107 protein-coding genes and 1 pseudogene (2 of these 108 only partly in view) are annotated in these 114,634 nt (G+C 66.6%); 38 read left to right on the plus strand and 70 right to left on the minus strand.

What is annotated here, in order from left to right; translation table 11 throughout:
* The 4 genes from ACTXG5_RS22115 to ACTXG5_RS22130 form a co-directional block, all read left to right on the plus strand.
* Positions 1 to 628 carry the end of an MBL fold metallo-hydrolase gene (locus tag ACTXG5_RS22115; RefSeq protein ID WP_445160824.1) on the plus strand. It extends 674 nt beyond the left edge of the window, so only the last 628 of its 1,302 coding nucleotides appear in the window; its start codon lies beyond the left edge, outside the window; it ends in the stop codon at positions 626 to 628.
* Between the two features lie 40 nt (positions 629 to 668).
* Positions 669 to 1,871 (plus strand): FAD-dependent oxidoreductase, encoded by a 1,203-nt coding sequence (locus ACTXG5_RS22120; protein ID WP_445160825.1) that lies wholly within the window; start codon positions 669 to 671, stop codon positions 1,869 to 1,871.
* A 157-nt stretch (positions 1,872 to 2,028) separates the two neighbouring features.
* The gene (locus tag ACTXG5_RS22125) at positions 2,029 to 2,814 is read left to right on the plus strand and encodes a DUF6065 family protein (RefSeq protein WP_445164542.1); all 786 of its coding nucleotides are present in this window, start codon (positions 2,029 to 2,031) and stop codon (positions 2,812 to 2,814) included.
* Positions 2,815 to 2,837: 23 nt separating this feature from the next.
* Positions 2,838 to 3,263, plus strand: coding sequence for a DUF6065 family protein (locus ACTXG5_RS22130; protein WP_445160826.1), 426 nt, complete (start codon positions 2,838 to 2,840; stop codon positions 3,261 to 3,263).
* Here ACTXG5_RS22130 and ACTXG5_RS22135 read toward each other — a convergent pair.
* Positions 3,175 to 4,326, minus strand: coding sequence for a flavin-containing monooxygenase (locus tag ACTXG5_RS22135; protein WP_445160827.1), 1,152 nt, complete (start codon positions 4,324 to 4,326; stop codon positions 3,175 to 3,177). The genes ACTXG5_RS22130 and ACTXG5_RS22135 overlap by 89 nt on opposite strands.
* Before the next feature lie 196 nt (positions 4,327 to 4,522).
* On the opposite strand from ACTXG5_RS22135, the gene ACTXG5_RS22140 reads away from it, so the two are divergent.
* The 3 genes from ACTXG5_RS22140 to ACTXG5_RS22150 all read left to right on the plus strand — a co-directional run bounded on the left by ACTXG5_RS22140 (position 4,523) and on the right by ACTXG5_RS22150 (position 7,653).
* Complete coding sequence (locus ACTXG5_RS22140; RefSeq protein ID WP_445160828.1) at positions 4,523 to 5,728, plus strand: serine hydrolase domain-containing protein; 1,206 nt, start codon at positions 4,523 to 4,525, stop codon at positions 5,726 to 5,728.
* Between the two features lie 5 nt (positions 5,729 to 5,733).
* Positions 5,734 to 6,273 carry a GNAT family N-acetyltransferase gene (locus tag ACTXG5_RS22145; RefSeq protein ID WP_445160829.1) on the plus strand — a complete coding sequence of 180 codons (540 nt, stop codon included), beginning with the start codon at positions 5,734 to 5,736 and terminating at the stop codon, positions 6,271 to 6,273.
* A 141-nt stretch (positions 6,274 to 6,414) separates the two neighbouring features.
* On the plus strand, positions 6,415 to 7,653 hold the full coding sequence (locus ACTXG5_RS22150; protein WP_445160830.1) for an FAD-dependent monooxygenase: 1,239 nt from the start codon (positions 6,415 to 6,417) through the stop codon (positions 7,651 to 7,653).
* Here ACTXG5_RS22150 and ACTXG5_RS22155 read toward each other — a convergent pair.
* From ACTXG5_RS22155 to ACTXG5_RS22180, 6 genes are read right to left on the minus strand one after another with little or no spacing between them, the layout of a single operon-like run.
* Entirely contained in the window at positions 7,617 to 10,304 is a 2,688-nt protein-coding gene (locus ACTXG5_RS22155; protein ID WP_445160831.1) for a fumarate reductase/succinate dehydrogenase flavoprotein subunit, read from the minus strand. The two genes, ACTXG5_RS22150 and ACTXG5_RS22155, sit on opposite strands and share 37 nt — an antisense overlap.
* Entirely contained in the window at positions 10,301 to 11,053 is a 753-nt protein-coding gene (locus ACTXG5_RS22160; RefSeq protein ID WP_445160832.1) for an ABC transporter ATP-binding protein, read from the minus strand. The genes ACTXG5_RS22155 and ACTXG5_RS22160 overlap by 4 nt, the downstream gene beginning before the upstream one ends.
* Complete coding sequence (locus tag ACTXG5_RS22165) at positions 11,050 to 11,922, minus strand: ABC transporter permease (RefSeq protein ID WP_445160833.1); 873 nt, start codon at positions 11,920 to 11,922, stop codon at positions 11,050 to 11,052. The genes ACTXG5_RS22160 and ACTXG5_RS22165 overlap by 4 nt, the downstream gene beginning before the upstream one ends.
* Positions 11,919 to 13,307 (minus strand): ABC transporter substrate-binding protein, encoded by a 1,389-nt coding sequence (locus ACTXG5_RS22170; protein ID WP_445160834.1) that lies wholly within the window; start codon positions 13,305 to 13,307, stop codon positions 11,919 to 11,921. The genes ACTXG5_RS22165 and ACTXG5_RS22170 overlap by 4 nt, the downstream gene beginning before the upstream one ends.
* 25 nt (positions 13,308 to 13,332) lie before the next feature.
* Complete coding sequence (locus ACTXG5_RS22175; protein WP_313865989.1) at positions 13,333 to 13,563, minus strand: 4Fe-4S dicluster domain-containing protein; 231 nt, start codon at positions 13,561 to 13,563, stop codon at positions 13,333 to 13,335.
* A complete protein-coding gene (locus tag ACTXG5_RS22180) occupies positions 13,560 to 14,297 on the minus strand; it encodes a GntR family transcriptional regulator (RefSeq protein WP_445160835.1) in 738 nt (245 codons plus the stop codon). Before ACTXG5_RS22180 ends, ACTXG5_RS22175 begins: the two co-directional genes overlap by 4 nt.
* A gap of 259 nt (positions 14,298 to 14,556) precedes the next feature.
* Here ACTXG5_RS22180 and ACTXG5_RS22185 point away from each other — a divergent pair, with 259 nt between their 5' ends.
* Entirely contained in the window at positions 14,557 to 14,889 is a 333-nt protein-coding gene (locus ACTXG5_RS22185; protein ID WP_445160836.1) for a hypothetical protein, read from the plus strand.
* Positions 14,890 to 14,902: 13 nt separating this feature from the next.
* On the opposite strand, the gene ACTXG5_RS22190 is transcribed toward ACTXG5_RS22185, so the two are convergent.
* The 5 genes from ACTXG5_RS22190 to ACTXG5_RS22210 all read right to left on the minus strand — a co-directional run bounded on the left by ACTXG5_RS22190 (position 14,903) and on the right by ACTXG5_RS22210 (position 20,686).
* Positions 14,903 to 17,746 (minus strand): aminotransferase class I/II-fold pyridoxal phosphate-dependent enzyme, encoded by a 2,844-nt coding sequence (locus ACTXG5_RS22190; protein WP_445160837.1) that lies wholly within the window; start codon positions 17,744 to 17,746, stop codon positions 14,903 to 14,905.
* Between the two features lie 201 nt (positions 17,747 to 17,947).
* Positions 17,948 to 18,334, minus strand: a complete 387-nt coding sequence (locus ACTXG5_RS22195) for an antitermination protein NusB (RefSeq protein WP_445160838.1) — start codon at positions 18,332 to 18,334, stop codon at positions 17,948 to 17,950.
* A complete protein-coding gene (gene nusB, locus ACTXG5_RS22200) occupies positions 18,331 to 18,864 on the minus strand; it encodes a transcription antitermination factor NusB (RefSeq protein ID WP_445160839.1) in 534 nt (177 codons plus the stop codon). The genes ACTXG5_RS22195 and nusB overlap by 4 nt, the downstream gene beginning before the upstream one ends.
* A gap of 2 nt (positions 18,865 to 18,866) precedes the next feature.
* The gene (gene efp / locus ACTXG5_RS22205) at positions 18,867 to 19,430 is read right to left on the minus strand and encodes an elongation factor P (protein WP_445160840.1); all 564 of its coding nucleotides are present in this window, start codon (positions 19,428 to 19,430) and stop codon (positions 18,867 to 18,869) included.
* 137 nt (positions 19,431 to 19,567) lie between these two features.
* Positions 19,568 to 20,686 carry a M24 family metallopeptidase gene (locus ACTXG5_RS22210; protein ID WP_445160841.1) on the minus strand — a complete coding sequence of 373 codons (1,119 nt, stop codon included), beginning with the start codon at positions 20,684 to 20,686 and terminating at the stop codon, positions 19,568 to 19,570.
* Between the two features lie 33 nt (positions 20,687 to 20,719).
* On the opposite strand from ACTXG5_RS22210, the gene ACTXG5_RS22215 reads away from it, so the two are divergent.
* Entirely contained in the window at positions 20,720 to 21,460 is a 741-nt protein-coding gene (locus tag ACTXG5_RS22215) for a B-4DMT family transporter (RefSeq protein WP_445160842.1), read from the plus strand.
* Between the two features lie 10 nt (positions 21,461 to 21,470).
* Here the strand turns inward: ACTXG5_RS22215 and aroQ are convergent, their stop codons facing one another.
* The 11 genes from aroQ to ACTXG5_RS22270 form a co-directional block, all read right to left on the minus strand.
* Positions 21,471 to 21,911, minus strand: coding sequence for a type II 3-dehydroquinate dehydratase (gene aroQ / locus ACTXG5_RS22220; protein ID WP_445160843.1), 441 nt, complete (start codon positions 21,909 to 21,911; stop codon positions 21,471 to 21,473).
* Positions 21,908 to 22,996, minus strand: a complete 1,089-nt coding sequence (aroB, locus tag ACTXG5_RS22225; protein WP_445160844.1) for a 3-dehydroquinate synthase — start codon at positions 22,994 to 22,996, stop codon at positions 21,908 to 21,910. Before aroB ends, aroQ begins: the two co-directional genes overlap by 4 nt.
* Complete coding sequence (locus ACTXG5_RS22230) at positions 22,993 to 23,547, minus strand: shikimate kinase (RefSeq protein ID WP_445160845.1); 555 nt, start codon at positions 23,545 to 23,547, stop codon at positions 22,993 to 22,995. The genes aroB and ACTXG5_RS22230 overlap by 4 nt, the downstream gene beginning before the upstream one ends.
* Before the next feature lie 7 nt (positions 23,548 to 23,554).
* Positions 23,555 to 24,766, minus strand: coding sequence for a chorismate synthase (aroC, locus tag ACTXG5_RS22235; RefSeq protein WP_445164543.1), 1,212 nt, complete (start codon positions 24,764 to 24,766; stop codon positions 23,555 to 23,557).
* 51 nt (positions 24,767 to 24,817) lie between these two features.
* Positions 24,818 to 25,999, minus strand: a complete 1,182-nt coding sequence (locus ACTXG5_RS22240; protein WP_445160846.1) for an acyl-CoA dehydrogenase — start codon at positions 25,997 to 25,999, stop codon at positions 24,818 to 24,820.
* Between the two features lie 90 nt (positions 26,000 to 26,089).
* Positions 26,090 to 26,527 carry a prepilin peptidase gene (locus ACTXG5_RS22245; RefSeq protein ID WP_445160847.1) on the minus strand — a complete coding sequence of 146 codons (438 nt, stop codon included), beginning with the start codon at positions 26,525 to 26,527 and terminating at the stop codon, positions 26,090 to 26,092.
* Positions 26,528 to 26,537: 10 nt separating this feature from the next.
* Complete coding sequence (locus ACTXG5_RS22250; RefSeq protein ID WP_445160848.1) at positions 26,538 to 27,371, minus strand: shikimate dehydrogenase; 834 nt, start codon at positions 27,369 to 27,371, stop codon at positions 26,538 to 26,540.
* The gene (mltG, locus tag ACTXG5_RS22255; RefSeq protein ID WP_445160849.1) at positions 27,346 to 28,593 is read right to left on the minus strand and encodes an endolytic transglycosylase MltG; all 1,248 of its coding nucleotides are present in this window, start codon (positions 28,591 to 28,593) and stop codon (positions 27,346 to 27,348) included. The genes ACTXG5_RS22250 and mltG overlap by 26 nt, the downstream gene beginning before the upstream one ends.
* Positions 28,583 to 29,104, minus strand: coding sequence for a Holliday junction resolvase RuvX (gene ruvX, locus ACTXG5_RS22260; protein ID WP_445160850.1), 522 nt, complete (start codon positions 29,102 to 29,104; stop codon positions 28,583 to 28,585). The genes mltG and ruvX overlap by 11 nt, the downstream gene beginning before the upstream one ends.
* Positions 29,105 to 31,840 (minus strand): alanine--tRNA ligase, encoded by a 2,736-nt coding sequence (gene alaS, locus ACTXG5_RS22265; protein WP_445160851.1) that lies wholly within the window; start codon positions 31,838 to 31,840, stop codon positions 29,105 to 29,107.
* A 126-nt stretch (positions 31,841 to 31,966) separates the two neighbouring features.
* Entirely contained in the window at positions 31,967 to 32,356 is a 390-nt protein-coding gene (locus tag ACTXG5_RS22270; RefSeq protein WP_445164544.1) for a secondary thiamine-phosphate synthase enzyme YjbQ, read from the minus strand.
* 203 nt (positions 32,357 to 32,559) lie between these two features.
* Here ACTXG5_RS22270 and ACTXG5_RS22275 point away from each other — a divergent pair, with 203 nt between their 5' ends.
* Positions 32,560 to 33,183, plus strand: a complete 624-nt coding sequence (locus ACTXG5_RS22275) for a hypothetical protein (protein WP_445160852.1) — start codon at positions 32,560 to 32,562, stop codon at positions 33,181 to 33,183.
* A 3-nt stretch (positions 33,184 to 33,186) separates the two neighbouring features.
* Here the strand turns inward: ACTXG5_RS22275 and ACTXG5_RS22280 are convergent, their stop codons facing one another.
* Positions 33,187 to 34,539 carry a replication-associated recombination protein A gene (locus ACTXG5_RS22280; RefSeq protein ID WP_445160853.1) on the minus strand — a complete coding sequence of 451 codons (1,353 nt, stop codon included), beginning with the start codon at positions 34,537 to 34,539 and terminating at the stop codon, positions 33,187 to 33,189.
* 168 nt (positions 34,540 to 34,707) lie between these two features.
* Here ACTXG5_RS22280 and ACTXG5_RS22285 point away from each other — a divergent pair, with 168 nt between their 5' ends.
* From ACTXG5_RS22285 to ACTXG5_RS22300, 4 genes are all read left to right on the plus strand, one after another.
* Positions 34,708 to 35,766, plus strand: a complete 1,059-nt coding sequence (locus tag ACTXG5_RS22285) for a hypothetical protein (RefSeq protein ID WP_445160854.1) — start codon at positions 34,708 to 34,710, stop codon at positions 35,764 to 35,766.
* Positions 35,767 to 35,778: 12 nt separating this feature from the next.
* Positions 35,779 to 36,666, plus strand: coding sequence for a hypothetical protein (locus ACTXG5_RS22290; RefSeq protein WP_445160855.1), 888 nt, complete (start codon positions 35,779 to 35,781; stop codon positions 36,664 to 36,666).
* A gap of 67 nt (positions 36,667 to 36,733) precedes the next feature.
* Positions 36,734 to 40,063 carry a transglutaminase family protein gene (locus ACTXG5_RS22295; RefSeq protein ID WP_445160856.1) on the plus strand — a complete coding sequence of 1,110 codons (3,330 nt, stop codon included), beginning with the start codon at positions 36,734 to 36,736 and terminating at the stop codon, positions 40,061 to 40,063.
* Between the two features lie 26 nt (positions 40,064 to 40,089).
* Complete coding sequence (locus ACTXG5_RS22300; protein ID WP_445164545.1) at positions 40,090 to 42,735, plus strand: circularly permuted type 2 ATP-grasp protein; 2,646 nt, start codon at positions 40,090 to 40,092, stop codon at positions 42,733 to 42,735.
* On the opposite strand, the gene ACTXG5_RS22305 is transcribed toward ACTXG5_RS22300, so the two are convergent.
* Positions 42,732 to 43,787, minus strand: a complete 1,056-nt coding sequence (locus ACTXG5_RS22305) for a zinc-binding metallopeptidase family protein (protein WP_445160857.1) — start codon at positions 43,785 to 43,787, stop codon at positions 42,732 to 42,734. The genes ACTXG5_RS22300 and ACTXG5_RS22305 overlap by 4 nt on opposite strands.
* Entirely contained in the window at positions 43,780 to 44,730 is a 951-nt protein-coding gene (locus tag ACTXG5_RS22310) for a transglutaminase family protein (RefSeq protein ID WP_445164546.1), read from the minus strand. Before ACTXG5_RS22310 ends, ACTXG5_RS22305 begins: the two co-directional genes overlap by 8 nt.
* A 71-nt stretch (positions 44,731 to 44,801) precedes the next feature.
* On the opposite strand from ACTXG5_RS22310, the gene ACTXG5_RS22315 reads away from it, so the two are divergent.
* Positions 44,802 to 45,191 carry an MmcQ/YjbR family DNA-binding protein gene (locus tag ACTXG5_RS22315; protein WP_445160858.1) on the plus strand — a complete coding sequence of 130 codons (390 nt, stop codon included), beginning with the start codon at positions 44,802 to 44,804 and terminating at the stop codon, positions 45,189 to 45,191.
* A gap of 4 nt (positions 45,192 to 45,195) precedes the next feature.
* Here ACTXG5_RS22315 and ACTXG5_RS22320 read toward each other — a convergent pair whose 3' ends face one another.
* From ACTXG5_RS22320 to ACTXG5_RS22340, 5 genes are all read right to left on the minus strand, one after another.
* Entirely contained in the window at positions 45,196 to 46,275 is a 1,080-nt protein-coding gene (locus ACTXG5_RS22320; RefSeq protein ID WP_445160859.1) for an FUSC family protein, read from the minus strand.
* Positions 46,276 to 46,323: 48 nt separating this feature from the next.
* Positions 46,324 to 46,758 carry a nitroreductase family deazaflavin-dependent oxidoreductase gene (locus tag ACTXG5_RS22325; protein WP_445160860.1) on the minus strand — a complete coding sequence of 145 codons (435 nt, stop codon included), beginning with the start codon at positions 46,756 to 46,758 and terminating at the stop codon, positions 46,324 to 46,326.
* Positions 46,755 to 48,545, minus strand: coding sequence for an aspartate--tRNA ligase (aspS, locus tag ACTXG5_RS22330; protein ID WP_445160861.1), 1,791 nt, complete (start codon positions 48,543 to 48,545; stop codon positions 46,755 to 46,757). Before aspS ends, ACTXG5_RS22325 begins: the two co-directional genes overlap by 4 nt.
* A gap of 100 nt (positions 48,546 to 48,645) precedes the next feature.
* Complete coding sequence (locus ACTXG5_RS22335) at positions 48,646 to 51,423, minus strand: helix-turn-helix transcriptional regulator (RefSeq protein WP_445160862.1); 2,778 nt, start codon at positions 51,421 to 51,423, stop codon at positions 48,646 to 48,648.
* A 91-nt stretch (positions 51,424 to 51,514) separates the two neighbouring features.
* A complete protein-coding gene (locus ACTXG5_RS22340; RefSeq protein WP_445160863.1) occupies positions 51,515 to 52,081 on the minus strand; it encodes a sigma-70 family RNA polymerase sigma factor in 567 nt (188 codons plus the stop codon).
* A gap of 475 nt (positions 52,082 to 52,556) precedes the next feature.
* Here ACTXG5_RS22340 and ACTXG5_RS22345 point away from each other — a divergent pair, with 475 nt between their 5' ends.
* Positions 52,557 to 53,639 (plus strand): AraC-like ligand-binding domain-containing protein, encoded by a 1,083-nt coding sequence (locus ACTXG5_RS22345; RefSeq protein WP_445160864.1) that lies wholly within the window; start codon positions 52,557 to 52,559, stop codon positions 53,637 to 53,639.
* 302 nt (positions 53,640 to 53,941) lie between these two features.
* Here ACTXG5_RS22345 and ACTXG5_RS22350 read toward each other — a convergent pair whose 3' ends face one another.
* Positions 53,942 to 54,616: a hemerythrin domain-containing protein gene (locus ACTXG5_RS22350; protein WP_445160865.1), complete on the minus strand. Its 675-nt coding sequence runs from the start codon at positions 54,614 to 54,616 to the stop codon at positions 53,942 to 53,944.
* Between the two features lie 165 nt (positions 54,617 to 54,781).
* Between ACTXG5_RS22350 and ACTXG5_RS22355 the strand changes: the two genes are divergently transcribed.
* Positions 54,782 to 55,681, plus strand: coding sequence for an oxidoreductase (locus ACTXG5_RS22355; protein ID WP_445164547.1), 900 nt, complete (start codon positions 54,782 to 54,784; stop codon positions 55,679 to 55,681).
* Between the two features lie 22 nt (positions 55,682 to 55,703).
* A complete protein-coding gene (gene ypfJ / locus ACTXG5_RS22360) occupies positions 55,704 to 56,585 on the plus strand; it encodes a KPN_02809 family neutral zinc metallopeptidase (RefSeq protein WP_445160866.1) in 882 nt (293 codons plus the stop codon).
* Here the strand turns inward: ypfJ and ACTXG5_RS22365 are convergent.
* Both ACTXG5_RS22365 and ACTXG5_RS22370 read right to left on the minus strand, forming a co-directional pair.
* Positions 56,582 to 57,451, minus strand: coding sequence for a dihydrodipicolinate synthase family protein (locus ACTXG5_RS22365; RefSeq protein ID WP_445164548.1), 870 nt, complete (start codon positions 57,449 to 57,451; stop codon positions 56,582 to 56,584). The two genes, ypfJ and ACTXG5_RS22365, sit on opposite strands and share 4 nt — an antisense overlap.
* A gap of 45 nt (positions 57,452 to 57,496) precedes the next feature.
* The gene (locus tag ACTXG5_RS22370) at positions 57,497 to 58,282 is read right to left on the minus strand and encodes an aldolase (protein WP_445160867.1); all 786 of its coding nucleotides are present in this window, start codon (positions 58,280 to 58,282) and stop codon (positions 57,497 to 57,499) included.
* 90 nt (positions 58,283 to 58,372) lie between these two features.
* Here ACTXG5_RS22370 and ACTXG5_RS22375 point away from each other — a divergent pair, with 90 nt between their 5' ends.
* Both ACTXG5_RS22375 and ACTXG5_RS22380 read left to right on the plus strand, forming a co-directional pair.
* On the plus strand, positions 58,373 to 58,891 hold the full coding sequence (locus tag ACTXG5_RS22375; RefSeq protein WP_445160868.1) for a helix-turn-helix domain-containing protein: 519 nt from the start codon (positions 58,373 to 58,375) through the stop codon (positions 58,889 to 58,891).
* Positions 58,888 to 59,226: a gamma-glutamylcyclotransferase family protein gene (locus tag ACTXG5_RS22380; RefSeq protein WP_445160869.1), complete on the plus strand. Its 339-nt coding sequence runs from the start codon at positions 58,888 to 58,890 to the stop codon at positions 59,224 to 59,226. The genes ACTXG5_RS22375 and ACTXG5_RS22380 overlap by 4 nt, the downstream gene beginning before the upstream one ends.
* A 3-nt stretch (positions 59,227 to 59,229) precedes the next feature.
* Here the strand turns inward: ACTXG5_RS22380 and ACTXG5_RS22385 are convergent, their stop codons facing one another.
* Positions 59,230 to 59,679 carry a hypothetical protein gene (locus tag ACTXG5_RS22385; RefSeq protein WP_445164549.1) on the minus strand — a complete coding sequence of 150 codons (450 nt, stop codon included), beginning with the start codon at positions 59,677 to 59,679 and terminating at the stop codon, positions 59,230 to 59,232.
* Between the two features lie 101 nt (positions 59,680 to 59,780).
* Between ACTXG5_RS22385 and ACTXG5_RS22390 the strand changes: the two genes are divergently transcribed.
* On the plus strand, positions 59,781 to 61,349 hold the full coding sequence (locus ACTXG5_RS22390; RefSeq protein WP_445160870.1) for a purple acid phosphatase family protein: 1,569 nt from the start codon (positions 59,781 to 59,783) through the stop codon (positions 61,347 to 61,349).
* Between the two features lies 1 nt (position 61,350).
* On the opposite strand, the gene ACTXG5_RS22395 is transcribed toward ACTXG5_RS22390, so the two are convergent.
* A complete protein-coding gene (locus ACTXG5_RS22395) occupies positions 61,351 to 62,376 on the minus strand; it encodes an Rv2578c family radical SAM protein (RefSeq protein WP_445160871.1) in 1,026 nt (341 codons plus the stop codon).
* Between the two features lie 111 nt (positions 62,377 to 62,487).
* On the opposite strand from ACTXG5_RS22395, the gene helR reads away from it, so the two are divergent.
* Positions 62,488 to 64,671 (plus strand): RNA polymerase recycling motor ATPase HelR, encoded by a 2,184-nt coding sequence (helR, locus tag ACTXG5_RS22400; protein WP_445160872.1) that lies wholly within the window; start codon positions 62,488 to 62,490, stop codon positions 64,669 to 64,671.
* Here helR and ACTXG5_RS22405 read toward each other — a convergent pair.
* The 3 genes from ACTXG5_RS22405 to ACTXG5_RS22415 all read right to left on the minus strand — a co-directional run bounded on the left by ACTXG5_RS22405 (position 64,668) and on the right by ACTXG5_RS22415 (position 68,177).
* On the minus strand, positions 64,668 to 66,161 hold the full coding sequence (locus ACTXG5_RS22405; RefSeq protein ID WP_445160873.1) for an HNH endonuclease signature motif containing protein: 1,494 nt from the start codon (positions 66,159 to 66,161) through the stop codon (positions 64,668 to 64,670). The genes helR and ACTXG5_RS22405 overlap by 4 nt on opposite strands.
* Positions 66,162 to 66,231: 70 nt before the next feature.
* A complete protein-coding gene (gene hisS / locus ACTXG5_RS22410; RefSeq protein WP_445160874.1) occupies positions 66,232 to 67,506 on the minus strand; it encodes a histidine--tRNA ligase in 1,275 nt (424 codons plus the stop codon).
* Positions 67,503 to 68,177: an MBL fold metallo-hydrolase gene (locus ACTXG5_RS22415; RefSeq protein WP_445160875.1), complete on the minus strand. Its 675-nt coding sequence runs from the start codon at positions 68,175 to 68,177 to the stop codon at positions 67,503 to 67,505. Before ACTXG5_RS22415 ends, hisS begins: the two co-directional genes overlap by 4 nt.
* Before the next feature lie 112 nt (positions 68,178 to 68,289).
* Here ACTXG5_RS22415 and ACTXG5_RS22420 point away from each other — a divergent pair, with 112 nt between their 5' ends.
* Together ACTXG5_RS22420 and ACTXG5_RS22425 are read left to right on the plus strand one after the other, a co-directional pair.
* Positions 68,290 to 69,177 (plus strand): peptidylprolyl isomerase, encoded by an 888-nt coding sequence (locus ACTXG5_RS22420; protein ID WP_445160876.1) that lies wholly within the window; start codon positions 68,290 to 68,292, stop codon positions 69,175 to 69,177.
* Between the two features lie 39 nt (positions 69,178 to 69,216).
* Positions 69,217 to 70,962: a protein kinase domain-containing protein gene (locus ACTXG5_RS22425; protein ID WP_445160877.1), complete on the plus strand. Its 1,746-nt coding sequence runs from the start codon at positions 69,217 to 69,219 to the stop codon at positions 70,960 to 70,962.
* Between the two features lie 16 nt (positions 70,963 to 70,978).
* On the opposite strand, the gene ACTXG5_RS22430 is transcribed toward ACTXG5_RS22425, so the two are convergent.
* The 6 genes from ACTXG5_RS22430 to yajC all read right to left on the minus strand — a co-directional run bounded on the left by ACTXG5_RS22430 (position 70,979) and on the right by yajC (position 79,162).
* Positions 70,979 to 73,336 carry a RelA/SpoT family protein gene (locus tag ACTXG5_RS22430; RefSeq protein WP_445160878.1) on the minus strand — a complete coding sequence of 786 codons (2,358 nt, stop codon included), beginning with the start codon at positions 73,334 to 73,336 and terminating at the stop codon, positions 70,979 to 70,981.
* Between the two features lie 87 nt (positions 73,337 to 73,423).
* Positions 73,424 to 73,957 (minus strand): adenine phosphoribosyltransferase, encoded by a 534-nt coding sequence (locus tag ACTXG5_RS22435; protein ID WP_445164550.1) that lies wholly within the window; start codon positions 73,955 to 73,957, stop codon positions 73,424 to 73,426.
* A 5-nt stretch (positions 73,958 to 73,962) separates the two neighbouring features.
* Positions 73,963 to 75,615, minus strand: a complete 1,653-nt coding sequence (locus ACTXG5_RS22440; RefSeq protein WP_445160879.1) for an ABC transporter substrate-binding protein — start codon at positions 75,613 to 75,615, stop codon at positions 73,963 to 73,965.
* A gap of 5 nt (positions 75,616 to 75,620) precedes the next feature.
* Positions 75,621 to 76,898 (minus strand): protein translocase subunit SecF, encoded by a 1,278-nt coding sequence (secF, locus tag ACTXG5_RS22445; protein ID WP_445160880.1) that lies wholly within the window; start codon positions 76,896 to 76,898, stop codon positions 75,621 to 75,623.
* Positions 76,899 to 76,902: 4 nt separating this feature from the next.
* Positions 76,903 to 78,696 carry a protein translocase subunit SecD gene (secD, locus tag ACTXG5_RS22450; RefSeq protein ID WP_445160881.1) on the minus strand — a complete coding sequence of 598 codons (1,794 nt, stop codon included), beginning with the start codon at positions 78,694 to 78,696 and terminating at the stop codon, positions 76,903 to 76,905.
* Between the two features lie 88 nt (positions 78,697 to 78,784).
* Positions 78,785 to 79,162, minus strand: a complete 378-nt coding sequence (gene yajC / locus ACTXG5_RS22455; protein WP_445160882.1) for a preprotein translocase subunit YajC — start codon at positions 79,160 to 79,162, stop codon at positions 78,785 to 78,787.
* A gap of 254 nt (positions 79,163 to 79,416) precedes the next feature.
* Here yajC and gabT point away from each other — a divergent pair, with 254 nt between their 5' ends.
* Both gabT and car read left to right on the plus strand, forming a co-directional pair.
* On the plus strand, positions 79,417 to 80,757 hold the full coding sequence (gene gabT, locus ACTXG5_RS22460) for a 4-aminobutyrate--2-oxoglutarate transaminase (protein WP_445160883.1): 1,341 nt from the start codon (positions 79,417 to 79,419) through the stop codon (positions 80,755 to 80,757).
* Between the two features lie 155 nt (positions 80,758 to 80,912).
* Positions 80,913 to 84,425, plus strand: coding sequence for a carboxylic acid reductase (gene car / locus ACTXG5_RS22465; RefSeq protein WP_445160884.1), 3,513 nt, complete (start codon positions 80,913 to 80,915; stop codon positions 84,423 to 84,425).
* A 71-nt stretch (positions 84,426 to 84,496) separates the two neighbouring features.
* Here car and ACTXG5_RS22470 read toward each other — a convergent pair whose 3' ends face one another.
* The 5 genes from ACTXG5_RS22470 to ruvC form a co-directional block, all read right to left on the minus strand.
* On the minus strand, positions 84,497 to 85,195 hold the full coding sequence (locus ACTXG5_RS22470) for a hypothetical protein (RefSeq protein ID WP_445160885.1): 699 nt from the start codon (positions 85,193 to 85,195) through the stop codon (positions 84,497 to 84,499).
* 115 nt (positions 85,196 to 85,310) lie between these two features.
* Entirely contained in the window at positions 85,311 to 85,697 is a 387-nt protein-coding gene (locus tag ACTXG5_RS22475) for a DUF1304 domain-containing protein (protein WP_445160886.1), read from the minus strand.
* A gap of 61 nt (positions 85,698 to 85,758) precedes the next feature.
* The gene (gene ruvB / locus ACTXG5_RS22480; protein ID WP_445160887.1) at positions 85,759 to 86,820 is read right to left on the minus strand and encodes a Holliday junction branch migration DNA helicase RuvB; all 1,062 of its coding nucleotides are present in this window, start codon (positions 86,818 to 86,820) and stop codon (positions 85,759 to 85,761) included.
* Positions 86,817 to 87,431 carry a Holliday junction branch migration protein RuvA gene (ruvA, locus tag ACTXG5_RS22485; RefSeq protein WP_445160888.1) on the minus strand — a complete coding sequence of 205 codons (615 nt, stop codon included), beginning with the start codon at positions 87,429 to 87,431 and terminating at the stop codon, positions 86,817 to 86,819. Before ruvA ends, ruvB begins: the two co-directional genes overlap by 4 nt.
* Positions 87,428 to 88,009: a crossover junction endodeoxyribonuclease RuvC gene (ruvC, locus tag ACTXG5_RS22490; protein WP_445160889.1), complete on the minus strand. Its 582-nt coding sequence runs from the start codon at positions 88,007 to 88,009 to the stop codon at positions 87,428 to 87,430. The genes ruvA and ruvC overlap by 4 nt, the downstream gene beginning before the upstream one ends.
* Before the next feature lie 204 nt (positions 88,010 to 88,213).
* Between ruvC and ACTXG5_RS22495 the strand changes: the two genes are divergently transcribed.
* The 5 genes from ACTXG5_RS22495 to ACTXG5_RS22515 are packed head-to-tail and all read left to right on the plus strand — an operon-like array spanning position 88,214 to position 91,845.
* Positions 88,214 to 88,816 carry a DUF4178 domain-containing protein gene (locus tag ACTXG5_RS22495; protein ID WP_445160890.1) on the plus strand — a complete coding sequence of 201 codons (603 nt, stop codon included), beginning with the start codon at positions 88,214 to 88,216 and terminating at the stop codon, positions 88,814 to 88,816.
* Between the two features lie 9 nt (positions 88,817 to 88,825).
* Entirely contained in the window at positions 88,826 to 89,338 is a 513-nt protein-coding gene (locus ACTXG5_RS22500; protein WP_445160891.1) for a DUF2617 family protein, read from the plus strand.
* Positions 89,335 to 89,766 (plus strand): DUF4247 domain-containing protein, encoded by a 432-nt coding sequence (locus tag ACTXG5_RS22505; protein ID WP_445160892.1) that lies wholly within the window; start codon positions 89,335 to 89,337, stop codon positions 89,764 to 89,766. Before ACTXG5_RS22500 ends, ACTXG5_RS22505 begins: the two co-directional genes overlap by 4 nt.
* Before the next feature lie 34 nt (positions 89,767 to 89,800).
* Complete coding sequence (locus ACTXG5_RS22510) at positions 89,801 to 90,256, plus strand: DUF350 domain-containing protein (protein WP_445160893.1); 456 nt, start codon at positions 89,801 to 89,803, stop codon at positions 90,254 to 90,256.
* Positions 90,253 to 91,845 (plus strand): polyamine aminopropyltransferase, encoded by a 1,593-nt coding sequence (locus ACTXG5_RS22515; protein WP_445160894.1) that lies wholly within the window; start codon positions 90,253 to 90,255, stop codon positions 91,843 to 91,845. Before ACTXG5_RS22510 ends, ACTXG5_RS22515 begins: the two co-directional genes overlap by 4 nt.
* Here ACTXG5_RS22515 and ACTXG5_RS22520 read toward each other — a convergent pair.
* Positions 91,842 to 92,603, minus strand: a complete 762-nt coding sequence (locus ACTXG5_RS22520) for a YebC/PmpR family DNA-binding transcriptional regulator (protein ID WP_445160895.1) — start codon at positions 92,601 to 92,603, stop codon at positions 91,842 to 91,844. The two genes, ACTXG5_RS22515 and ACTXG5_RS22520, sit on opposite strands and share 4 nt — an antisense overlap.
* Before the next feature lie 236 nt (positions 92,604 to 92,839).
* On the opposite strand from ACTXG5_RS22520, the gene ACTXG5_RS22525 reads away from it, so the two are divergent.
* A complete protein-coding gene (locus tag ACTXG5_RS22525; RefSeq protein WP_445164628.1) occupies positions 92,840 to 92,989 on the plus strand; it encodes a hypothetical protein in 150 nt (49 codons plus the stop codon).
* On the opposite strand, the gene pdxT is transcribed toward ACTXG5_RS22525, so the two are convergent.
* From pdxT to pdxS, 3 genes are read right to left on the minus strand one after another with little or no spacing between them, the layout of a single operon-like run.
* Entirely contained in the window at positions 92,986 to 93,582 is a 597-nt protein-coding gene (gene pdxT, locus ACTXG5_RS22530; protein ID WP_445160896.1) for a pyridoxal 5'-phosphate synthase glutaminase subunit PdxT, read from the minus strand. The genes ACTXG5_RS22525 and pdxT overlap by 4 nt on opposite strands.
* Complete coding sequence (tesB, locus tag ACTXG5_RS22535; protein ID WP_445160897.1) at positions 93,579 to 94,415, minus strand: acyl-CoA thioesterase II; 837 nt, start codon at positions 94,413 to 94,415, stop codon at positions 93,579 to 93,581. The genes pdxT and tesB overlap by 4 nt, the downstream gene beginning before the upstream one ends.
* Before the next feature lie 9 nt (positions 94,416 to 94,424).
* Positions 94,425 to 95,357, minus strand: a complete 933-nt coding sequence (gene pdxS, locus ACTXG5_RS22540) for a pyridoxal 5'-phosphate synthase lyase subunit PdxS (RefSeq protein WP_445160898.1) — start codon at positions 95,355 to 95,357, stop codon at positions 94,425 to 94,427.
* 175 nt (positions 95,358 to 95,532) lie between these two features.
* Here pdxS and ACTXG5_RS22545 point away from each other — a divergent pair, with 175 nt between their 5' ends.
* Complete coding sequence (locus ACTXG5_RS22545; protein ID WP_445160899.1) at positions 95,533 to 96,606, plus strand: PPE family protein; 1,074 nt, start codon at positions 95,533 to 95,535, stop codon at positions 96,604 to 96,606.
* 16 nt (positions 96,607 to 96,622) lie between these two features.
* The gene (locus ACTXG5_RS22550) at positions 96,623 to 97,822 is read left to right on the plus strand and encodes a PE family protein (protein WP_445160900.1); all 1,200 of its coding nucleotides are present in this window, start codon (positions 96,623 to 96,625) and stop codon (positions 97,820 to 97,822) included.
* 1 nt (position 97,823) lies between these two features.
* Here ACTXG5_RS22550 and ACTXG5_RS22555 read toward each other — a convergent pair whose 3' ends face one another.
* The 8 genes from ACTXG5_RS22555 to ACTXG5_RS22590 form a co-directional block, all read right to left on the minus strand.
* Positions 97,824 to 98,849, minus strand: coding sequence for an NUDIX hydrolase (locus tag ACTXG5_RS22555; protein WP_445160901.1), 1,026 nt, complete (start codon positions 98,847 to 98,849; stop codon positions 97,824 to 97,826).
* Complete coding sequence (locus ACTXG5_RS22560; protein WP_445160902.1) at positions 98,849 to 99,973, minus strand: glycosyltransferase family 4 protein; 1,125 nt, start codon at positions 99,971 to 99,973, stop codon at positions 98,849 to 98,851. The genes ACTXG5_RS22555 and ACTXG5_RS22560 overlap by 1 nt, the downstream gene beginning before the upstream one ends.
* Entirely contained in the window at positions 99,974 to 100,924 is a 951-nt protein-coding gene (locus ACTXG5_RS22565; RefSeq protein WP_445160903.1) for a phosphatidylinositol mannoside acyltransferase, read from the minus strand.
* A complete protein-coding gene (pgsA, locus tag ACTXG5_RS22570) occupies positions 100,921 to 101,586 on the minus strand; it encodes a phosphatidylinositol phosphate synthase (protein WP_445160904.1) in 666 nt (221 codons plus the stop codon). The genes ACTXG5_RS22565 and pgsA overlap by 4 nt, the downstream gene beginning before the upstream one ends.
* 48 nt (positions 101,587 to 101,634) lie before the next feature.
* Positions 101,635 to 102,207 carry an HIT family protein gene (locus ACTXG5_RS22575; RefSeq protein WP_445160905.1) on the minus strand — a complete coding sequence of 191 codons (573 nt, stop codon included), beginning with the start codon at positions 102,205 to 102,207 and terminating at the stop codon, positions 101,635 to 101,637.
* Positions 102,200 to 104,254, minus strand: coding sequence for a threonine--tRNA ligase (gene thrS, locus ACTXG5_RS22580; RefSeq protein ID WP_445164551.1), 2,055 nt, complete (start codon positions 104,252 to 104,254; stop codon positions 102,200 to 102,202). Before thrS ends, ACTXG5_RS22575 begins: the two co-directional genes overlap by 8 nt.
* 98 nt (positions 104,255 to 104,352) lie before the next feature.
* Positions 104,353 to 104,976 carry a PaaI family thioesterase gene (locus ACTXG5_RS22585; protein WP_445160906.1) on the minus strand — a complete coding sequence of 208 codons (624 nt, stop codon included), beginning with the start codon at positions 104,974 to 104,976 and terminating at the stop codon, positions 104,353 to 104,355.
* 24 nt (positions 104,977 to 105,000) lie between these two features.
* Complete coding sequence (locus ACTXG5_RS22590) at positions 105,001 to 105,903, minus strand: aldo/keto reductase (protein ID WP_445160907.1); 903 nt, start codon at positions 105,901 to 105,903, stop codon at positions 105,001 to 105,003.
* 30 nt (positions 105,904 to 105,933) lie between these two features.
* Between ACTXG5_RS22590 and ACTXG5_RS22595 the strand changes: the two genes are divergently transcribed.
* Entirely contained in the window at positions 105,934 to 106,434 is a 501-nt protein-coding gene (locus tag ACTXG5_RS22595) for a DUF1990 family protein (RefSeq protein WP_445160908.1), read from the plus strand.
* A gap of 15 nt (positions 106,435 to 106,449) precedes the next feature.
* Here the strand turns inward: ACTXG5_RS22595 and ACTXG5_RS22600 are convergent, their stop codons facing one another.
* Genes ACTXG5_RS22600 through fdxA form a run of 5 tightly spaced genes read right to left on the minus strand, consistent with a single transcriptional unit; the run spans position 106,450 to position 109,250 of the window.
* A complete protein-coding gene (locus tag ACTXG5_RS22600) occupies positions 106,450 to 107,391 on the minus strand; it encodes an NAD(P)H-dependent flavin oxidoreductase (RefSeq protein ID WP_445160909.1) in 942 nt (313 codons plus the stop codon).
* A gap of 5 nt (positions 107,392 to 107,396) precedes the next feature.
* Positions 107,397 to 107,744, minus strand: a complete 348-nt coding sequence (locus tag ACTXG5_RS22605) for a cupin domain-containing protein (protein ID WP_445160910.1) — start codon at positions 107,742 to 107,744, stop codon at positions 107,397 to 107,399.
* A gap of 40 nt (positions 107,745 to 107,784) precedes the next feature.
* Positions 107,785 to 108,210, minus strand: coding sequence for a hypothetical protein (locus ACTXG5_RS22610; RefSeq protein ID WP_445160911.1), 426 nt, complete (start codon positions 108,208 to 108,210; stop codon positions 107,785 to 107,787).
* Between the two features lie 2 nt (positions 108,211 to 108,212).
* On the minus strand, positions 108,213 to 108,887 hold the full coding sequence (locus ACTXG5_RS22615) for a helix-turn-helix transcriptional regulator (protein ID WP_445160912.1): 675 nt from the start codon (positions 108,885 to 108,887) through the stop codon (positions 108,213 to 108,215).
* A gap of 6 nt (positions 108,888 to 108,893) precedes the next feature.
* A complete protein-coding gene (gene fdxA, locus ACTXG5_RS22620) occupies positions 108,894 to 109,250 on the minus strand; it encodes a ferredoxin (protein WP_445160913.1) in 357 nt (118 codons plus the stop codon).
* Between the two features lie 53 nt (positions 109,251 to 109,303).
* On the opposite strand from fdxA, the gene ACTXG5_RS22625 reads away from it, so the two are divergent.
* The gene (locus ACTXG5_RS22625) at positions 109,304 to 110,098 is read left to right on the plus strand and encodes a class I SAM-dependent methyltransferase (protein WP_445160914.1); all 795 of its coding nucleotides are present in this window, start codon (positions 109,304 to 109,306) and stop codon (positions 110,096 to 110,098) included.
* Positions 110,099 to 110,226: 128 nt separating this feature from the next.
* Positions 110,227 to 110,850, plus strand: a pseudogene (locus ACTXG5_RS22630) (TetR/AcrR family transcriptional regulator); the annotation flags it as partial.
* Positions 110,851 to 110,889: 39 nt separating this feature from the next.
* Here ACTXG5_RS22630 and ACTXG5_RS22635 read toward each other — a convergent pair.
* Genes ACTXG5_RS22635 through pcaH form a run of 3 tightly spaced genes read right to left on the minus strand, consistent with a single transcriptional unit; the run spans position 110,890 to position 113,463 of the window.
* A complete protein-coding gene (locus ACTXG5_RS22635; protein WP_445160915.1) occupies positions 110,890 to 112,131 on the minus strand; it encodes a lyase family protein in 1,242 nt (413 codons plus the stop codon).
* Entirely contained in the window at positions 112,128 to 112,691 is a 564-nt protein-coding gene (gene pcaG, locus ACTXG5_RS22640) for a protocatechuate 3,4-dioxygenase subunit alpha (RefSeq protein WP_445160916.1), read from the minus strand. The genes ACTXG5_RS22635 and pcaG overlap by 4 nt, the downstream gene beginning before the upstream one ends.
* Entirely contained in the window at positions 112,684 to 113,463 is a 780-nt protein-coding gene (gene pcaH, locus ACTXG5_RS22645) for a protocatechuate 3,4-dioxygenase subunit beta (protein ID WP_445160917.1), read from the minus strand. The genes pcaG and pcaH overlap by 8 nt, the downstream gene beginning before the upstream one ends.
* Before the next feature lie 274 nt (positions 113,464 to 113,737).
* Here pcaH and ACTXG5_RS22650 point away from each other — a divergent pair, with 274 nt between their 5' ends.
* Positions 113,738 to 114,634: the 5' portion of a Rieske 2Fe-2S domain-containing protein gene (locus tag ACTXG5_RS22650; RefSeq protein ID WP_445164552.1), read on the plus strand. It continues 435 nt past the right edge of the window; the window shows 897 of its 1,332 coding nt (coding positions 1-897); the start codon lies at positions 113,738 to 113,740; the stop codon falls past the right edge of the window.

The following is a 114,634-nucleotide window of genomic DNA, read 5'->3' on the forward strand; positions in this document are numbered from 1 at the left end:
GAAACGGCTGCAGGCCGAGCAACTCCGCCGTCGCATCGACGCTGGCGAGTGGATCGTTGACCTGCGCGACCGCACCGCCTACGCCTCCTCTCACGTCCACGGCAGCGTGGGAATTGCTCTCGGACAACAATTCTCGACCTACGTCGGGTGGCTGATGCCCTGGGGGACTCCACTGACGTTGATCGGCGAGTCCGACGAGCAGGTCGCCGACGCCCAACGGATGCTGATCCGGATCGGCGTCGACGAACTCCAGGGCAGCGCCACCGGATCCAGCCAGGAGCTGAGCGCAGGCGCACCCACGTCGTCCTACCCACGGCACAGTTTCGCCGAGCTACCGGACATCCTCGTGGCCGCCGACGCCGCCACCGACGACGATGCCGTGCTGCTCGACGTTCGCCGCGACGACGAGTACGCCGCAAACTTCATCCCCGGCGCAGCACACATTCCCATGCATCAGCTACTCAACAAGCTCGACACGCTGCCCCCCGGGCAGCTGTGGGTGCACTGCGCCAGCGGCTATCGCGCCTCGATCGCCGCCAGCCTGCTCGACCGCGCCGGACGTGACGTCGTGTTCATCGACGATTCCTTCGACAACGCTGTCAAGGCGGGCCTAACCAGTCAGTCGTAATCGTCCCCACAACAGTTTTCGGCCTGAGGAGGTCTGTTCAATGACCAATACCATCAGCCACCAGGTCGCCGTGATCGGCGGCGGCAACGGCGGCATCTCAGTGGCCGCGCGGCTGCGGCGGGCCGGCCTGACCGACGTCGCGATCATCGAGCCCAGCCAGACCCACTACTACCAACCTCTCTGGACACTCGTCGGCGGTGGATGCGCACCCGCCACGGAGAGCAAGCGGACCGAGGCATCGGTCATGCCGCAAGGAGTCGCCTGGATCAAGGACCGCGCCGAGCAGATCGACCCCGACGCCCAAACTGTCACGACCGAATCCGGCACCCATGTGCATTACGACCACTTGGTGGTTTGTCCCGGCATTCAACTCGACTGGTCGGCGATCCCCGGGATGGCCGAATCCCTTGACACACCTGCGGCGTCGAGTAATTACCGTTACGACCTCGCACCCAAGACGTGGGAACTGATCAAGAAGATGCGGTCGGGCACGGCGATCTTCACGATGCCCGCGGGCCCGATCAAGTGTGCCGGGGCACCGCAGAAAATCGCCTACCTGGCCGCCAACTACTGGCGCCAGCAAGGTGTCCTCGACGCCATCCGCGTCATCCTGGTCCTGCCCACTCCAGGAATGTTCGCAGTGAAGCCGTTCGCCGACGAACTCGAACGTGTCGTCGCCCACTACGGCATCGAGGTCCGCAAGAACAGCGAGGTCACCACTGTCAACCCCGACTCACGCACGGTGACCATCTCCGACAACTCCCCGAACACCACCCAGGAAGTCGGCTACGACCTGCTGCATGTGGTGCCGCGCCAGTCCGCACCGGACTGGATCAAGACCAGCCCGATCGCCGACCCCGACAGCCCCGGTGGCTACGTCCAGATCGACAAGAACACCATGCGCCACACTCGATTCGACAACATCTTCGCCATCGGCGACGCCGGCTCCTCCCCCAACTCCAAGACCGGCGCCGCCATCCGCAAGCAAGCCCCCGTGGTCGCAGCGAACCTGCAGGCCAGCCTCGCGGGAAAACCGCTACCGGCCAGCTACGGCGGCTACGCCTCCTGCCCACTGACCACAGCCCGCAATAAGGTGCTGCTCGCCGAATTCGACTACACCATGAAACCCGCGCCGTCGATACCGTTCATCGACACCACCCACGAACGACGCGACATGTGGTACCTCAAGCGTCACGGCCTACCCGCGATGTACTGGAACCTGATCCTCACCGGCCGGGCATAGGGGCAGTCGGGTAAACACCGCAGGCTTTGAACCCGAGGAGATGGACGCCGAAGGTGGCACCGGACTCATTCCGGGTTCTTGGCCCAACTCGCGCCGCGCAGTGCCGCTGACGGGCCAAAGTCTGTGTGCAAACGCTTTCCCGGCTAATCTGGCTCGCGTGAGTGACAACTCCGACGGGCCGGGCCGTCCGTTGATCGGATTCATCACCGGTGATAACGCGCCGCAGATTGCCCCGGCACCGATTGGCCGGGCGTGGATGTCGGCGCAGTCAGACGCGGGTAAAGGTTGGCCCAGTCGGTGTTTGCCGATGCTCGTCGCCAACCAAAGCGGCTGGGAATTGCGCAATCCGTCCGCGTTCACCGCCACGTGGTTCGGTCAAGAAGACGGCGTGGATGTGCTGATCGAATCCGATGAGTACGTGGCAAATCAGTTGCTGCCGGCCAGCCATTTCGGTAACGGCATCTTCACCTGGCGTCTGCCGATGCTGTTCCGCACTCCGCCGGGCTACAACCTGTTGGTCCGCGGACCGGCAAACTATCCCAAGGACGCCGTGTGTCCATTAGAAGGCATCGTTGAAACCGATTGGGCAAGTGCGAGTTTCAGCATTAACTGGAAACTCACCCGCAAATTGATGCCGGTGCGATTCGAGGTCGACGAGCCGATCTGCATGATCGTCCCGCAGCGCCGAGCCGAGTTGGAAGAATTTGTGCCCGAACTCCGGTTCATCGAGTCCGACCAGGATCTGGACCGCAAGCATAAGTTGTTTCTTCGTGAACGTGATGGAACAAAGCACGCCGAGCAGATAGCACGGGTTGCCGCGGGTGACCGAGTGGAGTGGCAAGGCGACTACACGCGAGGCAAACACAGAGACGGCGAGGCCGGGGCACCGGATCACCAGACCCGCCTCAATCTTCGTCCCTTTGCTCAACCACGACCCGAGTAGCCGCAATGCGGTGCCCGACAGCTATGGCGCAGAGCACATTTGGCGTGGTCACCATTGCGCGTACATCTCGACGCGAGTCTGACGAAGAGTTGCAGCGCCAGCACGAGTTCTTTGTTGGCTCCCGCGGCGCGGCAAAGCAGATCGAACAGACGCGGAGGTTGGCCGCGGGAGAGCCAGTGCAATGGCAGGGTGACTATCTGCGGGGCCGACACACCGACGGCGAGGCCGGGGCACCGGATCACCAGACTCGCGTCACCTTCGTTCCTTTATGCAGCAAGCACCTGCGCCGCACCGAGAGAAGTCCTGAGACCTACGCTCCCAACAGGGCTAGCGAGATAGCTCGGTTGACTCACCTGTGCTTCAACACTTCTCGCGGATCCCGACGTACGGAGGCGACTGCGCAACGATCTGCTTGGCGAGCTGCCGTGACTGCTTGCCCACATGCCTGATCAGCGACGGTCGCAACTGGTAACCGATGAACCACAGCCCGTGCGCAGCCGGTTCGGGCGCCAGTCGCATCGGATAGCCCCAGTGGTCGAGGAGGCCGAGATGACCGACGACGGCTTGGAGCCCGGATCGGAAGCCCGTCGCGCAGATGACAAGATCGGGCTCCAGCCGGGTGCCGTCGACCAGGGATACGGTGCTCCGGTCGAAGCTATCGATCGTTTTGACCACCTCGATGGATCCATTCCTGATCGACCCGATTACGCCGGCATCGACGACGGTCGGAGGATCGTTGCGCGCCGCGCAGGCGGCAAACGGCCCGTCGTCCGGAATCGGCAATCCATAAGGGGTGAGATCGCCGACGGTTCGCAGTCGGACGAAACGGGCGACCGCATCAGCGACGGCAACCGGCGCGTGATGAAGCGGAGCTGCAATCAGCTCCGGCGCGATCCCTTGAAACCCGTTGCGTATCAGGATATTCGGTGGATTTCGAATCGCGAGCCACACCTTTTTCGCCACCGGCGCCAGCGCATGAGCGGCCTCCAGGCCGCCCGGGCCCGAGCCGACCACCAGGACCCGCTTGGCGGTGTGGTCCGCAGCACCGCGGAATTCCGACGAGTGCAGCAATTCACCGGTGAAAGTGTTCAACTGTGTCCACGCCGGAATGTATGGGGTGTTCGCATGGCCGGTCGCGATGACAACGTTGTCGGTGGCGATGTCGCCGTCGGATGTCACCACAGTCCAACCGCCCGGTTGCGAATCGATGCGCTCAACCGTGATTCCCAGCATTAGCCTGGTGCCATCTTGGTGTGCGTAGCGATCGAAGTAGTCTGCGACCTGACTGCAGGTTGGAAATGTGGGCGTCCGCTTGGGATATGGGCGACCCGGCATATGGGAGAGTCGGTTAGGGGTATTGAGTCTGTCCGTCTCGCCGCGGCTTCGCCACCAATTCGCCACATGGTCGGCACGCTCCAGCAGAATCGGTACCACCCCCCGATCCCGAAGGCTGACCGCCGTGGAAACGCCAGCCGGACCCGCGCCGACTATTACCACACGTTCTTGGTGCATTTTCCTCGCCTCGAACGCTCGGGCGGCACGCCGGATCGGGCATTTGACTGAACCCTCGTAGTGCCGTTGCGCCCCATGGCACCAAACTATCTTTATCTGATGGCATATGCAATCAGATGGTGTGTGATCTCAGATACTCCCTGCACCGGCCGGTGTCCTGTCGAGGACTTAACAAAGCGGCCGCTACCCTGACCGGGTGAATCTCGATGGCAATCAGGCCTCCATCCGCGAGGTCTGCGACGCAGGCCTGCTCGCCGGCGCGGTGACGGTGGTGTGGCAGCACGGAGAACTACTGCAGGTCAACGAGATCGGCTATCGCGATGTCGACGCGGGCCTGCCGATGCAACGAGACACGCTGTTTCGCATCGCGTCGATGACCAAGCCGGTCACAGTGGCGGCGATCATGAGCCTGGTCGACGAGGGCAAGTTGACGCTCAAAGACCCGATCACCCGCTGGGTGCCGGAATTGGCCGCCGTGCAGGTGCTCGACGACCGGCACGGCCCGCTGGACCGCACGCACCCGGTGAACCGGGCCATCCTGATCGAGGATCTGCTGACCCATACCAGCGGCCTGGCCTATGGGTTCTCGGTGTCCGGGCCGATCTCGCGGGCGTACATGCGGCTGCCGTTCAACCAGGGCCCTGATATCTGGCTAAACGAGCTAGCCAAGCTGCCGTTGGTACATCAACCCGGCGAGCGGGTCACCTACAGCCACTCGATAGATCTGTTGGGCGTCATCGCTTCTCGTGTCGAGGACAAGCCGTTCTACCAGGTGCTCGACGAGCGGGTGCTGGGCCCGGCGGGCATGCCCGACACCGGATTCTTCGTCTCCCCCGAAACCCGCCGACGCGCCGCGACCATGTACTCGCTCGACGACAACCATCGGCTGCGGCACGACGTGATGGGGCCGCCGCACATCACGTCGCCCGCGTTCTGCAACGCCGGCGGCGGGTTGTGGTCGACCGCCGAGGACTACCTGCGGTTCATCCGGATGCTGCTCGGTGACGGGACGGTCGACGGCGTGCGGGTGTTGTCTCCCGAATCGGTGCGCCTGATGCGGACCGACCGTCTCACTGACGAACAGAAGCGACACGACTTCCTCGGGGCGCCGTACTGGATGGGCCGCGGGTTCGGGTTGAACCTGTCGGTGGTGACCGATCCGGCCAAGTCCACGCCGCTGTTCGGGCCAGGCGGAGTGGGAACGTTCAGCTGGCCCGGCGCCTACGGGACCTGGTGGCAGGCCGACCCGAACGCGGAGCTGATCCTGCTGTATCTGATTCAGAATCTGCCCGACATGACCGTGGACGCGGCGACCGCCGTCGCGGGTAACACGTCGCTGGCGAAACTGCGCACGGCGCAACCGAAGTTCGTCCGCCGCACCTATCAGGCACTCGACCTCTAAGCGCCATGGCCGATTACCTCCCTGACCGTATCGCCGGGCCGCGGCTGCTGCTGCGCCTGCCGGTCCTCGACGACGCCGGCGCACTGTTCCAACGAGTCGCCCGCGACCGCGACGTCACCAGATATCTGCTGTGGTCACCGCATCCCGACGTGAAGGCAACGCGGCGGGTGATCGCCGAGAAACTCAACGCCAGCACCGACGAGCGAACCTGGGCGATCACGCTGCAACACAGCGGCGACATCATCGGGCTGACCAGTTGCCGGCGCGCGGCGCCGCATTCGGTCGAAATCGGTTATTGCCTGGGCCGGCGGTGGTGGGGCAAGGGTTTGATGGCCGAAGCACTCGACATGCTGCTGGGCGCACTGGAAGGGGACCAAGGCGTGTACCGCGTCTGGGCCACCTGCAATGTCGACAACGATCGATCGGCGCGATTGCTGGAACGAGCCGGATTCACGCTCGAGGGCCGGCTGGCCCGCCACGCCGTGTACCCGACGATGGGACCCGAACCACAGGACAGCTTGCTCTACGCCAAGGCCCGCCCCTAGCGCGTTGAGTGTGCGTCGCAGGCGTTGAGTGTGCGTCGCAGGCGTTGAGTGTGCGTCGCAGGCGGGAAATCGCCGAAGTTTGCGCCCGGTGCGCACACTCAACGCCCTGAGCGCACGCCCGAGTCCCATAGGCTGGGCCACATGACCAAGCCGACCGTCCTGATCAGCGGCGCCGGCATCGCCGGGCCCGCGCTCGCGTATTGGCTCACCCGGTCGGGCTATCAGGTGACGGTGGTCGAGATTCACGACAGCATCCGCCCCGGCGGCCAGACCGTGGACCTACGCGGCGCCGGGCGGGCGGTCATCGACCGGATGGGCCTGCTGGATCAGATGCGCGCCCGCGGGCTGGAGCAGCGCGGTGTCGCGTGGGTGAAGGGCGACGGACGCCGACGCGCCGAGATGCCGGTCGAGGCCTTCCACGGCAACGGCATGGTTAGCCAGCTCGAGATTCTGCGCGGCGACATTGCCGAAGTGCTGTACGGGGCTACCGCCGCAGACACCGACTACCGGTTCGGCACCCGCATTACGGAGCTGACGCCGGACGACGACGCGGTCACCGCGACGTTGTCCGACGGAACGACGCTGCGCGCCGACATGGTCGTCGGCGCCGACGGTCCGCATTCGGGAGTGCGACGGCTGGCCTTCGGGCCCGAGGAGAAGTTCGTCAGGCCGCTGGGCGGCTACCACGCCTGGTTCACCGCACCCGATACCATCGGGCTGAACGGCTGGTTTCTGATCTACCAGGCGCCCGGGGGGCTCAACGCGTCGATGCGCCCGTCGCACGACCCCTCAATTGCCAAGGCGGGGCTGGCCTTTCGTTCCGAGCCGCTCGGCTACGACCGCCGGAACGTCGAGGAGCAACGCGAATTGCTGGCCGCTCGGTTCCGCGGCGCCGGGTGGCAGTCCGATGCTTTGATCGCGGCCGCACGCGAGGCCGACGACTTCTATTTCGACGCGTTCGCCCAAGTTCACCTGGACACTTGGTCATCCGGGCGCGTTGCACTGGTCGGCGACGCCGGCTACTGCGCATCTCCGCTGAGCGGCATGGGCACCAGCCTGGCGCTGGTCGGCGCCTACGTGCTGGCCGGCGAATTGGGCCCGAGCACCGGTGCCGCCATCGACGCGAAGCGATGGGATGACGCCCTGGACCGCTACCAGACGGTGATGCGGCCCTACGTGGACCGGTGCCAGACGCTGGGCAATACCGTCGAGCGGTATGCGCCGAATTCGGCCGCCGACATCGCCATCACGGCGATGACGATGAAGTACATGCAGCGCCGGCCGTTCCGCGGTTACGCCGAACGGAAATGGTTCACCACCGCCGATGCCGTCGACCTGCCCGACTATGCGTCTTGGACTTCCAACGCCCGGCGCGCATAGGCCCGCACGTCGGCGTCGCTGTCCTTCAACGCGATGCCGAGTGCGTCACGGGCCGCGGCCTCACCGCCCCACCGGGTCAGGCTGAGCACGGCCGCCTTGCGCACGTCGAGATGCGCATCGGACAGCGCATCGGCCAGCCGGGGCACCGCGAGTTCGGTGCTGGCGCCGGCCAGCGCACGAGCTGCGCCCACGCGTACCTGCCAGGCCGGTGCCCGCAGCGCACGCTCGACCGCGACGAAATCGTCTTGACTGCACCCTAATTCACCCAGTGCGGCCAGCGCGGCCGCGCGCACCAACGGATCGGGGTCGGCGATCAGCGCGCTGGCGGCCTCGACACCGGCACGCAGCGTGGCCAGGCCGCCGGCCGCCACGATACGGACTTCGCGGTTCTCGTCGCGGGTGGCCGCCTCTACCCCGGCCACGTCGTCCACCGACACCAGCGCCCGCACGGCCTCGATACGCACCCGGTGGTCGGGATCGTGGAGCGCGCGGCGATATTGGGCGGCCGCACCGGCCCGGCGGGCGGCCAGCAGATAGACCGTGGCCGCGCGCACGACCGTGTCAGGAGACAATAGATACGGCTCGGCGCCGGCCGGATCGGGCAGCACCTCGACCAGTTCGCGGATTCCCTCGGCGCTGGCGCGGCGTACCCCGGCATCGACGTCGTCCAGCGCGGTGAACAGGGCGGGCGCATAACCGTCCGGAATGTGCTCGGTGAGCGTCGCCACGGCGGTGCGGCGCACCCCGGGATCCGCGTCGCCCAGATACGGTTGCAGGTCGGCGATCGTCGGCTCCTCGAGTGCGAGGACCTCGGCGATCCGCGGCGACGGCGGCTCGAATGCGGTTGGGGCCGAGGCGATTCGCGATCCGGCGGTGGCCGGGGCTTTGCCGCCGACCAGCGGTGGCTGCTGCACCTCGTGCACCGTCTGGTCCGTGGGTGGCAGGCCATCCAGCTCCGGAACCGACACAAAATAGGGAGCCACTGGGCGCTTGAGGAACACCATCTCGCCGTCGGATCCCTTGAGCAGGTTCAGGTGATAGCCCCATTGGGTGTCGTCGCGGACCGGCATGTCGGCCCGCTCGTGGTACAGACCCCAACGGGATTCGGTGCGGGTGAGCGACGAGCGCGCGGCCATCTCGGCGCAATCCCGGATGAACGACACTTCGACGGCCCGCATCAGCTCATGTGGATTGTGCGCACCCATCTCGGCGATCTCGGCTTGCATCCGGTCGAAGGTGCGCACCGCAATCGAGAGTTTGGCCGCCGTCTTCGGTGGCGCCACATAGTCGTTGACGAACCGTCGCAGCTTGTATTCGACCTGCGGCTGCGGCGGACCGTCCGGGTGCTGCAGCGGACGGTAGATCAGCTCGTGCGCGGCACGCAGTTGATCGTCCGGGAGTTGTGCTGGCGCAGTCACTTCCGAACGCACCGAGGCGGCGTGGGTGCCGGCGAGGTCGCCGAATACAAATGCCCCGATCATGTAATTGTGCGGGACACACGCCAAATCGCCAGCGGCGTACAGTCCGGGCACCGTGGTTCGGGCATGCTCGTCGACCCAAACTCCGGAGGCGGAATGACCACTGCACAAACCGATTTCGGAAATATGCATCTCAATGTCATGGGTGCGGTAATCATGGCCACGGTTGGCGTGGAATGTGCCGCGGGTGGGCCGTTCGGTGGTATGCAGGATGTTTTCCAGCGCGGTCAGCGTCTCATCGGGCAGGTGGGAAACCTTGAGATAGATCGGTCCGCGGGCGGAGTCGATCTCGCTTTTGACCTCGGACATCATCTGCCCCGACCAGTAGTCGGAGTCGACGAACCGCTCACCGTGCGAATTGACCTGGTAGCCGCCGAACGGGTTCGCCACATAGGCACAGGCCGGACCGTTGTAGTCCTTGATCAGCGGATTGACCTGAAAGCATTCGATGCCCGACAGCTCGGCGCCGGCGTGGTAGGCCATCGCGTACCCGTCGCCGGCGTTGGTCGGGTTCTCGTAGGTGCCGTACAGGTAACCCGATGCGGGTAGCCCGAGCCGGCCGCACGCTCCCGTCGCCAGAATCACCGCCTTGGCGCCGATGGCGACGAATTCGCCGGTGCGCGTGTTCAATGCCGCGGCACCGACCGCCCGGCCGTCATCCACCAGCACCCGCACCGGCATCAGCCGGTTCTCGATCTGGATCTTCTCCCGCATCGACCGCTGCCGCAGCACCCGGTACAGCGCCTTCTTGACGTCCTTGCCCTCCGGCATGGGCAACACGTAGGAACCCGAGCGGTGTACCCGGCGTACCGCGTACTCCCCGTGCTCGTCCTTCTCGAACTTCACCCCGTAGCGCTCCAGCCGCTGCACCATCGCGAACCCGCGACTGGCCGACTGGTAAATGGTGCGCTGGTTGACGATTCCGTCGTTGGCGCGGGTGATCTCCGCGACGTAGTCCTCCGGTTCGGCCTTGCCCGGGATGACGGCGTTGTTGACGCCGTCCATGCCCATCGCCAGCGCGCCGGAGTGCCGCACGTGGGCCTTCTCCAGCAACAGCACCTGAGCGCCGTGTTCGGCGGCGGACAGCGCCGCCATGGTTCCCGCGGTGCCACCGCCGATGACCAGCACGTCGCAGTCGAGGCGCGCCGGCGTGACCTCTGGAATTTGCATCATGCCGCTACCGCCGAGTGATCCAGTGCCGCAATGACTTCGGCACGTAAACCGGTGCGCTGCTGATCGACGCGCGGCTCCGGCACGTCGATCAGTGCGCGCAGCGGCCGGCCGGCCTTGCCCAGCACGGCGATGCGGTCGCCCAGCAACAGCGCCTCGTCGACGTCGTGAGTGACGAAGACGACCGTCGTCGGGTGCGCGCTCCAGGTGTCGATCAGCAACCGCTGCATGGCCGTGCGGGTTTGGGTGTCCAGCGCGCCGAACGGCTCGTCCATCATCACCGCGCGCGGCGTCCCGGCCAGGCCGCGGGCCAGCTGCACACGCTGGCGCATACCGCCGGACAAGCTCTTGGGCAGGTAGTCGCCGAAGCCGGTCAGGCCGAGCTCGGCGATCCAGCGGTCGGCCTCGGTGCGCCGGCCGGCACGCGGGACGCCACGCAACCGCAGGGCCAACTCGATGTTGGACCGCACGGTGCGCCAGGGCAGCAGCGCGTTGTCCTGGAACACCATGCCCCGGTCGCCTGAGGTGGTGGTCACGTCGGCGCCGTCGGCCAGAATTCGGCCGTCGTCGGGCCGCAGCAGTCCCGCGAGCGCACGCAGCACCGTCGACTTACCGCAGCCCGAGGGTCCGGTGAGCACCAGGATCTCCCCGGGGCGCACGGACAGGCTCAGCCCGTCGATCACCGGCTCTCCGGTGTAGGACAAGCGAACTCGATCCACTTCCAGACTCATTCCCGCCTGTTTGAAGGTCATCGCTGCTCCTCCTCCGCGCGCGGCAGCCAACCGGTCACCCGACGGCCGACGAGTTCGACGGCCGCCGCCGTCGCGAATCCCAGCACGCCGATGGTGATGATGCCGACGAACACCTGGGGGTAGGCCAGCACGGTGTAGTCCTGCCAGGTGCGGTAGCCGATCCCGAGGCGGCCCGAGATCATCTCCGCGGAGATCACGCAGATCCACGCCACCCCCATGCCGACCGACAGCCCGCCGAACACTCCCGGCAGGATGCCGGGCAACACCACCTGTCTCAGCACATCCCACCGGCCGCCGCCGAGGGTGCGCACCGAGTCTTCCCACAGGGTGGGCAGCGCCCGAACCGCATGCCGGGTGCTGACCATGATCGGGAAGTACGCCGCCAGGAACGTGATGAACACGATGCCGGACTCGTCGGTCGGGAACAGCAGGATCGCCACCGGAACGATCGCGATCGCCGGGATGGGCCTGGCCAGCTCGGTCAGCGGGCCGAAGGTGTTGGCGAACAGCCGGGAGCGGCCCAGCAGCACGCCCGTCGCGACGCCGATCACGGCGGCCAGCCCAAAGCCGGTGAGAATCCGGAGCAATGACTGCGCCAGGTCAAGCCAGTACTCGTAGGTTCCGAGCCGGCGCTGCAACGCGTGGACGATCTCGGTGACCGTGGGCAGCGTGTCGAATCGCAGCAATAGCCGCACCTTGCCGGCCGTGAGCACCTGCCACAGTCCGATTGCGCCGGCAACCGACGCAAGCCGCAGCAGTCGCCACTGCCACGGCGAGGTGGCACGTCGCGGCGTACCGGCCGCCGGGACCGCGGCGATGACATGACCGGCGACCGGGGCTGCCGGGTCGCCGGTCAGAAAAGCAGTCATACCGAACCTCCAAGTGCCTGTTGGTAATTCACGATAGCGCCGCCAGGGTGGGCGGCGAGATAGCGATACGCGCCGGCCGGGGTTCCGAACGGCAGGTAGTTCTGTCCGTCTTGCACCCAGACCGCCTTGTCGGCGAACCAACGGGTACCCAGCTCGGCATCGGGAACATAGGCGGCACGGACTTTGGCTCCGTGCGCGGTCGCGTCCCTTACCGCCCGAAGCAGACTGGTCGGATTGGCGATTGTTTGAGTCACCTCGGATCCGTCCAGCCACAGTTCGCTTGCCAGTGCGGGGTCCCCGCCGAGCACGGACGGGTTGGCAGCGGCGGCCCGGGTTGCGTCGTAGTTCAGTCCGCGAGCGCCGAACACGGCGCGCAACGGCGCGTCCTGGACGAAACCGCCGACGTCGAGGTCGGCGAAGTCGTCGATCGACTTCAGGTACGGCACATCGTTTTTCAGCGCCTCAATGAGCGATGGTTTGAGTGTGGTATCGAATGACGTACCGCCGGGACCGTTGTAGAGGTACACCACTTCCTGCGGCAGCCCGCTTGACTGGGCGACGATACGGGCCGCCTCCAGCGGCTTTTGGTTCAGGAAGTCGGTGGCATCCAGTTGCGCCTGCAGGAAGGCCGCCAGCACCTCGGGATGAGATGTCGCATACGAGCGCCGCACCACCACACCGTGCAGGGTGGGCAGGTTCAGCTCGGCACCGTCGTACAGCAGTTTGGCCTTGCCCTGGAACACGAGCAGTCCCGGCCAGGCGACGAACTGCGAAAGGGCCTGTACCTGGCCGGATTCCAGAGCAGAAGCACCCACCTGCGGCTGCTGGTTGAGCACCTCCACGCCTTTGATCCCGGCCCTGTCCAGCGCCCGCATCAACGTCCCGTGACCTGCCGAGCCCACGCTCGCCGAGACCTTTGAGCCGGCCAAGTCATTCAACGTGGTGGCCGACGAGCCGGGCGCCACCACAACCATGTTCAGTGCGCCCTTGGGGTTGTAGCCGGTGATCGATACGATTTCGGTTTTCGCCAGCGGGTTGGCCTGCGTCTTGGACCCGTTGATCAGCATCGGGTAATCGCCCATCGAACCGATGTCGATCTTCTCGGCAAGCATCTGCGCGGTGATCGGGGCACCCGTGTCGTAATCCTGCCACCGGACCGCGTATTTGGTGCCGGTGCGGGTGGTGATGTCGGCGAGCCGGTGCTCGAGGTAGCTCTGGGCGCGCAGCAGCGTGCCGGCGGTCACGGTGTTGATGGTCTTGGACTGGTAGCCGATGACGACGTTGACCACCCCGGAGGACGTCGATAATGATTCCAGCGAGCACCCGGACACGGCCGCGATGATCGCGACCGCGACCGACACCAGCCGAAAGGCGTGTCGTTTCATGAAAGATCCTGGGCTGTAGGTTATTTCAGCGAAGTAGATACGGCATATTGACCGTGACAGCACCGGTCGGGCAGCGGGCCGCACAGGGTCCGCAGTACCAGCATTCGTCGACGTGCATGAAGGCCTTGCCGGTGTCGGGGTTGATGGCCAGCGCGTCCAGCGGACAGATCTCGACGCAGAGCGTACAGCCGTCGATACACAGCGATTCGTCGATCGTGACCGGCACGTCGACTCGGTTGTTGTTGACCAGCGTCATGGCTTGCTCCTTATTAAGTTGCCGCGCATGGTAATTCGATCGCCCCGCATCCTGATGTACTCCAGGTCAACGGGTCTGCCGTCGTCGAGACTGGTGAGGCGCTCGAGCATGAGCAGCGCCGACCCGTCGGGTACCTGCAGGGTGGCTGCTGAATGCGCATCGGCGGGGATGGCCTCCAGCGCCAGCGACGCCGAGCCCAGCCGCTGTCCGGTGACCTGCTCGATCAGCGCGAACAGATCGTGAGTTTCCAGCGGGTGATCCAAGATCCGGGTTCCGATATCCGGGGTGAGATAGGTCAGGTCGAGGGACAGCGGCAAGTCACCGAGATAGCGCAACCGCTCGATGAACACCGCCTGCTCCCCCGGTTCCAGCTGTAATCGGCGAGCCACCGACGGCGGGGCGGTGATCAGCATCGCGGCCCGCACCTCGTTGCGGACCTCGCCCTGATCCTTGAAGGTTTCCTTCAGCCCGAGCAGCGCATCGAGCCCGTGCTCGTACTTGCGTTGCGCGACGTGGGTGCCGACCTTGGGTCCGCGGTCGATCAGGCCTTCGTGTTTGAGAACGCCGAGCGCCTCACGAATGGTGTTGCGGGAGACGAAGAATTCGGCGGCCAACTCGTTTTCGGTGGGCAGCCCGTCGGGATAGGCACCGGTATGGATCTGCTGGCGCAACACGTCGGCGGCCCGGCGGGCACGGTCGGCCCGGGGTCCACTGGCGGGTACGACTGCAGCCACGCCGTCACGCTAATGCAGCTCAGGGCCGCTTTCCGGGCCCGCGATCGGGGCCCTACTCGGGGCTGAGGGTATTGCGCCGGGTGCACTTCAGCGTCCACCAGCAGAAACCGGGGCCCCGGCGGCTATTGCGCCACCTGGGAAAACGCTCCGCCTTTGCGATCCGGGTGAGCGGAAAGGACGGCCCACCGGGACACCATGTTTTGCCCGCCTCTGAGCGACAACGGTCTCAGTGTCGGGGCGCAGTGGGACAGTCGCAGGGATGACGACCAATTCATTGCGACTGCGAGGAACCGAACTCCGTTACGTTCTCACATGGCATTTGGCGCTGCACGGCGCTGCGGCAGTCCCAGACCTGATCGAAGCGTTGGCGCACCACAACTTTGACGCCGGTGCGCGTGCCTCGAAGTCGATCTCCGACGCGTTGCGTTGGGAGCGGCACTACGGGCGAGTGGTGAGATTGGCGCGCGGCCGGTATGGACCGGGCTGGACCCCGCGCGGCACCGAGTATCGGATCCACCAGCGGGTGCTGGCGCTACGTACCCAAGCAGAGTCGCTCGGAGGCGGGCAAAAGGACAAGTCCTGCAGCGCGTGAAACAGCTCAGGCGTCAGGCGCCCTCAGTAACAGCCGGCTGGACGCGGTCACCGTTGCGTCCCCCGTTCAATACGGACGTGTCCGCGGGCAACTCGAACGCCGGGAACGCGGTCCCCACCGCGGCGGTCGCCGCGCTTCGTTGGGCTTCCAGGCGGGCCAGCGCGTCGGCGGTGAACACCGACAAGCCCAGTTCCGGGTTGTATCCGTGGATTTCCTTGACGTCGAGTTGGGCCAGGAAATACAGGATCTCCTTGGACACCACCTGACCCGGGACCAGAATGGGGAAACCCGGCGGGTAAGGCACCACAAAGGTGGTGGACACCAACTTCCTGCCCTCGGCGATCCGCCGACCGGCGCTGCCGATCTGCACGTACTCGCGGTCGGACTCCTCATACCCCGCGTAGAACGCCGACCGCATGTCGCCGAAGGCGCAGGCGTCCACCGGACGGAACGCAATATCGAATTCACTGAAGTCGGGCAGGTGTGGCAGATCCTGGGTGATCTCCTCGACGCGCCGCTCGTGCAGGGTCAAGTCGGCCACGCTGGCCAATTCCCGCTCCCGATCGAGGTCGGTGGCCACCCGGCGCAGCACGTCGAGCAGGTGATGCACGCTCGACCAGGTGACGCCGATGGTGAAGATCAGCAGCACGCTGTTGATCGAGGTCTTGTTGATCTGAATGCCGAAGCGCTCCATCAAGATCTTCTCGCGGAAGTCATAGCCGTTCATGCCGGTGTTGCCGAGGAACAGCGTGACCCGCGTCGGATCCAGCACGAACTGATCGGATCGCCAGGCCTCGTTCCACTCCGCCAGCGCGCCCTGCCTGACCTCGCGGTACGAGCTAACCGCGGATGCCCGGAACTCCTCGGGCACCAGGTCGGCTTCGTCGAGGATGCGAAACCACTTGCTGATCAGCCGGTCCTTGCGGACGCGGTGCCGGAAGACCAGCGCCATGTCGTAGACCTGCCGGACCAGTTGGAATCCCTCGATGTCGACCTGCCGGCGCGCCAGGTCCAGCGAGGCCAACAGTTGCTGGTTCGGCGAGGTCGAGGTGTGGGTCAAGAACGCCTCGCCGAACGCGTCGCGGGCGCGCGAATTGAAATCGCGGTCCCGGACGTGAATCATCGACGACTGCCGAAACGCCGAGAGCGACTTGTGCGTCGAGTGGGTGGCGTAGACCCGCACCCGAGCCTTGGCGGGGTCAGGCAGCAGCCGGTGGTTCACCCACTCCGAGCGTGGGATACCCTCCATCTCCGCGGCCCACTTGCGGTGTTCCGCAGCGTATTCCGGGGATGCCAACATTTGCTCGAGACGGTCCGCCGCCACCATCGCGGTCCGTTGCCGGGCCCACGGCACCGCGGTGGCGAACGCGTACCACGCCTCGTCCCACAGGAAGCAGATGTCCGGCTTGATCGCCAGCACTTCCTCCATCACCCGCTGCGGGTTGTAGACGACGCCGTCGAAGATGCAGTTGGTGAGCAACAGCATGCGCACCTTGTCCAGCTGCCCGGCCGCCTCGAGGTCCAGCAGTGCCTTCTTGACCGTCTCCAGCGGCACCGCGCCGTAGATCGCGAACTGCGGTAGCGGATAGGCGTCCAGGTACAGCGGGTAGGCGCCGGCCAGCACCAGACCGTAGTGGTGCGACTTGTGGCAGTTGCGGTCGATCAGCACGATGTCGCCCGGCCTGGTCAAGGATTGCATCACGATTTTGTTGGCGGTCGAGGTTCCGTTGGTGACGAAGTACGTCTGGTTCGCGTGCCAGGTGCGCGCGGCCTTGTCCATCGCTTTCTTGATGTTGCCGTGCGGGTCCAGTAGCGAGTCCAGGCCGCCCGAGGTGGTCGAGGTCTCGGCCATGAAGATGTTGCGGCCGTAGAACTCACCCATGTCCTGCAATGACTTCGAGTTGAAAATGCTGGCGCCACGCGCGATGGGCAATGCGTGGAATTGGCCGACCGGCGCTTCCGCGTAAGCACGTAGGGCGTCGAAAAATGGTGTGGCGAAACGATTTCGCAGGCCGGCCAGCACCGTGCTGTACAGATCGGTGACATCATTGAGCCGATAGAACGTCCGCTCGTAAACGTCGTGTTCCTCATCGTTGCCCGCCGCGATCGACTCGTCGGTGAGCAGGTACAGGTCGATATGCGGCCGCAGCTCACGGATCCACTCGCCGCATTCGATGCAGTCCGTGCCGCAGTCACGGCTGACCTGGTCGTCGCTGACGCCCAGCAGGGAGTTCATCAACGGCACCCGGTCGCGCGAGCGCAACGGGACGTCGTGGCGGATGATCGCGGCTTGAATCTCGCCGTTCAGGGCAACGGCGGTGATGGCGTCCTCGACGCTGGGCACCACCAGGAGCTCGAACTGCACGTCATCAGATGAGCTGCGCAACGCCCGCAAGCTTTCGGCCAGGCAGTCGGGTCCCATGGGCGAGTCGTCGGCGAGCAGCACCGTGTAGAACTGCTGCTGTTTGGCTTGGGCCACCAACTCCTGGTCGGCCAACGGGGAAGACGTGTCGAAAAGTGCTGTGCGGTCCCCATATTCGGAGAGCAGGCGCACCGCCAGCGACACCTCGTCCGCGAGCCGCACCGTGGACAGTCTTTCGAGGTGAGCACGGAAGGTCGCCAGGTTCTCCGCCCCGGGATACAGCCAGTACCGCTCGTACGCGCCCAGGCGGTCCATCAGCCGCCTGACCTTCGCCACCTCGTGCGACTTGTCCAGCCCAGCGAGGTCGATCTCAGCCAGGTGACGGCACGCGTCGTCCAGCAGGTTCCAGGTGTCGATGCGGGTGTACGACGGGTTGGCCACCGCCGCCAACGCGGAGACCCGCAGTCGTCGCGTGTAGGCACTGTAGGGATTCATGTCGTCACCTGTTCTTCTGGTGCGGGGTGTGGCTGTCAGTGCATTTCACAGGCGGTGTCGTGGTGTCCGATACTGCGCTACCGCCGTAAATATCCACCGACGGCGACCTGAACGGCTCGGACAAATCAGCGCCCGCTGGACCCATTGTTATCCGGTCTGGGCTGCACACGCGATCTTTTCGCTCAGTATCAACAGGATCGGTCAGTGCTCGGGTTCGTCACCGTCGACGACCCGCCGACCGGAGCGGGTGCTGTCCATCCACCGCAGCATCGGGAGCTCGCGGCTGCGCGCCGGCAGGTCGGCGACGTCGCCGAGCGACCGCACGACGGCCTGGGTGAGACCCATCAGGGCGGCCATCACCGGCAGTAGCGGCTGGAGCGGCTTGGCCGCCGAGCGCACGGTGCTGATGCGGCGGGCCACGATCAGACGCTCGATCGAGTGATACAGCCAGGCGCCCACACCCAGGGCATAGATCGAGAGCGCCGACGCGACAATGGTCAGCCCGTAAGCAGCGCAGATCACGGCGCCCAGCACCACCGTCGCAGCCAGAACGGCGGCGAGGTAGGCGCGGAGCTCGAGTCGGCTCATGACGGCGGTTCGGGGGTCTCCGGTGTTCCAGGCACGGCCGAACGCGTGACTTCGCGGAGGGCTTGGGCGGCCGCCCGGATCTGCGGGGTCACCAGCATGACCTGCCCAAGGACGCCGTTGACGAAGCCCGGCGATTCGTCGGTGGACAACTCCTTGGCCAGCTGTACGGCCTCGTCGACGGCGACCGGTTCCGGCACGTCGTCGGCATAGAGCAGCTCCCACACCGCAACTCGCAGGATGGCGCGGTCGACCGCCGGCAGCCGGTCCAGCGTCCAGCCCTGCAGATGGGTGCTGATCAGGTCGTCGATATGGGCGATCTGGTCGCCGACGCCGCGCGCCACCGCGACCGTGTACGAGTGCAGCGCCGCGACGTCGGCGTTGGTTTGCGCCAGCGCGGTGCGCCCGTCGGCCGTCTCGCTCGGGCTCAGGCCGCGGGCGTCGGCTTCGAAAAGCAGGTCCACGGCGCGCTTGCGGGCCTGATGGCGTCCCTTGACCGGCCTCGCGTGCTTCGGCGGTTTACCGTCCGGCATGGTCAGGAGTTGACCCGGCCCAGGTAGCTGCCGTCGCGCGAGTCCACCTTCAGCTTGTCCCCGGTGTTGATGAACAACGGCACTTGGAGCTCCGCACCGGTCTCCACGGTCGCCGGCTTGGTGCCGGCGCTGGACCGGTCGCCCTGCAGCCCGGGCTCGGTGTGGGTGACCACGAGTTCGATCGACACCGGAAGCTCGAGGTACAGGGGTGCGCCATTGTGGAAGGCCACCTGCACCGGCAGGCCCTCCAGCAGGAACCGGGCGGCATCGCCGACCAGCGATTCCGGCAGCGGGTGCTGTTCGTAGTCCTGGCTGTCCATGAACACGAAGTCCGAACCGTCGCGGTACAGGTAGGTGGCGTCGCGGCGGTCGACGGTGGCGGTGTCCACCTTCACGCCGGCGTTGTAGGTCTTGTCGACGACCTTGCCCGAGAGCACATTCTTCAGCTTGGTGCGCACGAAGGCCGGGCCTTTTCCGGGTTTGACGTGCTGGAACTCGGTGATCGTCCACAGCTGTCCGTCGATTGCCAGGACGAGCCCATTTTTGAAGTCGGCAGTGCTTGCCACGGTCGGTCTATCTCCTACAGGATGGCGAATTTTCCAGGACCGGGCTTTTGCCCGGTAGCGGGTTCCGGTTATGCCGGAACGGGTGCCGGTGCCCCAGCGAACAGAACGGACACCGCAAGCAGCTTACCCGCGCTCAGCTAGGCCAGAATCGCCAGCTCTTTGGGGAAACGAGTCAGCAGCTCCGCGGTCTGCTTGGTGTTTTCCGCCGCATCGCCGGCGACGACCAAGGTGTCCTCGATGCGGACACCGCCGCGGCCGGGCAAGTAGACGCCGGGCTCCACCGTCACCACGGAGCCGGCAAGCAGTGTCCCGGCCGAGGTGGCACCGATTCCCGGTGCTTCGTGGATCTGCAGACCCACCCCGTGTCCCAAACCGTGACTGAATGAGTCCCCGTAGCCCGCGTCGACGATCAACTGGCGCGCCGCGCCGTCCACCTCGCGGAGATCGGCACCCGGCCGCAGCGCCTCCCGGCCGGCCCGCTGCGCGTCGGCGACCAGCTGGTAGATCTCCAGCTGCCAGTCCGCGGCCTTGCCCAGCACGAACGTGCGGGTCATGTCCGAGTGATAGCCGGCGACCAGCGCACCGAAGTCGATCTTGACGAAGTCGCCGTCGGCGAGCACCGCGTCGGTCGGCCGGTGGTGTGGGATCGCCGAATTCGGCCCGGCGGCCACGATCGTCTCGAACGAAATCGCATCGGCGCCGTGATCGAGCATCAAGGCCTCGAGCTCGCGGCTCACCTCACGCTCGGTTCGCCCCGGCCGCAAGCCGCCGCGCGCCACCAGGTCCTTCAGCGCGGCGTCGGCGGCCTCGCAGGCCAGCCGCAGCAGCGCCACCTCGCCGGCGTCCTTGATCTCGCGCAGCGCTTCGACCGTTCCGGCGGCCCGCACCAGCTCGGTCTTTCCGTTGCGTTCGCTCACCTCATTGGTCAGTGTGTCCAAGCCGTCCACCGTGACCACATTGCTTTCAAAGCCCAGCTTCGACACGCCCGCGTCGGCCGCCTGACCCACCAGGTGGCGCCCGACCGCCCGCTCGATGGCGATCTCGAGACCAGCTGCCTGCTCCGCTGCCTGGGTGCGATAGCGGCCGTCGGTGGCCAAAACGGCGCCGCGATCGTCGGCGAAGACCAGCAACGCGCCGTTAGATCCGGAAAAACCCGATAGGTAGCGCACGTTATTTAGGTCCGTGACCAGCATCGCGTCCAGCCCGCTGGCACCGATCTGATTTTTTAAATTGTCTCGACGCTGGGAATGTGTCACGACAGACGACGGTACTCGCTACGCTGATTGGCCATGAGTAACTGGATGGTGCGCGGGTTTGCGTTCGCTGCGGTGATGGTCGTCGTCCGGTTGTTTCAGGGGGCGATCATCAATGCGTGGCAGACGCAGGCCGGGCTGGTAAGCGTGACACTGCTGCTGCTGTTCATCATCGGCGTAGTCGTGTGGGGGGTGCTGGACGGCCGGGCCGACGCTAAAGCCAACTCGGATCCGGATCGCCGCCAGGACCTGGCGATGACCTGGCTGCTGGCCGGCCTGTTCGCCGGGATCGTGAGCGGGGCCGTCTCCTGGCTCATCTCGCTGTTCTACAAGGGCCTCTATACCGGGGGGCTGATCAACGAGGTGACGACGTTCGCGGCGTTCACCGCGCTCTGCGTGTTCCTGCCCGGCATCATCGGCGTGGCTGTCGGCCGCTGGCGGGTGGACCGGCAGTTCGAGAAGGCGCCGGAGAAGCACCACGGCCTCGGCGTTAAAGAGGAGCGGGGTGACACCGACGTGTTCGACGCCGCCCGCGGCGACGACGCGCCGACCGGTGAGGTGCCCGTGCATTCCGGGGCGCAGTCGGAGGCGCAGACGTCGTCGGTGGCCACTGCCGAACGCGAAGCGCCCACCGAGACGATCCCGACGGTCGAGCGGGACTCGCCCACCGAAACGATCCCGACGGGCCGATGGGGTGCGTCCACCGATGAAGCCAAAACCGAGGTGATTCGTACCGACACCGATCCGAAGCACGCAAGCCCGGAGTCGGAGAAGTAAGGACTCGCCGCTAGTCCTGCGGCGTCTCGGCCAGGTAGCGCAGCGCAAGCAGGTAGCCCTGCACGCCCAGCCCGACGATCACTCCGGTCGCCACCGGGCTGAGATACGAGTGACGCCGAAATTCCTCGCGGGCATGCACATTGGAGATGTGCACCTCGATCAGCGGGGCTCGCAGCTCCGCGCACGCATCGCGCAGCGCCACCGAGGTGTGGGTCAGACCACCGGCGTTGAGAATCACCGGCTCCCCCGCATCGGCGGCCGAATGAATCCAGTCCAGCAGCTCGGCTTCGTTATCACTTTGCCGTACAACGGCTTTGAGACCAAGTGCGGCGGCCTCACGTTCGATGACGGCGGCCAGCTGTTCGTGCGTGGTGTCCCCGTAGACCTCCGGCTCGCGACGGCCCAGCCGGCCGAGGTTGGGGCCGTTGATGACGTTGACTGTCTTGCTCATGGCGCACAAACTCCTGCGTAGGCCGTCACCAGCAGACCCGGGTCCGGTCCCACCAGGCGGCCCGGTTTGGCCAGCCCGTCGAGAACCACGAACCGCAGCACACCGGCGCGGGTTTTCTTGTCTCCGGCCATGTATTCCAGCAGCTGCGGCAATGCGTCGGGGTCGTAGCTGACCGGCAGGCCCAGCGAAGTCAGGACGGCGCGATGGCGCGCGGCGGTGTCGTCGTTGAGCCGGCCGGTGAGCCGGGCAAGCTCGGCCGCGAATACCAGGCCCACCGATACCGCGGCGCCGTGCCGCCACTGGTAGCGCTCCCGGCGTTCGATGGCGTGGGCCAAAGTATGTCCGTAATTGAGGATTTCGCGCAGCTCGGATTCTTTTTCGTCGGCGGCGACCACCTCGGCCTTGACCGCGATCGCGCGCCGGATCAACTCCGGCAGCACGTCACCTTTCGGGTCCAACGCCGCTTCCGGGTCGGCTTCGATGAGGTCCAGGATCACCGGATCGGCGATGAACCCGGCCTTGACCACTTCGGCCATCCCGGCGACGATTTCGTTGCGCGGCAACGTTTCCAAGGTGGCCAGGTCGACCAGGACGGCCAGCGGCTGATGAAAGGCACCGACAAGGTTCTTGCCGGCGTCGGTGTTGATGCCGGTCTTGCCGCCCACCGCCGCGTCGACCATACCGAGCAACGTGGTCGGCACATGCACGATCGAGACGCCACGCAGCCAGGTGGCCGCTGCGAAACCCGCGACGTCGGTGGCAGCTCCGCCGCCGAGGCTGACCAGGGCATCCTTGCGGCCAATTCCGATGCGGCCCAATACTTCCCAGATGAAACCGACGACCGGCAGCTCCTTCCCCGCCTCGGCGTCGGGGATCTCGATGCGGTGCGCGTCGATGCCTTGGTCGGCCAGGTAGCTGCGAATCGCCTCGGCGGTCTGCGCCAGCACCGGTTGATGCAGGATCGCTACCCGGTGCCGGCCGCCGAGTAGCTCACCCAACTCGTTGAGCAATCCGGTGCCGATCACGACCGGGTACGGCGGGTCGACGGCCACCTGCACGGTGACCGGTCCAGTGGATTCCGTCATGTGGTTGCCTCGGCACCGGGGGCTACCGGCTGTTGGGTGTTCTTCAGGCTTGGCAGCCGGGACGTGATGTAACGCACCACTGCGCCGGGATTGCGGCGGTTGGTGTCGACCCGGATGGTCGCGACGCGCCGGTACAGCGGAGTTCGTTTCGCCATCAGGTCACGGTATTTCTCGGTGCGGTTGCCTCCGGCCAGCAGGGGCCGTACGGCGGTGCCGCCGGTGCGCCGCACACCTTCTCGGGCACCGATCTCCAAGTAGATGACGGTGTGTCCGGCGAGCGACTCGCACACCCCGGGGGTGGTGACCGCGCCACCGCCGAGCGACACGACACCGTCCTGATCGGCCAGCGCGGCGCGCACCACGTCTTCTTCGATGCGGCGGAATTCCTGCTCGCCGTCGGTGGCGAAGATGTCGGGGATGGTGCGGCCGGTCTGCTGCTCGATCAGCACGTCGGTGTCGACGTAGCCGACGCCCAGTGCCTTGGCCAGCCGACGCCCGATGGTCGATTTGCCCGAGCCCGGCAATCCGACGAGTACCGCCCTGGGTGTCATGGCGCGCCTACCCGGACGCCTTGGCCCGAGCTGTCGGCATTTCGTGCTCGGCGACCGCCCGCTGGTAGGCCTCGATGTTGCGGCGGGTTTCGGTCAGCGAATCGCCGCCGAACTTGTCCAGCGCGGCGCGGGCCAGCACCAGCGCCACCATGGTCTCGACGACGACCCCGGCGGCCGGCACCGCGCACACGTCGGAGCGCTGGTGGATGGCGACGGCCTCGTCACCGGTGGCCATGTCGACGGTGGCCAGTGCCCGCGGCACGGTCGAGATCGGCTTCATCGCCGCCCGCACCCGCAGCGGCTGGCCGTTGGTCATGCCGCCTTCCAGGCCGCCGGCCCGGTTGGTCGACCGGACCACCCCGTCGGGCCCCGGGTACATCTCGTCGTGGGCCTGGCTGCCGCGGCGGAGCGCGGTCTGGAAGCCGTCGCCGATCTCCACGCCCTTGATCGCCTGGATGCCCATCACGGCGGCGGCCAGCTGGCTGTCCAGCCGGGCGTCGCCGCTGGTGAACGATCCCAGCCCGACCGGCAGGCCCAGTGCGACGACTTCGACCACGCCGCCGAGGGTGTCGCCGTCCTTCTTGGCGGCCTCGATCTCGGCGATCATCGCCGCTTCGGCCGCCTTGTCGAAGGCACGCACCGGGCTGGCGTCGATCGCGTCCAGGTCCCTGGCGTCCGGCGGCGGGCCGTCGTAGGGTTCCGACGGGCCGATCGCGATGACGTGTGAGAGCACCTCGACGCCGAGCGCCTGGCGCAGAAACGACCGGGCGATCGTCCCCGCCGCCACGCGGGCGGCGGTCTCCCGGGCGCTGGCACGCTCCAGCACCGGCCGGGCGTCGTCGAAACCGTACTTGAGCATGCCCGCGTAGTCGGCGTGGCCGGGGCGGGGCCGGGTGAGCGGAGCATTGCGGGCGATATCTGCCAGCTCGGCGGGGTCGACCGGGTCGCTGGCCATCACGGTTTCCCATTTCGGCCACTCGGTGTTGCCGATCTCGATGGCGATGGGGCCGCCCAGGGTGACGCCGTGGCGCACGCCGCCCAGCACGGTCACCGCGTCACGCTCGAACGCCATCCGGGCGCCGCGGCCGTAACCGAGCCGGCGACGCGCCAACTGGTCGGCGATTTCGGTGGAGGTGACCTCCACACCGGCAACCATGCCTTCGACCACGGCTACCAGCGCGCGGCCATGGGACTCTCCGGCGGTGATCCAACGCAACACGAGTCCCATTCTCCCATGGGGGCGCACGCGGACTTAAATCCGAGCACCGCCTCAGAAGAAACTGGTGTCGGGCAGTTCGCCGCCGTTGACGGTGAGGTCGCCGAGCACCCGCGCCTTGTAGACCGTCGGGTTGTGCGAGAACAGCGTCCGCAGGTTACGCCAGTGCCGGTCCAACAGCGCCGACGCCTGTATTGCGGAGGCACCCCCCACATCGAAGACGCGTGAGGCCGCCCGCAGCGCGGGCTCCTGGATCGCGACCTTGACGCGGGCGGCGGCGATCGAGGACCTGCGTTCCAGTTCGGGATCGATCCCGGTTTCGCGCGCCGCGTCCAGCGCGGGGGCGAGTTCGGCCGCCGCGCTCCGTACCAGTGCGTGCGCGGTGTAGGCCACCGCGTCGATCTCCCCGACAATCTGCAGCAACTGCGGGTCGGCGGTCGGCTCGTCGACGCTGGCGAAGGTGTAGGTGCGCCGCCGCCCGCGCACCAGCGCCGCGGCGTCTGCCGTCAAGCTGCGCAGGATCCCGGCGGCGACCGCGTGCAGATACAGCTGCATCAGCGCACCCCGGGCCCGGTCCAGACCGATCGTGGCGCCCAGCGGGAACACTTCGTCGGCCGCGACCTCGACGTCATGGAATACCGTCGTGCCGCTGCCCGTCTGGCGCTGACCGATGCCGTCCCAGTCGTCGACGTGCTCGACGCCGGCCCGGTTTACCGGAATCACCACGGCGGTCGGGGCGCCGTCGTCGTCCTGCGCGGTGATCCGCAGGTAGTCGGAGAACTGCGCGCCGGTGCTGTAGAACTTCCGCCCCCGCAGCCGCAACCCGTCCTCGCCTGCCACCAGCTGGGTGTCACGGTTGTTGCCCCCGACCGACTTCAGGCTCTGTTCGGAGTTGGCCCCGCCGATCAAGCCGCCGTCGGCGACCACCGCGAGCCACCGATCACTGCCCGGGCGCCGCGGCCTCATGTGCAGTTCCTCGACCAGCGCATGGTGCACGCGCAAGATGTGCGCCAGGTCGGGGTCGGCCGCGGCAAGCGCGATGAGGTGGTCGAAGAATTCCGGCACCGTATAGCCCACGCCCCCGTGTTCGCGCGCCAATCGCACGGCGCCCAACCGCTGCTCCCGGACGAGTTTGAGTCCGAGCAGGGGCGGCTCGGTTCCGCCTTCGGCCAAGCGCAGGCGGTAGTCCGCAGCGATCTCGGCGAGCACCTGATCGAGCGCCGATCCAACTGCCATGTGTGTCAAAACCTTTCGAAGTTCGACGACCAGCCCCGAAAAGGTATGCGCGCGCAGCCGTACCGGCAACGATTTCCTGCGCGACAATTTTTAAGCGGGCAAGCCCAGCAGGGCCACCCCGGCCGCACCCGCCGTCGCCAGGCACATCGAGGGACCGTGCGGCACGGTGTGCCCGCCACGCATCGTCGCGGCCACCCCCAGCAACGCGGTCAACAACGGCGCGGCCAGCGCCGCCAAAAACCACACCGCGGCGCCGAAGCAGCCGGCCAGGCCGCCCAGACCGATCGCCAGCTTCACGTCGCCGGCTCCCATTCCGTCCGGTGCCACCAGATGCACCAGCAGATACAGCCCGGCCAGCGCCGCGGACCCGGCCAACGCGGACACGCCGCGCCCGGTGCAGGCGGCGGCCACCAGGATCACGCCGGCCCCCGGCAGCGTCAGCAGGTTGGGGAGCCGACGTTGCCGGATGTCGTAACAGCTCAACGCCGCCAGCCAGCCCAGCACCAGGGCGGCCACCGCGATCCGCATGCGCGGCAGGCTAATCCAGCGCCTCCAGAGCGCAAGTCATCGCCTCGCGCGGCGCGGGCAGCCCGGTGAATTGCTCCACCTGCGCGAAGGCCTGGTGCAGCAGCATCTGCACACCGTTGATCACTCGGCCGCCCGCCCCGGCCACCGCGGCGGCCAGCGGCGTGGGCCAGGGATCGTAGACCGCGTCCAGCAGCACCGGAATCGTCGCGAAGGCGCCGGCGTACCGCGCGGCCACGTCGGCCGGGATGGTGCTGACCAGGACCTCCGCGGCCGCCACCTCGTCGGCCAACTCCCCGCCGTCCAGCCCGCAGAACCGCGTCGCGACGCCGATCCGCGTTCCCAGATCCACCAACCGGGCCGCCTTGTCCGGGTTGCGCGCCACCACGGTGATGCCGCTGACGCCCAGTTGGGCCAAGCCCACCACGGCCGCGGGCGCGGTGCCGCCCGATCCACAGACCAGCGCTTGTCCCGAGGCTGACCCGATAGCGCCGGCGACGCCGTCGACATCGGTGTTGTCGGCCCGCCAGCCGCGGGGCGTGCGCACCAGGGTGTTGGCCGATCCCACCTGATTCGCACGGTCGGTGTGCTCGTCGGCGAACCGCAGGGCGGCGAACTTGCCCGGCGCCGTCACCGACACGCCGACCCACTCCGGCCCGAACCCGCCGACGACACCCGGCAGTTCCTCGGCGCCGCACTCGATGCGGCCATAGGTCCAGTCGTCCAGGCCCAGCGCGCGATAGGCGGCCAGGTGCAGCTGCGGGGATTTCGAATGGGCGATCGGCGATCCGAGGACGGCCGCTTTCCGGGGAGGCGCCGCGCTAGCGGGGCGTGCTGTCGAGGACACCGTTGTGCTTCGCCAGCTCGATATTGGCCAGATGCTGCTTGTAGTCCCTGGTGAACAGCGTGGTCCCCTGGGCGTCGATGGTGACGAAGTACAGCCAGTCACCGGGCTCGGGATGCTCGGCGGCATGCAGCGCGTCGATCCCGGGCGAACAGATCGCCGTGGCGGGCAGACCCTGAGAGACGTAGGTGTTCCACGGCGTCTTCTGGGCCCGGTCGGCGTCGCTGGTGGCCACCTCGCGGCGGTCCAGCGGGTAGTTCACGGTCGAGTCGAACTCCAGCGTGTGGTGCGCATTCAGCCGGTTGTAGATGACCTGCGCCACCTTCGCGAAGTCCTGCGAGTTGGATTCCTGCTGCACCAGCGAGGCCACCACCAGGATGTCGTAGGGCGACAGCTTCATCGCCTGGGCGGTGTCCATCAGCGCGGACTGGGTGTACACCACGGATCCGGCGCTGATCAGGTTCGCCAGGATGTCCTGGGCCGAGGCCGAGGGATCGACGTTGAAGGTCCCGGGCGCGATCAGGCCCTCGATCCGGCGATGATCATTGCCCAGCTCGGTGACGGGCTGAACGGCCCAGGCCGGCACGGACAACACGTTGGGTGGGGTGTTGCCGGCCGCGGCCCGCAGGTCGTCCGTCGAGACGCAGTGCTTGTCGCCGTCGAGATCCACACAGGTGGCGCGGGAGAGCAGCGTCAGGATTCCGGGTGTCACCACGTTGGTCTTCATGTCGGTGGTGTCGTCAAGCTGACGGCCTTCCGGGATGACCAGCTTGCCCACCCGGTTGCTGGGGTCGGTCAGCCGCTCGACGGCGGAGGCCGCGGGTATTTCGGTGCGCATCCGGTAGTAGCCGGGCTGGATCGAGTTGATCGCGGCGTTGCCGTGCGCGGCGTTGATGAAGGCCCGGACCGTGGCGATCACACCCTGGTTGTGCAGTGTCTCGCCGACCATCGTGGTCGAGTCGCCGGCTTGTATCTGAATCACGATGTCGCGTTTGCCCGTTCCGTTGTAGTCGTCGCCGGTCCCGAACACCGTGTGCCACAGCTTGGAGCCGACGAAGACCGTCGCCACCACGATCACGACAACCACACCCAAGGCGATGCGGCCGGTGAAACGGCGCCGCCGGCGCCCGCGCTCGGCCCGATTCCGGGCCATCCGACTCATCCTGTGCCGGGGTGGTCCGACCGCGGCAGGCTCGGCGCGTTCGCGCCGCACGTCATCGACCATCGATGACATCCCCCGCCCCGGACTCAGCCACCGTGGCCCGACGCTGATCGAGCCAGCTCTGCAGGATCGCCACGGCCGCTGCCTGGTCGATCACCGCCCGCTGCTCCCTGGCCCGCACTCCCGCCTCGCGCAGCGAACGCTGCGCGCTGACGGTGGTCAGTCGTTCGTCGGCGAGCCGCACCGGCGTCGGCGCCACCCGCTGGGCCAGCGCTTCGGCCACGTCGATCGCGTCGAGCGCCGACGGGCCGGTGCGGTCGGCCAGGGTCCGGGGCAGCCCGACGATCACCTCCACCGCTTCCCATTCGGTGACGAGCTTGGCCAGCCGTCGCAAGTGTTTGCCGGAACGGTCCCGGCGCACGGTTTCCACCGGGGTGGCCAGGATGCCGTCGGGGTCGCTGGCGGCCACGCCGATGCGCACAGTGCCCACGTCGATACCGAGCCGCCGTCCCCGTCCGGGGTCCTGGTTAGGGTCGCCGGGCCGGTCAGGCAAGCGATGTTGTGCGGATTCCACTCAGCCGACCCGCGCTATCACGGCGATCTCGGAGCGGACCGCCTCCAGCGCCGCGTCGATCCCGGTCGGATTCTTTCCCGAGCCCTGCGCCAGGTCGGGCTTGCCGCCGCCACGGCCGTCGACGGCCAGGGCGAGCTGTTTGACCAGGTCGTTGGCGCGGATCCCGAGATCTTGGGCGGCCGGATTGGCGGCGACGGCATACGGCACTGTTTCGCTCTCCCCCGCGGAGCTCGAGGAGATCAGCGCGACCACCGCGGGATCGCTGCCCAGCTTGCCCCGGATATCGCCGACCAGGGAACGCAGATCGGCTGCCGTCATCCCGCCGGACATCCGCTGCGCCACCACACGGACGTTACCGATGCGCTCCGCACCGGCCGCGGCATTCACCGCGGCGGCCCGCGCGCCGGCCAGCCGGGCGCGTTCGAGTTCCTTCTCGGCGGCTTTGAGCCGCTCGACCAGATTGGCCACCCGGGCGGGCACCTCTTCGGACGGCACCTTCAGCGACGACGCCAGCCCCGCCATCAGCGCCCGCTCCTTGGCCAGGTGCCGGAACGACTCCAGCCCGACGTAGGCCTCGACCCGGCGCACCCCGGAACCGATCGACGATTCACCCAGGATCGTCACCGGACCGATCTGCGCCGAGTTGTGCACATGGGTGCCACCGCAGAGCTCCAGCGAGAACGGTCCGCCGATCTCCACCACTCGTACTTCGTCGGGATAGGCCTCACCGAAGAGCGCCATCGCCCCCATCGCCTTGGCCTTCTCGAGCTGCTCGTTGTAGGTGTGCACCTCGAAGTCGGCTTGCACGGCCTCGTTGGTCACCTCTTCGATCTGACTGCGCTGGTCGTCGGTCAATGCTCCCTGCCAGTTGAAGTCGAAGCGCAAGTAGCCCGGACGGTTCAGCGATCCGGCCTGAACGGCATTGGGGCCCAACACTTGTCGCAGCGCGGCGTGCACCATGTGGGTACCCGAGTGCCCCTGGGTGGCGCCCTTGCGCCAGCCCGCGTCCACCGCCGCAATCACGGTGTCGCCCTCGACGAATTCTCCGGACTCGACGTTAATCTGATGCACCCAAAGGGTTTTGCCGATCTTCTGCACGTCGGTCACCGCCGCCCGCGCACTCTCGCCTGCACCCGTTCCGCTGATGGTGCCCTCATCGGCGATCTGCCCACCGGACTCGGCGTAAAGCGGCGTGCGGTCCAGGATGAGTTCGACTCGATCCGTTGCAGCGCCTTCTGCGTGCGAGCCGTGTGCGACCACCGGAACCCGCTTGCCGTCGACGAAGATGCCCAAAATGCGCGCCTCAGAGCTCAACTCGTCGAAACCGGTGAACTCGGTGGGCCCGGCGTCGACCAGCTCCCGGTAAGCGGTCAAATCGGCGTGCGCGTGTTTGCGGGCAGCGGCATCGGCCTTGGCGCGGCTGCGCTGCTCAGCCATGAGTTCCCGGAAGCCGACTTCGTCCACCTGCAGGCCGGCCTCGGAGGCCATCTCAAGAGTGAGCTCGATCGGAAAGCCGTAGGTGTCATGCAAGGTGAAGGCGTCCGAGCCGGAAACCACGGTTGCCCCAGCAGCTTTGGTGGTGCCGGACACCTCGTCGAACAACTTCGAACCCGACGCCAGCGTGCGGTTGAATGCGGTCTCCTCGGCCACGGCGATGCGCCTGATCCGGTCGAAATCGGTGACGAGTTCGGGATACGACGGGCCCATCGCATCGCGCACGGTGGTCATCAGATCATCGACGATCGGGTCCTCGATGCCCAGCAGCTTGGCCGAGCGGATCACCCGGCGCAGCAGCCGGCGCAGCACGTAACCGCGGCCGTCGTTACCCGGGCTCACCCCGTCGCCGATCAGGATCGCGGCGGTGCGGCTGTGGTCGGCGATCACCCGGTAGCGCACATCGTCGTCGTGGTTGCCTTCTGAACCTGATAAGTCATAGCCGCGCGGGGCGCGTGCGGACACCATGTCGATGACGGGCCGCAGCAGGTCGGTCTCGTAGACGTTGTGCACGCCCTGCAAGATGAACGCGACCCGCTCAATCCCCATGCCGGTGTCAATGTTCTTGCGGGGCAACGGTCCAAGTATCTCGAAGTCGGTCTTGCCGGTGCCTTCGCCGCGTTCGTTCTGCATGAACACGAGATTCCAGATCTCGATGTAGCGGTCTTCGTTGGCGATCGGGCCGCCGTCCACGCCGAACTCCGGGCCGCGGTCGTAATAGATCTCCGACGACGGGCCGCAGGGGCCGGGAATGCCCATCGACCAGTAGTTGTCTTCCATGCCGCGGCGCTGGATCCGCTCGGCTGGCAGGTTGGCGATCTCCCGCCACAGCTGCGCTGCTTCGTCATCATCGAGATAGACTGTGGCCCAGATCTTTTCCGGGTTGAGCCCGTATCCCCCCTCGGAGACGCTGTTGGTCAACAGGTCCCACGCCAATGCGATGGCTTCGCGTTTGAAGTAGTGGCCGAAGGAGAAGTTGCCGGCCATCTGGAAGAAGGTGTTGTGCCGCGTGGTGATGCCCACCTCGTCGATATCCGGGGTGCGGATGCACTTCTGGATGCTGGTGGCCGTCGCGTAGGGCGGTGTGCGTGCGCCTAAGAAGAACGGCACGAACTGAACCATGCCGGCGTTGACGAACAGCAGGTTGGGGTCGTCGAGGATCACCGATGCGCTCGGCACCTCGGTGTGACCCGCCTTCACGAAATGATCAAGAAATCTCTTCCTGATCTCGTGTGTCTGCACTCTTTTCCGCTTCTTCCTTGCGTTGAGGTCGAATTCCAGCCTATTCGCCGGATTATTGGGAGGCTGTCGAACGACGCGTTTCGACCGCTCACAGTACCGGTCCCGGCGCCGTCCACTACCTGGCAGCTAGCCCTCCAAAAAGCTCAATCGCACCGACCGCCGCGGGTTGTCCCGGTTGAGGTCGACCAAAACGATGCTTTGCCAGGTGCCCAGCTGCGGCTCGCCGGCCGCGACCGGCACCGTCACGGACGGCGCGACGAGCGCCGGCAACACATGGTCGGCGCCGTGGCCGGCCGAGCCGTGCGCGTGCCGGTAGCGGTCATCGCGCGGTAACAACCGTTCCAGCGTGTCGATGAGGTCATCGTCGGAGCCGGCCCCGGTCTCGATGATCGCGATCCCGGCCGTCGCGTGCGGGACGAACACGTTGCACAGGCCATCCCCACAGGAGAAGCAAAACCTGCGCACCGCATCGGTCAGATCCACGATGCGACGACTCGTGGTGTCCACCTCGAGCACATCCGTATGCATCCGATCAAGACTACGGCGCGGCCCCGCTGACCAGCCAATCGTTTGTGAGCCCGGCCACACGCCTTAGCCACGCCGCTGCCACGCTGCCGCCCGCGGAGCAGCCATTGCCACCGGTCATCGGCAAGAGGAAGGTATTTGGTGGGACCGGTGGCGCCACCGGGGCGCTGCCCCGAAGTAGTTAGGGATCCACCGTGTACGCACGCTCTTTCACCATCGAGGGGCAACCCTTATCGGTCGACATCGGAATCGCGCATGTTCGCGATGTCGTCATGTCAGAACTGCTCGAGCTCGACGGGTATGTCGGGCTGTCGCTGCTGGTCGACCGGCAATCCGGCCGCTGCATCGCCACCAGCTCCTGGGAATCCATCACGGCGATGCGCGCCAGCTCTGAGCGGGTGGCGATCATCCGTGACCACGTCGCGTTGATGTTCGACGGCAGCGCCAGCGTCGAAGAGTGGAACATCGTGTCGCTGCACCGCCGCCACCGGTCGCCCGAGGGTGCCTTCGTGCGGGCGACCTGGCTCAAGGTGGTCCCCGATCAGCTCGAGCGATCCATGGACTTCTATCGGATGGCTGTGCTTCCGGAGATGGAGAGTCTCGACGGGTTCTCCAGCGCCAGCCTGATGATCGACCACCCGGCCGGTCGGCGAGCGGTGTCGTGCTCGACGTTCGACAGCCAGGAAGCGATGGCCCGAAACAGCGACGAGGCCAGCGAGTTACGCAGCAGGCGGGCGCGCGACTTGGGCGCCGAGATCATCGACGTCGCCGAGTTCGAGCTGGCGATCGCGCGCCTGCGGGTGCCCGAGTTGGTCTGAGCCCTAGCGCTTGCGGCGGATGATCGCGCGCAGCCGGTCCAGCCGTCCGGCAATCTCGCGTTCAACGCCGCGGCCGGTGGGCCGGTAGTAATCGACGTCCACCAGTTCATCCGGCGGATATTGTTGCGCGACAATGCCATCCGGGTGGTCGTGTGAGTATTTGTAGCCCTGCGCGTGGCCCAGTGCCGCCGCGCCCGAGTAGTGGCCGTCGCGCAGATGGGCCGGCACCAGCCCCGCGTTGCCCGCCTTGATGTCGTTCATCGCCGCGGCTAGTGCGGTGGTCACCGCGTTCGACTTCGGCGCAGTGGCCAGGTGAATGGTGGCGTGCGCCAGCGTCAGTTGCGCCTCGGGCATGCCGATCAGCGCCACCGTTTGGGCGGCGGCGACCGCGATCTGCAGCGCCGTCGGGTCGGCCATGCCAATGTCCTCGCTCGCCAGGATCACCAGCCGGCGCGCGAGGAACCGCGGATCCTCCCCGGCGACGAGCATGCGGGCCAGATAGTGCAGCGCGGCGTCGACGTCGGAGCCGCGCACCGACTTGATGAACGCGCTGATGACGTCGTAGTGCTGATCGCCGTCGCGGTCGTAGCGCACGGCGGCTTTGTCCAGGGATTGCTCGATGGCGGTGACCGTCAGCTCGTCGCCCGGCTGGACCGCCTCGGCAGCAACCTCCAGTGCGGTCAGGGCGCGCCGGGCATCGCCCGCGGCCAATTGCACCAGCAGGTCGACGGCCTCGGGCTGCGCGACGATCTGGCCGCCCAGTCCCCGGGGATCGTCGATCGCGCGCTGCACCACCGCGCGGATGTCGTCGGCCGTCAGCGGGCGCAGCTGCAGGATCAGCGAGCGCGACAGCAGCGGCGCCACGACCGAAAACGACGGATTCTCGGTGGTCGCCGCCACCAGCAACACCACCCGGTTCTCCACCGCGGACAGCAACGCGTCCTGCTGGGTTTTGGAGAACCGATGCACCTCATCGATGAACAGCACCGTCTGCTCGCCCGAAAGGAGCGCCCTGCGTGCCGCATCGATGACCGCGCGGACGTCTTTGACGCCTGCCGACAACGCCGACAGGGCTTCGAACCGGCGGCCGGTCGCTTGCGAGACCAGTGCCGCCAACGTCGTCTTACCGCTGCCCGGCGGACCGTACAGGATGGCCGAGGCCACCCCCGATCCCTCGACCAGGCGGCGCAGCGGCGATCCCGGCGCCAGTAAGTGGTCCTGCCCGACGACTTCCTCCAGCGACGCCGGCCGCATCCGCACCGCCAGCGGGGCGCCGGCCGAGGCGCCTAGGGCATCGTTGGCCGTCCGCGATTCGCCGGGCAGGTCAAACAGACCGTCGGACACGGTTTCAGGCATACCACGCAGACCGGACAGGTATGCGCATTGGACGCACAGACCCCCCCGCAGACCCCGAAACAGGCAAAGCCCAATCCTCGCCCCTCGCCCGCATATTTGCTAAGTTCCGGGTTGCCTAGTTCCGCGTGTGTGCCTGCAAGCTATTCCGACAGCAAAATAGGACGGCAAATGAGCCAGCCCCCAGAACACCCAGGCGACCCGGCCGACCCCAGCGGCGGCAACCAGAACCCCCCGGACTACTCGCAACCACCGCGCCACGCCGCGCCCGGTTATGGCGGACCGCCGCCCCCGCCCCCCGGCTACGGCCCCCCGCCGGGCGGCTACAACCCCGCAGGACCGCCCCCGGGCAGCGCACCGCCGCCCGGTTACGGAGCGCCGCCTCCCCCGCCCCCCGGCTACGGCGCACCCCCGGCCGGTTACCCGCCACAGCCTGGCTACGGTGGCCCCGCCCCAGACCCGACCGCCCGGCCGTTCGATGTCGGGGAGGCGGCGAAGTGGGCGTGGGGCAAGTTCACGCAGAACGCCGCGGCACTGATCGTTCCGGTCTTGATCTACGCCGCGGTGATCACCGTCTTCGCCCTTGTCGCCTCGCTTTTGCCGATGGTCTTCGGCCAGAGCGCGAGCACCAGTTACACCAACAGCTACGGCGAGACCTCTAGTGGCGTCGAGATCAGCTACGGCCCAGCCTCGATCGCGGTCATGGTCGTCGGCTACCTGCTGGTCTTCATCGCGGTGATCTTCATGAACGCCGGGTTGGTCAGCGGCAGCCTGGACATCGCCGACGGCAAGCCGGTGACCATCGGATCGTTCTTCAAGCCGCGCAATCTCGGCCCCGTGTTCGTCGCCGCTTTGCTGATCGCGGTCGGCGTCGTGGTCGGTTCGCTGCTGTGCATCGTGCCCGGCATCATCTTCGGATTCCTCAGCTTGTTCACCATCCCGTTCGTCATCGACCGATCGCTTTCACCGGTGGAATCCATCAAGGCCAGCATCGCGACGACGCGAGCCAACCTCGGCCCGTCGGTGCTGTCGTGGCTCGTCCAATATGCCATGGTGCTGGTTGGCGACCTGTTGTGCGGAGTGGGCATGATCGTCGCTTTGCCGATCTCCGTGCTGATCCAGGTCTACACCTACCGCAAGCTCTCCGGCGGTCAGGTCGTTGCGCTGGAGCAGCCCGGTTACCAGCCGGGACCTCCCGCTGGGCCCCCACCCGGATCGCTGCCCGCCTAGTTAGGACGGCACATGAGCCAGCCCCCAGGACCTCCAGACCCCTTCGGCGGCAACCAGAATCCTCCGGGCTACTCGCCGCCGCCCCCTTACGCCGCGCCGAGTTACGGCGCACCCCCTCCTCCGCCCCCCGGCTACGGCGGCCCGCCGACACCGCAATTCAGCGTGGGTGCGGCGTTCAGTTGGGCCTGGAACACGTTCACCAAGAACGCCGTCGCTCTGATCGTTCCGACCCTGGTCTACGGTCTGCTGTTCGCCGCGGCGTCCACCCTGAACTTTGTGGGCCAGAACATGACCTCGAACGTGACCCCCTACGACTCCTCCGACTACGACTTCGCCTTCGCGGCGAATCTCAGTCCCACCGGAACGGCGATCGTGGGGCTGGGCTACCTGGTCTCCCTGCTGGTGACCGCGTATGCCCAAGCCGCGTTCCTGTCGGGATGCCTGGATCTCGCGGACGGCCGGCCGGTGAGCGTCGGATCCTTCTTCAAGCCACGCAACCTCGGCATGGCGTTTCTCGCCGCGTTCATGGTCAGCATTGTCACCTCGATCGGCTACGCCGCCTGCTTCCTGCCCGGCGTCGTCGTGGGGATCTTCACCCAGTTCATCATCCTGTTCGTGGTCGATCGCTCGCAGTCGGCCATCAAGGGGTTCTCGTCGGGCTTCTCGTTGGTCGGCTCGAATTTCGCCAATGCGCTGCTGGTGTGGCTGGTGTCCATGGCGACGCTCTTCGTCGGAGCGGTGGCGTGCGGCGTCGGCCTGTTGGTGGCGGCCCCCCTGGTAGCGCTCATCCTGACCTACGCCTACCGCCAGCTTTCGGGCGGTCAGGTCGTGGGGCCGCAACAGCCCGGTTACCAGCCGGGACCGCCGGCCGGCCCGCCATCGGAGCCGCTGCCCGCGTAACCAACCCGGCGCCGCTAGACCGGCGGCGCGCTGCGGCGCTGCTGCCCGTGTGATGAGATCAGCGGTTATGAGCATCAAAGTTGCGCTGGAGCACCGCACCAGCTACACCTTTGACCGGCTGGTCGGAGTATTCCCGCACGTCGTGCGGCTGCGCCCGGCCCCTCACTCGCGTACGGCCATCGAGGCGTACTCGCTGCGCATCGACCCCGCCGAGCACTTCATCAACTGGCAACAAGACGCGCTGGGCAATTTCCTTGCCCGGCTTGTTTTTCCAAACCCCATGCGCCAGTTGACCATCACCGTCGGACTCATTGCCGACCTCAAGGTGATCAACCCGTTCGACTTTTTCATCGAGGACTGGGCCGAAACATGGCCTCCCGCTTCTGGGTTGATCTACCCCAAAGAGCTCGCCGACGATCTCAAGCCGTATCTGCGGCCGGTCGACGAAGGCGCCGAGGGCTCGGGCCCCGGCGAGCTTGCGCAGGCATGGATGAGCAACTTCTCGGTGCCCGACGGCACCCGCACCATCGACTTCCTGGTGGCGCTCAACCACGCGGTCAACGCCGACGTGGCCTACAGCCTGCGCATGGAAGCGGGTGTCCAGACACCTGACTTCACGCTGCGCAGCGGCGTCGGCTCGTGCCGTGATTCGGCATGGTTGCTGGTGTCGATCCTGCGCCAGTTCGGGCTGGCCGCCCGGTTCGTGTCCGGCTACCTGGTGCAGCTGGCCTCCGACGTCCAAGCGCTCGACGGGCCGTCAGGGCCCGCCGCCGATTTCACCGACCTGCACGCTTGGACCGAGGTGTACATCCCCGGCGCGGGCTGGATCGGCCTGGATCCGACGTCGGGGCTGTTTGCCGGCGAGGGCCACATCCCGCTGGCAGCCACGCCGCATCCCTCGAGCGCGGCACCCATCAGCGGCAGCACCGGCCCGTGCGAGACCACCCTGGAGTTCTCCAACACCGTCACCCGCATCCACGAGGATCCGCGCGTCACGCTGCCCTACACCGACGCGGCGTGGGAGACCATCCGCGCGGTCGGCCGCCGCGTCGACGAACAGCTCGCCAGCGGCGATGTCCGGCTGACGGTCGGCGGCGAACCGACCTTCGTGTCGGTGGACAACCAGGTCGACGAGGAGTGGACGATCGCCGCCGACGGCCCGCACAAGCGCGAGCGCGCCTCCGATCTGGCGGCCCGGCTGAAAGCGGTGTGGGCTCCGCAGGGGCTGATCCATCGCGGACAAGGACGGTGGTATCCGGGAGAGCCGTTGCCGCGCTGGCAGATTGGGCTCTACTGGCGCACCGACGGGCTACCGCTGTGGACCGACGAAATGCTGTTGGCCGACCCGTGGACCACCGAGCCGACGAGTTCGACAGCGGATGGCGAGACGGCCCACCGGGTGCTCGCCGGGATCGCCGAGGATCTTGGGTTGCCGCTGTCCCAGGTGCGGCCGGCTTACGAGGACCCGTTGGCCCGGCTCGCGGCCAAAGTCCGTCTGCCAGAAGGTGACGCGGTGGAATCCGGCGACGACCTCACCGCCGACGAGGCCGCCGACCGCGCCGCGCTCCTGGCGCGGCTCGATGAAACCACCACGGCCCCAACGGCATTCGTACTGCCACTACACCGCCGCGATGACGATCTCGGCTGGGCCAGTGCGAACTGGCAGCTGCGCCGCGGCCGCCTGGTCCTGCTCGCGGGAGACTCGCCCGCGGGCCTACGGCTGCCGCTGAAGTCGATCAGCTGGAAGGATCCACGGCTGTCCTTCGACGTCGACCCGCAGACCGTCGGCGACACGCTGTCGACGGAGTCGACCAGCGCGGAGGCGGTCGACGACGACACCGCGCCGCCGACCGCGATGGTCGCCGAGAGTCGCGACGGACTGCTGTACATCTTCCTCCCGCCCACCGAGGCGCTGGAACACTTCGTCGACCTCATCGCCCGAGTCGAGGTCGCGGCAGCCAAGACTCGCAGCCCGGTCGTCATCGAGGGCTACAGCCCACCAGCGGACCCGCGGCTGCAGTCGACGACGATCACCCCCGACCCCGGCGTCATCGAAGTCAACATCGCGCCCACCGCCAGCTTCGACGAGCAACGGCAGCAGCTCGAAGCCCTCTACGAGCAAGCACGATTGGCGCGCCTGTCTACGGAGTCGTTCGATGTCGACGGCAGCCACGGCGGCACCGGTGGCGGCAACCACATCACGCTCGGCGGCGTGACCCCCGCCGACTCGCCACTGCTGCGCCGTCCGGATCTGCTGGTCTCGCTGCTGACCTACTGGCAGCGGCACCCGTCGCTGTCCTACCTGTTCGCCGGCCGCTTCGTCGGCACCACCTCGCAAGCACCACGGGTCGACGAGGGCCGCGCCGATGCGCTGTACGAACTGGAGATCGCGTTCGCCGAAATCGCACGGCTCGCCTCGGCCGCCAAGGGTGGCCGGCCGAAACCGTGGGTGACCGACCGCGCGCTACGGCACCTGCTGACCGATATCACCGGCAACACCCATCGCGCCGAGTTCTGTATCGACAAGCTCTACAGCCCCGACAGCCCCCGCGGCAGGCTCGGCCTGCTGGAGCTGCGCGGGTTCGAGATGCCGCCGCATCTGCGCATGGCGATGGTGCAGTCGCTGCTGGTGCGCTCACTGGTGGCATGGTTCTGGGACGAGCCGCTGCGCGCCCCGCTGATCCGGCACGGCGTTAACTTGCACGGACGATACCTGTTGCCGCACTTCCTGATTCACGACATTGCCGACGTGGCCGCCGATCTGCGCGCGCACGGCATCGCATTCGAGACCAGCTGGCTGGACCCGTTCACCGAATTCCGGTTCCCGCGCATCGGCACCGCCGTCTTCGATGGTGTGGAGATCGAGCTGCGCGGGGCGATCGAGCCGTGGAACACCCTCGGCGAGGAGTCCACCGCGACGGGCACCGCCCGCTACGTCGATTCCTCGGTCGAGCGTCTCCAGATCCGCGTCATCGGTGCCGACCGGCACCGCTACGTCGTGACCTGCAACGGCTACCCGGTGCCGTTGCTGGCCACCGACAACCCCGACATCCACGTGGGCGGCGTGCGATACAAGGCGTGGCAGCCGCCCAGCGCGCTGCATCCGACAGTCACCACCGACGTGCCGCTGCAGTTCGAGCTCATCGATCTCACCTCCGGAACCTCGCGCGGCGGCTGCACCTACCACGTCGCGCATCCGGGCGGCATGGCCTACGACGAGCCGCCCGTCAACGCCGTTGCGGCCGAATCGCGCCGCGCTCGCCGGTTCGAGGCCACCGGCTTCACTGCGGGCAAGCTCGATCTCGCCGGCATCCGGGAGAAGCAGGCACGGATATTCACCGATATCGGCGCGCCGGGCATTCTCGACCTCCGCCGCGTGCGTACCGTGCAGCAGTAGTGGCGTCCTCCAGAACTGGCATCGCAATGGCACTCGACCCCTCGGCGGGTACTGGCACTTCCGGCGACCGCTACGACGCCGACCGGCTACTGGCCGGATACCGGAGCGCGTGCGGCCAGGAAACACTGTTCGACCTGCGCCCCACCAGCTCACACGGGGCGGGCTACGACGAATTCCTCGACGAACACGGCAAGGTGCGACCGGCCTGGACCGAGCTGGCCGACACGGTCGCCGAACGCGGCCGGACGGGGCTCAATCAGCTGCGGTCGGTGGTGCACAGCCTGATCGACAACGACGGGATCACCTACACCGAGGTCGATCCCGCCAGCGGCCACGCCCTCGAGCCCCGACCGTGGAGCCTGGACACCCTGCCGGTGGTGGTGTCCGCGGCCGATTGGGAGGCGCTGGAGGCCGGGCTGGTGCAGCGCTCACGCCTGCTCGATGCCGTGCTCGCCGACCTCTACGGACCGCGCAGCCTGCTCACCGACGGCATGCTGCCACCGGAACTGGTGTTCGCCCATCCCGGCTACGTGCGCGCGGCGAACGGAATCGAAGTACCCGGCCACCACCAGCTTTTCATGCACGCCTGCGATCTCAGCCGGCTGCCTAACGGCAACTTCGAGGTCAACGCGGACTGGACGCAGGCACCCTCAGGTGCGGGCTATGCGCTGGCCGACCGACGCGTTGTCGCGCACGCGGTCCCCGATCTCTATGAGCGGATCGCGCCGCGGCCCACGACACCGTTCGCGCAGGCACTGCGGCTGGCCCTGATCGACGCCGCCCCCGACGTGGCCCAGGACCCGGTGGTGGTGGTGCTCAGCCCGGGCATCTACTCCGAGACCGCCTTCGATCAGGCGTATCTCGCTACGCTGTTGGGTTTTCCGCTGGTGGAAAGCGCCGATTTGGTGGTCCTCGACGGCAAATTGTGGATGCGCTCGCTGGGGACGCTGAAACGCGTCGACGTTGTTCTTCGCCGCGTCGATGCGCGCTACGCCGACCCGTTGGATTTGCGCACCGATTCCCGGCTCGGGGTGGTCGGTTTGGTGGAGGCGCAACGCCGCGGGACGGTGACCGTCGTCAACACGCTGGGCAGCGGGATTCTGGAAAGCCCTGGGCTGCTGCGTTTTCTGCCGGAGCTGGCCGAGCGGCTACTCGGCGAAGCCCCACTGCTGACTACCGCCCCGGTGTACTGGGGCGGTATCGCCAAGGAATGCTCGCACCTGCTGACCAATCTCTCGTCGCTGTTGATCAAGTCCACCGTCGGCGGGGAAACCCTTGTCGGACCGATGCTTTCGTCGCTCCAGCTGACCGAACTGGCCGCCCGGATCGAGAGCATGCCGTGGCAGTGGGCCGGTCAGGAGCTGCCGCAGTTCTCCTCGGCGCCGACCGACCATGCCGGCGTGTTGTCGTCGGCCGGCATCGGCATGCGGTTGTTCACGGTTGCGCAGCGCGGTGGCTACGCTCCGATGATCGGTGGCGTCGGCTATGTCCTGGCGCCGGGCCCTGCCGCATACACGCTGACAACCGTTGCGGCAAAAGATATTTGGGTTCGCCCGACCGAGCGTGTGCGGGCCGAGACAATTACGCTGCCGACCGAGGTGGCGCCGGTGAAGACCGCCGCGGGCACCTGGGGGGTCAGTTCGCCGCGTGTCCTGTCCGACCTGTTCTGGATCGGACGCTACGGCGAGCGCGCGGAAAGCACGGCCCGGCTGCTGATGGCCGCCCGCGACCGCTTCCACGTTTACCGGCACCAGCAAGACACCGAGGAAAGCGCGTGCGTGCCGGTGCTGATGGCCGCCCTGGGCCGCATCACCGGGACCGACACCGGAGCCGACAACGACCCCGCCGAGATGATCGCGATCGTTCCGTCGACGCTGTGGTCACTGACCGTCGACCCGGGCCGGGCGGGATCTCTGATTCAGGCGGTGGAGGGGCTTGCCCTGGCCGCCAGATCGGTGCGCGACCAGATGTCCAACGACACCTGGGTGGTGCTGGCCAACGTGGAGCGCGCGCTTGCGCACCGGCCCGAGCCGCCGCAGTCGCTGGCCGAGGCCGACACGCTGCTCGCGTCGGCTCATGCGCGCACCTTGGCCGGGATGCTGACCCTATCGGGAGTCGCCAGCGAGTCGATGGTGCGCGACGTGGGCTGGTCGATGATGGACATCGGTAAACGCATCGAACGGGGCCTGTGGCTGACCGCACTGCTGGGAAGCACACTCACGACGGTCCGCGGCACGGCCGCCGAGCAGACCATCATCGAGTCGACACTGGTGGCCTGTGAATCGTCGGTCATCTACCGGCGTCGCACCGTCGGCCAAGTCAGCGTCGCGGCGGTGACCGAGCTGATGCTGTTCGACGCCAACAACCCGCGGTCGCTGCTGTACCAGCTGGAGCGGTTGCGGGCCAACCTCAGGGACCTGCCCAGCGCATCGGGCTCATCGCGTCCGGAACGGACGGTGGAAGAGATCAGCATGATGCTGCGCCGATCGGATCCCGCCCAGCTGGAGGGGGTGGCCGCCGACGGGCACCGCGCCAAGCTGGCCGATCTGCTCGCCGTGATCCATACCGAGTTGCGCGATCTGGCTAAGGTCATCACCGACACGCAACTGACCCTGCCGGGCGGAATGCAGCCGCTGTGGGGGCCCGATGAACGGCGGGTGATGCCGGCTTAGCCGGCGACGGCGGCGGGCCCCTGGGCTGCCGACACCACCTCGTCGATGACGGTGTGAACGAATTGCATCTTGTCCAGCACCGCGACCGGGAGCACGAACGGATACAGATCGTCGTGGCCCATCGACCGGTTCACCATGTTCAGTGACCATGACAATGGCAGCCACATCTCGATGATGTTGGGAAAAGCGCTGGGGCCCAAGGCCGGCCGGTCGAAGGTCGCCGAGGCCGCGGCGAAACCGCACCAGGCCGAGGTGTCCAGGGTGTCGCGGATGTGCAGGTAATGGGCAAACGTCTCGGCCCAATCCTCGGCCGGATGCATGGTCGCATACGACGACACGAAGCATTTTTGCCAGCCCTTCGGCGCGCCCTCGCTGTAGTGCCGGTCCAGCGCCTCCTGATAGTCGGCGTCGGGATCGCCGAACAGCTCGTTGAAGCGCTTGACGTTGTCCTGTGACGGCGAGATCAGGCGGTAGAAGTAGTAATGCCCGATCTCGTGCCGGAAGTGCCCCAGTAGCGTCCGGTACGGCTCGTCCATCTCAACGCGCAGCTGCTCGCGGTGGACGTCGTCACCCTCGGCCAAATCCAATGTGATGACGCCGTTCTCGTGCCCGGTCACCACGTCCTCGTGCGCACTGGACAGCAGCCGGAAAGCCAGGCCGTAATCAGGATCCTCATCGCGCCCGATGATCGGCAGCTTCAGCTCGTTGAGCTCGACGATCAGCCGGCGCTTGGCGGCCTCGGCCCGGGCGAACTCGGCGAGCCCGACCTTGTCGGCATCGTTGGGCCGTTCGGTAGTCAGCGCGCACGACGTGCAGCGCAGGCGGGGGTTATTGACCGGGACCAGCCAATTGCATTCGGCGACACGCAGATTGGCGCACAGTTGATACTCAGCGGCTTCCACGAAGCCGGCGTGCTCGTTGGCGTCGCCTTTGGATATCACCAGGAGTGCCATCTGCTCAAGGGAAAAACCCAGCGCACTACCGCAATTCAGACAGGTGGAGTTCTCGAACGCCAGCCGCTGGCCGCAGTTGGGACAGTGAAAGTCACGCATACAACTCATCGCCTTCGAAAGGCACAACATCGACGGCGACGTCGATCACGCTGCGCTCAGAATTGGTGTAGATGATGCCGCGCAGCGGCGGCACGTCCGCGTAGTCGCGGCCGCGTCCCACAATGATGTACCGCTGGTCGATCATCTGGTCATTGGTGGGGTCTAGCCCCAGCCACTCGAACCGGCCGGGCTGCTGTGGCGTCCACACCGCGGCCCAGGCATGAGTGGCATCGATGCCGATCATCCGTTCCTTTCCGGGAGGCGGGTCGGTGGCCAGATAACCGGACACATAGCTGGCCGCCAAACCATTGGCTCGCAGGCAGGCGATCGCCAGCCGTGCAAAGTCTTGACATACCCCTTCCCTGGCCGCCAGAACCTCATTGACCCCGGTGGAAATCGTCGTCGAACCCGAACGGTAGGTGAAGTCGGTGAAGATCCGCGACGCGAGATCGCGCAACACCTCCACCAGCGGGCGCTCGGGCACGAAGCTGGGCGCCGCGTAGTGGCGGACATCATCGGTGATCTCCGGCGGATTCAAGTCCAGGCTGAACTCGGACGCCAGCGCTCCCCTACGCCCGACCGGCCGGGACTCCTCCCACGGCTGCACCGCCGGCCCGCTGGTGTACAGGCCGGGAGCCGGCGAATACACGTCGACGATCGAGTCGCTGGTGACCGTCAGGGTGCGGTGCGGCTCGGTGACGTGGAAGTAGGAACTGATGTTGCCGTAGCTGTCGGTGCTGGTAGAGCTGTCGGCGGCGGCCGGGTCGATGGTCAGCCGATGGGCGACGCAACGCTGCCGCTGCATGTCCCGCGGGGTGAGAAAACCACGGCCGTAGGAGCTGGTCACGACATCCGAATAGCGGTACTCGGTGCGGTGTGTGACGCGATGACGGCGGGCGCCCGGGGCCGGCACTGCAGAGGACAACGAGTTACCTCCTGACATCTCCGGGAGCTGGTTGGCGACCGATAGCCAATACGGCACCAAGCGCACCTTAGCCGGAGCACAATAAATCTGTGGCCACCTGGGAGGACGTCGCCCGGATCGTGGGTGAGCTCCCACTCACCTCCGAGCAGTCACCGCATGACTGGCGGGTCGGCAAGAAGTTGCTGGCATGGGAGCGACCGCTGCGCTCATCGGACCGTGAAGCACTGTCGGCCAGTGGGTCCGAGCCGCCGGAGGGCGACCTACTCGGTGTCCGGGTGGCCGATGAGGGCGTCAAGTTCGCGTTGGTGGCCGACGAGCCGCGCGTGTACTTCACCACCCCGCATTTCGACGGCTATGCCGCGGTGCTGGTCAAGCTGGCCGAGATCGACGTGCGCGATCTCGAGGAGTTGATCACCGCGGGCTGGCTGACCCAGGCGCCCAAGAAGCTGGTCCAGGAGTTCCTGACCGGGTCGTTCTGAGCTCCTACGGCTGGTGCAACTCGATCACCCGCTGCAGATCGTCGACACATGCCTGGACGACGTCGGCCAGCACCACTTCGGTTCTTTCGCGGGCATTGGCCAGCAGCGCCGACGCATGCCGTTGAGCGGCGTCGACATGGACGCTCGCGGCCGCGGGATCCGAATCCGCGAGTGCAGTCGCCCTGGCGAGGTCGATCAACACCGCCTCCGCGGGTTGCGGGAGGCGGTCGCAGCAGTCGTCCGCACCGGACTGGAAGGCCGGCACGACCGCGCGGGCCAGCTGCAGCACGGAGCCGGCCAGCAGGGCCAGCTGCAGGCCCTGGTGATCGGCACCCCGGACGGCGTCGCGAAGTCCCCAGCGCCGCGGCGCGAGTCGCACGACCTGACGCGCGGTGGTCCGCGCCTGGATGAGTCCACCCAGCTGTTCGTGCACCCTGTCGACGGCCGGCAACGGCCAGTCGGGCGCGGGCGCGAGACGGCCGCAGGCGAGATCGCCGGTGCGGGTCAGCACCGAGTGCAGCGTGCGTAGCACTTCGACGCGCGCGCTGCGCAACACGGCCAGCGGATTGGCCGGGAACAGCAGGACGGCGACGACGATAGCCAGGCCCCCACCGATCAGCGCGTCGAAAATGCGTTCCCACCCGACGCCGCTGCGGTAGAGGGCGAGCACCAGGATCGACGACACGACGGTCTGGTTGGCGAACATCATCCCCTGGCCGATGTAGCCCTGACCGATGAACACCGCGGCCAGCAACGCGATCAGCGCGGCGAGCGCGATGGACACAGCTCCGGGTCCGAGCAATCCCTGCACCAAGGTTCCCGTGCCGATGCCCAGGGTCACGCCGATCATCATCTGGATGGCGCGTTGCGCGCGCAGCACGTTGCTCGTCGACAAGGACACTGCCGCGGCGATCGGCGCGAAGAACGGTTGCGGGTGCGCGAGCACGTCGTGGGCGATGTACCAGGCCAGACCCGCAGTCACCGAGGTCTGCAACAGGTTGAACCACACGCCACGTACCCGTTTCAAACCCCCGACGACCGCGGCTCTGCCCGCGAAGGGCCGCGTCAGAAGCGATGTGCTCATGACGTGTGCTTACCTCAGCGCACAAGCGCGGGGCAATTCCAGCCGGAGTTAGTTTCGCCGCAATTCGAAAAGCGGTATCACCCGGCTGGTCTTGGCCTGGTATTCGGCGAAGCCCGGTGACGCGGTGCTGATCTCATCGAAGAGCTCGTTGCGCTCGGCGGGCGGCAGTTCGTGCGCCGTCACGTCATACGCGTCGGTGCCGACCTCGACGTGCGCCTGCGGGTTGGCCCGCAGATTGTGCACCCAGGCCGGATCCTTGGGCGCACCCGCGAACGAGCCGATGATGATCAGCTTGCCGTCGATCTGGAAGTAGGCCAACGGCGATAGCCGGGACTCGCCGGATTTGGCCCCCGTCGTGGTGAGCAGCAACAGGTTACCGTTTTCGAATGGGCCACCGACCTTGCCGTCATTGGCCCGGAATTCGTCAACGATGTTGTTGTTGAACGCGTTGATCGTTGCGGTGTCCGGAAACTCTTCAGTCATGCCTGGTCAACTTGTTTGGGCTTGGCGTCTATTCCGGATTCCTTGCGCTGCTGCGCGGTGATCGGCGCGGGCGCGTCGGTCAGCGGGTCGACGCCGCCGCCGGTCTTGGGGAAGGCGATCACCTCACGGATGGAGTCCACCCCGGACAGCAGCGCGTTGATCCGGTCCCAGCCGAACGCGATTCCGCCGTGCGGAGGCGCGCCAAACGTGAAGGCCTCCAACAGGAATCCGAACTTATCCTCGGCCTCGGCCTTGTCCAGGCCCATCACCGCGAACACCCGCTCCTGGATGTCACGGCGGTGGATACGGATCGAGCCGCCGCCGATCTCGTTGCCATTGCAGACGATGTCGTAGGCATCGGCCAGCACCCGACCGGGATCGGTGTCGACTACGCCCTGGTACTCGGGCTTGGGCGAGGTGAACGCGTGATGCACCGCGGTCCACGCGCCGGAGCCCACCGCCACATCACCGGCGGCGGTCGCGTCTTCGGCGGGCTCGAACAGCGGCGGGTCGACCACCCAGACGAACGCCCAGGCGTCGGCGTCAATCAGGTTGAGCCGGTTGGCGATCTCACCGCGGGCGGCGCCCAACAGTGCCCGCGACGACTTCGACGGTCCGGCCGAGAAGAAGATGCAGTCGCCGGGACTGGCCCCGACGTGAGCGGCCAGGCCGTCGCGTTCGGCGTCGCTCAAGTTCTTGGCCACCGGACCGCTCAGCTCGCCTCCAGATGACGCGTCGCCCACCAGCACATAGGCCAGCCCCCGGTGCCCGCGCTGCTTGGCCCACTCCTGCCACCCGTCCAGCGTGCGCCGCGGCTGCGAGGCCCCGCCGGGCATCACCACCGCGCCGACATACGGCGCCTGGAAGACCCGAAATGTGGTGTCGGAGAAGAACTCTGTGCACTCGACGAGCTCCAGCCCAAATCGCATGTCGGGCTTGTCGGAGCCGAACCGTTGCATGGCGTCGGCATAGCTGATCCGCGGGATCGGCGTCGGGATTCGATAGCCGATCAGCGCCCACAGCGCGGTCAGGATCTCCTCGGAAATCGCGATGATGTCCTCGACGTCGACGAAGCTCATCTCCATGTCGAGCTGGGTGAATTCCGGTTGCCGGTCGGCGCGGAAATCCTCGTCGCGGTAACAGCGGGCGATCTGGTAATAGCGTTCCATCCCGGCCACCATCAGCAACTGCTTGAACAGCTGCGGGCTCTGCGGCAGGGCGTAGAACGATCCGGGGTGCAGCCGGGCCGGCACCAGGAAGTCGCGCGCGCCCTCCGGCGTCGAGCGGGTGATCGTCGGCGTCTCGATCTCGACGAAGTCCTGCTGCGCCAGCACCGAACGGGCGGCGGCATTCACCTTGGAGCGCAACCGAATTGCCGCAGCCGGGCCGTCGCGACGCAGGTCGAGGTAGCGGTACTTCAGCCGCAGTTCCTCCCCCGCCGGCTCATCCAGCTGGAATGGCAGCGGCGCGCATTCGCCTAGCACGGTTAGTGACGTGGCATTCACCTCGACATCGCCGGTGGGTATCTCGGCGTTGGCGTTGCCTTCCGGGCGGATCTCGACGATGCCTTGCACCGCGACGCAGAATTCGGCGCGCAACCGGTGCGCCTGCTCCAGCACGTCGGCGGCGCGGAAGACCACCTGCGCGATGCCGGAGGCGTCCCGCAGGTCGATGAAGATGACGCCACCGTGGTCGCGGCGGCGAGCCACCCACCCGACCAGAGTCACCTGCTGGCCGGAGTCGCGATCCCGTAGCGAACCAGCGGTGCGGCTGCGCAGCACAAACACTCCCCTTTACCTTGGACGACTGCCCAGTCTAAGGGGCGGTGATTTCTGGGCCGCGAGGGCCAGCAGCGTTGACTCCGAAGCTCAGCGACCCCAGACAGCATCAAACACTCGGCTTGAGCGCCGCGTCCAGCTGCCTTTTGAGTTGGTCGCGTGAATCGATGGCCAGTTTGCGGAAAACGTTTCGCAGATGCCATGCAATGGTGTTGCTCGAAACGAAGAGTTGTTCGGCGATATCGCGATTGGAAAGTCCCTGGGCGGTAAGACGGGCGATCCGCGCCTCGGTGGGCGTTAGGGATTCGACTCCAGTCACCACCGGGCGGCGCGGCCGGCCCCCCGCCGCCACCAGCTCTTCGCGCGTTTCACTTTCCAATAGCGTTGCGCTGCAACGGTATGCGAGGTCTAGAGCGATCTTTAGGTGTTTACGCGCCTCTACTTGCTGGCCTTGGCGGCGCAGACGGCGGCCGAGGGCGGCATGAGCACGGGCCAACTGCAAAGGCGCTTCGGTGGATTGCAGGATCTCTACGGCCTCCCGCAGACTGGCAAACGCCCGCTCACCCGATTCTGTGCTTGCCCTGCGGCGCGTAGCTACACCGATGCTGATGGGCAGACAGAACGACCGGGCGAGGCTGAGTTCTTCGTCGAATAGTCGCTGACCCGTTTTGGCATCTCCGAGCCGGTGCGCTGCCATGCCGGCAAGCGAGCGCCAACGCAATATCGAGGGATTCTGGTCCATATCGCTATGCAGGCACCCCTGCAATTCATTCAAATCAGCTACCGCAGCATCCGTTTCACCACGAACGAGACGAAGACGCGCGCGCGCAACAAGGAGATGTGCGTTGATCGCCGGTGTATCTGCCAGTTGAGTGGTCGTGTAGTCGAGCATTTCCTGGGCCGCGTCTAGCTCACCACGTTCGATCATGCACTGCACAAGCACGGCCCGCGCACTATGCGCATACACATGCTGCCTGAGTTCAAGGCGGTCCAGAGCAGCTTGCGCATCCGCTGCGGCATCGGCAATGCGGCCACGAGCGTAGAGGATCTGCGCTCGTATCAGAGATGCTTCCGCGTACGCCAGTTGCGCACCTCGGTCGAGGGCATCCTGGACAGTGGCATCAGCGACCTCGTTGGCTTCGACCAGTCGTTCGCAATGCAGCAGCGCGAGTGTCGCCAGATCCACGCTGGGTCCTTGGGCACCTTGGTCGGCAAGCAGCGCTCCCCTGCTCAATGCGCGTAGTGCCAGCACCGCCGTCCGATCGGCCGGCGGTCTAGTCAACGAGTCCCGAAGGGCTTGTACCGCTAGAACCATGCGGTGATGAGGGCCGTCGCCGCTGATCGCCTCAACCGGCACGCTCTGCGTTGGCCCCAGATGAGCTTCTGCACTCCACGCGGCACCTTCGAATCGCATTCGAATGTCGCGTTGCCCGGCATCAAACAGCTCAGCGCCACGACGAAAGGTGGCACCGGCCTCGGCGAATCGACCGAATCGGTAGAGGGTTTCACCGAGCGAGTACAACGCGTCGGCACGTTCGGCCGGGTCGTCCATCAAGTTGAGCGCTTGTTCGAAGCGGTGCAACGACATCACTTCACCGGCCGCGGCTTCGCTCAGCCCGAGATCGATGAGTAGACGCGGTGGGATCCGATCTATCGGAGCAACCCGTAGCGCATGACGCAGGTAACGAAGCGCAGCTGAATGGACGCCCTTTCGAGCCGCCGCACGACCCGCGTCGCGCAATGCACGCAGAACCCATGGATCCTCGCCGGCGGCTGCCAGCAGGAGGTGCTCGGCCACGACCTCGGACTCCGCCCCACCATCAGCCAAAATTCGCGCTGCCTGGGCATGCAATGTCAAACGTTCTTCACCCTGCAGCAGACCATATGTTGCTTCACGGATGATGCTGTGCGCGAACATCACTGGGTCTGATCTCTGCATGAGATTGGCAGCGACGAGTTCTTCGGCCAGCACGACCCCACGATCAACTTCCAGGCCGGCAAGTCGCGACACATCGCAAAGGCTTGCATCATCACCAATGACCGAGGCCGCTTTAGCTAATGCACTTGCCGATTGACCCAACCGTGCCAGCCGACGGCTGACCTGGCGACGCACCGATCCCGGTGTAGTTGACGTCGGATCTTCACCAGCGCGCATCGCATCGGTGACCGCTCCCACGAAGAAGGGGTTCCCGCCGGTGAGATTCATGACCGCAGCGACAAGATCATCATCTCCCCGATGCTCCGGGAGAGCTCGATCAAGCATCGCCGCCACCGCTTGCGGGCTCAGCGTCGAGGGACGGATTGCCGCGGTGGTTGCGGAGTCCCATACCGAACCAATCGACGCCGACTCCGAACCGGGATCGCCCGTTCTGATCGTGACAACCAGAGCGACCGGCAAATCGTCCAAGCGTTCTGCGAGATAGGCGAAGAACCGCTGCGAGGACTGGTCTGCCCAAGGCAGATCGTCGACGAGAACCGCCAGCGGATGCTGTTCGACAAGGTTGACGGTTAACCAGTACAGGCCATGCAGGACCGCGAATTCGTCGGTCGCGACGCATTGACTGAAAAGTGCCTCGGCCAGCGAGGCCGGCCCTTGCATGAGGCGAGCACGCATCGCCGAGTCAGATCGCAGAAGCGTCGGGCCAAATAAATTGTGAGCAACACCAAACGGATGGTCACGCGTCAGCTCACTGCAGCGGACGCGCAGCACCTGCATTGCCCGCTCTGCGGCCAGATCCATACAACCGGCAAGTAGCCGCGACTTACCGATGCCGCTCGGCCCCTCGATGACACATACCTGGCCGCGGCCCGACTGCGCGTCATCCAACAGCGCGGCCAACCGTCCCAATTCGGTCGCGCGTTCCAATGGGTCGTCGGCCACGGTCACTGGTTGCTAGCGTAACGCGCGGCATCCTCGAAACGCGGCCGAGCCAGCAAGCAGTCGGCTTTGGTGATGTCTCGCATTCCTGGCATCACACTCAGGCGACATCGGCGTCGTCGGCATCCGGGTCGACATACACAGACGACAAATCCTGGCTGAGCAGCCTTCGTAGCTGACGTCGGGCGCGATGGAGCCTCGACATCACCGTGCCCAGGGGAATGGATTCGAGCTCCGCAATATCTTTGTGAGGAAGCCCTTCGACGTACGCGTAGTACAGCACTAGGCGCAGCTCGTCAGGTAGGGACCGAAATGCTTTCCTGACATCCATGTCCGCTGAAGTTCCGATGAGCTGCGCCTCGACGACATCTCGGGTCTCCAGGGCCTGTCGGTACCGCGTGTGCCATTCCCAGTCACCCATATCGCCGGTTAGGCACTCAATGGGTCTGCGCTGCATGCGACGGTAGTCGTCGATCCAAATGTTCTGCATAATGCGGATAAACCATGCTCTGGTATGTATTTGGGATTGGTTGGCGATGAACCCGCGGTAAGCTCGAACCATCGTCTCCTGAACGAGATCATCGGCATCAGCGGCATTATTCGTCAACTGTCTGGCGACGCGATGCAGGGTGGACAGCAAAGGGATTGCTTCGTCCTCAAATCGCATTCGCGACCCCGCGTCGAGAACCGCCGGTTCGGTTGCCGGTGTGGCGGACGCGGCTCCTCGCGCGAATCCGTTGGTAATGGCCCGAATACGTGTGGTCACACTGTCGGAATGTATCCGCGTGGCGCCAGCGACGGCCCACCCACGGACGATGGTATTAGGGCGCGATCATGGTGGGTTTATCGCCGGCTACCGGCACCCTTGTCCACCCGCGCAACGATATTTGCTGGGCGCGCACACCGCATCCCGACACGGGTTTCCGGGGTGTATCCTCTCTACAGCGTCGCTTCGGGAACGCTTCCTCGAGAATCCTTCGGCGGAAAAAATCGTTTGTAATCGGTAGAAATAATGCCGTCGACGAACATCGGCATCTCGACGCAGTGCTGCGCTCACGGGATTTGGCGATGTTGTCCCCGAACGAAAGCGTCTTCGGCGCCGCCGAAGCGCTGAGTGCTACCAACTCTTGGATGGTCTAGCCGTGCGAACCACAGGACCGAACGATCGACCGAACGAAACCCATCGGTTCGACGCTTTTTCTGAAGCCGTATCGACCAATGTGCTACCGGTGGCGTTGTCGATGGATGACGTCAAGGCGTTCAGCGGGGGGGTGCGTTCGACCGCCTTGGGTACGGTTCAACTGGCAAGGGTGCAAGTCGCCAACGATATAGCGGTCAGACGTACCAACAAGCTGATTGAACGCAGCTCAGCCGAATACCTCAAGGTCGGTGTGCAGCTTACGGGCTCCAGTTTGGTATCTCAGGGTGACCGGGAGGCCGTGCTCAAACCGGGCGACTATGTCATCTATGACACCGCGCGCCCGTACCAGTTGTTGGCCCGCGGTCCGTTTCAGATGCAGACCGTCATGTTTCCTCGCAACTTGCTGCGGCTGCCGGTATCGCAGCTGTCGGAGCTCACGGCTCGACCGATCAGTGGTCGTGCGGGCCTGGGGTTAATGGTGTCGTCGCTCGTTGTTGAGCTTGGCAAGACAGCGACGGGCGAATTTGGCAGCGCCACCACTCATCTCGCTGACGCAATACTGGACATGTTTGCGGCATCGTTTATCGACCAGTTACCCGATGAAACCGCGTGGAATCACGCCGACCGGCGGACCTTATTGCTGCGGATCCGCGCCTTCATTGAAGAACGACTCGACGATCACGCGCTCGACATTTCGACGATCGCTGCAGCACACCATATTTCGGTGCGCTACCTGCAACTGTTGTTTCAACAGGAAGGTCAGACGGTAAGCGGGTGGATACGTGATCGGCGGATCGACCACTGCCGCAGGGATTTGACCAATGCGGCGCTCGCGGAGACGCCGATGTACTCGATCGCCGCCCGATGGGGGCTCGGCAGCGGCAGCCACTTCTCACGACTATTCAAGGCGACGTTTGATGAAACACCTCACGACTATCGCGCGCGAGTGTTGAACGGCGCGCCAGAACACGCGGTCGAGAGCGCCTCCGCGGATAACGCGGTGAGAGACGCCAATCCGGATAAGACTCACCTACCCCGAAACATCTTCCCCCCAGGCTATTTCGGTGATATCGCCGTCGGGTAACGACCCTGTCCTTGCATCGATGACCCGTCACCGGGTAATGACGACACGCTAGGGGGACCTGTTAATGCCAACACCCAACCTGGCCCGATGAGGCTTCCCGATGCGCTTTGGCTCGCTGTCGGAGATGGGCGATTGCCGACAGTCGACGCCGCTGGTAAGTCGGATAGCTATGCGAGGGCGGCGGTTTGGTCGTTGTGCTGCACACTTCTGCTGCTGACCTCGTTGGGCTTACTACTGCTTTCGGTATGGGTTCAACACCCATGACCGCCAGGGCTACTTAGCGCCCTTCTTCCCTGCTTGGCTCATAATTCTGTGCTGCGTAGCGGCGTGCTCGTGCCGTACACGCGCTGCGAATGGTGGGAAAAAGAGTCGGCAGCAAGGGTGCTGACTGCCGACCGCACGTCTGCGGGCAAGCGGTCAAGAGCCCGGCCAACGACTTCGAAATTGCCTTCATACATGAGCATTCCAAAAGCGAGAGGGAGCGTAGCGGGGTCACCCGCGGCGGCGCCCTCTCTGACTATCGCGTCCCACTCGTCTGCGGTGGTGTATTGCTCCATTAATGGGACAACGAGTTCCTCTTCGGCGGCTAGATGCTCGTCCAGCAACACGGCCAGTCGACTCGCGTCAGATTCGGGGCCATTGGCGGCCGCGTCGTCCGCTAACCACGTACGGATACCAACGCTTAACTGCTCAAGACGGATCGCTAACGCGTCGTGTTGCGCCTCCATCATCTGTACGTGTTTTCCGATGGAATTGCCTGCTCGTTTCTTCAGGAGCGGCCAGACAAGATGATCCTCGGAGCAGTGATGATGGTGCAGCGCCCCATTTATCAAGGCGAAGTGGCCGGCGATGATTCTGGCCCGCTCAACGTTCGCTGCCTCGCGGATCAGTCTCGGGAGGTGTCCGAATTCGCGGCGGAACATGGTGTGAACTATCTCCATTTCGCGGCGGTCGAAGTGCTGCTCGTCTCGAGCCACTGGAACCTTCCTGTCGTACGGCCGCGAACGTTGTGCTGGCGATAGATCGTCAGCTGAGTGCTCGGTGTCTTAAACGATGTCGCGGCGGTGTGGATTCACGCGTGCGCCGTCGTTGGACGGCACCACTCCGGCACGCGGCGCCGAAGGCGGCGTAACTTCGCTCCTATTGCCACAAACATTGCACTCGTCGGTCCCGGCGCCGTCGGTACGACGGTGGCCGCGCTGCTGTACCAGGCCGGGCATTCGGTGCTGGTTTGCGGTCGCAGCGCCCGGGACAACATCGAACTGCGTCCCGACGGGCAGGACGCGATCGTGGTGCCCGGGCCGGTGCGCACCGACCCCGCCCTCCTAACCAGTCAAGTGTCCGGTCCCGTCGACCTGGTGATCCTGGCGGTCAAGGCCACCCAGAACGATGACGCGGCCGGCTGGCTGTCGCGGCTGTGCGGCGAGCACACCATCGTCACGGTGCTGCAGAACGGCGTCGAGCAGGTCGAGCAGGTCCAGCCGCTGTGCCCGTCGTCGGCGGTGATCCCCGGCATCGTCTGGTATTCCGCCGAGACCCAGCCGCAGGGGTGGGTGCGGCTGCGCGGTGAAGCCGCGATGGTGCTGCCCAGCGGGCCGTCGGCCGAGACGGTCGCCGAGTTGCTGCGCGGCGCCGGCTGCCGGGTCGACTGCGACCCCGACCTCATCACGGCGGGCTGGCGCAAGCTACTCACCAATGCGCTGGCCGGGTTCATGGCGCTATCCGGGCGGCGGTCCGGAATGTTTCGCCGCGACGATGTCGCCGGGCTGGGGCGCCGCTATGTGGCCGAATGCCTGGCGGTCGCGCGGGCCGAGGGCGCCCGGCTGCCGGACGGCGTGGTCGACGAGTTGGTCGACCTGTTCCGTCAGGCACCCGAAGACATGGGCACCTCGATACTGGCCGACCGGGAGTATCACCGGCCGATGGAATGGGACATCCGCAACGGGGTGATCATTCGCAAGGCACGCGCGCACGGATTGGCCACCCCGATCAGCGATGTGCTGGTGCCGCTACTGGCCGCGGCCAGCGACGGCCCTGGGTAGCTACTGTGTGCAAAGCTGAACCATGACCTTCAACGAGGGTATGCAGATCGACACCAGCACCGCGGCGTCATCCGGCGGTATGGGCGGCGGCCGGATGGCCCTCGGTGGCGGCATCGGCGGACTGTTGATCGTGGTGGTGGCACTGTTCCTGGGTGTCGATCCCGGCAGCGTCATCAGCCAGCAGCCGGCGAACACCCGCGAGGACGTGGCACCCGGCTTCGACCTGAACGTGTGCAGAACCGGTGCGGACGCCAACAAATACGTTCAGTGCCGGGTGGTTGCCACCGGTAATTCCGTGGACGCGGTGTGGCATCAGCTGATGCGCGACTACACCCGCCCGCATATGCGGCTGTTCAGCGGTTCGGTGAACACCGGCTGTGGGCCTGCGACCACCGCGGTCGGGCCGTTCTACTGCCCGGTGGATCAGACCGCGTATTTCGACACCGACTTCTTCCAGGAGCTGGTCGATAAATTCGGTTCCAGCGGTGGACCTTTCGCGCAGGAGTATGTGGTCGCGCACGAATACGGCCACCACGTCCAGCAATTGCAGGGGATCCTGGGCCGCTCCCAGCAAGGTGCGCAGGGCGCCGGCGGGAACGGGGTGCGCACGGAGTTGCAGGCCGACTGCTACGCCGGCATCTGGGCGCACTACGCATCGACGGTCAAACAGGAAAGCACCGGTGTGCCGTACCTACAGCCGTTGAGCGACAAGGATATTCAGGACGCGCTCTCGGCCGCGGCGTCGGTCGGCGATGACCGGATTCAGAAGGAAACGACCGGACGCGTCAACCCCGAGTCGTGGACACATGGATCCGCCGCGCAACGCCAAAAGTGGTTCACTGCGGGCTATCAGAGCGGCGACCCGCACCAGTGCGACACCTTCGCCGCCACGAACCTCGGTTAATCGTCCGACAATAAAATCAGCAGCTCGGCCCGGCTCTGCTCGTCCAGCGGCAGCAGCGGCGCTCGCGGGTCCCCGATCGGGAAACCAAGCAGGTCCAGCCCGGCCTTCACGGTGCTGGCCAGCCCGCCCGCGACGATGAACTCCAGCAGCGGCTTGAGGTTGTCGTAGAGAATCTGCGCATTCTCCAGGTCGTCCGATTGCACCGCGTTGTACAGGTCGATGCACGGCTGGGGCCGTAGGTTCGGCGCGGCCGTGCACCATCCAGAGGCGCCCGCCTTCAGGGCGTCGAGCACCAGCGGGTTGCTGCCGTTGTAGAAGGGCAGCCGACCGCCGGACAGTTCGGTGATGCGCTGCATCCGAGTCAGGTCGCCGGTGGATTCCTTGACCATGGTGACGTTTTCGATCGTCTCGAACAGGGCGACCAGCAATTCGGGGCGCATGTCGACGCCGCTGGTCGCCGGGTTGTTGTAGGCCATGATCGGGATGGAAATGGCGTCGCTGACGCTGCGGTAGTGCTGGACGATCTCACGCTCGCTGAGCGTCCAGTAGGACACCGGCAGGATCATCACCACGTCGGCACCGGCCTGTTGGGCGTACTCGGCACGCCGAATGGTCTTGGCAGTCGTCACATCTGACACACCGACGATGACGGGCACCCGCTCGGCAACGGTGGCCATCGTGGTGTCGACGACGGCGTCGAACTCGGACTCTTCGAGATAGGCCAACTCGCCGGTGCTGCCCAACGGCGCGATCGCGTGCACGTGCCCGGTAATGAGCCGCTCGACCAGCTCAGCCAGCCGGGCGGTGTCGATGCCGCCGGCCTCGGAGTACGGAGTCACCGGGTAGGCGATGATGCCGTCGATCATTGGCGCTGGCACAGAAGAGCTCCTCGGATTGGTGGACGGGGTGTGCTAGCCGGACAGGACGTCGGGGTGGCGCCCCAGCGCGCGGCGCGCGTAGTAGGCGAAGTTGGCCTGACTGCGCTTGGGTGTCAACGTCCAGTCGTGGGCCTCGCGGGCCAACTGCTCGGGTAGTGGCTTGATCCGGCCGGCGGCCATGGCTGCCAGTTGCAGTTTCGCCGCACGCTCGATCAGGATCCCCAGCGAGCAGGCCTCCTCGATGCTGGCGCCGGCTATCACCTGGCCGTGATGCGCCAGTAGGACCGCCTTCTTGTCCCCGAGCGCTGCGCTGATGATCTCGCCCTCCTCGTTGCCGACCGGTACGCCCGGCCACTCGGCCAGGAACGCACAGTCGCCGTAGAACGGCGTGGTGTCCATGTGGGAGACGACCAGCGGAACCTCCAGCATGGACAGCGCCGCCACATGGAAGGCGTGGGTGTGCACGATGCATTGCACGTCGGGTCGCGCGCGATAGATCCAGCTGTGAAAACGATTGGCGGGGTTGGCTATTCCGTCACCGTCGAGCACGTTGAGGTCTTCGTCGACCAGCAGCAGATTGCCTTCGGTGATCTCGTCGAACCCGAGGCCCAGCCGTTGGGTGTAGTAGGTCCGGTCCGCTTCGGCCCGCGCGGTGATCTGTCCGGCCAGCCCGGAATCATGCCCGCCGTCGAACAGGGCCCGGCACGTCAGGGCCAGCTTCTGCCGCGTGGTCAACTCGGACTCGGCAACGTTGGCGGCCAACTGTTCCTCGGCGCGACGCATCAGGTTGGATTTCGAATCGCTGAACGTGGTTGCCATCAGGGTTTCTCCTGGGTCGCGAGCGGGATGACACTAAAGTAGCATGTTAGGAAACCTTGTGTCATTGGACTGCGAATGGAGGCATCGTCGGTGACTACCCTGCTGCGCGCCGTCCGCAAACAACGCGGCCTGACACTGGAGCAGCTCGCCGAGCAGACCGGCCTGACCAAGAGCTACCTGTCCAAGGTCGAACGCGGGCACAGCACACCGTCGATCGCGGTGGCCCTCAAAGTCGCGCGAGCCCTCGACGTCGATGTCGGGCGGTTGTTCTCCGACGAGGCGGCCCAGGAGAAGATCACCATCGACCGCGCCGCCGGGGGCGACGGCCAGCGCTACCGGGTGCTGGCGTCCGCGCTGCTCGGAAAGTCCATGTCGCCGTTCATCGTTCGACCGACCGCACACCTGGCCGACGATCCACATCCCGAGCACGCGGGTCAGGAGTTCGTCTTCGTCCACGCGGGACGGATCGAACTCGATTACGGAGACCAGACCATCAAACTCGGCACCGGCGACAGCGCCTACTTCGACGCGTCGGTCAGCCACAAGATCCGCGCTGTCGGCGCCGAGGCGGCGGAGGTCGTCGTGATCGCGCAGACCGAACCACGATGACCGAGCTGTTGTTCTCCTACGGCACGCTGCAGCTGCCGGAGGTCCAGCGGGCGACCTTCGGGCGGGAGCTCCCCGGTCGTCGCGATGCGATCGTCGGATACGACCTGAACCACGTCACCATCACCGACCCGCACGTAATCGCGACCAGCGGCAGCGACCGCCACCCGATCCTGCGGCGCAGCGACCGTACCGATGCGTATGTCGACGGGATGGTGTTCGAGATCAGCGAGACGGAGTTGGCCGCCGCCGACGAGTACGAGGTGGACGACTACCGCCGCATCGCAGTGCCGCTGCGCTCGGGCGCCACCGCCTGGGTGTACGTGTTCGCGGGCTGACGACTACCCGGCCCGGGTCGCGCAGGTGACGGTGGTGGTGGCGTCCTGGTGCACGACCACCTGGCCGTCCACGGCGATCTCGCAGTGAAACGCGGCAGGGCCGTTGCCGGAATCCGGCCAGTGCAGCATGCCGCTGGCGCTGATGGTCGCCCACTGGTTCGGGTTCGCCAGGGTGACGGTGTAAACGACGGGTGCTCCGCCACTGAGCGGGGCCTGCACGCTGGTCATGAACTTCGACGAGTCCGCGTTGTAGGCCGCCTGGCTGGGCGGATCCGAGTTCACGTACGAGACGGTGGCGGTCAGATTGTTGGGGCTCGAGATGGTGTAAGTCACCTGGTGGCCGGCCGGATCCGCATGCGCCGTCGGCGGTCCGAGAATCACTCCCGCCGCTGCCGCGACCAGTGCAAACGTTGCCGACGCGACCGCGCTGGTCCTTTTTGGCAGGTTCGTCATCACGATCGTCATATCGAAAACGCTACCGGATTCGTTACCAACGGTTCCGGCGTTCACCGCTTGATCTGCCAACCGTCGTCTGGCTCGGGTATGAAGCATGCATGCCCATCACCCGTTGCAGGTTGTTGACGACGAGTGCCACGTCGGCGGTGGTCGGGATGGGCGTAGGAGCCGGCGTGGGGGTGGGCGGAGCCGCGCTGTTGTGGTCCAACCCGCACGGTCCGGACCTCTTGCGCCAGCCAGATCGGCACGGCGCACCGCCGGTTTTCGGTTTGCACGTGCAGTTCGGCAAGAACGCCGGCACCGAGGTGGTGGTGTCCTGGCACAGCACCGAGGCCGTCCGCAATCCGCGCGTCATGCTGGGCACGCCGGGGGCCGGGTTCGGCCGCACCGTCGCCGCCGAGACCCGCACCTACCGGGATGCCAAGTCCAACAACGAAGTTCGTGTCAACCATGCTCGCCTGACGAATCTGACCCCGGATACCGACTATGTGTATGCCGCGGTGCATGACGGCGCCGAGCCCGAGCAGGGCACCGTTCGGACCGCGCCAATGGGACGAAAACCATTGCGCTTCACCAGCTTCGGTGATCAGTCCACGCCGACTCTGGACAAGATGCCAGACGGCACGTACAGCACCGACAACATCGGATCGCCGGCGGCCGGCGACATCACCCTGGCAGTCGAGCGCATCGGTCCGTTGTTCAACCTGGTCAACGGCGACCTGTGCTACGCCAATCTCGCACAAGACCGCATCCGCACCTGGTCGAACTGGTTTGAGAACAACACGCGCTCGGCGCGCTACCGGCCGTGGATGCCGGCGGCGGGCAATCACGAGAACGAATTGGGCAACGGGCCGGTCGGCTACGGCGCGTACCAGACCTACTTCGCGTTGCCCGATTCCGGTTCGAGTCCCGAACTGCGCGGCCTGTGGTATTCGTTCACCGCCGGTTCGGTGCGGGTGATCAGCCTCAACAACGACGACGTGGCCTTCCAGGACGGCGGCAACTTTTACGTGCACGACTACTCCGGTGGCGAGCAAAAGCGCTGGCTTGCAGCCGAACTCGCGAGCGCGCAGCGCGATCCCGATATCGACTGGGTGGTCATCTGTATGCATCAGACCGCCATCTCGACCGCCGAGCGCGCCAATGGCGCCGACCTCGGGATCCGCGAGGAATGGCTACCCCTGTTCGACCAGTATCAGGTCGATCTGGTGGTGTGCGGCCACGAACACCACTACGAACGGTCCCATCCGTTGCGCGGAACCGAAAACACCGACACCCGAACACCGATACCGGTCGACACCCCCCATGACGTCATCGACACCACCCGCGGGACGGTGCACGTCGTCATCGGTGGCGGAGGCACCTCTGCGCCGACGAACGGGATGCTCTTCGGTGAGCCTCGGTGCCGGGTGATCACCGGGGTCAGCGCGTTCGACCCCGCGATCGGGCGCAAGCCGCCGATCTATGTCCTCGAGGACGCGCCCTGGTCGGCGTTTCGCGATCGCGACAACCCATACGGATTTGTGGCTTTCGACGTCGATCCGGGTCAGCCGGGTGGCCACACCGCGATCAACGCCACGCATTACGCGCTGCGCGGGCCGTTCGGCGCGGTTGCCGTCGTGGAGCAGTTCACCCTGACCAAGCCCCGTGGCGATAAGCCCGCCTAGCTCAAAACAGGGTCGGCTGGACGGGTTCCGGCTCGGCGGCCTCGGGCCGTTGTGAGAACGGCCGGTGGTCGCCGGTGAGGCTGTGTTTGGCGATCAGCGGAGCGACCCGCGCCCGCAGCATCTCGCGATAGGCCGGCGGCAAATACGCCCCACGCCGATACAACTCGCGGTAGTCGCCGACGAGCTCGGGATGCGAACGTGTCAGCCAGGACATGAACCAGCCACGGGTCGAACGACGCAGATGCAGGCCGAAAACGGTCACGCCGGTGGCTCCGGCGGCCGCGATCTGGCCGAGCAGCCCGTCCAGGTGTTCGACGGAGTCGGTGAGGTGTGGCAGCACCGGCGCGACCATCACGTGGCAGTCCAGGCCGGCGTCGCGGATCGCGGCGATCAGGCCCAGCCGCGCCTGCGGCGTCGGTGTCCCGGGTTCGACGTCCCGGTGCAGTTCCGCATCGCCGACCGCCAGCGACACCGCGACCGACACCGGAACTTGTTGCGCCGCCGCGGCGATCAGCGGCAGGTCCCGGCGCAGCAGGGTGCCCTTGGTCAGGATGGACAGCGGAGTGCCGGATTCGGCCAGCGCGCCGATGATGCCCGGCATCAGGGCGTAGCGGCCCTCGGCGCGCTGGTAGGGATCGGTGTTGGTGCCCAGCGCGACGGTCTCGCGCCGCCACGACGGCCGGCGCAGCTCGTGGCGCAATACCTCCGCGACATTGGTCTTGACCACCACCTGGGTGTCAAAGTCGGTGCCGGCGTTGAAATCCAGGTATTCGTGGGTGGGACGCGCGAAACAATAGCGGCAGGCATGTGAGCAGCCGCGGTAGCCGTTGACGGTGTAGTGAAACGGCAGCGCGGCCGCTTCAGGGATTTTATTGAGGGCCGATTTGCACAGCACCTCGTGAAAGGTGATCCCCTCGAATTGCGGCGCGCGCACGCTTCGGACCAGGCCGATCCGCTGCAGCCCTGGTAGTGCCCCGTCGTCGACGGGTTTACCGTTGACGGCGACGGCCTGGTTAGCCCACCGCATCACTCCATTCGAACAATTGTTCGATACGGTGTCAAGCGGCACGACCAGAAAAGATGGAGGGAGCGTCCGCTCCTTCCATTTTCAATCTATGGCGGACCCTGGGGAGGGCGCTTGTCGGCACGACAGTACGAAGACGAACTGCGATCCGAGCAGAGTTACGTGAGCGGGCTCTACGTGCGGCTCGATGCCGAGCGCGCGCGAGCCAAGGACAGGTTCCGCGCGGCGTTACGCGGCGACGCCGAGTCACTCGCGGATCGGGACTCGGAGGTGCGCGCGACGGCCAGAGCGTTGAAGCGGCTGGACGTGGTGGACAACGGGTTGTGTTTCGGCCGGTTGGACGCCGTCTCGGGTGAATGGTTCTACATCGGCCGGATCGGCTTCTTGGACGAGAAGAACGACTACCAACCGGTGTTGGTCGATTGGCGGGCGCCGGCGGCCCGCGCGTTCTACGTCGCCACCGCCGCGACTCCGGAGAACATGCGCCGGCGCCGCCAGTTCCACACCCGCGGGCGCCAGGTGGTCGATTTCACCGACGAGGTACTCGGCCGCCCGGGTGACGGCGCGACGGGCGATGCGGCGCTGCTCGCGGCCATCAACGCGCCTCGCGGTGCGGGGATGCGCGACATCGTGGCGACGATCCAGGCCGAGCAGGACGAGATCATCCGACTCGATCACAACGGGGTGCTGGTGATCGAGGGCGGCCCCGGCACCGGGAAGACAGTGGTGGCGTTGCACCGCGTCGCCTACCTGCTTTACACCCAGCGCGAGCAGATGGAACGCCACGGCGTTCTCGTCGTCGGCCCCAACCCGGCGTTCCTGAGCCACATCGGCCGTGTGCTGCCGTCGCTGGGCGAGACCGACGTGGTGTTCAGTACCACCGGCGACCTCGTGCCCGGCCTGCGTACGACTGCTGAGGACGCCCCAGCGGTCGTGCGACTCAAGGGCTCGCTGAAGATGCTGGATGTGCTGGCGGCAGCGGTCGCCGATCGGCAGCGACTGCCGGAACACCCGGTGGCGATTGAACTGGCGGACGTCACGGTGCGGATCGACGCCGGAGTCGCGGAGTGGGCCAGGGATGAGGCCCGCAAAAGCGGGCAGCCGCACAACGACGCTCGCTCGGTGTTCATCGACGTCATCACCTGGGCGGTGACTGAACGCGGGATCGCTCGGATCGGACGAGGCTGGCTGAACAGAGAGGACCGGGTCGTATGGGAGCGGCTTCGGGCGGATCTGATCGACGAGCTCGGTGAGAACGCGGTGTTCACCGCGGCGCTCGACGAGCTCTGGCCGACTCTGACGCCGGAATCCCTGTTGGCCTCGCTGTATACGTCCCCCGAACGGTTGCGAGCGGCCGGGGCGGATGAGTCGCTGTGGCGGGCCGACGGTGCTGCCTGGACGGTGTCGGATGTGCCACTGCTCGATGAGCTGGTCGACCTGCTGGGCCTCGACACGTCGACCGACCAGGCCGCCGAGCAGGAGCTCAAGGACCAAGCCGACTACGCCTCTGGCGTGCTGGACATGATGGTCGGCCGCGAGGATCTGATGGATGACGAGGATCGCCTGCTCGCCCAGGACATGCTCTACGGGGAGGACCTTGCCGACCGTTTTCAAGAGCGCGACACCCGTGACCTCGCCGAACGTGCTGCCGCGGACCGGGATTGGACCTACCGGCACATCGTCGTCGACGAGGCCCAAGAACTGTCCGAAATGGACTGGCGGGTGCTGATGCGGCGCTGCCCGGGCCGATCCTTCACGGTGGTCGGTGATCTCGCCCAACGCCGGTCGGCGGCCGGGGCGACCTCGTGGCAAGCGATGCTGGAGCCGTACGTGCCCGGCCGGTGGGCCTACCGGTCGTTGACGGTCAACTACCGGACTCCGGAGGAGATCATGACGGTCGCCGCCGCACTGCTTCACGAGTTCGCGCCCGGAGTCCAGCCACCGGAGTCGGTTCGCGCGGCCGGCGCGCGGCCATGGTCCAGGCGGGTCAGCGACGACGAATTAGCCGGCGCCATCGAGGAATTCGTCCGGGACGAGGCCGGTCGCGAAGGCACTAGCGTGGTGATCGGTCCGCCCGGTGTGCCGGGTACGGTGCCGGCGTCGCAGACAAAGGGCTTGGAGTTCGATGCCGTGCTCGTTGTGGAACCGCAACGGATCCTCGCCGACGGCCCACGGGGCGCGGCCGAGCTCTACGTTGCCCTGACCCGTGCCACCCAACGCCTGGGCGTCCTGCACCGAGATCCGTTGCCGCAGGCTCTTACCGGCTTGGCCGAGTACGGGACACCCGCCCGCGCCTAGAAGGGTGGCGGCTCGGGGTCGCACGCGGCAGCGCGGGCGCCGAAATCCCACGCCTGTTCCGGCTTTCGGCGGGCTTCGCGTGCGGTCCGGTTGCGCCGGCGTTCGGCGGCAATGAACGCGGCCCGGTTTTGCGCGCGAGTGTGGCGGCGTTTGGGCATCATCGCGGTCCGGTCACCGCAGTAGTCCTGCGGCAGGTCGGCTTCGGGTGCCGGCGTACCGCCCGTTGCCAGGCACAGGCTGGGGAAAAGCAGCGCGCTGCCCGGCGTGGTGACGTAGACCTGCCCGGCAGGCGACGTCAAAATCATCGTCCCGTCCGGCAATTGCTTGTCACGCCACCCCCAGAAGGTTTTGACCAAATGATGGGTACGGCAGTAGCACTTGAGGTTTGACGCATGCGTCGGGCCGCCGTCGGAGTACGGGATCGTATGGTCCAGGTCGCAGTCAATCGCCGGCCGGTCGCAGCCGGGCCAGCGGCACGTCAAATCTCGGCAGCGCACAAAGTCCTGCAGCGCCCTGGACGGCGCATACCCGGGTTCGGGCGGGGCATCGGCGGGATGGACGAGGGGCACCAGTTTGGCGGACTTGGCCAGTTCCATAACGAGTTCCGGTGCGATGAGGCCATCCGCACTCAGCTGGGATGCGGGCACCGTGCCGGTACCGTGGACGGTGGCCTGCTCGGCGATCACGTGAATCACGACAGGCGTTGCGGCGGGGCGCTTTCCCGCGGCGCAGTCGCGTCGGCCACACCGGCAACCGAGCCGATCGGCCCCCGCCGCGAGCGCCCCCAATGCGTCGGCACGGCGCTGCTCACGGGCCCGAGGGTCGTGCTCACATACCGTGGCCGACAACGCATTCAATCGCTTTTCGAGAGCCCGCGCGTCGGGAGTCAACAGGGAACCCTGGATCTCAGAGATGCCCTCGCCAAGGTCTGCGATCCATATCTCGCGGTCGAACTGGCGTTCCTTACGCCGCCGTACGGCATCCGCATCGGCCCTGATGACGATCTTGTCCACCTGCCCGGCCAGGCGGCCGTGGGACATCGATGGCCAACGCGGCACGTTGACGGCCAACTCGGCGTCGACTCGGGCCAGCACCTCGTGGTCGGTCAGCAGATCGGTGCGATAGACGATGGTCTGAAACGTCCGGTAGTCGATATCGCCGGCTTTGAACACTTCGGCGACCTTCGGCAGCCGCTCACGCATCGCGCGGGCGTACCGAAGCCGGTTAGCGGCCAACCCCTGGCTGATTCGCAGTGCCGCGGCCAGCTCGGCGGACACCGCCACCATGGTGTCGACCGCCCACGCTTCGGTTTCCGAGCAGCGCGACAGCCGGTAGGCGAATAGGTCTGCGACCGCGTCCAGTTGGGCGGCCGCTGCCCGGTTCTCGGCACGAGAGCAGGAGCCGATCCGGTCGATCAAGGCCGCGGAAGCCGACGTGGTGGACGGATAGCGCCGCTCGAAAACCTCATCCAGGGCAATTGCCTCGAACATACTTTCGATTATGCCACGAAGGTCCGACAACATGCCACCTGCGACGGCGCCAGCCGGCTCGCTGGAGCGCCTACCGTTGCAAACGCGAAAGCAGCTCGGCGACAACCGAATCGATCTGCACCGACACCTGCTCCCCCGTCGCGAGATCCTTCACCCCGATCGTGCCGGACTCGAGGTCACGATCACCGGCCACCAGCGCGACACGGGCGCCGGAACGATCGGCGGCGCGCATCGCGCCCTTGAGCGCCCGGTCGCCGTAAGCCAGATCCACCCGGACCCCGGCAGCACGCAGCTGCCCGGCCAGCACCGCCAGCCGCAGTTTGGCCGGTTCGCTCAACGGCACACCGAAGACCTCGCAGCGCGTCGTCTCCCCCACGTTGCGGCCCTCGGCCCGCAGCGCCAGCAGCGTCCGGTCCACGCCGAGCCCAAATCCGATGCCGGACAAGTCTTGTCCGCCGAGCTGGCGCATCAGCCCGTCGTAGCGGCCACCGCCACCGATGCCCGACTGGGCGCCCAGACCGTCATGCACGAACTCGAAGGTGGTCTTGGTGTAGTAATCCAGCCCACGCACCATCCGCGGGTTGATGACGTAGGGAACCCCCAGCGCATCCAGATGTGCCAGCACCGTGTCGAAGTGCTGCTTGGCCCCGTCGGAAAGATGGTCGAGCAGCACCGGGGCGCCGGCGGTCATGGCCTTGACCTCGGGCCGTTTGTCGTCGAGCACCCGCAGCGGGTTGATCTCGGCACGCCTGCGCGTTTCCTCGTCGAGGTCCAGTCCAAACAGGAACTCCTGCAACACTTCCCGATACTGTGGCCGGCAACTGTCATCGCCCAGCGAGGTGATTTCCAGCCGGAACCCGTCCAGGCCCAGCGACCGGAATCCGGCGTCGGCGATGGCGATCACTTCGGCATCCAGCGCGGGGTCGTCGACGCCGATCGCCTCGACGCCGACCTGCTGCAACTGGCGATAACGGCCGGCCTGAGGACGCTCGTAGCGGAAAAACGGTCCGGCATAACACAATTTGACGGGCAGCGCGCCGCGGTCCAGGCCGTGTTCGATCACCGCGCGCACCACCCCGGCGGTGCCCTCCGGCCGCAGCGTGACCGAGCGGTCACCACGGTCGGCGAACGTGTACATCTCCTTGGACACCACGTCGGTGGATTCACCGACGCCGCGGGCGAACAGCGCGGTGTCCTCGAAGATGGGGAGCTCGATATCGGCGTAACCGGCCCGCCGGGCAGCGCCGAGCAGGCCATCGCGCACCGCGACGAACTGTGCCGAGTCCGGTGGGACGTAGTCCGGCACGCCCTTGGGCCCGGAAAACGCAGTGAATGACTCCGTCATCCGCTCAGACCTTCGAGGAACGGGTTGAATCGCCGCTCGGCGCCGATCGTGGTGGAGTTGCCGTGGCCGGGCAGCACGACGGTGTCGTCGTCGAGCACCAAGAGCTTGCCGACGATCGAGGTCAGCAAATCGCGGCCGCTGCCACCAAACAGGTCGGTGCGACCGACCGCACGCTCGAACAGCGTGTCGCCGGTGAACACCACGTCGGCGTCGGCCTTGGCGGCTTGGGCGACCCGGAAAACCACCGATCCGCGGGTGTGTCCGGGCGTGTAATCGACGTTGACGCTGATGTTGCCCAGGTCGATCTTGTCGCCGTCGCGATCCAGCTCGACCACCTGTTTGGGCTCGTGGAAGAACGCACCCGCCATCACCTGCGCCAGTCGCGGCCCCATGCCGTGGATCGGGTCTTTCAGCATGAACCGGTCTTCGGGATGGATGTAGGTCGGGCAGCCGTAGGTGTCGGAAACCTTCTGAGCAGACCACATGTGGTCGATGTGCCCGTGGGTGAGCAGCACCGCGGCAGGGGTCAGCCGATTCTGGTCGAGGATGCGCCGCAGCGCACCCATCACTCGCTGCCCCGGATCCACGATGATGGCGTCCGTTCCGGGTCGCTCGGCCAGGACGTAGCAGTTGCACTGCAACACCCCGGCGGGAAATCCGGTGATCAACACGCTTCCCAGTTTCCCATCCGAGCCTGGGGCCGCTTGACGCGGCTCGCCGCGGCCGCATTAGCCTGAGCTGGCTACCTCGGCCCCCACTGACAACCATGGAGGCGTACCGGCCGTGCCGACCAACGAACAGCGACGTGAAACCGCCAAGCGCAAACTCGAGCGGCAGCTTGAACGCCGCGCCACCCAAGCTCGCAGGCGCCGGCTCCTGCTCATCGTGGGTAGCACCGTTGCGGCAGTGGCCGTGGTCGCAGCCGTGGTGGTCACCGTGATGCACCGGAATAGTGAGCACAAGGCCACTCCCACTACCGCCACCAGCTCCTCCCCGGGGAGCACGACTCCGCAGACCGGGCAGGTTCCTCCGGCTCCGCCAATGCCGGCGTTCAAGCCGTCGGACACTGTCGGCGCCAACTGCCAGTACCCGCCGTCGCAGGACCCGGCCGCCAAGCCGGTCAAGCCGCCGCGGAGCGGGAAGGTGCCGACCGACCCGGCCCAAGTGAGCGCCAGCATGGCAACCAGCCAGGGCAACCTCGGCCTGCTGCTGGCAAACAACGAATCGCCTTGCACGGTCAACAGTCTCGCGAGCCTGATCGGCCAGAAGTACTTCGATAACACCAAGTGCCACCGGCTGACCACCTCAGAGTCACTGGGCGTCCTGCAATGCGGTGACCCCAAGGGCGACGGCACCGGCGGCCCGGGCTACCAATTCGCCAACGAGTACCCGACCGACCAGTACCCGCCGAACGACCCCAAGCTGCGGGAACCGGTTCTCTATCCGCGCGGCACACTGGCCATGGCCAACGCCGGACCGGGCACCAACGGCAGCCAGTTCTTCATGGTCTACAAGGACTCCGAGCTGCCGCCCCAGTACACCGTCTTCGGCACGATTCAGCCTGACGGGCTGGCCGTTCTGGACAAGATCGCCAAAGCCGGAGTCAACGGCGGCGGTGAAGACGGAGCACCGGCCAGCGAAGTCACCATCACGTCGATACTTCTCGACTAAATCCGGAGCCTTGGGTGGTCGACACCTTAAGGTCATTGCGTGGTCACGGAGTCATTCGGGCATTACGAACTACAGGGCCTGTTGGGGCGGGGCGGCATGGGACAGGTGTTCCGTGCCCACGACACCGTCACCGACCGGATGGTCGCGCTCAAGGTGTTGCCCGCGCATCTGGCAGAGGACGACGAGTTTCAACAACGCTTCCGGCGTGAGGCACGCATAGCGGCGAGCCTGACCGACCCACATATGGTGCCCATCCACAGCTACGGCGAGATCGACGGCCGGCTGTACGTCGACATGCGGCTGATCGAGGGCCGCGACTTGGTGCGGTACATCGCCGAGAACGGCGGACGGCTCAGCCCCGAGCGTTCGGTGTCGGTGGTCGAACAGGTTGCGGCAGCACTGGATACGGCCCACGAAGTCGGATTGATTCACCGCGACATCAAACCGTCCAACATCTTGGTGTCCAACCGCGATTTCATCTACCTGATCGACTTCGGGCTCGCGCGCACCGCCGCGGACACCGTGCTGACGCACACCGGGCACACGATGGGCACCATGGCCTACATGGCGCCCGAGCGCTTCCGGGGAATGACCGATCGCCGCGCCGACGTCTACGCGCTGGCGTGCGTGCTCTACGAGTGCCTGACCGGAAACCTGCCCTACCCCGGCGACAGCCTTGAAGAACAGCTCAACGGGCACCTGAACACTCCGCCGCCGCGACCGTCCGCGGCCCGTGCCGATGTGTCACCGGCGCTCGACGCGGTGGTCGCCCGGGGCATGTCAAAGGACGTCGAACAGCGCTATCAGACGGCGATCGAACTGGCACAGGCCGCCAGAGCGGCACTCACCGGTACCGGCGACACCGCGGCGTGGAGCATGCCACCAGCAGCAGCATCGGCCATCTCGCCGCCGGTATCCCAGCCCGGGCCGGCCCCGTCCCCACCGCAGCCGGCGAACTCCCGGCGGTTGATCGTGGGCATCGTCGGCGGATCGGTCCTGGTGCTCGGCGCGGTGATAGCGCTGGTGATTAGCCTCGTCACCCACAGCGGCGGCAGCGGATCGTCAACGACCGCAACCAGCACGGCGATGAGGTTCCCCGTCCACACCAAGGTGCCCCGACCGGGAGCCACACCGGGCGCACCCGTTCCGGCACTGCCGGCCTTTGCCCCGCCACCCGACCTGGGCGCCAACTGCCAATACCCGCCGACGCAGGATCAGGCACTCAAGCCCGCCAACCCGCCTCCGGACGGCAGGGTGTCCACCGACCCGCCCGTGATCAGGGCGACCATCTCCACCAACGTCGGTGACATCGGTATCGCGCTGGACAACGCCAAGGCCCCCTGCACGGTGAACAGCTTCGTCAACCTGGTAAAACAGCAGTTCTTCAACGGGTCCCAGTGCGGCAAGCTGATGAACCAGTCCGATTTCGGGATCCTGCAGTGTGGCGGACCGGAGAACGAGGGAACGGGCGGGCCCGGGTATCAGTTCGCCGACGAATACCCCGTCAACCAGTACAGCCTCAACGACCCCGCGCTCAAACAGTCCGTGCTCTACCCGCGCGGTAGTTTGTCGATGGCCAACGGCCTGGCACCCGACACCAACCAGAGCCAATTCAACTTGTTCTACAAGGACAGCGTGTCGGACCCGCTCTTCACCATCTTCGGCACGATCGATGAAGCGGGCCTGGCGACGATTGACAAGATCGCCAAGGCGGGCGTTCTCGGCAACGGCGACGATGGCCTTCCGTCCAGCCGGGTCACGATCACCTCGGTGCGGCTCAGCTAAACGTCGTGCGGCCGCCTTACGCGGCGGACGTCACGCGGTAGACGTCGTAGACGCCTTCGACATTGCGCACGACGTTCAGTAGGTGCCCGAGATGCTTGGGGTCACCCATCTCAAAGGTGAAGCGACTGATCGCCACCCGGTCACCCGAGGTAGTGACCGATGCCGAGAGGATGTTCACCTTTTCGTCGGCCAGCACCCGCGTGACATCCGACAGCAGCCGGTGCCGGTCGAGTGCCTCGACCTGAATGGCCACCAGGAACACCGACGACGGCGACGGGGCCCAGAGCACCTCGATGATGCGCTCGGCCTGATGCTGCAGTGACGCGGCGTTGGTGCAGTCGGTCCGGTGCACGCTGACGCCGCCGCCGCGGGTGACGAAGCCCATGATCTGGTCGCCCGGCACCGGTGTGCAGCATTTGGCCAGCTTGGTCAGCACGCCGGAGGCGCCGGGGACCGACACACCGACGTCATCGGTGCTGCGGCGGCGCAGCATCGTGGTCGGCGTGGACCGCTCGGCGAGATCCTCTTCGGCCTGGTCGATGCCGCCGAGCTCAGCCAGCAGCCGCTGCACGACGTGGCGCGCCGACACGTGGCCCTCACCGATCGCGGTGTACATCGCCGACACGTCGGTGTAGTGCAGTTCGCGGGCCACCGCCGCCATGGACTCACCATTGACCAAGCGCTGCAACGGAAGCCCACCCCGGCGCACCTCGCGGGCCATCGCCTCCTTGCCGGTGTCCAGCGCCTCCTCACGGCGCTCCTTGGCGAACCACTGCCGAATCTTGGCCTTGGCCCGCGGCGACACCACGAACTGCTGCCAGTCCCGTGACGGCCCGGCATTGGGCGCCTTCGACGTGAAAACCTCGACGACTTCCCCATTTTCGAGCTTGCGCTCCAGCGCGACCAGTCGCCCGTTGACCCGGGCGCCGATGCATCGGTGGCCGACCTCGGTGTGCACCGCATAGGCGAAGTCCACCGGCGTCGACCCGGTGGCCAGGGTGATGACGTCGCCCTTGGGGGTGAACACGAAAATCTCTTGCACCGCAAGGTCGTAACGCAACGACTCCAGGAACTCACCCGGGTCGGCGGCCTCCCGCTGCCAGTCGAGCAGCTGGCGCATCCAGGCCATGTCGTCGATCTCGGCGGCGGCATGGAGATGCGGAACACCGTTGCGGCCCTTGGCTTCCTTGTACCGCCAGTGCGCAGCGATGCCGTATTCGGCGGTGCGGTGCATGTCGCGGCTGCGGATCTGCACTTCCAGGGGCTTGCCCTCCGGCCCGACGACCGTGGTGTGCAGGGATTGGTACACACCGTATCTGGGCTGGGCGATGTAATCCTTGAATCGTCCCGCCATCGGCTGCCACAGCGAGTGCACCACGCCCACAGCGGCGTAGCAGTCCCGGATCTCGTCGCACAGGATGCGGACGCCGACCAGGTCGTGGATGTCGTCGAAGTCGCGCCCTTTGACGATCATCTTCTGGTAGATCGACCAGTAATGCTTGGGGCGGCCCTCCACGGTCGCTTTGATTTTCGACGCGTTCAGGGTGGCGGTGATCTCGGCGCGGACCTTGGCCAGGTAGGTGTCCCGCGACGGTGCACGGCCGGCGACCAGGCGAACGATCTCCTCGTATTTCTTGGGGTGCAGGATCGCGAACGACAGGTCTTCCAGCTCCCACTTGACGCTGGCCATACCCAGTCGATGTGCAAGGGGCGCAATGACTTCCAACGTCTCACGGGATTTGCGCGCCTGCTTCTCCGGCGGCAGGAAGCGCATGGTGCGCATGTTGTGCAGCCGGTCGGCGACCTTGATGACCAGCACCCGCGGGTCCCGTGCCATCGCGGTGATCATCTTGCGGATGGTCTCGCCTTCGGCGGCGTTGCCCAGCTCGACGCGGTCCAGCTTGGTCACCCCGTCGACGAGATGGCCTACCTCCTCGCCGAATTCCTCGCTCAAAGCCTCCAGCGTGTAGCCGGTGTCCTCGACGGTGTCGTGCAGCAGCGCGGCCACCAAAGTCGTGGTGTCCATGCCCAATTCGGCGAGGATGTTGGCGACGGCCAGCGGGTGGGTGATGTAGGGATCACCGGAATGCCGCAATTGGCTGGCGTGGCGCTGGTCGGCAACCTCGAACGCTCGGCTGAGTAGCGAAACGTTCGCTTTGGGGTAGATCTCCCGATGCACCGCCACCAGCGGCTCGAGCACGGGGTTGAGCGTGCTGCGCTGGGCGGTCATCCGCCGGGCCAGCCGGGCCCGGACGCGCCGCGATGCGCTGCTGGTCGTCTTCAGGGTTTCGGCCGGCGGCTCCGGCGTATCGACGGGCGGTAGCGATTCGGGAGGCGGCGCAACAGCTTGCGCCGTGCTTTGCTCATCCGCCACGTCAGTCACCTCCGACCTCGAGGATATCCCTAAGTCTGATTACCCCACTCCTTCTCGGGCCGATCCGGCCCGCATCGTCGCGGGGAGCTAAACGAAGCACAGGCTGGCTACCGGCAAAGGGGCGAGCGCCGCGCGACCACCCAGCTCGGTGAGTTCGATGACCACCGCGACGCCGAGCACATCGGCCTCGGCACGTTTGAGCAGTCGGGCCGCGGCGCCCAGCGTCCCGCCGGTGGCCAGCACGTCGTCGATGATCATGATCTTGCGGCCCCGCAGGTCCAGACCGTCGGCCGGGATTTCCAGAGCCGCACTGCCGTACTCGAGGTCGTAGCTCTCGGTGTAGACCGGGGGCGGCAACTTGCCGCCCTTGCGGATGGCCAGCACGCCGGTGCCCAGCCGGGCCGCTGCGGCCGCCGCCACCAAGAACCCACGGGAGTCGACGCCGGCCACCAGGTCGGCGCCGGAGGCGAGGGCCGCGACGGCGTCGGTGACCGCGGCCATCGCCTTGGGGTCGGCGAACACCGGGGTGAGGTCCTTGAACTGCACTCCCGGCTTGGGAAAGTCGGCCACATACCTGGTCAACGACGCGATGAGGTTGGCCAGCGCCGCGTCCTCCCGCATATGCGTCACTGCACCAACGCCCATCGGTCCATGTTCCAACCCGCGCCCCAACGGGTGGGATTGCTGCTCACCGCGTACATCTTTTTCGACATCAGCAACGTGCGCTGCTGGCGGTATAGGGGCAACGTCGGCATGTCGGCCCACAGTACCGGCGCGCCCTCGGCGAGCAGCCGAACGCGTTCGGCCGGGTCCGCAGATACCGCGAGCGCGCCGATTATGCCGTCGATTTGCGGGTTCGCATACCCCGACAGGTTGTTGCCGTTGCCGCTGTGCAGGTCGTAGGCGTCCATCGCCGACGATCCGGTGGATCCGCTGCCGCCGGCTCCGCCGGTGCTGGCCAGCAGGACATCGATCTTGCCGTCCTTGAGTGCCCGGGGCCCGGACGTGTCCAGCGTGACGTTGGAGACGCTGATACCCGCCGCGGAACATGACTTGGTGATGGTCCCGACGGTGACCGCCAGTCGCGCATTGGGTCCCTGGTAGCCGATCCGCACCGCCAGCGGCGCACCGCCCAGCGCATCGCGGGCGGCGGCGGGATCCGCCTTGTTGAAGGGGCCGGCCTCGGCGGCGCCGTCGGCCTGCGCGACGGCATCCGCGGCGACCGGAGACAGGCGCGAATTGGCGATCGGCACCCCGGCGTCGTGGGCGATCACGTCGCGGGGCGTACACAGCGCGAACGCGCGGCGGGCCTTGGCCTGTGCCAGCGGTCCCTGCGCCGCAAAGATCAGCTGCTCGATGCCCGCCGACGGCGAATCGGTGCGCTCGTAGTTATCCGGGGTGGCCAGCGTTCCCGATGACCCGGCCGCGACGTCCACCACGTCGACGTTGCGGTTGTTGACCCGGTCCTGAATGTCCGGCGCCTGCGGCGACACGGTGATCCGTTTGGTGATCGCCTTGGGGCCCCACCACCGGTCGTTGGCCACGAGCACCACCGCACCGTCGTCCAGGACGGATTCCACCTTGTACGGTCCCGACGACGGGAAGCGTTTGTGGATCTCGTCGGGTTTGAGACCGGGCTTGAGGTCCCACGTGGTGTTCCACAGTTGCGCGATCTGTGCGACCGAGGGCGCGTTATTGCTGAGCAGCGTCGCGGTCACGTCGATGTTCAGCTGGTCGGCGATGACGTGCGACGGCATCATCGTGGTCGCGGCGAACAGCTGCGTGTAGTCGACGACGCCGCGGTCCGGGATGAACGACACCCGCGCCTTCTTCTGCCCCGGTATGCATTCGACGTTGGCGATGTCGACGTAGCCGGCCTGGGTGGCGGCGTCGAAACCGGGAAACCGGCCCGACTGAGCCGCCCAGGCAAGCACCAGGTCGTCGCAGGTCACCGGCTTGCCGTCGGAGTAGACGGCGTTGTCGGCGATCTGGTAGTCGAGCACCAACGGCGAGCCGCCCACCACCGAAACGGTGCCGAAGTCGCGGTCGGCGACGACCTGCCCGTCGGGGCCGTGGTAGCCGAATCCGATCAGCGTCCGGGCAAACGCCTGCGCCCCGGCCGACGCGAAACCGACGGTGGTGTTGGCGTTGTAGGTGTTCAGCGGGCCGTCGACGACGTAGTCGATCTCCGAGGCGGCGCTACCCGAGCACCCGGTCAGCGTGCACGCCACGAGCGACACGGCCAGGCCGACGGTCGCCCATCCGCGCCAGCGGGCCATCGCGGCTACCGCCGGCCGGCGTTTCGCTTGCCGGTCGGGCGCCGGGTACCGGTGGGTCGCACAGGCCGGGCTCCCGGCGCCGGCTTGTTCGGTGCCGGCTTGCCGGCCTCGGTGGCGTGCGTGCTGCTCTGCTGCGGGGATTCCTCGTCGGAGGACTTCGGCGGCTCGTCGCTGTCGGCGTCGTCACCCACCGCGCCCGACCGCGACTCCGGCTTGCGTCGTTTGACGACCCGGCGGGTGTGAGTGCGCACGATCTCGGTGCGCTCGCGCAGCGTGACCAGCAACGGCGTGGCGAAGAAGATCGACGAGTAGGTGCCGACGATGATCCCGACCAGCTGCACCAGCGCCAGGTCTTTCAGCGTGCCGACACCCAGCAGCCACACCGCCACCACCATCAGCGCCAGCACGGGCAGCACCGAGATCAGGCTGGTGTTGATCGAGCGCATGAACGTCTGATTGATCGCCAGGTTGGCTCGCTCGGCGAAGGTCCGCCGGGCGGTGTGCTGGAAATCCTTCGTGTTCTCTTCGACCTTGTCGAAGACGATGACGGTGTCGTAGAGCGAGAACCCGAGGATTGTCAGCAGGCCGATCACGGTCGCCGGACTCACCTCGAATCCGACCAGGGAGTACACGCCGGCGGTCACCGTCAGGTCGAAGACCATGGTCGTCAGCGCCGAGATGGCCATGTAGCGCTCGTAGCGCACCATGATGTAGATGCTGACCAGCACCAGGAAGATGGCCAGCGCGATCAACGCTTTGTTGGTGATCTGATCGCCCCAGGTCTCCGATACCGCCGAGTCACTGATGGCGGCCTTACTGGGCTTACCGTCGGTGCCCTTGGGCTGGAAGGCATCGAACAGAGCGTTGCGCAGCTGCGTTGTCTGATCGTTGGACAGCGCTTCCGAACTGATCTGCACTGTCGCCGAGGCGCCGCTGCCGACGGTGACCACCGATGCGGGATCGTGGCCCAGCGTCTTTTTGAAGACGTCGGACACCTGCGACGTCTGCACCATGCCGGACCCGCCCGCGGCGGGCAGCGACACCGTGGTGCCGCCCTTGAAGTCGATCCCGAACGTGAAGCCCCGCACCAGGATCGACAGGATCGCCACCGCAACGATCGCTCCGCTGATGCCGTACCAGAGCCGGCGGCGTCCGACCACCTCGAACGCACCGGTGCCGGTGTAGAGCCGGGACAGGAAGCTGTGGTGTGGCAGCGCGGCGGTGCTGTCGGAGGTCAGTTCCGCGGCGTCTTCGCTGGCTTCGGTGATCTCTTTTGCGGCCATCGCGCTATCCCCGTCCCGTCTTCACATCTGACGAAGCCCGGCGCTCGCGGGCGACCTGTTGCACTGCTCCCAGGCCGTTGTATTTCGGTTTCGCCAACGTCGGCGACTTGGAGGCCAGGTACACCAGCGGCCAGGTCACCAGGAACACCACCACGATGTCGAGGACCGTGGTGAGACCCAACGTGAAGGCGAAACCCCTCACCTGGCCGATCGCCAGGGCGTACAACACGGCGGCGGCCAGGAAGGTGACAGCGTTGCCCGAGACGATCGTCTTGCGGGCCCGCACCCAGCCTCGTGGCACTGCCGAGCGGAACGAACGCCCTTCGCGGATCTCATCTTTGATGCGTTCGAAGAACACCACGAACGAGTCGGCGGTGGTACCGATACCGATGATCAGACCCGCGATACCCGCCAGGTCCAAGGTGTAGTTGATTTGGCGGCCCAGTAGCACCAGGATCGCGAAAATCATTGCCCCAGAGGCAGTTAGCGACAACGCCGTGAGCACTCCCAATGCCCGGTAGTACAGCAGCGAGTAGACGAGCACCAGCAACAAACCGATCGCACCCGCAATCAGGCCCGCCCGCAGCGAGGTCAATCCCAGTGTCGCCGAGACTGTTTGGGCCTCCGAGGATTCGAAGGACAGCGGCAGCGAGCCGTACTTCAGGACGTTGGCCAGCTGGCGTGCGGTGGAGGCGGTGAAAGGCGGGTCGCCACCGCTGATCTGGGTACGGCCGCCGGGGATCGCTTCCTGGATCATCGGGGCGCTGACGACCTGTGAGTCCAGGGTGAACGCGGTCTGGGTCCCGATGTGGGCAGCGGTGAAGTCGGCCCAGGTATTCGCCGCCGCGGTCCTGAACTGAACGTCGACGATGTAGCCGATGCCGCGCTGGTTCATGCTCGAGCTGGCGTCCTGGATCTGATCGCCACTGATAATCGACGGCGCCAGCAGATACGCGGTCTTGTGGTCGGTGGAGCAGGTCACCAGGGGCAGCGTCGGGTCGTCGTTGCCGGCCAGCACATCGGGGTCGTTGCAGCGTTTGGCCTCGATCTGCAGCGCGATCATCTGAACGTACTGGCTGGTGTTCTGCCGCAACTTCTTCTCCGCGGCGATGCGGTCGGCGAGATCCTTGCGCGGATCGGGCGGCGCGGGCGCCTCAGGCGGCGGCGCGTCGGCGGCCGGTCCTCCCGGCGCCGGTGCCGGTGCGGGGCTGGGGGTCGGCGGCGGGTCCTGCGGGTACGGACGCGGTTGCGGCGCCGGCCGCCCGGGCTGGCCGGCAGGCGGAGGCGCGGGCTGGCCGGGTGCCGGTTGGAGGCCGGGCGCGGGTTGGAGGCCGGGCGGTGGCTCTCCCGGGGCACCGGGACCGCCGGGCGGTGTGCCGGCAGGCGGCTGCGCCGGGGGTTTGGGTTCGGCACCTTGGGCCGGCATCGCGTTGAGCACCGGGCGGATGTAGAGCCGAGCGGTTTGTCCCAGGTTGCGCGCCTGGCTGCCGTCGTTTCCGGGCACGGTGATGACCAGGTTGTCGCCGTCGACCACGACCTCCGAACCGGAGACGCCCAGGCCGTTGACGCGCGCGCCGATGATCTGCTGAGCCTGCCCCAGCGCCTCCCGGCTCGGCCGCGAGCCGTCCGGGGTACGTGCGGTCAGCGTGACGCGGGTGCCGCCCTGAAGATCGATGCCGAGCTTCGTGTTGGGCCGCTTGTCCCCGGTGAGAAACACCAGCAAATAGAGGCCAATCAGCATGAACAAGAAAACCGACAGGTAGCGGGCGGGGTGCACCGGCGCCGAAGACGATGCCACTTTCCTTATATCTCCTTGAGAATCGGTTCTTATCCCCGACAGAGCCTACGTGTCCGCTTCCCGCAAACCGCTCATCGGATCGGGGTGGTTACTGATCTTTGGTCACCCGGCTGCCGTCGGCGGGGCCTTGGGAATCTTCGGATTCTTCCAAGTCGTCGTCTTCGTCCAGGTCTTCGTCCAGGTCTTCGTCGAAGTCGTCGGCATCCTCCGGCAGGATCTTGTCGCGGATGGCCAGCTTCATCCAGGTGGTCACTACGCCGGCCGCGATCTCGAGCTCGACGGTGTCGTCGTTAAGCGCGACGACGGTGGCCTGCAGACCGGACGTCGTGTTCACGCGATCGCCCGGCTGCAGCGATTCGTGCAGGTCGATAGTGGCTTGCATCGCGCGCTTCTGGCGACGCGACGCCAGGTACATGAACCCGCCCATGATGAGCAGGAACGGCAGGAACAAAACCAAACTCTCCATCGAACGCGCCTGTCTTTCGTATCGGTATTGCTGGGTATTCCATCGGTCGGTGCCGAGCCGGCCGGGAGGTCACGCACCGCGTAACGGGTCCAGTGTGCCCGTTCAGTCTGGCAGGCCATAGGTCGCAACCGATCGGCACCTGCGCCGACCGCCGGGGCCGGCGCTTGGGCCAGGTCCTCGGCGGGCGCCAAGACCTCTCGTGCAGATAGGCTTTCAGCGCGACGTGAGACGCGCGCCGCGGGGAGGAGGACGTTGTGGCCAGCCTCGAGCAGACCCGCCAGCTGGTTACAGAAATCCCCGGTCCGCTGTCGCTGGAACTGAACAAACGCCGGAGCGCGGCGGTGTCGCACGGCGTCGGCATCACTCTGCCCGTGTTCGTCGCACGTGCCGGCGGCGGCATCGTCGAAGACGTCGACGGTAACCGCCTGATCGACCTGGGCTCCGGCATCGCCGTCACCACGATCGGCAACTCCTCGCCACGGGTCGTCGACGCGGTGCGGGAGCAAGTGGCCGAGTTCACCCACACCTGCTTCATGGTGACGCCGTACGAGTCCTACATCGCGGTCGCCGAACAGCTGAACCGGATTACTCCGGGCTCCGGCGAGAACCGCTCGGTGCTGTTCAACTCCGGCGCCGAGGCCGTCGAGAACGCCATCAAGATCGCGCGCTCCTACACCCGCAAGCCCGCCGTGGTGGCGTTCGACCACGCCTACCACGGCCGCACCAACATGACGATGGCGCTCACCGCGAAGTCGATGCCTTACAAGAGCGGGTTCGGCCCGTTCGCGCCGGAGATCTACCGGGCGCCGATGTCCTACCCCTATCGCGACGGCCTGCTCGACAAGGAGTTGGCCACCGACGGCGAACTCGCCGCCGCCCGTGCCATCAGCGTCTTCGACAAGCAGGTCGGCGCCGACAACCTGGCCGCCGTGGTCATCGAGCCGATCCAGGGCGAAGGCGGATTCATCGTGCCGGCCGAGGGCTTCCTGCCCGCCCTGCTGGACTGGTGCCGCAAGAACGACGTGGTGTTCATCGCCGACGAGGTGCAAAGCGGCTTTGCGCGCACCGGGGCGATGTTCGCCTGCGAGCACGACGGCGTCGAGCCGGACCTGATCTGCACCGCCAAGGGCATCGCCGGTGGCTTGCCACTGTCGGCGGTGACCGGCCGGGCCGAGATCATGGACGCCCCGCACGTCAGCGGCCTGGGCGGCACCTTCGGCGGCAACCCGGTTGCCTGCGCGGCGGCGCTGGCCAGCATTGAGACTATTGAGGAAGACGGCCTGATCGAGCGGGCCCAGCAGATCGAACACGTCATCACCGACATTCTGTTGCGGATGCAGGCCGGCGACGATCGGATCGGCGACGTGCGCGGTCGCGGCGCCATGATCGCCATCGAGCTGGTGAAGTCCGGCACCAGCGATCCCGACGCCGAGCTGACGAACAAGCTGGCCACCGCGGCGGGCGCCGCCGGCGTCATCGTGCTGACCTGCGGCATGTTCGGCAACATCATCCGGTTGCTGCCTCCGCTGACCATCAGCGACGAGCTGCTCACCGAGGGACTCGACGTCCTGCGCCTCCTGCTGGCCGACCTGTAAAACCGACAACCCCGGTTTTCGCAACCGCAGGTGGGCGATCTCACAGCGCCATCGTCGGTAAACTCATTGAGGAATACCATTAGCTTCGCTAACGTTCTATATGTCAGCGCAATGTGGCGCGAACAATCCAAAATTTCTCATGGCAAGGAACTGTTATGCCGACAATTACTCGTGAAGAGCGGCTCGAACGCCGCATTGAGGACCTGACCGCTAACGATCCACAGTTCGCCGCAGCCAAGCCGGACCCGGCCGTCGCCGAGGCCGTTGAGCAGCCTGGACTGCGACTTCCGCAGATCGTCCAGACCGTGCTCGAGGGTTACGCCGACCGCCCGGCCCTCGGGCAGCGCGCCGTCGAGTTCGTCAAGGACGACAGCACCGGTCGCACCTCGTTGGAGGTGCTCTCCCATTTCGACACCATCACCTATCGCGAGCTGGACCAGCGTGTTGGCGCGCTCGGACGCGCCTTGACCAGCGACTCAGTGCAGGCCGGCGACCGTGTTGCGGTGCTCGGCTTCACCAGCGTCGACTTCACCACCATTGACGTGGCGCTTTACCGGATCGGTGCGGTGGCGGTTCCGCTGCAGACCAGCGCGGCGATCACCCAGCTGCAGCCGATCGTGACCGAGACCAAGCCCAGCGTGATCGCGGCGAGCGTGAACCAGCTGCCCGATGCCGTCGAGCTGATCCTGAGCACCGACCACCAGCCCGCCAAGCTCGTGGTCTTCGATTACCACCCCGAGGTTGACGACGAGCGCGAGGCGGTGGAAAGCGCCCGGGCACGACTGACCGCGGTGACCGTCGAGCCGCTGGCTGACCTGCTCGAGCGTGGCAAGGGACTGCCCGCGACACCGGTGGTGAACGACCCCGCCGAAGACGCGCTGGCGCTGCTGATCTACACCTCCGGAAGCACCGGCGCGCCCAAGGGTGCGATGTACCCCCAAAGCAATGTCGCCAAGATGTGGTCCAGGTCGGCCAAAAACTGGTTCGGGGAGAGCGCAGCGTCGATCACCCTCAACTTCATGCCGATGAGCCACGTCATGGGACGCGGGACCCTCTACGGCACGCTCGCTAATGGCGGCACCGCCTATTTCGCGGCCAAGAGTGACCTGTCGACGTTCCTGGAGGACCTCGAGCTGGTCCGGCCGACCGAGCTGAATTTCGTGCCGCGCATCTGGGAGACCCTCTACGGCGAATACCAGCGCCAGGTCGATCGGCAGCTCTCGGACTCCGCCGACCGCAAGGCCGTGGAAGCCGAGGTCTTGAACGAGCAGCGCCAATACTCGCTCGGCGGCCGGTACATCTTCGCGATGACGGGCTCGGCGCCCACTTCCCCGGAGCTGAAGGCCTGGATCGAATCGCTCCTGGAGATGCATCTCACGGACGGCTACGGGTCCACCGAGGCCGGCATGGTTTTACTCGACGGGGAAGTGCAGCGTCCGCCGGTCGTCGACTACAAACTGGCCGACGTTCCGGATCTGGGCTACTTCGCCACCGACCGGCCGCATCCGCGCGGCGAATTACTGCTCAAGACGGCGAATATGTTCCCCGGCTATTACAAGCGGCCCGAAGTCACCGCTGACGTCTTCGACGCCGACGGTTACTACCGGACCGGAGACGTCGTCGCCGAGGTCGGACCCGACAAGCTGGTGTACGTCGATCGCCGTAATAACGTGCTGAAGCTCGCGCAGGGCGAATTCGTCACCGTCGCAAAGCTGGAAGCGGAATTCGGCAACAGCCCGCTGGTCCAGCAGATCTACGTCTACGGCAACAGCGCACACCCCTACCTGTTGGCTGTCGTGGTGCCCACCGGGGAAGCGCTGCAGCGCTTCGAAGAGGCCCAGCTCAAGCCGGCGATCGCCGATTCGTTGCAGAAGGTCGCGAAAGAGGCCCGCCTGCAGTCCTATGAGGTGCCACGCGACTTCCTGATCGAGACCACGCCGTTCAGCCTGGAGAACGGTCTGCTGACCGGCATCCGCAAGCTGGCGTGGCCGAAGCTCAAGGCACACTACGGCGAACGGCTCGAACGGCTCTACGCCGACTTGGCCGCAGGCCAGGCCAACGAGCTGAGTGAACTGCGCCGCAGCGGCGCCGATGCACCTGTGCTGGCGACGGTGATCCGGGCCGCGGCGGCCCTGCTGGGGGCGGCCACCACCGAGCTGACACCCGATGCCCACTTCACCGACCTGGGTGGAGACTCGTTGTCGGCGTTGACATTCGGCAATCTGCTGCGCGAGATCTTCGACATCGACGTGCAGGTGGGCGTCATCGTCAGCCCGGCCAACGACCTACAGGCCATCGCCACCTACATCGAAGCCGAGCGCCACGGCACCAAGCGGCCCACCTTCGCCGCCGTGCACGGTCGCTTCGAACCTGGGCAAGCGGTCGAGGTGCACGCAAGCGACCTGACGCTGGACAAGTTCCTCGACGCAGCGACGTTGGCTGCCGCACCGAACCTGCCGGCGGCCAGCACCGAAGTGCGCACCGTCCTGCTGACCGGTGCGACCGGCTTCCTGGGTCGCTACCTGGCCCTGGAGTGGCTGCAACGGATGGACCTGGTCGACGGCAAGGTGATCGCCCTGGTCCGCGCCAAGGACGACGCCACCGCGCGGGCCCGCCTGGACAAGACCTTCGATAGCGGCGACCCCAAGCTGCTGGCGCACTACCAGCGACTGGCCGCCGATCACCTCGAGGTCATCGCGGGCGACAAGGGCGAGGCCAACCTGGGTCTCGACCAACAGGTGTGGCAGCGGCTGGCCGACACCGTCGACCTGATCGTCGACCCGGCCGCCCTGGTCAACCACGTGCTGCCCTACAGCGAGCTGTTCGGCCCCAACGCCTTGGGCACCGCCGAGCTGATCCGCATCGCGCTGACCGGGAAGAAGAAGCCCTACACCTACGTGTCCACGATCGGGGTGGGCGACCAGATCAAACCCGGTGCATTCACCGAGGACGCCGACATCCGCCAGATCAGCGCCACCCGCAAGGTCCACGACGGCTACGCCAACGGCTACGGAAACAGCAAGTGGGCCGGTGAGGTGTTGCTACGCGAGGCCAACGACTTGTGTGGGCTGCCGGTGGCGGTTTTCCGCTGCGACATGATCCTGGCCGACACCACCTATGCCGGTCAGCTGAACGTGCCCGACATGTTCACCCGGATGATGCTGAGCCTGGTGGCCACCGGCATTGCGCCGGCCTCGTTCTACGAGCCCGACGCCGACGGCAACCGGCAACGCGCCCACTACGACGGGCTGCCGGTGGAGTTCATCGCCGAAGCGGTCTCGACTCTGGGCGCCCAAAGCGCCGACGGGTTCCGCACCTTCCACGTGATGAACCCCTACGACGACGGCATCGGCATGGACGAGTTCGTCGACTGGCTGATCGACGAAGGCTGCGCTGTCCAACGCGTCGATGACTACGGCGAATGGCTGCAGCGGTTCGAGACCAGCATGCGTGGGCTGCCCGAAAAGCAGCGCAACGCCTCGCTTTTGCCGCTGCTGCACAACTACCAGAAGCCGGACCACCCGATCCGCGGGTCGATGGCACCGACAGATCGGTTCCGTGCGGCAGTCCAGGACGCCAAAGTCGGCCCGGACAAAGACATCCCGCACATCAGCGCGCCGATCATCAACAAGTACATCAGCGACCTGCAACTACTCGGCCTGCTCTAAGGTCGCCGGACACCGCAAAGCCGGTCGCCAGCCCGCATACGGGGCTGGCGACCGGCCTTTAGCGTGACGCCTTAGCTCTGCGCGTGCGGCCAGCGCTGATATGCCGCGGCCTGTCCCGGCGCAGCGTCTGCCCGCTGCCGGCGCCAACCGCCGGTCTTCGGGTCTCCGGATGGCACCCCGGGGGTGGTCATGGCATCCGGGGACACCTCACGCTGCGGCTCTTGCAGCCCCGACATGTAAGCGGGCTCGCTGTCCGCCGGTGCTGCCGACCGCACCCGCGCCAGGGCTTCGATATCGCTGGCCAGTCGCACCGCCAGGCGGGCCAGTGCGACGCCGCTCACGAACACGATCAGGGCGCCCAGGCCGGAGAAGTAAGAGATCTCGAGTGCTGCCCGCTTGCGTTCGGTCGCGGCAATCGGATCGCCGACGGACCCGATCCCCAACATCGGAGCGACGTCACCACCGATCACGAACCACGCGCCGGCCAGGACCGCCAGCCAACCGCCCACGATCGCGGTGATCCGATTTCCGGAAAAAATCAGTAGCAGGCCGCCCAGCGCGGTGGCGCCGCCGGGCAACACCTCGAGCCAGCCGCGAGCCGTGCTCCATGCCCAGTCTTTGTCGGGCGTGTAGGCGAAATTGAAATGCGGACCGACAAACGGTATCAACGCCCCCCAAGCACCCAGGATGACCAGGATCAACCCGCACACCGCACCGCGGGAGCGTGGCATCCACAACCTGCCTGGGTGGCCGTCTTGCGCATGGTTCATTACATCTCCTCTTAGACGCCGGGCTACTTCAGCACCGCGTGGATACCCTGCGGTGTTCGCTTGTAACCTCTGGCGGCTTCCGAGGCCGTGACCAGTGTGGCTGGTGTTTCTAGTGTTACGTGGCGACGCCGAGAACCAGCAGCACAAGGGAGATCAACGGAAACGCCCCCTGCGTCACCGCGGCCCGGGCCTTGTCCCGCGCCGCCAGCAGTAACACGATCGCGGCCGCGGCCATGGATCCGACGCCGGCGAAAACGAGCGCGGCCCCCGCGTCCCGGTGCCCCGTGATGAACGCGACGATCCCGATACCGGAGACGATCGCCAGGAAAAGGTTGTAAAAGCCCTGGTTGAATGCGAGCAGCTTGGTGGTCTCGGCTTCCTCGGCCGTCGTGCCGAAGGTGGCGCGGGTACGGGGTGAGGTCCAGGTCAACGACTCCATCGTGAAGATGTAGACGTGCAATAGCGCCGCCAGTGCGGCGAATACCAATCCAGCGGTGATCATGGCGCTCCTACCTGATGATGACGACCCGCTTCGCCCGGCTGTGCCGCGCTCGCGATCGCCATTACTCGAACAATCCCGGTTGAGCCAGACCGGTGATTCCGGCCGGCGGTGTCAGACCCAGGTGAGTCCAGGCCTGTGCGGTGGCCACCCGGCCTCGCGGCGTGCGGGCGAGCATGCCCGCGCGAACCAGGAACGGCTCGCATACCTCCTCGACGGTGGCCGGTTCCTCCCCGACGGCCACCGCGAGCGTCGAAACCCCGACCGGGCCGCCACCGAAGCTGCGGGTCAGCGCCGACAGCACCGCCCGGTCCAGCCGGTCGAGCCCGAGCTCGTCGACGTCGTAGACCTCCAGCGCAGACTTGGCGACATCGCGGGTGATCACCCCGTCGGCGCGTACCTCGGCGAAGTCCCGGACCCGGCGCAGCAGCCGGTTGGCGATCCGTGGGGTCCCGCGCGAGCGCCGGGCGATCTCCGTGCCGGCTTCGGCGCCCAGCTCGATGCCCAGGATCCCGGCGGAACGAACCAGCACCCGCTCCAAATCGGCCGGCTCGTAGAAGTCCATGTGAGCGGTGAATCCGAATCGGTCACGCAACGGTCCGGTCAGCGCTCCGGACCGGGTGGTCGCGCCGACCAGGGTGAAGGGTGCTACTTCCAACGGAATCGATGTTGCCCCAGGGCCTTTGCCCACGATGACGTCGACCCGGAAGTCCTCCATCGCGAGGTAGAGCATCTCCTCGGCCGGCCGGGCGATGCGGTGGATCTCGTCGATGAACAGCACATCGTGCTCGACCAGGTTGGACAGCATCGCGGCCAGGTCGCCCGCGCGCTCCAGCGCCGGCCCCGAGGTCACCCGCAGCGTGGACCCGAGTTCGGCGGCGATGATCATGGCCAGCGACGTCTTACCCAGCCCCGGAGGGCCGGACAGCAGGATGTGATCCGGTGTGCCGCCGCGGTTTTTGGCCCCCTCGATCACCAGCTGCAGCTGTTCGCGGACCCGGGACTGGCCGATGAACTCCCCCAACGAGCGCGGCCGCAGGCTGACATCGACGTCGCCCTCCCCCACGGTGAGCGTCGGCGAGAGGTCGCGGTCCGAATAGTCTTCTTCGGAATACTCGTCGCTCATTTAGCCTTGCCCAGCAACGACAGCGCGGCCCGCAACGCACCGGAAGTTGTTGCCTGATCGCCTTTTTCGCGACCGGCGGCCAGCACACTGTCGGTGGCCTCCTCGGCCTGCTTGGCCGCAAAGCCCAGGCCGACCAAAGCCTCCACCACCGGACCCCGCACCGCGTGGCCGTTAAGAGCAGCGCCCGCCGGTGCCGCCACGGGCACGCCGGCCGGATAGATCTTGTCGCGCAACTCCAGGACCATGCGCTCGGCGCCGCGCTTGCCGATGCCGGGCACCCGCGTCAGCGCGGCGACGTCACCGTCGGCCAGCGCCTGGCGCAGCGCGGCGGCGTCGTGCACCGCCAGCGTCGCCATCGCCAGCCGCGGCCCGACCCCCGACACCGACAGCAGCGTCAGGAACAGGTCGCGATTCTCGCCGTCGATAAACCCGTACAGCGTCTGCGAGTCCTCGCGCACAATCATCGCGGTGACCAGCCGGGCCTCGCTTCCCTGCCGCAGCGTCGCCAGCGTCGACGGTGTCGCATTCACCCGGTAGCCGACGCCGGCGGCCTCGATCACCACATGATCGAGTGCCACGTCGAGCACCTCACCGCGCACCGAGGCGATCATCGACCCGCTCCGGCTTTTGCGATCTTGGCCTGGGCGGCCAGCTTGGCCCGGTAGGCGTTGCGTTGCTGGGCGGCCTGCGCTTCGGCCGCCGCCATCCGGGCCAGCATCGGCGCTCGCCAGCAATGGCAGATGGCCAGCGCCAGCGCATCGGCCGCGTCGGCCGGGGCCGGTTTGGCTTGCAGCTCAAGGATTCTGGTGACCATCGCGGTGACCTGCGCCTTGTCGGCCGCGCCGTTGCCGGTAACCGCGGCCTTGACCTCGCTGGGGGTATGGAAATGCACGTCGATATCGCGTTTGGCCGCCGCCAGCGCGACCACGCCACCGGCCTGCGCGGTGCCCATCACGGTCGACACATTGTGCTGAGAGAACACCCGCTCAATGGCGATGACGTCGGGATGATGCGTGTCCAGCCAGTGCTCGACGGCGTCACTGATGGCCAGCAGCCGTTTGGGCAGCGCGGCATCCGACGGGGTGCGGATCACGTCGACATCCAGCGCGACGATATTTCGTCCGCGCCCGCTTTCGACGACGGAGAGCCCGCATCGGGTCAGTCCGGGGTCGACGCCCATCACGCGCATAGCATGCTCCAACTTCCACTTCTTGGAAATATTGTGGCCCGAACAGCTGTTCGATAGCCTAGCGGCCGGGTCCGACCGCGCGACACAGGACACGCGGCGCCCGGGCCCACTTTCGGATCGGGCACGTTGCGGCTCCGGGCCCGGCGAATGCTGCTAACTTAAGCCCACGTTCGCTCCAGCGCGGCCGCGACGGGAGGGTTTTGCGTGGGAACATGGCTGGTCGTGCTCGCCGCGATGCTGTTCATCGCGTCCATCGTGGTGCTTGTCGTGGCGTCGCGGCGCCCCAAGACGGCGCCTGCGCCGGGCGGCCGCCGCGATCCCCTGTCCTTCAACGCGATGCCGGAGTTCGGGCCCCGGCAACTGGGCCCGGGCGCCATCGTCAGCTACGGCGGCGTCGACTACGTGGTCCGCGGATCGGTGACGTTTCGCGAGGGACCGTTCGTGTGGTGGGAACACCTGCTGGAAGGCGGCGACCAGCCGACCTGGTTCGCCGTGGAAGAGGACGACGGGCGCCTCGAGCTGGTCATGTGGATCACCCGCAAGGACCTCACCTTGCAGCCCGGCGACCAGTATCTGGTCGACGGGGTGACGTTTCGGGAGTCGGAGCACGGCCGCGCCTCGTACACGACCGAAGGCACGACGGGCCTGCCGGCCGGCGGTGAGATGGAGTTCGTGGACTGCGCCAACGCCGACGAAACCGTGCTGCTCTCCTTCGAACGCTGGGCACCCGGGACGCCCTGGGAGATATCGACGGGCAAGCCGGTGGTGCCGGGCGAGCTCACGGTCTACCCAGCACCCTCGCCGTAGGACCGCGCGGTGCCGCTTTATCAGCTCGCCGTAGCTCCGGCCGACGTGTCCGGGAGCACGCTCCGGCTCGCGCTCAATGCGCCCGCACCGCCGCTGCTGGCCGGTCATGTGCTGCGCCATCCCGACGGCGGCGTGCTGCGGCTCGGGGTGCTCGGCGCCTCGCATCTCGTCACGATCGAGCACGCCACCAGCACCTTCTCCGAGCAGGTGTCTTGCACCGCCGGCAGCGACGTCGGCGAGCTGCCCGAGCACGCCGAAGCCTCGGGCTACTCGCTGGAATCGGCCACCGGTACGCACGACGAGGCGACGTTTCGTCAACTGGCGCGCGAACTCCGCGACCGGTGCCGAGCCGAAACCGGTTGGCTCGGCGGCACATTCCCCGGCGATGACGCCGCACTGACCGTGCTGGCCGCCGAACCCGACGACACCGGCTGGCGCTGGCAGACGTGGCACCTGTACCCGCGCACCCCTTTGGGGTCCGGTGGCGAAGTGGTCCACACGGCGAGCCGGTGGCGTCCGTGAGCCGCAAACACCTGTTCTGGCTCGCCGGTGGGCTGGCCGTGGCCGCGGTGGCGTCCTTGATTTTCGGAATCGTATTGCTGCAGAAGGACATTGCGTCCTATATCGCGAGCAACTATCGCGAGTACTCCCGCGACGCCAACGGAACGCGATACCTGTGCACCGGAACCCCCGACCAGGTGGCCGACACGCTCGCCGAGTATCAGGAACCCGAGGCGCGTGCCGACAACGACAACAACGAGTACCTGCGCTACAGCAACAACATCGTGATCGTCGGCCCAGATGGCGGACACCCGTGCAGCATCCGCGTCGAAGGCCTCAGCGCCGGATACAACCACGGCTCGTTCGTCTTCCTCGGCCCCGGGTTCGGTCCCGGATCCCCGTCGAGCGGTGCCGGAGGTACTCCCGGCGGCCCGGGCGGAACCAAATAGCGCCTTATCGGATGGAACCCCAAAGGAGATCGCCATGTACCTCGCCATCGAGATAGGAACCATCGACCTCAACCCGATACTGAAAGGAGTTGTGGCCTCGCTGCTGTACTTCGTGGTCGGAATGGCAGTCCTGGTCTCCGGCTTCTACATGGTCGATGTGTTGACCCCCGGAAAGCTGCGGCAGCTGGTGTTCGTCGATCGCCGCCCCAACGCCGTCGTGGTCGCCTGCGCGATGTACGTCGCCCTCACCATCGTCATCATCAGCGCCGTCGCGAACAGTTACAGCCAGCTGGGGCAGGGACTCCTCGGTGTGGCGGTCTACGGGTTCATGGGTGTGATCCTGCTGGGGATCGCGTTGCTGACGCTGCACCTGGTGATCCCGGGCAGCTTCCACGAGCACATCGACGAGCCCGAGCTGCATCCGGGGTCGTTCGCGGTGGCCCTGATGCTGCTGGCCGTCGGAGGGCTGACGGCGGCCGCGGTGTCATGACGACCACCCAGGAAGCAATCCCGTCCACGGAGCCGTCGATACGCTGGCGGGCCGTGCTGCTGGCGGCCGTCGCGGCCTGCGCGGCATGCGGCATCATCTACGAACTGGCGCTGCTGACGCTGTCGGCAAGCCTGAACGGCGGCGGCATCGTCGCCACCTCGTTGATCGTCGCGGGCTACATCGCGGCGCTGGGCGTGGGCGCGCTGCTGGTCAAGCCGCTGCTGAGGCACGCGGGCATCATCTTCGTGGCCGTCGAGGCGCTGCTGGGCATCATCGGTGGGTTGTCCGCGGCGACGCTGTATGCGGTGTTCGCGTTCCTGGACGGCGAGATCGGATCGACGTGGGTGCTGGCGGTGGGCACCGCGCTGATCGGCGGGCTGGTCGGCGCCGAAGTGCCGTTGCTGATGACGCTGCTGCAGCAGGGGCGGGTGGTGCCCGCCAAGGACTCGGCCACCGACACCGGCCGCACGCTGGCCAACCTCAACGCCGCCGACTACCTGGGCGCGCTGATCGGCGGATTGGTCTGGCCGTTCGCGCTGCTGCCGCATCTCGGGATGATCCGCGGCGCGGCGACCACCGGCGTCATCAACTTGGTCGCGGCGGGCATTGTGGCGATGTTCCTGCTGCGGCGCGCCATCTCCGTCCCGCAACTGGTGACGGCGCTGTGCGCGCTCGCCGCGGCCCTCGGGCTTCTGGTGGTGCTGCTGGTGCACGCTCACGACATCGAAACGACCAGCAGGCAAAGGCTTTACGCCGACCCAATCATCACCTACCGGCACACCGTCTACCAGGAGATCGTGGTCACTCGTCGCGACAACGACACCCGGCTGTATCTGGACGGCGGTTTGCAGTTCTCCACCCGCGATGAATACCGCTACACCGAAAGCCTCGTCTATCCGGCGCTCGGCAAGGGCGCGCGCTCGGTCTTGGTGCTGGGCGGCGGCGACGGCCTGGCAGCACGAGAACTGTTGCGCCAGAAGGGGATCGATAAGATTGTTCAGGTCGAGCTCGATCCGGCGATGATCGAAATTGCCCGCACCACCCTGCGGGACGCCAATGCCGGCGCGCTGGACAACCCGCGGGTTTCCGTCGTGATCGACGACGCGATGCGCTGGCTTCGGGCACCGCATCCGGAGCTGCGTCCGGCCGGGGGCTTCGACGCGGTCATCGTCGACCTGCCGGACCCGGACACACCCGTGCTGGGCCGGCTGTATTCAACCGAGTTCTATACCCTTGTCGCGCACGCACTTACACCCAATGGTCTCGTCGTGGTCCAGGCGGGCAGCCCGTTCTCCACGCCGACCGCGTTCTGGCGCACGGTGTCGACGATGCGTTCCGCGGGGTATGCGGTCACGCCCTACCACGTGCACGTGCCGACGTTCGGCGACTGGGGTTTCGCGCTGGCCCGCCCCGGCGACACCGCACCGATCCCCACCATGCCCGCCGACGCGCCGCCGCTGCGCTACCTCAACCCGCAGGTGCTGCAGGCCGCGACGGTGTTCTCCGACGACATCGCGCCGCGCCCACTCGAGCCGTCAACGCTGGACAACCCGCGCATCGTCGAGGACATGCGCCACGGCTACGACTAGCTGGCCTCTTCGTCGAGAGCGGCCAGCACCTCATCCGAGATGTCGACGTTGGTGTAGACGTTCTGCACGTCATCGCTGTCCTCCAGCGCGTCGACGAGTTTGAACACCTTGCGGGCGGCCTCCACGTCGACCGGCACGCTGACCGACGGCTGGAAACTTGCCTCGGCCGATTCGTAGTCGATGCCGGCGTCCTGCAACGCGGTCCGCACCGCGACCAGATCGCCTGGTTCGGAAACGATTTCGAAGCTCTCACCGAGATCGCTGAGGTCCTCGGCGCCGGCCTCGAGCACCGCTCCCAGCACGTCGTCCTCGGACAGGCCGTTCTTCTCCAGCGTCACCACACCCTTACGGGTGAACAGGTAGGCCACCGATCCCGGATCGGCCATGTTTCCGCCATTGCGGGTCATCGCGATCCGCACCTCGCTGGCGGCACGATTGCGGTTGTCGGTCAGGCATTCGACGAGCACCGCCACACCATTGGGTCCGTAGCCCTCGTAGGTGATGTTCTGCCAATCGGCGCCGCCGGCCTCCTCGCCCGCGCCCCGCTTTCGGGCGCGTTCGATGTTGTCGTTGGGCACCGAGGTCTTCTTCGCCTTCTGGATGGCGTCGTAGAGCGTCGGATTGCCGGCCGGGTCACCACCGCCGGTACGGGCGGCGACCTCGATGTTCTTGATGAGCCGGGCGAACTCCTTGCCACGGCGCGCGTCTTTGACGGCCTTCTGGTGCTTCGTGGTGGCCCACTTGGAATGGCCGCTCATCGTCTTCCTACCTCGTTCCTCTTATTGCCCTCTTCGTTTTACAAGCCAGACGAGTCTACGTGGACGATCGGGTCCGGCCGCCCGGCCGCTCCCCCCGAGGTCGAGTGTGCACTGACGGCGTCCGGTGTGCGGTGACGGCGGGGATTCCGGGAAATCGCCGCCCCAGGCACACACTCAAAGCCTTCGACGCACACTCGACGGTTTCGGGGCGCGAGATTTGGGAGAACCTGAAGAACGTGAATCAACCGAAAGAACCCGAGGACGCCAGGGAGTCGACCGAGGAGCAGCGTCGGGAGCAGGAACAACTCGAACATCAGGACGTGGATCCGGAAGGGCCGGGCTTGCAGCAGTCCCACGGCGACGTCGCCGACGAGAGCACGCGCTAGATCCGGCCCCTGACGATGTCGACGAACAGCTGGTGGATGCGGCGGTCTCCGGTCATCTCCGGGTGAAATGCCGTCGCCAGCATCGGGCCCTGCCGGACCGCGACGGCGTGTCCCGCGGCGCTGGCCAGCACCTGCACGCCGTCCCCGACTCGCTCGGCCCACGGCGCCCGAATGAACACCGCCCGCACTGGCCCCTCGAGGCCCGCGAAGTCGACATCGCCTTCGAACGAATCGACCTGACGTCCAAACGCGTTGCGCCGCACGGTCATATCGATCGCGCGTAGCGGCAGTGCCTGCCGGCCGTTGACGCCCGCATCGAGGATCTCGCTGGCCAGCATGATCATGCCGGCGCACGCACCGTAGGCCGGCAGCCCGTCGGCCAGCCGCGCGCGCAGCGGCTCGAGCAGGTCCAGGTCGAGCAGCAGGTGGCTCATCGTGGTGGATTCCCCGCCCGGAATGATCAGCCCGTCGATCGCCTCGATCTCGCTGCGGCGGCGCACCGGCATCGACTCGGCTCCGGCGTCACGCAGCGCCGCCAGGTGCTCGCGGGTATCGCCCTGCAGCGCCAGCACTCCGATCCGGGGGCGGCTCACGGCTGGTATCCGCGCTTGTAGCGGGTCAGCCCCTCCTGCATTACCGCCGCGACCATCTCGCCGGTCTGGGTGAAGATCTTCCCCTGGCACAACGCGCGACCGCCGCTGGCCGACGGCGAGGATTGGTCGTAGAGCAACCACTCGTCGGCGCGGAATGCCCGCATGAACCACATCGCGTGGTCCAGCGATGCCACCTGCAGATGCTCGCGCACGTCGAGGTGGGTGACCTGTCCCGAGCCCAGCAGGGTCAGGTCGCTCATGTAGGCCAGCGCGCAGATGTGCAGCACCGGATCGTCGGGCAGCGGATCACGGTGGCGGAACCACACCTGCTGCTGTGCGGCCTTGCCGGGCGAGAGCTGCAGGAGCTCGCGCGGCACGATGCAGACGTCCCACTCGGCGAACTGCTTGAACCCGGCGTCGTCGAAAGCCTTGATCGAATCCAGGCCGGGCAGGCCGTCGGGCGGCGCCGCGGGCGGCATCGGGTCCTGGTGGTGGATGCCGTCTTGGTCGGTTTGAAAGGACGCCCCCATGCTGAAGATGATCTCGCCGTGCTGGATGGCGTTGACCCGCCTGGTGGCAAAAGACCCGCCGTCGCGGGTGCGCTCGACGATGAAAACCGTGCGCTCGTTGGCGTCCCCGGGTCGCAGGAAGTAGCCGTGCAGCGAGTGCACTTGGTAGCGCGGGTCGACGGTGCGCACCGCCGAGACCAGCGACTGGCCGGCGACATGGCCCCCGAAGGTGCGCTGCAGGAATCCGGACTCCGGGCTGAAGATGCTGCCCCGATAGATGTTGACCTCGAGTTGCTCGAGATCAAGGATCTTTTCGATCGACACGGACTGTTTTTACCAGCCGCGCTCGGCCAGCCGATGCGGCTGCGCGATCTGCTCGACACTGATGCCCACCATCGCCTCGCCCAGGCCACGGGAAACCTTGGCCAGCACATCGGGGTCGTCGTGGAACGTCGTGGCCTTGACGATCGCGGCGGCGCGCTGCGCGGGGTCGCCCGATTTGAAAATCCCCGAGCCCACGAAGACTCCCTCGGCGCCGAGCTGCATCATCATCGCCGCGTCGGCCGGCGTCGCGATCCCGCCCGCGGTGAACAGCGTGACCGGAAGCTTGCCCGCCCGGGCCACCTCGACGACGAGCTCGTAGGGCGCCTGCAATTCCTTTGCCGCAACGAATAATTCGTCCTCGGACAATGACGTCAGGCGGCGGAGCTCGCCACCGATGGCGCGCATGTGTGTGGTCGCGTTGGACACGTCACCGGTGCCGGCTTCGCCCTTGGACCGGATCATGGCCGCGCCCTCGTTGATGCGCCGCAGCGCCTCACCGAGATTGGTCGCCCCGCACACGAACGGCACGGTGAACTTCCACTTGTCGATGTGGTGGGTGTAGTCGGCGGGGGTCAACACCTCCGACTCGTCGACGTAATCCACGCCGAGGCTCTGCAGAATCTGTGCCTCGACGAAATGCCCGATGCGCGCTTTGGCCATCACCGGGATCGTGACCGCGGCGATGATGCCCTCGATCATGTCGGGGTCGCTCATCCGCGACACCCCGCCCTGAGCGCGGATGTCGGCGGGTACTCGCTCCAGCGCCATCACCGCAACGGCACCGGCGCCTTCCGCGATCCGGGCCTGCTCCGGGGTGACGACGTCCATGATCACGCCGCCCTTGAGCATCTCGGCCATGCCGCGTTTGACCCGCGCCGTTCCCGTCACTGCCTGGCTCGACTGTGCGCCGCTGTCCACTAGCTCCTTCTCTCCTTGAACCATCGCGCTTCCACTCTAGTGGTGCGAAACAAATCGATTTTCCCGCTGTTTACGGGGGCGGCCACATTGTGCTAGATATTGCCTCAGCTGTTTGCGCAGACCGTTGCTGCTGGTGCGAATCGTGGGGTGGCAACCCAGGTCACACCGGCCTTGGCGGTTGGCCGAGAAGAGGTCCCGGATGTTGCCGGATTTCGTGCTGCTGCCGCCGGAGATCAATTCTGCGCGCATGTACGCGGGACCGCGCTCGGGATCGATGTGGGCCGCGGCGGCGGCCTGGGACGGGCTGGCCGCCCAATTGGGCTCGTCGGCAAGTTCCTTCCAGTCGACGGTGTCGTCGCTGACCGGCGGGGCGTGGCAGGGTCCGGCGTCGATGACGATGGCAAGCGCGGCCGCCCCGTATGTGCAGTGGTTGACCGCGACGTCGGCCAAGGCGGAGCTGGTGGCCACCCAGGCCCGGTTATCGGCGGGCGCGTTCGAGGCGGCGTTTACCGCGACGGTGCCCCCGGAGGCGGTTGCGGCCAATCGTGCCCAACTGATGACGCTGATCGCGACCAACCTGTTGGGTCAGAACACCGCGGCGATCGCGGCGACCGAAGCCCTGTACACCGAGATGTGGGCCCAGGATGTCACGGCGATGACGGCCTACGACGCCAGTACCACGGCGGCCGAAGCCGGGTGGACGCCGTTCAGCGACCCGCCGCTGACCCTGACCAGCCTGCCCACCCCGACCTACACGTCGTTCCTTCAGCAGCTGTTCGACTCGCTGTTCAATTCGCTGACCCAGCAGCTGATGAATCCGATGACGCAGCTGCAGATGCTCTCGACGCCGGCGCAGTTCGCGATGGAACCGATGCAAATGGCGATGGGTCAGCTGATGTCCGGCGCCAATCCGTTGCTGAGCGGTGCCGCCAGCGTCCCGGCGATGGATCCGTTCCTGGCGTCTGCGGTCAGTCCGGCTGTGGGCGGCCCGAACACGGCGCAGCTCACCGGCGTGGTCTCCGCGGGTATGGGCCGGGCCAGCTCCATCGGGAAGTTGTCCGTGCCGGCGAATTGGGCCAACGCCACCCCGGCGCCAGCCCCGACTCCCCCGGTTGCCGAGCTGCCCAGTCCCGCGGTGAGCCCAGTGTCGGCGAGCCTGCCCACCACGCCGTACCCGCCCTCGCTGAACGTGCCCGGGCGATTGATAGGTGCGGTCACTCCAGCGGTCGCGGCCCACCGCGCGGGTGGGGCAGCACGCCCGGTGCTCGGATAGTCAGGCGGAACGCCCGATGTCATTCGTGATCACCGACCCCGACATGATCGGAACGGCCGCCGACGAGTTGCAAGGGATCGGGGCGTCGCTCGACGCGACGAACGCGGCCGCGGCGGCCCCGACGATGGGAGTGCTTCCGCCGGCGACGGATTCGGTATCGGCGCGAACCGCGGCACTGCTGGACGCGGCCGCCCAGCAGTATCAGGCGCTCAGCGCGCAAGCCGAACTGTTCCACAGCCAGTTCGTGCAAACCCTGATCACCGCGAAGAACGCGTATGCCGAAACCGAGGCCGCCAACGCGGTTGGTATGCAGTCGTCGACGTCCAACAACATCGCGCTGATCATGGGTGGCACCGGGAACCCGACGCCGGACCTCAACTACATGACGTCCATCGAACAGGCTTACCTCGCCCAGAACTATTCCGGCTACACCCTGGTGAGTCTGCATACGCCGGAACAGTTCTGGCCGGTTACCGGCATCTTCGACGAAACCTTCGGCAGGTCGGTCTACCAAGGGCTGGGATCGCTGAACAACGCGATCCTGACCCAAACCGCCGCCGGCAATCATGTTGTCGTCGTGGGTTATTCGCAGAGCGCCACCATCGCCAGCCTGGAGATGCGCTATCTGCAGGCCCTCCCGGCCGCCCTACGACCGAATTCTGACCTGCTGAACTTCGTGTTGCTCGCCGATCCGAACAACCCGATGGGCGGCATTCTGACGCACTACATCCCGGGATTCGGTTCGTTTCATTTCCCGACGCCCTTGATGACGCAATACGCGACCTCCATTTTCACGATGCAATACGACGCCATCGCCGACTTCCCCATGCACCCGTTGTGGTTGCCGTCGGACCTCAACGCCCTTTTCGGCTTCCTAGATCTGCACTCCCAGTACCCCTACCTCGCCGCATCACAAGTCGCCTCCGCGATCCAACAGCAGGTAGGCAACCTGAGCTACTACTTCATGCCCACCGCACAATTGCCGCTGCTGGATCCGCTGCGGATGCTCCCCATCCTGGGGAACCCGTTGGCCGATTTGCTCCAGCCGTTCCTCAAGCCGCTCGTCGACATCGGCTACGCGCCCGGGCTGCTCCCGGGCCTCAACCCGCTCAGCATTGCCGGCTACGTGGGCCAGGGCGCCACGGCGGGAATCACCAACCCACTGGTGGCGGGACTGCCGCCGCTGGTCTCCAACAGTTTGGCGAGCGGGTTCTAGCTCAGCGAATGGCGTGCAGCTGGGGCAGCCGGCCCGGTGCATCGTTGTCGGCCTCGGCGATCGCATCGGCGAGCAGTTCGGACAACTGACGCGGGTACACGGTCTGGCCCCCTGTCACGAGCTCAGCGATGTCGTTGGCGTCGCACCAGCGGTGACAGTGGATGTAGCGGCGTTCCAGTTCGGTCCGGCCCGTGCAGGACGGCTCGAAGCGGTGAGTGCGGCGCACGAAGAAGAACTCCTCGCTGTCGATCAGCGCGCCGTTGAACTCGAAGACCTCATCGCGCCGCCAGATGGGTCCGACCATGTCGGCCGACGCGACCTGTAAACCGGTTTCCTCGGCCAACTCTCGCGCGGCGGCCGCGGCCAACCGCTCGCCCGGGCGCACCTCGCCGCCCACGGTGAACCACCACCGGGGCGCGTCGGCGATCGCCGGATCCGAACCGCACAGCAGCAGGACGGCGCCGGTCTCATCGAGCAACACCACCCGCGCCGAGGTGCGGTGTTTGGGCACCCCGTGACCGGAGTACGCCAGCGCATGCGGGCGCTCGACGATCTCGAAATAGCTTGGTGGCGTGGCTGTTCCACCGAGCCGCAGGGCACGCACCGGGCGCCGCTCGGCCAGCGCGAGGGTGTCGCGGACCGCGTCGTTGTGGAATCGGCGGCCCAGCAGCACCCGCGCTTCGGCGTCGGCCAACTCGGCGATCAGCCCGGCCGGCAGCGCCGCCGGGTCGACCGTCGCCAGCGCCGCCGAGAGCTCATTTTCGGCATTCTCCCGCGCGTGACGGGGCGCCCGCTCGGCGGCATCGGCCAGCACGGCCAGCCGGCGGCCCTCCGCCGAACCGCCGTAAGCGTCGATCGCGACCGCGCGCGCGACCACCGCGCGCCGCGCCAGCGCACCGTCGAGGGCCTGCCAGGACAAGTCGTAGCGGACGTTCAACCGGTCCAGCCGGTTGGCTGTGCGGATGGCCCAGACCCCGATCAGCGCCACGACCAGCAGCACGACGATGGCCACAACCAGCCACGTCATCAGCTGGCCACCTGAACCTTGACGCCCGATCCGGCGACCGTCTCGTATACCCGCATGATCTGGCTGGCCACCACCGACCAGTCGTAGCGGGCGACCACTTCGCAACCGGCAGCCGCGTAACGCTCGCGCACCGCGTCGTTCTCCAGCGTCTCGATGAGCCCGTCGGCCAGCCCGGCGGCATCGCCGGGCGGCACCAGACGCCCGACCTCACCGTCGCGCAGCACGTGCCGGAATGCATCCAGGTCGCTGGCCACCACCGGCGCGCCCGCGGCCATCGCCTCCACCAGGACGATGCCGAAGCTCTCGCCGCCGATGTTGGGCGCACAGTAGACGTCGGCGCTGCGCATCGCCGACGCCTTCCCGGCGTCGTCGACCAGACCAAGAAAACGCATGTGCTCCGCCAATGAGCCTGCCTGCGTGCGCAATTCGTCCTCATCACCATGGCCGACCACCAGCACCTGCAGATCCGGAAAGCGTTCCACCACCCGCGGCAGCGCCTCGATCAGCACCTCCATGCCCTTGCGCGGCTCGTCGTAGCGGCCCAGGAACAGCACCGTCTTGCCCGCCCGCGGATACCCGTCCAGCCGCGGCGCCGAGGCCAGTGAGGCGACGTCGACCCCATTGGGGATCTCCACCGCGTCGGTCCCGAGCGCCTCCATCTGCCAGCGCCGCGCGACGTCGGACACCGCGATACGGCCGACGATCTTCTCGTGCCAGGGCCGCAGCAGGCTCTGAAAGACCGACAGCGTCAGCGATTTCGTGGTCGAGGTGTGAAAGGTGGCCACGATCGGGCCCTCGGCAATCCGCAGCGCCCACATGGACAGGCTGGGGGCATTCGGTTCGTGCAAGTGCAGGACGTCGAAGTCGCCGTCGGCCAGCCACCGCCGAACCCGGCCGTGGACCGCGGGACTGAACTGCAGCCGCGCCACCGAACCGTTGTAGGGAATCGGAATGGCTTTTCCGGCCGACACGACATACTCGGGCAGGGATACGTGCGGCGACGCCGGAGCCAGCACACTGACCTCGTGCCCGCGCTCGCGCAACACCTTGGCCAGCTGCAAGACATGAGACTGCACCCCGCCCGGTACGTCGAACGAGTACGGGCAGACCATCCCGATCCGCATTCAGGCCTCCCGCAACCGGGCGCGGTGGGCCTCGGACAGATCGGCCAGCCACTGGGGCTGCAGCATGTGCCAGTCTTCGGGGTGGGCGGCGATGTTGGTGGCGAATTGGTCGGCCAGCGCCTGGGTGATGGTTTTGACGTCCCCGCTGGAACAGTCCAGCGGCGGATGTATCGAGACGGGCCAGGCGTTTTCCTCGTTCCAGCAATGCGCCGGGCAGAGGGCCGCCCCGGTTTCGATCGCGAGCTTCGCCGGCCCGGCCGGCATTCGAGTGGGTTCGCCGAAGAAATCGACTTCGACACCGGTGCGGGTGAGATCGCGCTCTGCCATCAGGCACACCACCCGGTTGGCCCGCAGCCGCTCGCACAACACCTCAAAAGGTGGTCGAGCGCCACCGGACAGCGGCAGCACCTCAAAGCCGAGGCTTTCGCGGTATTCGATGAAACGCCGGTACAGCGACTCGGGTTTGAGTCGTTCCGCGACCGTGGTGAAGGTGCCGCGGGTCTGGGCCAGCCAGACTCCGGCCATGTCCCAGTTACCGCTATGGGGAAGCGCGAGCACAACTCCGCGGCCTTGGGCCAGTGCGGCGTCGATAGTGTCGGCACCCCGGAACGTCTGATCGATCTGACGGGTCAGCACGCGGTGGTCCATCGTCGGCAGTCGAAACGCTTCTCGCCAGTAGCGGCCATAGGACGCCAGCGAGGCCCGCATCAGCTCGTCCGGGACGTCGGCGGCCGCTACTCCGATGACCCGGGCCAGGTTCTTGCGCAGCTGGTCGGGGCCGCCGTTGCGGGCGGCGTAGCGGGCTCCGGTGTCGAATACGCTGCGCGCGGCGAATTCCGGCACCGCTCGCACCGCCATCCAGCCGGTCGCGTACGCCCAGTCGGTCGCCGTCCGGGCCACCAGATCGCGCGGGGCCGCGAGCGCTTTCAGGCCCGCCGGAGTGGAGATCACGGCGCGCTCGTTCCCCGAGTTTCCGGACCTGCCGGCAACGGCTCGGTGGCCCCGGGCGAGGTCCACACCCGGTGCAGCCGCTGCGCACAGGTGAGCAAGCTTGCCACTGCCAGCACCCACATCGCCACCGGCAGCGCCGGCGGCCAGGCCACGAACGGAAAGTCCGAGATACCAGCGCCGCCCAGCACGATGATCAGCCGTTCCGGCCGTTCGATGAGGCCGCCGTCGCCGCGCAGCCCGCTGGCTTCGGCCCGGGCCTTGATGTAGGAGATCACCTGGGAGGTGACCAGGCAGATCAGCGTCGCCACCGCCAGCAGTTTGTCGTGCAGGCCGAAGACGATCCACCACAGCAGCCCGCAGAACACCGCGCCGTCACTGATGCGGTCGCAGGAGGCGTCCAGCGTTGCGCCGAAGCGGGTGCCGCCGCCCCTTTCCCGGGCCATCGCCCCGTCGAGCATGTCGAAGAGCGCGAAGAACCAGACCACACACCCGCCGACGAACAGCTTGCCCATCGGGAAGAACGTGAGCGCCCCCGCCACCGAGGCGATCGTGCCCAGGATGGTGACGCCGTCCGGGGTCAAACCGACCCGCAGCGCGGCCCTGGCGAGCGGACTGCTGAGCCGGGCGAACGCGGCCCGGGACAGGAAGGGCGCCTTACTCATTGCGCCGCTCCTTCCCATCGCTGCGCTCTGCATCGTCGCCGGCGCGACTCATTGCTGTTTCGCCCATTCGGTGGCCAGCAACTGGCGGGTATCCCGCAGCAACTGCGGGATCACCTTGGAGCCGCCGACGATGGTGATGAAGTTCGCGTCACCACCCCAGCGCGGCACCACGTGCACGTGCAGGTGTTCGGCCAACGACCCACCCGCCGACGCCCCCAAATTCAGGCCGACATTGAAGCCGTGCGGGCGCGAGACGTTCTTAATGACGCGAATCGCCTTCTGGATGAAGGCCATTAGCTCCGCGCTTTCCGCGTCGGTCAGGTCCTCGAGTTCCGAAATCCGCCGATAGGGCACCACCATCAAATGCCCGGGGTTGTACGGGTAGAGGTTGAGCACGGCGTAGACGAGTTCGCCGCGGGCGACCACCAGGCCGTCCTCGTCGGGCAGTTGCGGAATGTCGGTGAACGGCTCCTCGGATTTGCCGTTGTCGCGCTTCATCGGCGCTTCGGCCAGATAGGTCATCCGGTACGGGGTCCACAGCCGCTGCAGGTGGTCGCGCTCGCCGACACCTGTGTCGAAAATGGTGTCGTCGCCCGGATCGGCGCTGTCCTGCTCACTCACCGCCGGCTACTTTCACCAGTTCTGCTGTGGGAGCGGAATTTTCGCGGTCGGCGATCCACTTGACGATAGTATCGACCGCTCCGTCGACGGCCACGCCGTTGATCTGGGTGCGGTCGCCGAAGCGGAAGCTGACCGCCCCGGCCTCGACGTCGCGGTCGCCGGCCAGCAACATGAACGGCACCTTCTGGGCGGTCTGATGGACGATCTTCTTGGCCATCCGGTCGTCGCTGGCGTCCACCTCGACTCGCACTCCGCGCGATTTCAGTTGAGCCGCAACCTGTTCCAGGTACGCGACGTGCTCATCGGCCACCGGGATACCGACCACCTGAACGGGCGACAGCCATGCCGGGAACGCCCCCGCGTAGTGCTCGGTGAGAATGCCGAAGAACCGCTCGATCGACCCGAACAGCGCGCGGTGGATCATCACCGGCCGCTGCCGGGTGCCGTCAGCGGCCGTGTACTCGAGCTCGAAACGCTCCGGGAAGTTGAAATCCACCTGGATGGTCGACATCTGCCAGCTGCGGCCCAGCGCGTCGCGGGCCTGCACCGAGATCTTCGGGCCGTAGAACGCCGCGCCGCCGGGATCGGGAACCAAATCCAGGCCGGATTCCGCGGCCACTTCGGCCAGCGCGTTGGTGGCTTGCTCCCACATTTCGTCGGAGCCGACGAACTTCTCCGGGTCTTTGGTGGACAACTCCAGATAGAAGTCCTCCAGCCCGTAGTCGGCGAGCAGGCTGAGGACGAACCTCAGCAGCGAGGCCAGCTCGCCGTGCAGCTGTTCGCGGGTGCAGAAGATGTGCGAGTCGTCCATCGTGAACCCGCGAGCCCGGGTCAGCCCGTGCACCACGCCGGACTTCTCGTAGCGGTACACCGTTCCAAACTCGAAGAGCCGCAACGGAAGCTCCCGATACGACCGCCCGCGCGATCGGAAGATCAGCGTGTGCATCGGGCAGTTCATCGGCTTGAGGTAATAGTCCTGGCCGGGTTTGCGCACCGTGCCGTCGTCGTTGTACTCGGCGTCGAGCTGCATCGGCGGGAACATGCCGTCGGCGTACCAGTCCAGGTGCCCCGAGGTGTGGAACAGCTGCGCCTTGGTGATGTGCGGGGTGTTGACGAACTCGTATCCCGCCTCGATGTGCTTGCGCCGCGAGTACTCCTCCAGCTCCCTGCGCACGACACCGCCCTTGGGGTGGAAAACCGCGAGGCCGGAACCGATTTCATCGGGGAAGCTGAACAGGTCCAGCTCGGAGCCCAGCTTGCGGTGATCGCGGCGCTGGGCCTCCTCGATCAGCTCCAGGTGGTGATCCAGCGCCTCCTGCGACTCCCACGCGGTGCCGTAGATGCGTTGCAGGCTGGCGTTTTTCTGGTCACCCCGCCAATACGCGGCCGAGCTTCTGGTGAGCTTGAACGCCGGGATGTGCTTGGTGGTCGGGATGTGCGGGCCGCGGCACAGGTCGCCCCAGACTCTTTCGCGGGTACGGGGATTGAGGTTGTCGTAGGCGGTGAGCTCGTCGCCGCCCACCTCCATGACGTCGGGGTCACCGGATTTGTCGTCGACGAGTTCCAGTTTGTAGGGCTCGCCCGCCAACTCGGCACGCGCCGCGTCTTTGGTTTCGTAGACCCGCCGGTCGAACAGCTGCCCGTCCTTGACGATCTGGCGCATCCGCTTTTCCAGCTTGGTCAAGTCCTCGGGCGTGAACGCCTCGGCCACATCGAAGTCGTAGTAGAAGCCGTCGGTAATCGGCGGCCCGATGCCGAGTTTGGCGTGCGGGAACAGGTCTTGGACGGCCTGGGCCAACACGTGTGCGGTCGAGTGCCGGATGACGCTGCGCCCCTCGTCGGTGTTGGCGGCGACCGGGACGACCTCGGCGTCGGCCTGAGGCACCCAACTGAGATCGCGCAGCGTGCCGTCGGCGTCGCGCACCACCACGATCGCGTCGGGCGCACCCCGCCTCGGCAGCCCCGCCTCGCCGACGGCGGCGGCCGCGGTAGTCCCGGCAGGAACCCGGATCGGGGCTGCTGGGGCGGGGTGGGCGGGGGCGCTCATCGGGTTGATCTCCATGTTCGTGGGAATCGAGACTTCGAAAAATTGATCGTTGCCCATGCTATCGGGGCCGATCTCGCAGAGACCACGCCATTAAGGCCTTAGGGCTGACCCGGCTTCAGCTTCACGAACAACGCATCGGCTTCGGCCAGGAGCGTGTCCCCATCGGTCAGCCTGCCCGACACAAAGATCTTGCGGCCATCCACCCGGTCGATGCCGGCGTCGAACTGCACCTCTTTGTCGATCGGCACGATATTGCGGTAGTTGATCTTCAGGTACGCGGTGCGCTGGCGGGGGGTGCCGCTGAGCACCGACGCGGTCAGGCCGAGCACGGTGTCGAACAGCATCCCCAACGACCCGCCGTGCACGGCGCCGTTGCGCCCGAGGTGAAACCGCGCGAACCGGGCCGTGCCCTCGATCCGCCCGTCCTCCGTCTTGCGAGACCACAAGGGCACGGTGAGGATGTTGCCGCGCACCGGCAGGTCCATCCGGCGGCCCGACGGCGATGCCCATTCGTCGGCGTCGTACGGGCTCAACAGCGCGGACAGCTCCTCCAGCGTGTCCGCGGCCTCGGTGATCACCTCGTCGGGCGCATCGACGGCGCGCGCGTGGTCTTGCAGCTTGCGCACCGCGTCGATGAACCGGCCGTAGTCGGGCCCGCCCTTGGTCGTCGGTTCGGGTGGATTGAATCCCCCGCCAGGGTGTTGCTGAGGGTCGCCGGCCACCAGAACACCGTATTGGGTGGCCGCTTACTGCGCTCCGGCAGCCGCCAGGGTCTCGAACTCGTCGTCACTGAGCGTGATCTCGGCGGCGGCCACGTTCTCCTCCAGGTGCGCCACCTTCGAAGTGCCCGCAATCGGCAACATCACCGGCGAGCGCTTCAGCAGCCAGGCCAGCGCCAGCTGCGACGGCGACGCGTGGTGGTTGTCGGCGATGCGTTGCAGCGGGCCGCCGGGAGCTGCCAGCGGGCCGGCCGCCAGCGGGAAGTACGGGATGAAGCCGACGCCCTGCTCGGTCGCGGCATCGAGCAGCGGTTCGGATCTACGCACCGTCAGGTTGTACATGTTCTGTACCGACACGATCTGGGTGATCTGCTGGGCCTCGTTCAGCTGGTCGACGGTGATCTCGGACAGCCCGATGTGGAGGATCTTGCCCTCGTTCTTCAGCTTGAGTAGCTCGCCCACCTGGTCGGCCAGCGGCCACTTGGGGTCCACGCGGTGCAGCTGGAACAGGTCGATGGTGTCGACGCCCAGGCGGCGCAGGCTCATCTCGCATTCCTGGCGCAGGTAAGCCGGGTAACCCATCTCGATCCAGACATCCGGGCCGGTCCTCAAAAATCCGGCCTTGGTCCCGATCACCAGGCCGTCGTAGGGGTAGAGCGCCTCGCGGATGATCTCCTCGGAGATGGAGGGGCCGTAGGAGTTCGCGGTGTCGAAGAAGTTGACGCCGAGTTCGACGGCGCGTCGCAACACCCGGACGCATTCGTCGCGATCGGCGGGTGGGCCCCAGACGCCCTTGCCGACGATGCGCATCGCCCCGAAGCCGAGGCGGTTGACAGTTAGATCGTCGCCGAAGGTGAAGGTTCCAGAAGCTTCGGCAATAGTTTTCGAGTTTTGTGCGGTCACGCATATGACCGTACGCCGGAGCCGCATTCGCGCATCCCGGCGTGGCAAGCTGAGCGGGTGGACCTAGCAGCACTCGAGGAGCTTCCGCTGAGTTACTCCGAGGTGGGCGCAACCGCCGCGGGCGAGCTGCCCACGGGATACGGCCATCTTCACGTCGAGAAGCAGATCGGCACGGGCCCGCAGCGTTTCGAACGGGCCGCCGAGGCGGTCATGCGCTGGGGCATGCAACGCGGCGCCGGGCTGCGGGTGCAGGCCAGCTCGGAGGTCGCGGCGGTGGACACGGTGGTGTTGGTGCGAATGGGTTTTCTGCCCGCGCCGTGCCGGGTCGTGTACGTCATCGACGAGCCCGACATCCGCGGTTTCGCGTACGGCACGTTGGAAGGCCATCCGGAGTCCGGCGAGGAACGCTTCGTCGTGCGCCGGGACCCGACCACCTCCGCGGTGTTCGCGGAGGTGTCGGCCTTCTCCCGGCCCGCGACCTGGTGGAGCAAGCTCGGTCACCCGGTGGTGTCGGTGGCTCAGCGTGTCATCGCCAAGCGCTACCTGCGCGGGGTGTGACGGTTAGCGGGGAGGCTAGGAGCCCCAGCCGCTAAGCAAACTTTCCGCGCCGGTGCAGATCCCGTCGATGACCTCGGCCACCGACGCGTCGTCACGGATCATGCCGACCCCCTGACCGGCATCGACCGGGGCAATCCTGCGGTCGTCGGCGGCGATCGCGGCGGCCAGCTCGTCGCACGCCGGTGCATCCAGCGCGTCCTCATTGCCCGTCCAGCGCGCGACGAAGTCGTTGGTCAACACGCGTGCCGGGAACCGCGCGGGCCACGGCAGACCCTTGGCGACGTCGAAGGCCCGGGTGATCGCGGTGTCGGTCGACCGGGCCGCGATCAGGGCCTGGCGGCTGGCGTCGCCGGTCAGCGCCTCCGGACACGCCGCAAGGCGGGTGCCCACCCATGCTCCGCTGGCCCCCGCGGCCAGCACGGCGGCCAGGCTGCGCGCCGAGGCGATACCACCACCGGCAAGCACCGGCACCGAGACGGCATCCAAAACGGTGTCGAGCAATGGCAGCGTCCCGAGTTTCGTATCGCCGTGGCCGCCGCCCTCGGAACCGCGCGCGACCAAGATGTCGACACCGGCGTCGACCGCTTGCCGGGCGCCGAGTGCATCGTAAACCTGTGTGACAGTGGGGATTCCGGCTTCATTCGCTTTTGCGACCCATGACCAGTCGGTGCCGAAGCTGACGGACAACAGGACGGGCCGCGCGGCCAGGGCGTCGTCGAGCAGCCCCGCCTCGTTGCGCATCACCCAGTCCACCAGGCCGATTCCGAACCTGCCGTCCACGTGTTGCAACTGGGTCTGCAGCAGCTCCCGCGTCGCGACACTGCCCATCCCGACCATGCCCAGACCGCCGGCGGCGCTGACGGCTGCGGCCAGGCGGCCACCCGCGACCCCGCCCATCGGGGCGTTGACGATGGGCGCCCGCAGGCCGAGCTCCCTTGACCAGGGCGTGGATAGCATGTCAGCTAGTGCTCCGCACCGGGCTGGCTTTTCAGCACCGTCAGGATGATCACGGAATCCTCGACCGCGTGCAGGGCATGCCGTTGCGGCGGAATCGCGACATAGTCACCGGTTCTACCGTCCCAGGAGTCGGCGCCGGCCGTCAGGCGCACATGACCCTGCAGCACCTGCAGCGTCGCCTCGCCGGGGCTGTCGTGTTCGGAGAGGTCGTGGTCGGCGAGCAGCGCCAGCACGGTCTGCCGGAGTTCGTGGGTGTGACCCCCGTGGATGGTGTGGGCGGCCCGTCCGCTGTGCGACTGCCGGGCTTCGGCCAGTTTTTCGGTGGCCAGGCTGGTCAGCGAGATCGATTCCATTAGTGAGTCCCCTCGGTCTGAAGGTGGGCTGTGCGCGGTCTCAGGCGGTCAATAGGAGTATCCCCGCCACGATCAACGCGGCCGCCTTGACCACCTCCAAACCGACATAGGCGTAGTGGCCTCGGGAGCGGGGCGCGTCCGATCCGGCGAGCACCGCGTCTGAGCGGCGAGTCAACCGGGGCCGCACCGCGATCAGCTGAACCGCCAGCGCGGCGAAAGCGACGCAGAACGCGACGGCGATCCGCGTCGGCATCGGGCCGGCCGCCACGAGCGCCAGGATGACGAGGGCGAAACCGCACTCGACGGTGTTGAGTGCCCGAAACACCAGGCGCCCGATACCGAGCCCGATCTGCAACGTCACGTTGGATGCCCGGAATTTCAGCGGCGCTTCCAGGAACGAGATGGCCAGCACCATGCCAAGCCAGACGAAGGCGACCGCGACGGCGATCGCCGGTCCGGTGCCCATCTTCAGGCCTGCTGCAGTTCGAGGTGAGCCAGACACAGATCCGGTTCGACGAAAGCATCGAGGCGCTCGACGGTAACCGGGGCTCCCCAGGTTTCCAGGGCTCCTTGCATGAGCCCGAGGTGGATCGGACAGACGACGGCGGTTTGGCTTTCGGCGAGCTCCAGGAACGGGCAGTGCCGCAGGCCGACCTGTTGCTCGCCGTCGACTCGCCGACGCTCCGGGGCAAAGCCAAGCTGGTCAAGCACGTCGATCAAGCGGCTGATGGCCCGATCCGGGCTCTTGGCATCTCGCGGTGACGGTTCCACGCCCGGATCCAGCTGCCGTCCCCAGGCCCGCCCGGCGGCCAGCGCCTTGGCGGGAGAATCCTTCTCGTCGGCGAACGCCGTCGTCAGTATTTCGGCGAGCAACCGGTAGTGCCGCGTACCGCCGCGATCCATCTGCCGGACCGCCCCGAACATCAGCGGCGGACGCCCCGGCCCCTTGCGACTCGGCTCAACCCGTTCCACTTGGCCGGCGCCGACCAGGCCGTCGAGGTGGAAGCGGACGGTGTTGGGATGCACGCTCAGCAGGTCGGCGATCGCGACGATGCTCATCGGATCCCGAGACGTCCGCAATATCCGCAGCACCTCACGACGGCGACTTGCGGATTCTCCCGATGGCGTGGCCTGAACTGGCAAGGGTCCTCACGCTCCTTCGGAAACGTCGGCTTTCGGCTGGGCCGCCACCAGGGGTGCGTCGGCGCCGAGCGCACCAAGCTTGGCCGCTCCGCCCGGTGATCCCAGTGGGGCGTCGCGCCCCGGCAGCGTTTCGGAGAAAAACGCCGCATTGTCGGCCAGGTATGGCTGCAGTTCCTCGGGCACGTCGTCTTCGTAGTAGATCGCCTCCACCGGGCAGACCGGTTCGCACGCGCCGCAGTCCACGCATTCGTCGGGATGGATGTAGAGCGCCCGGCCGCCCTCATAGATGCAGTCCACCGGACATTCGTCCACACATGCCCGATCCATCACGTCGACGCAGGGCTTCCCGATCACGTATGTCATGCGATAGAGTTTACACAATCACAATTGTGAAAACCAGGAAGGGCGGAGAGACTATGGCTCCCATGTCAAGTCGCGCCGACGACAGCGTTCAGGGTCACTGGCTGCTGGCGCGGCTGGGGAAACGAGTCCTTCGCCCGGGCGGCGTCGGCCTCACCCGCACGATGCTGGCCGGCGCCGGCGTGACCGACGCCGACGTGCTCGAGCTGGCGCCGGGCCTCGGCCGCACCGCCGCCGAGATCCTCACCCGGCAGCCGCGGTCGTACGTGGGCGCCGAACAGGACCCCGATGCGGCCGACACGGTTCGCAACGTCATCGCCAAGGCCGGGTCCGCGAGCGTCCGGGTCGCCGACGCGGCGGACACCGGATTGCCCGACGCCAGCCGTGACGTCGTGATCGGTGAGGCGATGCTGACGATGCAGGGCGATGCCACCAAGCACGCCATCGTCGCCGAGGCCGCGCGGGTGCTGAGGCCGGGCGGCCGCTACGCGATCCACGAACTCGCGCTGACGCCCGACAGCGTCTCGGAGGAGATCAGCACGGAGATCCGGCAGTCGCTTGCCCGGGCGATCAAGGTGAACGCCCGCCCGCTGACCGTTGCGGAATGGTCGGGACTGTTGTCGGAGCACGGACTGGTCGTCGACCGGGTCGTGACCGCACCGATGGCGCTGCTGCAGCCACGTCGAGTGATCGCCGACGAAGGGCTTTTCGGGGCGCTGCGCTTTGCCAGGAATCTGCTCGTCAATCGTGACGCACGCAAGCGAGTGCTGACGATGCGCAAAACGTTCCGCAAGCATCGCGAGCGACTGACCGCCGTCGCAATCATCGCCCGTAAACCGGGCGACGAGTAAGGTCGGTCGCCGCACACCCGATGGGTCGACAGCGTTGAACTTAATCGACATTATCGCTGGTTTTCATCAACAATTTCCCCGGCAGATATCGAGGTACCCATAAGGTATGTGCCGTGTCCGACCCCTCGATGCACACCGGGTACGCGCACGCCACCCGTGGCCGCCGCTCGTCGCATCACTCGGGTGACGACCGCGAGCAGGCGATCCTGGCCACCGCCGAACGGCTCTTGGAAGAGCGCCCGCTGGCCGACTTCTCCGTGGACGATCTGGCAAAGGGCGCGGGCATCTCCCGGCCCACCTTCTACTTCAATTTCCGGTCCAAAAACGCGGTGCTGCTGTCGTTGCTGGACCAGATGAACAACAAGGCACACGCCGCCCTCAACACGCTTCGCGCCAAGCTGTACGGCGACCCGGCGACGCTGTGGCGCGACCGCATCGAGGCGTTCTTCGAGGTGTCGGGATCCCACCGTGCGGTCGCGGTGGCCGGTGCGGCGGCCAAGTCCACCAACCCCGAGGTCCGCCAGCTGTGGCTGGCACTGATGCAGAAGTGGATAGCGTTCACCACGGTCGCGATCAAGGCCGAGCGCGAGCGAGGCGCCGCCCCGGACACCGTCTCGGCCGAGGATCTGTCCATCGCACTGAACATGTTGAGCGAGCGGGTGATGGCCGCGACGTTCACCACCGAGGAGCCGGCGATCCACGAAGATCGGGTGATCGACACGCTGGTGCACATCTGGCTGGCCAGCATCTACGAGGACGGTTACCCGTCTGCCGGGCATGCCGCCCTGGCACTACGGGATACCGCGACCTCGCTTGCCGAGTATCCGCTCGGCGCGACCTAGGCTCTCGTCGATCAACCGGTCGACGGCGCCGAAATAGGTTGGCGACGGCGGCTTTCCGGCCAGGTCTGCAATTGCGCGCTGTTCACCGAGAATATCTGCCGCAGCGAGGTTCTCGGCCATCCGCGCAGCATGAACCTGGAGCCCCGCCAGCAGCTCGCCGCACTGGGAACCCGCGATCACGGTCCGCCGGGCCAGGGTCCGCAGCGTGTCCCATTCGGCATGCCATGCGCCGTCCGGGCGTTCGTCGTTGGCCAGGGCCGCCGCGGTATGCAGGGTCGCCGCCAGTTGCGGAGCCGATAGCGCAGTCCGTCGTATCAAGATGGACAACACCGGATTGCGCTTGTGCGGCATCGAAGACGAGCCGCCACGGTGTGCGGCGGCCGGCTCGCTCAGCTCGCCGATTTCCGGACGGGCCAGAATCACCACGTCAGAGGCGATCCGGCCCCAGCTGTCGGTACACCCGACGAAGGCATCCGCGGTCTCGGTCACCGGCGTCCGGGTGGTATGCCATGGGGGCCGCGCGCTCAGACCCAAAGCGACCGCGGCAGTGTGCATTGCCCGATCCGCAACCTCCGCCGGGTCGGCCGCGTCCGTGAGCAGCGTCGCGAGTTCCGTCGTGGCAGACCATGTTCCGACGGCACCGCCGACCTGAATCGGGGTGGCCAGCCCGCAAAGCCGCTCGTATGCGTCGAGGACACCATTGCACCACCCGGCCGCCTTGGCGCCGAACGTGGTGGGCGCGGCCTGCTGGGTGAGTGTGCGGGCCACCATCGGGGTGGCCCGATGGACGTCGGCAAGTGCGGTCAGCGTTGAAACCTGTTCGGAAAGCTCCGTTCTCAGCTCGTCGACGACGGCGCGCACGCCCAGCATCAGCGCGGTGTCCACGACGTCCTGACTGGTGAGTCCGCGGTGGATCCACGGGGCGACAGGAGACGTGGCGCGCTGGCGCAGCAGCTCGACAAGTCCGACGATCGGGTTGCCGCTGTTCTCGGCGACGACCGCGAGCGCCTCCATGTCGTCGTGATCGACCAGGTGTGACAGGTCGGCATTTGCCGCGTCGGCCGGTGCCAGGCCTTCGGCCGCCAGCGCGCTCAACCATGCGGATTCCACCGCTATCATCGACCGCAGCAGCGCCTGATCGGTCATGTGCTGGCCGGCCCGGTGGTCTCCCGGCCACAACAGATTGGTCATCGCCCGGCGTCCCGGTACGCCAGAAACACGGTCTCCTGTGGGCCCTGCAGGTGAATGTCGAAGCGGTAATTCATTTGTCCCGACGATCTTTCGGCGACGCACAGCAAAGTCGCCCGCCGCTGCTCGTCGAGGCTGGTCAACAGCGGGTCGGCGCCCAGGTCCGGGCCGGGCAGATAGGCGCGAGTGAACAACCGGTTCAGCAACCCGCGAGCGAAGACGGTGATGGCGAAAAACGGCGGCCGCCCGTCGCTTCCCGGACCGGGCGGCACGGTGGTGAAGCGGTAGCGCCCGGCGTCATCCGTTGCGGCCCTGCCCCATCCGGTGAATCCGTCACGTCGCAGCGAGCCGGCCCGGCGGGGAATGCGACCGGCCGGGTCGGCCTGCCAGAGTTCGATCAGGGCGTCCGGGATCGGTTCGCCGGCCCCGTCATGCACCGTGCCGTGCAGTCGGACCACTCCGGCGTCCGAATCGCCGACCAATTCGCTGTCGCCCGGATAGGGCAACCCCAGATCAAGGAAGGGGCCGACGGTTTGTCCTGCGGTGCAAGCTAATTCAGCCATGTTCGGTCTCGGTCCAGGTGCCGGCGCTGCCGGCCAGCACGATGTCCCATCGATACCCGGTCGCATACTCCGGCTCGGTGAGGTCGTGGTCGTAGCCGGCGATCAGCCGTTGGCGCGCGGCGGGATCCAGAATCGATTGGAAAATCGGATCCAGATCGAACAGCGGGTCGCCCGGGAAGTACATCTGGGTGACCAGGCGTTGGGTGAATGCGGTACCGAACACCGAGAAATGGATGTGTGCGGGACGCCAGGCGTTGTGATGATTGCGCCACGGATACGGGCCGGGCTTGACGGTCACGAATCGGTATGTCCCGTCGGGCCCGGTCAGACACCGGCCCGCTCCGGCGAAGTTCGGGTCGAGCGGAGCCGGGTGCTGGTCACGCTGATGCCGGTAGCGACCGCCGGCGTTGGCCTGCCAGACCTCGATCAGCTGGCCTGCCAGCGGTCGACCGGATTGATCGAATAGCCGCCCGGCCACGATGATGCGCTCCCCGATCGGCTCGCCCGGAAATCCTGCCGTCAGGTCGGCGTCAAGTGGGTCGACGTCGCGCTCGCCAAAGCACGGCGCGCAGCGTTCGAGCTCTTCGGGATCCACAAGCAGCAGTGGTTGTTTCGGGTGGCGCCGCATGCTGCTGCGGTAGGGCGGATAGTCCAGCCGCGGCTGAGTCTGTGCGCCCGGGACGCCTGTCGAGCGCCGATAGTCGGCCGCGATTCCGGCGATCTCCGCCGTGATGTCACCCTGCGACGCGACGCGCTCCGGTGCGGCCCTCACGAAGCGTGAGGCTACTCGTCAATTGGTCCGCGGCTATAGAGCGCGCACCAGCGCGGCGCGCCCCACGCCGTCGACCTCGACGCACACCGGCGCCCCACAGGGCGCCGTGGACCCTTGCGGCGTGGTCTGGATTTTCTGGTGATTGACCTGGCCGGTTGGTCTGCGAGATTCTACTGAGCGGAAGATATTTCTGTAGAGCAGAATGAGTGGGGGTCCCGTGCCAGACGACGCCACCGGCATTGAGAACGGGCTGCTCGAGAACGTGCGCCGAGGCATGATCCCCGCGCACATCTACAACGACCAGCAGCTGTTCGCGCTGGAAAAGGAGCGGCTGTTCAGCCGGGCGTGGACGTTCGTGGGCCACGAATCAGAGATCCCGCAGGACGGCGACTACGTCGTGCGCCGGGTTCTCGACGACTCATTCATCATCACCCGCGATGCCAATGGCGATGTGCGTGCCTTGTTCAATATGTGCCTGCACCGCGGCATGCAGGTGTGCCGCGCGGAGCTGGGGAACGCCTCCAACTTCCGCTGCCCGTACCACGGCTGGACCTACCGCAACGACGGCCGGCTGACCGGTTTGCCGTTCCACCGCGAGGCCTACGGCGGCGACGAGGGTTTCGCGAGAAGCGCCCACGCCCTGCTGCCGGCGCCGAACTTCGCCAGCTACAACGGCCTGCTGTTCATCAGCATGGACCCGGGCGCCGAGCCGCTGCAGGACTTCCTCGGGGACTTCCGGTTCTACCTGGACTTCTACACCAAGCAGAGCACCGCGGGCCTGGAAGTGCGGGGGCCGCAGCGCTGGCGGATCAAGGCGAACTGGAAGATCGGCGCCGAGAATTTCTCCGGCGACATGTACCACACGCCGCATACGCATGCCTCGATCGTCGAGATCGGCCTGTTCCGGGAGCCGAAGGCGCAGAAGCGCAAGGATGGCGCCACCTACTGGACGCAGCGCGGCGGCGGGACGACCTACAAGCTTCCGCCGGGCAGCTTCGAGGAGCGGATGCGCTATGTCGGTTACCCCGACGAGATGATCGACCGGATCAAAGGCGTCTGGACCCCGCAGCAGCAGCAGGTAGTCGGCGAGGACGGATTCATGTTCTCGGCGGCCACCTGCTTTCCGAACCTGAGTTTCGTGCACAACTGGCCCAAGGTACATGCCCGCGGC

Source organism: Mycobacterium sp. Dal123C01 (assembly GCF_052566995.1).

Bases quoted from the DNA above. Each gene is read 5' to 3' on its own strand.
- ACTXG5_RS22285 (WP_445160854.1), top strand. From the start codon at position 34,708: ATGAGCCAGCCCCCAGAACACCCAGGCGACCCGGCCGACCCCAGCGGC.
- ACTXG5_RS22245 (WP_445160847.1), bottom strand. From the start codon at position 26,527: ATGCGGATCGCGGTGGCCGCCCTGGTGCTGGGCTGGCTGGCGGCGTTG.
- ACTXG5_RS22280 (WP_445160853.1), bottom strand. From the start codon at position 34,539: ATGCCTGAAACCGTGTCCGACGGTCTGTTTGACCTGCCCGGCGAATCG.
- ACTXG5_RS22405 (WP_445160873.1), bottom strand. From the start codon at position 66,161: ATGTTCGAGGCAATTGCCCTGGATGAGGTTTTCGAGCGGCGCTATCCG.
- ACTXG5_RS22155 (WP_445160831.1), bottom strand. From the start codon at position 10,304: ATGATGCAAATTCCAGAGGTCACGCCGGCGCGCCTCGACTGCGACGTG.
- ACTXG5_RS22395 (WP_445160871.1), bottom strand. From the start codon at position 62,376: ATGCGGTGGGCTAACCAGGCCGTCGCCGTCAACGGTAAACCCGTCGAC.
- ACTXG5_RS22190 (WP_445160837.1), bottom strand. From the start codon at position 17,746: ATGAATCCCTACAGTGCCTACACGCGACGACTGCGGGTCTCCGCGTTG.
- ypfJ (WP_445160866.1), top strand. From the start codon at position 55,704: ATGACCTTCAACGAGGGTATGCAGATCGACACCAGCACCGCGGCGTCA.
- ACTXG5_RS22240 (WP_445160846.1), bottom strand. From the start codon at position 25,999: ATGGCAGTTGGATCGGCGCTCGATCAGGTGCTCGCCGAGATCGCTGCG.
- ACTXG5_RS22305 (WP_445160857.1), bottom strand. From the start codon at position 43,787: ATGCGTGACTTTCACTGTCCCAACTGCGGCCAGCGGCTGGCGTTCGAG.
- pdxS (WP_445160898.1), bottom strand. From the start codon at position 95,357: ATGGTTCAAGGAGAGAAGGAGCTAGTGGACAGCGGCGCACAGTCGAGC.
- hisS (WP_445160874.1), bottom strand. From the start codon at position 67,506: ATGACGGAGTCATTCACTGCGTTTTCCGGGCCCAAGGGCGTGCCGGAC.
- ACTXG5_RS22300 (WP_445164545.1), top strand. From the start codon at position 40,090: ATGGCACTCGACCCCTCGGCGGGTACTGGCACTTCCGGCGACCGCTAC.
- aroQ (WP_445160843.1), bottom strand. From the start codon at position 21,911: ATGAGCAAGACAGTCAACGTCATCAACGGCCCCAACCTCGGCCGGCTG.
- aroB (WP_445160844.1), bottom strand. From the start codon at position 22,996: ATGACGGAATCCACTGGACCGGTCACCGTGCAGGTGGCCGTCGACCCG.
- ACTXG5_RS22365 (WP_445164548.1), bottom strand. From the start codon at position 57,451: ATGATCGACGGCATCATCGCCTACCCGGTGACTCCGTACTCCGAGGCC.
- ACTXG5_RS22390 (WP_445160870.1), top strand. From the start codon at position 59,781: ATGCCCATCACCCGTTGCAGGTTGTTGACGACGAGTGCCACGTCGGCG.
- ACTXG5_RS22590 (WP_445160907.1), bottom strand. From the start codon at position 105,903: ATGCGGCTCCGGCGTACGGTCATATGCGTGACCGCACAAAACTCGAAA.
- ACTXG5_RS22475 (WP_445160886.1), bottom strand. From the start codon at position 85,697: ATGATCACCGCTGGATTGGTATTCGCCGCACTGGCGGCGCTATTGCAC.
- ACTXG5_RS22165 (WP_445160833.1), bottom strand. From the start codon at position 11,922: ATGACTGCTTTTCTGACCGGCGACCCGGCAGCCCCGGTCGCCGGTCAT.
- ACTXG5_RS22290 (WP_445160855.1), top strand. From the start codon at position 35,779: ATGAGCCAGCCCCCAGGACCTCCAGACCCCTTCGGCGGCAACCAGAAT.
- ACTXG5_RS22215 (WP_445160842.1), top strand. From the start codon at position 20,720: ATGAGTAACTGGATGGTGCGCGGGTTTGCGTTCGCTGCGGTGATGGTC.
- ACTXG5_RS22295 (WP_445160856.1), top strand. From the start codon at position 36,734: ATGAGCATCAAAGTTGCGCTGGAGCACCGCACCAGCTACACCTTTGAC.
- ACTXG5_RS22370 (WP_445160867.1), bottom strand. From the start codon at position 58,282: ATGGCAACCACGTTCAGCGATTCGAAATCCAACCTGATGCGTCGCGCC.
- ACTXG5_RS22230 (WP_445160845.1), bottom strand. From the start codon at position 23,547: ATGACACCCAGGGCGGTACTCGTCGGATTGCCGGGCTCGGGCAAATCG.
- ACTXG5_RS22610 (WP_445160911.1), bottom strand. From the start codon at position 108,210: ATGGGCACCGGACCGGCGATCGCCGTCGCGGTCGCCTTCGTCTGGCTT.
- ACTXG5_RS22510 (WP_445160893.1), top strand. From the start codon at position 89,801: ATGTACCTCGCCATCGAGATAGGAACCATCGACCTCAACCCGATACTG.
- yajC (WP_445160882.1), bottom strand. From the start codon at position 79,162: ATGGAGAGTTTGGTTTTGTTCCTGCCGTTCCTGCTCATCATGGGCGGG.
- ACTXG5_RS22385 (WP_445164549.1), bottom strand. From the start codon at position 59,679: ATGACGAACCTGCCAAAAAGGACCAGCGCGGTCGCGTCGGCAACGTTT.
- ACTXG5_RS22545 (WP_445160899.1), top strand. From the start codon at position 95,533: ATGTTGCCGGATTTCGTGCTGCTGCCGCCGGAGATCAATTCTGCGCGC.
- ACTXG5_RS22600 (WP_445160909.1), bottom strand. From the start codon at position 107,391: ATGCTATCCACGCCCTGGTCAAGGGAGCTCGGCCTGCGGGCGCCCATC.
- ACTXG5_RS22150 (WP_445160830.1), top strand. From the start codon at position 6,415: ATGACCAAGCCGACCGTCCTGATCAGCGGCGCCGGCATCGCCGGGCCC.
- ACTXG5_RS22635 (WP_445160915.1), bottom strand. From the start codon at position 112,131: ATGACCAATCTGTTGTGGCCGGGAGACCACCGGGCCGGCCAGCACATG.
- secF (WP_445160880.1), bottom strand. From the start codon at position 76,898: ATGGCCGCAAAAGAGATCACCGAAGCCAGCGAAGACGCCGCGGAACTG.
- ruvC (WP_445160889.1), bottom strand. From the start codon at position 88,009: ATGCGCGTGATGGGCGTCGACCCCGGACTGACCCGATGCGGGCTCTCC.
- ACTXG5_RS22560 (WP_445160902.1), bottom strand. From the start codon at position 99,973: ATGCGGATCGGGATGGTCTGCCCGTACTCGTTCGACGTACCGGGCGGG.
- ACTXG5_RS22470 (WP_445160885.1), bottom strand. From the start codon at position 85,195: ATGAACCATGCGCAAGACGGCCACCCAGGCAGGTTGTGGATGCCACGC.
- ACTXG5_RS22120 (WP_445160825.1), top strand. From the start codon at position 669: ATGACCAATACCATCAGCCACCAGGTCGCCGTGATCGGCGGCGGCAAC.
- mltG (WP_445160849.1), bottom strand. From the start codon at position 28,593: ATGGTCGATGACGTGCGGCGCGAACGCGCCGAGCCTGCCGCGGTCGGA.
- ACTXG5_RS22170 (WP_445160834.1), bottom strand. From the start codon at position 13,307: ATGAAACGACACGCCTTTCGGCTGGTGTCGGTCGCGGTCGCGATCATC.
- ACTXG5_RS22310 (WP_445164546.1), bottom strand. From the start codon at position 44,730: ATGTCAGGAGGTAACTCGTTGTCCTCTGCAGTGCCGGCCCCGGGCGCC.
- thrS (WP_445164551.1), bottom strand. From the start codon at position 104,254: ATGAGCGCCCCCGCCCACCCCGCCCCAGCAGCCCCGATCCGGGTTCCT.
- ACTXG5_RS22520 (WP_445160895.1), bottom strand. From the start codon at position 92,603: ATGAGCGGCCATTCCAAGTGGGCCACCACGAAGCACCAGAAGGCCGTC.
- car (WP_445160884.1), top strand. From the start codon at position 80,913: ATGCCGACAATTACTCGTGAAGAGCGGCTCGAACGCCGCATTGAGGAC.
- ACTXG5_RS22160 (WP_445160832.1), bottom strand. From the start codon at position 11,053: ATGACCTTCAAACAGGCGGGAATGAGTCTGGAAGTGGATCGAGTTCGC.
- ACTXG5_RS22380 (WP_445160869.1), top strand. From the start codon at position 58,888: ATGACCGAGCTGTTGTTCTCCTACGGCACGCTGCAGCTGCCGGAGGTC.
- ACTXG5_RS22440 (WP_445160879.1), bottom strand. From the start codon at position 75,615: ATGGCCCGCTGGCGCGGATGGGCGACCGTCGGCCTGGCCGTGTCGCTC.
- pcaG (WP_445160916.1), bottom strand. From the start codon at position 112,691: ATGGCTGAATTAGCTTGCACCGCAGGACAAACCGTCGGCCCCTTCCTT.
- nusB (WP_445160839.1), bottom strand. From the start codon at position 18,864: ATGCCGGACGGTAAACCGCCGAAGCACGCGAGGCCGGTCAAGGGACGC.
- ACTXG5_RS22625 (WP_445160914.1), top strand. From the start codon at position 109,304: ATGGCTCCCATGTCAAGTCGCGCCGACGACAGCGTTCAGGGTCACTGG.
- ACTXG5_RS22175 (WP_313865989.1), bottom strand. From the start codon at position 13,563: ATGACGCTGGTCAACAACAACCGAGTCGACGTGCCGGTCACGATCGAC.
- ACTXG5_RS22550 (WP_445160900.1), top strand. From the start codon at position 96,623: ATGTCATTCGTGATCACCGACCCCGACATGATCGGAACGGCCGCCGAC.
- fdxA (WP_445160913.1), bottom strand. From the start codon at position 109,250: ATGACATACGTGATCGGGAAGCCCTGCGTCGACGTGATGGATCGGGCA.
- ACTXG5_RS22340 (WP_445160863.1), bottom strand. From the start codon at position 52,081: ATGCGATTTGAGGACGAAGCAATCCCTTTGCTGTCCACCCTGCATCGC.
- ruvB (WP_445160887.1), bottom strand. From the start codon at position 86,820: ATGAGCGACGAGTATTCCGAAGAAGACTATTCGGACCGCGACCTCTCG.
- ACTXG5_RS22325 (WP_445160860.1), bottom strand. From the start codon at position 46,758: ATGACTGAAGAGTTTCCGGACACCGCAACGATCAACGCGTTCAACAAC.
- ACTXG5_RS22130 (WP_445160826.1), top strand. From the start codon at position 2,838: ATGGCGCAGAGCACATTTGGCGTGGTCACCATTGCGCGTACATCTCGA.
- ACTXG5_RS22435 (WP_445164550.1), bottom strand. From the start codon at position 73,957: ATGCGGGAGGACGCGGCGCTGGCCAACCTCATCGCGTCGTTGACCAGG.
- ACTXG5_RS22555 (WP_445160901.1), bottom strand. From the start codon at position 98,849: ATGACGTGGCTGGTTGTGGCCATCGTCGTGCTGCTGGTCGTGGCGCTG.
- ACTXG5_RS22515 (WP_445160894.1), top strand. From the start codon at position 90,253: ATGACGACCACCCAGGAAGCAATCCCGTCCACGGAGCCGTCGATACGC.
- ACTXG5_RS22195 (WP_445160838.1), bottom strand. From the start codon at position 18,334: ATGAGCCGACTCGAGCTCCGCGCCTACCTCGCCGCCGTTCTGGCTGCG.
- ACTXG5_RS22145 (WP_445160829.1), top strand. From the start codon at position 5,734: ATGGCCGATTACCTCCCTGACCGTATCGCCGGGCCGCGGCTGCTGCTG.
- pgsA (WP_445160904.1), bottom strand. From the start codon at position 101,586: ATGAGTAAGGCGCCCTTCCTGTCCCGGGCCGCGTTCGCCCGGCTCAGC.
- ACTXG5_RS22185 (WP_445160836.1), top strand. From the start codon at position 14,557: ATGACGACCAATTCATTGCGACTGCGAGGAACCGAACTCCGTTACGTT.
- ACTXG5_RS22605 (WP_445160910.1), bottom strand. From the start codon at position 107,744: ATGGAATCGATCTCGCTGACCAGCCTGGCCACCGAAAAACTGGCCGAA.
- ACTXG5_RS22135 (WP_445160827.1), bottom strand. From the start codon at position 4,326: ATGCACCAAGAACGTGTGGTAATAGTCGGCGCGGGTCCGGCTGGCGTT.
- ruvA (WP_445160888.1), bottom strand. From the start codon at position 87,431: ATGATCGCCTCGGTGCGCGGTGAGGTGCTCGACGTGGCACTCGATCAT.
- ACTXG5_RS22320 (WP_445160859.1), bottom strand. From the start codon at position 46,275: ATGAGCACATCGCTTCTGACGCGGCCCTTCGCGGGCAGAGCCGCGGTC.